At 48.2% G+C, this 115,343-nt stretch carries 97 protein-coding genes, 2 rRNA genes and 1 riboswitch (1 of these 100 running past the window's edge); of the genes, 88 read left to right on the plus strand and 11 right to left on the minus strand.

Going from position 1 to position 115,343, the window contains the following annotated elements; translation table 11 throughout:
• From F1381_RS20310 to ilvA, 23 genes are all read left to right on the plus strand, one after another.
• A 23S ribosomal RNA gene (locus F1381_RS20310) occupies positions 1–97 on the plus strand; the annotation flags it as partial.
• Positions 98–227: 130 nt separating this feature from the next.
• A 5S ribosomal RNA gene (rrf, locus tag F1381_RS20315) occupies positions 228–344 on the plus strand.
• A gap of 143 nt (positions 345–487) precedes the next feature.
• Positions 488–1,183 carry a dTMP kinase gene (locus tag F1381_RS20320; RefSeq protein WP_187355472.1) on the plus strand — a complete coding sequence of 232 codons (696 nt, stop codon included), beginning with the start codon at positions 488–490 and terminating at the stop codon, positions 1,181–1,183.
• Between the two features lie 178 nt (positions 1,184–1,361).
• Complete coding sequence (locus F1381_RS20325) at positions 1,362–2,111, plus strand: acyl-[acyl-carrier-protein] thioesterase (protein WP_151736682.1); 750 nt, start codon at positions 1,362–1,364, stop codon at positions 2,109–2,111.
• A 322-nt stretch (positions 2,112–2,433) separates the two neighbouring features.
• Positions 2,434–4,572 carry a DNA topoisomerase III gene (locus tag F1381_RS20330; protein ID WP_151736683.1) on the plus strand — a complete coding sequence of 713 codons (2,139 nt, stop codon included), beginning with the start codon at positions 2,434–2,436 and terminating at the stop codon, positions 4,570–4,572.
• Between the two features lie 36 nt (positions 4,573–4,608).
• Positions 4,609–5,862, plus strand: coding sequence for an MFS transporter (locus F1381_RS20335; RefSeq protein ID WP_151736684.1), 1,254 nt, complete (start codon positions 4,609–4,611; stop codon positions 5,860–5,862).
• An 80-nt stretch (positions 5,863–5,942) separates the two neighbouring features.
• Positions 5,943–6,209: a DUF1294 domain-containing protein gene (locus tag F1381_RS20340; protein WP_151736685.1), complete on the plus strand. Its 267-nt coding sequence runs from the start codon at positions 5,943–5,945 to the stop codon at positions 6,207–6,209.
• Between the two features lie 101 nt (positions 6,210–6,310).
• Positions 6,311–6,745 carry a universal stress protein gene (locus tag F1381_RS20345; protein WP_151736686.1) on the plus strand — a complete coding sequence of 145 codons (435 nt, stop codon included), beginning with the start codon at positions 6,311–6,313 and terminating at the stop codon, positions 6,743–6,745.
• Between the two features lie 151 nt (positions 6,746–6,896).
• A riboswitch (purine riboswitch) is annotated at positions 6,897–6,998 on the plus strand.
• A gap of 235 nt (positions 6,999–7,233) precedes the next feature.
• Positions 7,234–7,719 carry a 5-(carboxyamino)imidazole ribonucleotide mutase gene (gene purE / locus F1381_RS20350; protein ID WP_151736687.1) on the plus strand — a complete coding sequence of 162 codons (486 nt, stop codon included), beginning with the start codon at positions 7,234–7,236 and terminating at the stop codon, positions 7,717–7,719.
• A 20-nt stretch (positions 7,720–7,739) separates the two neighbouring features.
• Complete coding sequence (gene purK / locus F1381_RS20355; RefSeq protein WP_246188126.1) at positions 7,740–9,158, plus strand: 5-(carboxyamino)imidazole ribonucleotide synthase; 1,419 nt, start codon at positions 7,740–7,742, stop codon at positions 9,156–9,158.
• 6 nt (positions 9,159–9,164) lie between these two features.
• Positions 9,165–10,460 carry an adenylosuccinate lyase gene (gene purB, locus F1381_RS20360; RefSeq protein ID WP_151736688.1) on the plus strand — a complete coding sequence of 432 codons (1,296 nt, stop codon included), beginning with the start codon at positions 9,165–9,167 and terminating at the stop codon, positions 10,458–10,460.
• A gap of 37 nt (positions 10,461–10,497) precedes the next feature.
• Positions 10,498–11,388, plus strand: coding sequence for a phosphoribosylaminoimidazolesuccinocarboxamide synthase (locus F1381_RS20365; RefSeq protein ID WP_151736689.1), 891 nt, complete (start codon positions 10,498–10,500; stop codon positions 11,386–11,388).
• A 273-nt stretch (positions 11,389–11,661) separates the two neighbouring features.
• On the plus strand, positions 11,662–11,907 hold the full coding sequence (gene purS, locus F1381_RS20370) for a phosphoribosylformylglycinamidine synthase subunit PurS (protein WP_039298247.1): 246 nt from the start codon (positions 11,662–11,664) through the stop codon (positions 11,905–11,907).
• A 5-nt stretch (positions 11,908–11,912) separates the two neighbouring features.
• Positions 11,913–12,602 carry a phosphoribosylformylglycinamidine synthase subunit PurQ gene (gene purQ / locus F1381_RS20375; RefSeq protein WP_151736690.1) on the plus strand — a complete coding sequence of 230 codons (690 nt, stop codon included), beginning with the start codon at positions 11,913–11,915 and terminating at the stop codon, positions 12,600–12,602.
• Positions 12,580–14,832 (plus strand): phosphoribosylformylglycinamidine synthase subunit PurL, encoded by a 2,253-nt coding sequence (purL, locus tag F1381_RS20380; protein WP_151736691.1) that lies wholly within the window; start codon positions 12,580–12,582, stop codon positions 14,830–14,832. Before purQ ends, purL begins: the two co-directional genes overlap by 23 nt.
• The gene (purF, locus tag F1381_RS20385; protein ID WP_151736692.1) at positions 14,817–16,313 is read left to right on the plus strand and encodes an amidophosphoribosyltransferase; all 1,497 of its coding nucleotides are present in this window, start codon (positions 14,817–14,819) and stop codon (positions 16,311–16,313) included. The genes purL and purF overlap by 16 nt, the downstream gene beginning before the upstream one ends.
• 116 nt (positions 16,314–16,429) lie before the next feature.
• Positions 16,430–17,470 (plus strand): phosphoribosylformylglycinamidine cyclo-ligase, encoded by a 1,041-nt coding sequence (gene purM, locus F1381_RS20390; protein ID WP_151736693.1) that lies wholly within the window; start codon positions 16,430–16,432, stop codon positions 17,468–17,470.
• A complete protein-coding gene (gene purN / locus F1381_RS20395; protein ID WP_151736694.1) occupies positions 17,470–18,093 on the plus strand; it encodes a phosphoribosylglycinamide formyltransferase in 624 nt (207 codons plus the stop codon). Before purM ends, purN begins: the two co-directional genes overlap by 1 nt.
• Positions 18,094–18,736: 643 nt before the next feature.
• Positions 18,737–20,284 carry a bifunctional phosphoribosylaminoimidazolecarboxamide formyltransferase/IMP cyclohydrolase gene (gene purH / locus F1381_RS20400; RefSeq protein WP_151736695.1) on the plus strand — a complete coding sequence of 516 codons (1,548 nt, stop codon included), beginning with the start codon at positions 18,737–18,739 and terminating at the stop codon, positions 20,282–20,284.
• A 15-nt stretch (positions 20,285–20,299) separates the two neighbouring features.
• Complete coding sequence (gene purD / locus F1381_RS20405; protein ID WP_151736696.1) at positions 20,300–21,565, plus strand: phosphoribosylamine--glycine ligase; 1,266 nt, start codon at positions 20,300–20,302, stop codon at positions 21,563–21,565.
• Between the two features lie 233 nt (positions 21,566–21,798).
• A complete protein-coding gene (locus tag F1381_RS20410) occupies positions 21,799–23,109 on the plus strand; it encodes an SEC-C metal-binding domain-containing protein (protein WP_151736697.1) in 1,311 nt (436 codons plus the stop codon).
• Between the two features lie 334 nt (positions 23,110–23,443).
• The gene (locus F1381_RS20415; protein WP_151736698.1) at positions 23,444–25,618 is read left to right on the plus strand and encodes a methyl-accepting chemotaxis protein; all 2,175 of its coding nucleotides are present in this window, start codon (positions 23,444–23,446) and stop codon (positions 25,616–25,618) included.
• A 1,049-nt stretch (positions 25,619–26,667) separates the two neighbouring features.
• Positions 26,668–27,930 (plus strand): threonine ammonia-lyase IlvA, encoded by a 1,263-nt coding sequence (ilvA, locus tag F1381_RS20420; RefSeq protein WP_151736699.1) that lies wholly within the window; start codon positions 26,668–26,670, stop codon positions 27,928–27,930.
• Between the two features lie 68 nt (positions 27,931–27,998).
• Here the strand turns inward: ilvA and F1381_RS20425 are convergent, their stop codons facing one another.
• Together F1381_RS20425 and F1381_RS20430 are read right to left on the minus strand one after the other, a co-directional pair.
• A complete protein-coding gene (locus F1381_RS20425) occupies positions 27,999–28,928 on the minus strand; it encodes a hypothetical protein (RefSeq protein WP_151736700.1) in 930 nt (309 codons plus the stop codon).
• A 41-nt stretch (positions 28,929–28,969) separates the two neighbouring features.
• On the minus strand, positions 28,970–29,617 hold the full coding sequence (locus tag F1381_RS20430; RefSeq protein ID WP_187355473.1) for a DUF1129 family protein: 648 nt from the start codon (positions 29,615–29,617) through the stop codon (positions 28,970–28,972).
• 210 nt (positions 29,618–29,827) lie between these two features.
• Between F1381_RS20430 and F1381_RS20435 the strand changes: the two genes are divergently transcribed.
• From F1381_RS20435 to F1381_RS20450, 4 genes are all read left to right on the plus strand, one after another.
• Positions 29,828–30,019 carry a hypothetical protein gene (locus F1381_RS20435; protein ID WP_151736702.1) on the plus strand — a complete coding sequence of 64 codons (192 nt, stop codon included), beginning with the start codon at positions 29,828–29,830 and terminating at the stop codon, positions 30,017–30,019.
• A 188-nt stretch (positions 30,020–30,207) separates the two neighbouring features.
• The gene (locus tag F1381_RS20440) at positions 30,208–31,041 is read left to right on the plus strand and encodes an alpha/beta hydrolase family protein (protein WP_151736703.1); all 834 of its coding nucleotides are present in this window, start codon (positions 30,208–30,210) and stop codon (positions 31,039–31,041) included.
• 85 nt (positions 31,042–31,126) lie between these two features.
• The gene (locus F1381_RS20445; RefSeq protein WP_151736704.1) at positions 31,127–31,903 is read left to right on the plus strand and encodes a DODA-type extradiol aromatic ring-opening family dioxygenase; all 777 of its coding nucleotides are present in this window, start codon (positions 31,127–31,129) and stop codon (positions 31,901–31,903) included.
• Between the two features lie 458 nt (positions 31,904–32,361).
• Positions 32,362–33,465 (plus strand): DUF3048 domain-containing protein, encoded by a 1,104-nt coding sequence (locus F1381_RS20450; RefSeq protein WP_151736851.1) that lies wholly within the window; start codon positions 32,362–32,364, stop codon positions 33,463–33,465.
• Positions 33,466–33,500: 35 nt separating this feature from the next.
• Here F1381_RS20450 and F1381_RS28600 read toward each other — a convergent pair whose 3' ends face one another.
• Positions 33,501–33,641, minus strand: a complete 141-nt coding sequence (locus F1381_RS28600) for a hypothetical protein (RefSeq protein WP_222850465.1) — start codon at positions 33,639–33,641, stop codon at positions 33,501–33,503.
• Between the two features lie 30 nt (positions 33,642–33,671).
• On the opposite strand from F1381_RS28600, the gene F1381_RS20455 reads away from it, so the two are divergent.
• The 10 genes from F1381_RS20455 (at position 33,672) to F1381_RS20500 (ending at position 42,921) form a co-directional block, all read left to right on the plus strand.
• Entirely contained in the window at positions 33,672–34,289 is a 618-nt protein-coding gene (locus F1381_RS20455) for a DUF47 domain-containing protein (RefSeq protein WP_151736705.1), read from the plus strand.
• Between the two features lie 11 nt (positions 34,290–34,300).
• Positions 34,301–35,290 (plus strand): inorganic phosphate transporter, encoded by a 990-nt coding sequence (locus F1381_RS20460; RefSeq protein WP_151736706.1) that lies wholly within the window; start codon positions 34,301–34,303, stop codon positions 35,288–35,290.
• A 316-nt stretch (positions 35,291–35,606) separates the two neighbouring features.
• Entirely contained in the window at positions 35,607–36,335 is a 729-nt protein-coding gene (locus F1381_RS20465) for an amino acid ABC transporter ATP-binding protein (RefSeq protein ID WP_151736707.1), read from the plus strand.
• 30 nt (positions 36,336–36,365) lie between these two features.
• Positions 36,366–37,223, plus strand: coding sequence for a glutamate ABC transporter substrate-binding protein (locus tag F1381_RS20470; protein ID WP_246188127.1), 858 nt, complete (start codon positions 36,366–36,368; stop codon positions 37,221–37,223).
• Positions 37,224–37,607: 384 nt separating this feature from the next.
• On the plus strand, positions 37,608–38,258 hold the full coding sequence (locus tag F1381_RS20475) for an amino acid ABC transporter permease (RefSeq protein WP_151736708.1): 651 nt from the start codon (positions 37,608–37,610) through the stop codon (positions 38,256–38,258).
• 104 nt (positions 38,259–38,362) lie between these two features.
• Entirely contained in the window at positions 38,363–39,013 is a 651-nt protein-coding gene (locus F1381_RS20480; RefSeq protein WP_151736709.1) for an amino acid ABC transporter permease, read from the plus strand.
• A 92-nt stretch (positions 39,014–39,105) separates the two neighbouring features.
• On the plus strand, positions 39,106–40,395 hold the full coding sequence (locus F1381_RS20485; protein WP_151736710.1) for an ATP-binding protein: 1,290 nt from the start codon (positions 39,106–39,108) through the stop codon (positions 40,393–40,395).
• Between the two features lie 2 nt (positions 40,396–40,397).
• Positions 40,398–41,303, plus strand: coding sequence for a response regulator (locus F1381_RS20490; RefSeq protein WP_151736711.1), 906 nt, complete (start codon positions 40,398–40,400; stop codon positions 41,301–41,303).
• Between the two features lie 303 nt (positions 41,304–41,606).
• Positions 41,607–42,566 carry a magnesium/cobalt transporter CorA gene (gene corA, locus F1381_RS20495; protein WP_151736712.1) on the plus strand — a complete coding sequence of 320 codons (960 nt, stop codon included), beginning with the start codon at positions 41,607–41,609 and terminating at the stop codon, positions 42,564–42,566.
• Positions 42,567–42,621: 55 nt separating this feature from the next.
• Positions 42,622–42,921: a DUF1648 domain-containing protein gene (locus F1381_RS20500; protein WP_151736713.1), complete on the plus strand. Its 300-nt coding sequence runs from the start codon at positions 42,622–42,624 to the stop codon at positions 42,919–42,921.
• 24 nt (positions 42,922–42,945) lie between these two features.
• Here F1381_RS20500 and F1381_RS20505 read toward each other — a convergent pair whose 3' ends face one another.
• Entirely contained in the window at positions 42,946–43,503 is a 558-nt protein-coding gene (locus F1381_RS20505) for a tyrosine protein kinase (protein WP_151736714.1), read from the minus strand.
• A 429-nt stretch (positions 43,504–43,932) separates the two neighbouring features.
• Between F1381_RS20505 and F1381_RS20510 the strand changes: the two genes are divergently transcribed.
• From F1381_RS20510 to F1381_RS20550, 9 genes are all read left to right on the plus strand, one after another.
• Positions 43,933–44,223 (plus strand): YerC/YecD family TrpR-related protein, encoded by a 291-nt coding sequence (locus tag F1381_RS20510; RefSeq protein ID WP_150274809.1) that lies wholly within the window; start codon positions 43,933–43,935, stop codon positions 44,221–44,223.
• A 2-nt stretch (positions 44,224–44,225) separates the two neighbouring features.
• Positions 44,226–44,996: a sirohydrochlorin chelatase gene (locus tag F1381_RS20515; protein WP_151736715.1), complete on the plus strand. Its 771-nt coding sequence runs from the start codon at positions 44,226–44,228 to the stop codon at positions 44,994–44,996.
• Between the two features lie 560 nt (positions 44,997–45,556).
• Positions 45,557–46,447, plus strand: a complete 891-nt coding sequence (locus tag F1381_RS20520; protein ID WP_150274813.1) for a diacylglycerol kinase — start codon at positions 45,557–45,559, stop codon at positions 46,445–46,447.
• Between the two features lie 537 nt (positions 46,448–46,984).
• Positions 46,985–48,544 carry a 23S rRNA (uracil(1939)-C(5))-methyltransferase RlmD gene (gene rlmD / locus F1381_RS20525; RefSeq protein ID WP_151736716.1) on the plus strand — a complete coding sequence of 520 codons (1,560 nt, stop codon included), beginning with the start codon at positions 46,985–46,987 and terminating at the stop codon, positions 48,542–48,544.
• Between the two features lie 312 nt (positions 48,545–48,856).
• Entirely contained in the window at positions 48,857–51,169 is a 2,313-nt protein-coding gene (locus tag F1381_RS20530) for a hypothetical protein (protein WP_151736717.1), read from the plus strand.
• A 481-nt stretch (positions 51,170–51,650) separates the two neighbouring features.
• Complete coding sequence (locus F1381_RS20535) at positions 51,651–53,732, plus strand: hypothetical protein (protein ID WP_151736718.1); 2,082 nt, start codon at positions 51,651–51,653, stop codon at positions 53,730–53,732.
• A 106-nt stretch (positions 53,733–53,838) separates the two neighbouring features.
• Positions 53,839–54,597 (plus strand): HNH endonuclease, encoded by a 759-nt coding sequence (locus F1381_RS20540; RefSeq protein WP_151736719.1) that lies wholly within the window; start codon positions 53,839–53,841, stop codon positions 54,595–54,597.
• Positions 54,598–54,791: 194 nt separating this feature from the next.
• Positions 54,792–55,103: a hypothetical protein gene (locus F1381_RS20545; protein WP_151736720.1), complete on the plus strand. Its 312-nt coding sequence runs from the start codon at positions 54,792–54,794 to the stop codon at positions 55,101–55,103.
• 501 nt (positions 55,104–55,604) lie between these two features.
• Positions 55,605–56,291, plus strand: coding sequence for a uracil-DNA glycosylase (locus F1381_RS20550; RefSeq protein ID WP_151736721.1), 687 nt, complete (start codon positions 55,605–55,607; stop codon positions 56,289–56,291).
• Positions 56,292–56,916: 625 nt separating this feature from the next.
• Here F1381_RS20550 and F1381_RS20555 read toward each other — a convergent pair.
• Positions 56,917–58,449: a recombinase family protein gene (locus F1381_RS20555; protein WP_151736722.1), complete on the minus strand. Its 1,533-nt coding sequence runs from the start codon at positions 58,447–58,449 to the stop codon at positions 56,917–56,919.
• 2,646 nt (positions 58,450–61,095) lie between these two features.
• Here F1381_RS20555 and F1381_RS20560 point away from each other — a divergent pair.
• From F1381_RS20560 to F1381_RS20570, 3 genes are all read left to right on the plus strand, one after another.
• Positions 61,096–61,923, plus strand: a complete 828-nt coding sequence (locus F1381_RS20560) for a hypothetical protein (protein ID WP_151736723.1) — start codon at positions 61,096–61,098, stop codon at positions 61,921–61,923.
• A complete protein-coding gene (locus F1381_RS20565; protein ID WP_151736724.1) occupies positions 61,916–62,800 on the plus strand; it encodes a DNA adenine methylase in 885 nt (294 codons plus the stop codon). Before F1381_RS20560 ends, F1381_RS20565 begins: the two co-directional genes overlap by 8 nt.
• Positions 62,801–63,644: 844 nt before the next feature.
• Positions 63,645–64,610, plus strand: a complete 966-nt coding sequence (locus F1381_RS20570; protein WP_151736725.1) for an amidoligase family protein — start codon at positions 63,645–63,647, stop codon at positions 64,608–64,610.
• Between the two features lie 542 nt (positions 64,611–65,152).
• On the opposite strand, the gene F1381_RS20575 is transcribed toward F1381_RS20570, so the two are convergent.
• Positions 65,153–65,368 carry a hypothetical protein gene (locus F1381_RS20575; RefSeq protein ID WP_187355475.1) on the minus strand — a complete coding sequence of 72 codons (216 nt, stop codon included), beginning with the start codon at positions 65,366–65,368 and terminating at the stop codon, positions 65,153–65,155.
• A 73-nt stretch (positions 65,369–65,441) separates the two neighbouring features.
• A complete protein-coding gene (locus tag F1381_RS20580; RefSeq protein ID WP_281349938.1) occupies positions 65,442–65,708 on the minus strand; it encodes a helix-turn-helix domain-containing protein in 267 nt (88 codons plus the stop codon).
• A gap of 425 nt (positions 65,709–66,133) precedes the next feature.
• Between F1381_RS20580 and F1381_RS20585 the strand changes: the two genes are divergently transcribed.
• The 3 genes from F1381_RS20585 to F1381_RS20595 all read left to right on the plus strand — a co-directional run bounded on the left by F1381_RS20585 (position 66,134) and on the right by F1381_RS20595 (position 69,867).
• Positions 66,134–67,258: a stalk domain-containing protein gene (locus F1381_RS20585; RefSeq protein WP_151736727.1), complete on the plus strand. Its 1,125-nt coding sequence runs from the start codon at positions 66,134–66,136 to the stop codon at positions 67,256–67,258.
• A 27-nt stretch (positions 67,259–67,285) separates the two neighbouring features.
• The gene (locus F1381_RS20590; protein ID WP_151736728.1) at positions 67,286–68,629 is read left to right on the plus strand and encodes a stalk domain-containing protein; all 1,344 of its coding nucleotides are present in this window, start codon (positions 67,286–67,288) and stop codon (positions 68,627–68,629) included.
• 344 nt (positions 68,630–68,973) lie between these two features.
• The gene (locus tag F1381_RS20595) at positions 68,974–69,867 is read left to right on the plus strand and encodes a leucine-rich repeat domain-containing protein (protein ID WP_151736729.1); all 894 of its coding nucleotides are present in this window, start codon (positions 68,974–68,976) and stop codon (positions 69,865–69,867) included.
• Between the two features lie 104 nt (positions 69,868–69,971).
• On the opposite strand, the gene F1381_RS20600 is transcribed toward F1381_RS20595, so the two are convergent.
• A complete protein-coding gene (locus F1381_RS20600) occupies positions 69,972–70,664 on the minus strand; it encodes a helix-turn-helix domain-containing protein (protein WP_246188128.1) in 693 nt (230 codons plus the stop codon).
• Positions 70,665–71,114: 450 nt separating this feature from the next.
• Between F1381_RS20600 and F1381_RS20605 the strand changes: the two genes are divergently transcribed.
• The 3 genes from F1381_RS20605 to F1381_RS20615 all read left to right on the plus strand — a co-directional run bounded on the left by F1381_RS20605 (position 71,115) and on the right by F1381_RS20615 (position 74,970).
• Positions 71,115–71,777, plus strand: coding sequence for an MORN repeat-containing protein (locus F1381_RS20605; protein ID WP_187355476.1), 663 nt, complete (start codon positions 71,115–71,117; stop codon positions 71,775–71,777).
• Between the two features lie 20 nt (positions 71,778–71,797).
• Positions 71,798–72,511: a stalk domain-containing protein gene (locus F1381_RS20610; protein ID WP_187355477.1), complete on the plus strand. Its 714-nt coding sequence runs from the start codon at positions 71,798–71,800 to the stop codon at positions 72,509–72,511.
• 113 nt (positions 72,512–72,624) lie between these two features.
• The gene (locus F1381_RS20615; protein ID WP_151736733.1) at positions 72,625–74,970 is read left to right on the plus strand and encodes an RCC1 domain-containing protein; all 2,346 of its coding nucleotides are present in this window, start codon (positions 72,625–72,627) and stop codon (positions 74,968–74,970) included.
• 92 nt (positions 74,971–75,062) lie between these two features.
• Here F1381_RS20615 and F1381_RS20620 read toward each other — a convergent pair whose 3' ends face one another.
• On the minus strand, positions 75,063–75,266 hold the full coding sequence (locus F1381_RS20620; protein ID WP_151736734.1) for a helix-turn-helix transcriptional regulator: 204 nt from the start codon (positions 75,264–75,266) through the stop codon (positions 75,063–75,065).
• Between the two features lie 532 nt (positions 75,267–75,798).
• Between F1381_RS20620 and F1381_RS20625 the strand changes: the two genes are divergently transcribed.
• The 31 genes from F1381_RS20625 to bglS (F1381_RS20765) all read left to right on the plus strand — a co-directional run bounded on the left by F1381_RS20625 (position 75,799) and on the right by bglS (F1381_RS20765) (position 109,791).
• Positions 75,799–76,248, plus strand: a complete 450-nt coding sequence (locus tag F1381_RS20625) for a hypothetical protein (RefSeq protein WP_187355478.1) — start codon at positions 75,799–75,801, stop codon at positions 76,246–76,248.
• A gap of 238 nt (positions 76,249–76,486) precedes the next feature.
• Positions 76,487–77,074 carry a recombinase family protein gene (locus F1381_RS20630; protein WP_151736736.1) on the plus strand — a complete coding sequence of 196 codons (588 nt, stop codon included), beginning with the start codon at positions 76,487–76,489 and terminating at the stop codon, positions 77,072–77,074.
• A 756-nt stretch (positions 77,075–77,830) separates the two neighbouring features.
• On the plus strand, positions 77,831–78,139 hold the full coding sequence (locus F1381_RS28425) for a hypothetical protein (RefSeq protein WP_187355479.1): 309 nt from the start codon (positions 77,831–77,833) through the stop codon (positions 78,137–78,139).
• 206 nt (positions 78,140–78,345) lie between these two features.
• On the plus strand, positions 78,346–78,642 hold the full coding sequence (locus F1381_RS20635; protein ID WP_151736737.1) for a helix-turn-helix domain-containing protein: 297 nt from the start codon (positions 78,346–78,348) through the stop codon (positions 78,640–78,642).
• Positions 78,643–79,749: 1,107 nt separating this feature from the next.
• Complete coding sequence (locus F1381_RS20640; protein ID WP_151736738.1) at positions 79,750–80,298, plus strand: ComF family protein; 549 nt, start codon at positions 79,750–79,752, stop codon at positions 80,296–80,298.
• Positions 80,298–81,302, plus strand: a complete 1,005-nt coding sequence (locus F1381_RS20645; RefSeq protein WP_187355480.1) for a DNA-processing protein DprA — start codon at positions 80,298–80,300, stop codon at positions 81,300–81,302. The genes F1381_RS20640 and F1381_RS20645 overlap by 1 nt, the downstream gene beginning before the upstream one ends.
• Before the next feature lie 16 nt (positions 81,303–81,318).
• Complete coding sequence (locus F1381_RS20650) at positions 81,319–81,828, plus strand: HAD family hydrolase (protein WP_187355481.1); 510 nt, start codon at positions 81,319–81,321, stop codon at positions 81,826–81,828.
• 156 nt (positions 81,829–81,984) lie between these two features.
• Positions 81,985–83,256 (plus strand): DUF6602 domain-containing protein, encoded by a 1,272-nt coding sequence (locus tag F1381_RS20655; RefSeq protein ID WP_151736741.1) that lies wholly within the window; start codon positions 81,985–81,987, stop codon positions 83,254–83,256.
• 298 nt (positions 83,257–83,554) lie between these two features.
• Complete coding sequence (locus tag F1381_RS20660) at positions 83,555–84,259, plus strand: hypothetical protein (protein ID WP_151736742.1); 705 nt, start codon at positions 83,555–83,557, stop codon at positions 84,257–84,259.
• Positions 84,260–84,274: 15 nt separating this feature from the next.
• On the plus strand, positions 84,275–85,423 hold the full coding sequence (locus tag F1381_RS20665; protein WP_151736743.1) for a helix-turn-helix domain-containing protein: 1,149 nt from the start codon (positions 84,275–84,277) through the stop codon (positions 85,421–85,423).
• A gap of 159 nt (positions 85,424–85,582) precedes the next feature.
• A complete protein-coding gene (locus tag F1381_RS20670) occupies positions 85,583–86,485 on the plus strand; it encodes an ATP-binding protein (protein WP_151736744.1) in 903 nt (300 codons plus the stop codon).
• Between the two features lie 166 nt (positions 86,486–86,651).
• Complete coding sequence (locus F1381_RS20675) at positions 86,652–87,146, plus strand: hypothetical protein (protein WP_151736745.1); 495 nt, start codon at positions 86,652–86,654, stop codon at positions 87,144–87,146.
• Between the two features lie 410 nt (positions 87,147–87,556).
• A complete protein-coding gene (locus F1381_RS28430; RefSeq protein WP_187355483.1) occupies positions 87,557–87,721 on the plus strand; it encodes a hypothetical protein in 165 nt (54 codons plus the stop codon).
• 35 nt (positions 87,722–87,756) lie between these two features.
• The gene (locus tag F1381_RS20680; protein WP_151736746.1) at positions 87,757–88,497 is read left to right on the plus strand and encodes a hypothetical protein; all 741 of its coding nucleotides are present in this window, start codon (positions 87,757–87,759) and stop codon (positions 88,495–88,497) included.
• A gap of 81 nt (positions 88,498–88,578) precedes the next feature.
• Entirely contained in the window at positions 88,579–89,376 is a 798-nt protein-coding gene (locus F1381_RS20685) for a TIGR02391 family protein (RefSeq protein WP_151736747.1), read from the plus strand.
• A gap of 258 nt (positions 89,377–89,634) precedes the next feature.
• Complete coding sequence (locus F1381_RS20690) at positions 89,635–90,792, plus strand: AlbA family DNA-binding domain-containing protein (RefSeq protein ID WP_151736748.1); 1,158 nt, start codon at positions 89,635–89,637, stop codon at positions 90,790–90,792.
• A 36-nt stretch (positions 90,793–90,828) separates the two neighbouring features.
• Entirely contained in the window at positions 90,829–91,539 is a 711-nt protein-coding gene (locus F1381_RS20695; RefSeq protein WP_151736749.1) for a hypothetical protein, read from the plus strand.
• A gap of 256 nt (positions 91,540–91,795) precedes the next feature.
• The gene (locus F1381_RS20700) at positions 91,796–91,987 is read left to right on the plus strand and encodes a hypothetical protein (RefSeq protein ID WP_151736750.1); all 192 of its coding nucleotides are present in this window, start codon (positions 91,796–91,798) and stop codon (positions 91,985–91,987) included.
• A gap of 686 nt (positions 91,988–92,673) precedes the next feature.
• Positions 92,674–93,909 carry an N-acetylmuramoyl-L-alanine amidase gene (locus F1381_RS20705; RefSeq protein ID WP_187355484.1) on the plus strand — a complete coding sequence of 412 codons (1,236 nt, stop codon included), beginning with the start codon at positions 92,674–92,676 and terminating at the stop codon, positions 93,907–93,909.
• On the plus strand, positions 93,863–94,615 hold the full coding sequence (locus F1381_RS20710; protein ID WP_151736752.1) for a DUF4652 domain-containing protein: 753 nt from the start codon (positions 93,863–93,865) through the stop codon (positions 94,613–94,615). Before F1381_RS20705 ends, F1381_RS20710 begins: the two co-directional genes overlap by 47 nt.
• 340 nt (positions 94,616–94,955) lie before the next feature.
• The gene (gene wecB, locus F1381_RS20715) at positions 94,956–96,113 is read left to right on the plus strand and encodes a non-hydrolyzing UDP-N-acetylglucosamine 2-epimerase (RefSeq protein ID WP_151736753.1); all 1,158 of its coding nucleotides are present in this window, start codon (positions 94,956–94,958) and stop codon (positions 96,111–96,113) included.
• Positions 96,114–96,131: 18 nt separating this feature from the next.
• Complete coding sequence (locus F1381_RS20720) at positions 96,132–97,364, plus strand: MerR family transcriptional regulator (RefSeq protein ID WP_151736754.1); 1,233 nt, start codon at positions 96,132–96,134, stop codon at positions 97,362–97,364.
• Between the two features lie 254 nt (positions 97,365–97,618).
• On the plus strand, positions 97,619–98,164 hold the full coding sequence (locus F1381_RS20725; protein WP_151736853.1) for a histidine phosphatase family protein: 546 nt from the start codon (positions 97,619–97,621) through the stop codon (positions 98,162–98,164).
• An 822-nt stretch (positions 98,165–98,986) separates the two neighbouring features.
• Positions 98,987–100,330: an ABC transporter substrate-binding protein gene (locus F1381_RS20730; protein WP_151736755.1), complete on the plus strand. Its 1,344-nt coding sequence runs from the start codon at positions 98,987–98,989 to the stop codon at positions 100,328–100,330.
• A 70-nt stretch (positions 100,331–100,400) separates the two neighbouring features.
• Entirely contained in the window at positions 100,401–102,470 is a 2,070-nt protein-coding gene (locus tag F1381_RS20735; protein ID WP_151736756.1) for an alpha-glucuronidase family glycosyl hydrolase, read from the plus strand.
• A 243-nt stretch (positions 102,471–102,713) separates the two neighbouring features.
• Positions 102,714–103,676 (plus strand): carbohydrate ABC transporter permease, encoded by a 963-nt coding sequence (locus F1381_RS20740; protein ID WP_151736757.1) that lies wholly within the window; start codon positions 102,714–102,716, stop codon positions 103,674–103,676.
• Positions 103,673–104,521 carry a carbohydrate ABC transporter permease gene (locus tag F1381_RS20745; RefSeq protein WP_151736758.1) on the plus strand — a complete coding sequence of 283 codons (849 nt, stop codon included), beginning with the start codon at positions 103,673–103,675 and terminating at the stop codon, positions 104,519–104,521. The genes F1381_RS20740 and F1381_RS20745 overlap by 4 nt, the downstream gene beginning before the upstream one ends.
• Before the next feature lie 102 nt (positions 104,522–104,623).
• Positions 104,624–106,366 (plus strand): sensor histidine kinase, encoded by a 1,743-nt coding sequence (locus F1381_RS20750; RefSeq protein ID WP_151736759.1) that lies wholly within the window; start codon positions 104,624–104,626, stop codon positions 106,364–106,366.
• A 33-nt stretch (positions 106,367–106,399) separates the two neighbouring features.
• Positions 106,400–108,022, plus strand: a complete 1,623-nt coding sequence (locus F1381_RS20755) for a response regulator transcription factor (RefSeq protein WP_151736760.1) — start codon at positions 106,400–106,402, stop codon at positions 108,020–108,022.
• Between the two features lie 188 nt (positions 108,023–108,210).
• Complete coding sequence (bglS, locus tag F1381_RS20760; RefSeq protein WP_151736854.1) at positions 108,211–108,921, plus strand: beta-glucanase; 711 nt, start codon at positions 108,211–108,213, stop codon at positions 108,919–108,921.
• A 114-nt stretch (positions 108,922–109,035) separates the two neighbouring features.
• A complete protein-coding gene (gene bglS, locus F1381_RS20765) occupies positions 109,036–109,791 on the plus strand; it encodes a beta-glucanase (protein WP_425495286.1) in 756 nt (251 codons plus the stop codon).
• Positions 109,792–109,864: 73 nt separating this feature from the next.
• Here bglS (F1381_RS20765) and F1381_RS20770 read toward each other — a convergent pair whose 3' ends face one another.
• The gene (locus F1381_RS20770) at positions 109,865–111,442 is read right to left on the minus strand and encodes an extracellular solute-binding protein (RefSeq protein WP_187355486.1); all 1,578 of its coding nucleotides are present in this window, start codon (positions 111,440–111,442) and stop codon (positions 109,865–109,867) included.
• A gap of 128 nt (positions 111,443–111,570) precedes the next feature.
• Here F1381_RS20770 and F1381_RS20775 point away from each other — a divergent pair, with 128 nt between their 5' ends.
• Both F1381_RS20775 and F1381_RS20780 read left to right on the plus strand, forming a co-directional pair.
• Positions 111,571–113,334: a sensor histidine kinase gene (locus tag F1381_RS20775; protein WP_187355487.1), complete on the plus strand. Its 1,764-nt coding sequence runs from the start codon at positions 111,571–111,573 to the stop codon at positions 113,332–113,334.
• A complete protein-coding gene (locus F1381_RS20780) occupies positions 113,309–114,919 on the plus strand; it encodes a response regulator (protein WP_151736763.1) in 1,611 nt (536 codons plus the stop codon). The genes F1381_RS20775 and F1381_RS20780 overlap by 26 nt, the downstream gene beginning before the upstream one ends.
• Before the next feature lie 3 nt (positions 114,920–114,922).
• Here the strand turns inward: F1381_RS20780 and F1381_RS20785 are convergent, their stop codons facing one another.
• On the minus strand, positions 114,923–115,343 hold the end of the coding sequence (locus F1381_RS20785) for a GH36-type glycosyl hydrolase domain-containing protein (protein WP_151736764.1). The gene runs 2,561 nt beyond the window's last position; the window shows 421 of its 2,982 coding nt (coding positions 2,562–2,982); the start codon falls outside the window, past its right edge — the gene reads right to left on this strand; it ends in the stop codon at positions 114,923–114,925.

A 115,343-nucleotide genomic window follows, 5' to 3' on the forward strand; every position in this document is an offset into this window, starting at 1 on the left:
GTAAGACCCCTTGAAGACGACGAGGTTGATAGGTTGGAGGTGGAAGTGCAGCAATGCATGGAGCTGACCAATACTAATCGGTCGAGGGCTTATCCAAAATTACCCCAAAAAGTGAAGCGAAGGCTTCGGAGAGTACACCGAGTACTTTTCGGGGACCCCGGGACACCGAGTAAGGGCTAAAACGCACATTCGTTTCGATCCAGTTTTCAGGCGATCAAGGCCTGCCGTTTGGTGGCGATGGCGGAGGGGTTCCACGCGTACCCATCCCGAACACGACCGTTAAGCCCTCCAGCGCCGATGGTACTTGGACCGAAGGGTCCTGGGAGAGTAGGACGCCGCCAAGCACATGGAAAGCCGCATTTGACATCATGTCATTTGCGGTTTTTTTGTGTTAAGTTGTAAAGACTTATATTATAAAGGGTGCTTATCGTTTATTGAGAACTCTATGGTAGCTTGTCTAATCTTCCACCTTAAGGGGGCAGCAGGCATGCGCGGCAAAATCATTAGTATCAGTGGACTTGATGGTGCTGGAAAAACAACACAGTTGAATCTTTTACAAAAGAGATTGCAACAAATGCAACTCAACTGTACTGCTTTGCAATTTGAGGTAGAGGACTATGGGGAACGAGCGAAGCAAAAGCTAACAGAGTTATCACAATATGACGTAGTTTTTACCAGGCTCTGTTTGGACTGGAAACATAGATTTCCGTTAATGCATGACTTTGTTTATACGGATGAACTTCAAAATGGCGGAAATGCAATGGCTGTCACTTCTGTGTTTGCCGGGGGTTGTCTGCAGGTTTACCACGAATGTCTCGACCCGCTTTTAGAGAAGGGAATCCACCTGGTATTGGACCGGTATTGGTACGATGATATTGTTTACAGAAGTTTTTGGATTGAAGAAGCTGCAATTCGTTCGTTGTACCAATCTATTCCGGCAGCGGATTTAGCAATTTTTTTAGATATACCACCAAGCCTTAGCTATGAGAGAAATCGGCTGCGTGCAGATGGTAAGAGCCCCTTGATGAGAGATATCAAAAACGTGACGATATTATCCGAAAGGTTCAATGCGCTTGCGCAGAAAGAGAACATGCTCATAGTAGATGGGACTCAAGAGCTGGAGGCAAAACACCATATTATATTTCATAAAGTCCTCGCTCTTCTGGAAACCGACCCGATATAAACATACCAGAGGTTTACTAAGGTGTTGATGGCCTGAAATAAAAAAACTTATGCACATGTGGATAGCGTTGATTTTATCCATATGACCCAAGTACTCCCCAGATTGCTGTGGATTTCAGGAGAGGTTATGTGGATACAGCGCATGGATGTGGATGAAATAATGAAGGAGCGAATAAGTTATGGACAAGACAAGCAACTTACTGTGGACAGAGCGTTTTTTTGTTCATGCCAGCGATACCGATTTCCGTTCCAGGGTTAAGCTTTCCTATCTTCTTGATATCATGCAGCGTGCTGCAGATTCGGCTGTCAGCAGTTTGGGCCTGGATATGGAGAAGATAATAGAGGCAAGAATGGGCTGGATGGTCATCACAATGAAGCTGGAGATTAAGCGCCTGCCGCAGCCGAACGAATCGCTAACCGTGCAGACCTGGAGCAAGGGTACCAGGGGAGCACTCTGGCAGCGGGATTACCGGATATTTGACGAAGAAGGGCTGGAGATTGCTGTAGCTCGTTCCATCTGGGCGCTTGTGGATATCGATAAAAGAAAGATTCTCCGCCCCTCAGCGCTTCCGGTCACAGTGGAGCCTTATCTTGCGGACTCTGTGGGAAACTTGCCCGACAAAGTGATGATTCCGGACGATGAACCGCTGGAGGAAGCTTACCGCTATCAGGTGAGATACAGCGGGCTCGATAACAACGGTCATCTTAACAATGCCCGTTATGTCGATTTATGCTGTGATGCATTGTCGCTGGAAGAGTGGGAGGAATCGGAGCTTACCGGCCTTCATATTACATATGCGCAGGAAGCTACTTTCGGGGATGAGATCGCCGTCTGGCGCTCAGCCTGGACCGGAGAGGGGATTTATGTCCGTGGGCGGGGCGACAGGCATGTTTGCTTTGAAGCCTGCCTTCAACTTGCTAAGCCGTGAGCATAACAAAGGCACATACTTTAGAGAGCTTATCAGCAGCTAACCGCATCTACGGAGAGCTGCTTTTTTTATACCATTTATTCACAGGATGTCACAAATCGCTGATCAGGGTTCGTTATATAGGTGTACAAGGAAAATGGAGGTGATTTTTTTGGAGCAAGGCAACCCCGGGGTTATACGTTTCTGAATTGCTCATTGGCTGTGACTCCTTTCGGCTGGCGACTAGCTATATTTTATACAGGGAGGGCGGTTTCCGCCTGATGATATTTGCGGACTTTTGAATAATGGTATAATAAGTTGTTGATGGAGAAAGGAGCGTACTATGAAAGCATTAGTATTGGCAGAGAAGCCGTCCGTTGCGCGGGAAATTGCGCGGGTGCTGGGCTGCGGCAACAAGCAGAAGAGTTATATGGAAGGACCGAAGTATATCGTAACCTGGGCTTTGGGCCATCTGGTAGGGCTGGCGGAGCCGGAGGATTATAATAGCAAGTATGCGTCATGGGCGCTGGAGGATCTGCCGATTCTCCCAGACAAAACCAAACTGAAGGTGCTGCGCGAGACCAGCCAGCAGTACAAGGCGGTCCAGCATCTGATGAACCGTCAGGATGTCGGCGAGCTGATTATCGCGACCGATGCCGCGCGGGAAGGCGAGCTGCTGGCACGCTGGATCATGAACATGGCGGGCTGGCGCAAGCCGTTCAAGCGGCTGTGGATCTCCTCGCAGACAGATAAGGCCATCAAGGAAGGATTCGCCGCATTGCGTCCGGGCAAGGATTTCGACCGGCTGTATGAATCGGCGCGCTGCCGCGCGGAGGCGGACTGGATGATCGGGCTGAACGTGACCCGGGCGCTGACCTGCAAATTCGGGGCGCCGCTGTCGGCCGGACGTGTGCAGACGCCGACGCTCGGTATGATCATGGACCGGGAAAATGAGATTACGGGCTTCCGCTCACAGGAATATGAGCTGCTGAGTGCCGATTTCGGCAGCTTTCAGGCCGGCTGGCGCGCTGCGGGCGGCGACGGGCGGATCTTCGACAAGGCGAAGACCGCTGCGCTTAAAGAGAAGCTTACCGGGCGCACCGGCAAGGTCGTGAAGGTTCACAAAAGCGAGAAATCCGAGCCGCATCCGCTGGCCTATGACCTGACGGAGCTGCAGCGGGACGCGAACAAGAAGTTCGGCTTCTCGGCCAAGCAGACGTCCAGCGTACTGCAGCGCCTGTACGAGCAGCACAAGCTGGTGACTTACCCGCGTACGGACAGCCGCTATCTGACGGCAGATATGACCGGGACCCTCAAGGAGCGGCTGGAAAGCGTAGCCGTCGGCCCGTATGCTCCATTGGCCCGGCCGCTGCTGCGCAAGCCGCTGCCGGTTACCAAGCGCATTGTCGATGACAGCAAGGTCAGTGATCACCATGCGATTATTCCGACAGAGGAAACGGTGCTGCTCAATCAGCTGAGCCCGGAGGAGCGCAAGCTGTATGATCTGATCGTACGCCGTTTTATCTGCCTGTTCTATCCGGCGGCGCGTTACGATGCGGTGGCCGTTACCGTCAATGTAGAAGGTGAAAGCTTCTACATTAAAGGTACTACCGTCAAAGATGCCGGATGGCGTGAGGTGTACGGCGGAGATATGAGCAGCGACGAGGACGAGGATGACGCCGGGGATGAGCCGGCTGCGGGCAGTGTGAAGCTGCCGGAGCTGCGAGAAGGGGAGAGCGTCAAGGTGGAGCGCTGCCTGATCCGCTCCGGCCGGACCCAGCCGCCCAAGCGGTACACGGAAGCTTCGCTGCTGACGCAGATGGAGAAGCACGGGCTGGGCACACCGGCTACCCGCGCCGACATCATTGAGAAGCTGGTCAACTCGGATACGCTTGAACGGCAAGGAAATTCGCTGCACCCGACCGGCAAAGGCAAGCAGTTGATCGGGCTCGTTGCGGCGCAGCTGCGTACGCCGGAGCTGACGGCGCGCTGGGAAGCGGAGCTGGAGAGAATCGCCAAGGGGCAGGGGAGACCGGAACCCTTCCTGCAAGGCATCCGGGGCATGGCCAAGGAGCTGGTGGCAGGCGTCAAGAACAGCAGTGCGGAATACAAGCCGCATAATGTCTCGAACAGCCACTGTCCGGAGTGCGGCACCCGGCTCCTGGAGAAGAAGACCAAGCGCGGCAAGCTGCTGGTCTGCCCGGCCGACGACTGTGGATATACCCGGGCGGGCGAGAAGCGTCTCTCGAACCGCCGCTGTCCGCAGTGCCACAAGAAGATGGAGCTGAAGGAAGGCAAGGCGGGAATGTTCGTGCAGTGCCTGGGCTGCGGAATCACGGAGACGCTGGATAAAGACCACAAGCACATCAACAAACGCGAACAGCAGAAGCTGGTCCAGCAGTACAGCAAGCAGGAGAGCGCCGGCACAAGCCTGGGCGACCTGCTCAAGGCGGCCATGGAAGCGAAGGAGAAGGGTAAATAGAGATCAAGTGTACGGATAGAAGAAGCGGGGGATGGAATGGCTATCACGAAAAAGCAGCGGAAAGCGGTAGACCGACCTGCCGCTCTGGAGAAGAATAAAGACAGCCGATGGTTCTTCCTGGTGATTGTATTTATGTTCTGGTTCTCCTCCTACATTTATGTACCGGTGTTGTCACCCTATGTGGAGTCTCTTGGTGCATCGTATACGATGGTCGGGGCGGTGCTAGGCGTATATGGGCTGGTACAGATTCTGTGCCGACTGCCGATCGGCATCGGCTCGGATATGTTGAACCGCCGCCGGCCGTTCGTCCTGCTCGGACTGCTGGCCAGCGGAGCGAGCTGCCTGCTGTTCATGGCCGGGGCGCATCCCGGCTGGGCGCTGGCCGCGCGCGCCGTAGCGGGAGTTGCAGCATCGGCATGGGTGGTATACTCGGTGATGTTTGCCGGGTATTTTCCAAAGGAGGATGCGGGCAAAGCGATGGGCATGCTGCAGTTTGCCACCGTCATTGCCCAGCTTGCCAGTATGCTGGTCAGCGGGACAATTGTCGAGCATTGGGGCTGGAACGCCCCGTTTATGATCGGACTTGTTGTGGCGGCTGTGGCAGCTTTACTCACCCTGCGCCTGCCGGAACAACAGGCGGAGCGCCATACCGGTGGGATTCAGATCAAGGATCTAGCATCGGTGGTCAGGGAGCCGCTGCTGGTTAAGGTCTCCCTGTTATCTGTACTCGCGCATTGTGTGCTGTTTATTACCATGTTCGGTTATACTCCGAATCAGGCGCTTGCCCTGGGTGCCGCCAAAAGCGAGCTGGGCTGGCTGACACTGGCCTTTATGCTGCCTCATGCCATAGCGACGCTGTACGGCTCGCGCCTGCTCGGCGGGCGGCTGGGCGACCGCGGCACACTGCTGCTGGGCTTTGCCGGAACAGCGGTATTTACGCTGCTGATTCCTGCGGCGCCGACCTTGGCCGTACTGTGTGCCACGCAGGTGGGCAACGGATTGATGCAGGGGCTGATTTTTCCGTTGCTGCTTGGCAAGTCGGTATCCGGAGTGGAGCCTTACAAACGGGCTACGGCAATGGGATTCTACCAGGCCGTATATGCGGTCGGGATGTCCGGCGGACCATTCGTGGCAGGGTGGGTAAGCTCAGCCTATGGACTCCGGGGCGGGTTCTGGCTGGGTGCAGCAGCAGCAGCGGCGGCAGCGGTATTGTCCTGGGTCTGGCTCAGGGAGCGGGAGAATGCGGGTGCTGTCATGCAAAGTAAGGTTGTGGACGCGAAGGAGCGGTAACAGGCTGAGGATTGGTCTTTTGCCGCCAGGGGTACTATAATGAATAGTAGAGGGAAGCTCAGGAGGAGGAGCCGGAAGCGATGGTTAGGGGAATACTGCTGTGGTTTGTCATTATTAATGTGATCGGGTATGTCGTCATGGCCGAGGATAAGGATAAGGCGCGCAAACGGCGCGACAGAGTGCCGGAGAAGACGCTGTTCCTGCTGGCCTTTATGGGCGGGGCCCTCGGTGTGCTGATAGCGATGTACCGTAAACGGCACAAGACACGGCATGCTTCCTTCCGGATCGGAATTCCGCTCTTGCTGCTGCTTAACTTCGTACTCTACGGGTATTTTCTGCAGTCATAGAATTGGCAGTTCCGAAGCCCGGATCAGATCCGGACAGGCTGCGGAGCAAGAGCCCCGCGGTGAGGGGTAATTTTACGATGATACAGAAAGAGGTGGCGTACATGTTATTCTCGAAAATTCTGCTTGCCTACGACGGTTCCAAAGCTTCCAACAAAGCGCTTGAGCGGGCGATTGAACTGGCCAAGCTCACTCCGGGTTCATCGCTGCATGTCGTCCACGCCTTTGAGTTTCCGCGGTTCTTCATCGGGGAGGCGCTGGCGCCCCTGCCGGCTTCCGTAAACAAGGATTATTACGATTTAGCGGTTCAGACTACGGATGAGGTTAAAGGACGCCTTGAAGCCGAAGGACTGAATGCCACAGTGGAACTGCTGCAAGGCTCACCAGCCGAAGTCCTTCTGAATTATGCAAACGAAAACGGCATCGATGTCATTGTCATCGGCAGCCGGGGACTGGGCGGTATCCGCGAATTCGTCCTGGGCAGTGTCAGCCACAATGTGGTTCAGAGCGCCCGCATTCCGGTGCTGGTCGTTAAATAAATATAGTGAAGAGAGGAACGCTGCGGCGTTCCCCTTTTTGTATGCGGCAGCTGGTGGCATGACCGCTTGATTTGTGCCCAAAAGCGAACAATTGGGAGACAAGATATAACAATGTTCGTGTTTAAGTTGACATCAAGTGTAGGGCATTGTTAAACTGAACCTATGAAGAGCTCGTATATATCCGGGAATAGGGCCCGGAAGTCTCTACCCGGTAACCGTAAATTGCCGGACTACGAGGAAACAGGAACGCCCCAGCGGCCTTAAAGCGCTCCCCGGATAGCCGGGGCGGCGGGCTGTGTACTGCCGCATGCCGCAATTCGGCGGATGCCGGCATAAGCCACCTGTTCTCCTGCAGAAGTCCGGTCCACCCGCGAGTCGCTTGCGTTTGGAATCCGGGCTTTTTTGTTCTGATTTATGGGATACTGGTAGAGAAGGGGGAACCTATACCGGCGAGCTAGAATACAGAGAACGGAAAGGCAGGTTGAAGCATGTCTGTACAGGTTGGAGTAATTATGGGCAGCAAGTCGGATTGGGAGACAATGGAGCATGCCTGTGCCGTGCTGGAGGAATTAAAGGTTCCTTATGAGAAAAAGGTTGTCTCCGCGCACCGTACGCCGGACTTGATGTTCCGTTATGCGGAGGAAGCCGCGGGCCGGGGACTCCGCGTTATTATCGCCGGTGCGGGCGGCGCTGCGCATCTGCCGGGAATGGTGGCAGCGAAGACGGTGCTGCCGGTCATCGGCGTGCCGGTGCAGACCAAGGCCCTGAACGGCCTTGATTCGCTGCTCTCCATCGTACAGATGCCGGGCGGCATTCCGGTCGCTACGGTGGCAATCGGCCGTGCGGGTGCGGTGAACGCCGGCCTGCTGGCGGCGCAGATCATCGGCGCCTACGAGCCGGAGGTGGCCGCGCGGGTAGCCGCGCGGCGCGAGGCTATCCAGCGTGAAGTGCTGGATAGCAGCGACAGCCTATGAGACAGGGGGAACCGGGCAGCATGAGCACGGAGAAGGGATGGCGGACAGCCGGGGCTGACGCGGAGAAGGTTGAAGCAGGCGCTGGCGGTACCGGGGAGAGAACGGCTGTAGCGGGGGGCGGCGAAGCGGGTAAAGGCGGAGTGAGAAAAACGGAGTCGGGTAAGGCTGAGGCGAGTGCTAGCGGAGCCCGGGAGCGTAAGACCGAAGCGAGTGCTGGCGGAGCCGGGGAGCGTAAGGCCGATGCGGGCAGGGCTGAAGCAGGCGGCGGCGCGGCGGTGAAGACGCTGGCGCCCGGCGCGACGGTCGGCGTGCTCGGCGGCGGCCAGCTCGGCCGGATGCTGGCGCTTGCCGGCAGCGCCATGGGCTACCGCTTCGTGGCGCTCGATCCGGCGCCGGATGCGCCGTGCGGGCAGGTGTCGCCGCAGATCACCGCGGCGTACAGCGATCTTGCGGCGGCGCGCGAGCTGGCGCGCCGCTCCGATGTCATCACGTACGAGTTCGAGAACGTCGACGCGGGCGTAGCCGCGCTGCTGACGGAGGAAGCGTACGTGCCGCAGGGCAGCCGGCTGCTGTATACGACGCAGCACCGGCTGCGCGAGAAGGCCGCCATCGAGGCGGCAGGCGTGCCGGTTGCCCCGTACCGCAAGGTCGGCAGCCTGGACGAGCTTGCGGCCGCGGCTGCCGAGCTGGGCCTGCCCTGTGTGCTGAAGACGGCCACAGGGGGGTACGACGGCAAGGGACAAGCCGTCATCCGGGAGCCGGAAGCGCTGGAAGCCGCGTTCCGGCAGGTGGCGCCGGGCGCCGCGCAGGGTGGGGTGCCCGAGCTGGTGCTGGAGAAGTTCGTCAGCTTCCGCTGCGAAATCTCCGTGGTTGCCGCGCGCAGCGCCTCCGGCGAAGTGAAGAGCTTCCCGCCGGCGGAGAATATCCATGTGAACAATATTCTTCACTTGTCGATCGTACCGGCACGGGTGCCGGAGGAGATTCAGCGCCGGGCCTGCGAGCTGGCCGAGCGCCTGGTCGCTGGACTGGATGCAGTAGGACTGCTGGCGGTAGAGATGTTCGTGACTGAGGACGGCGAATTATTCGTCAACGAGCTGGCGCCGCGTCCGCATAACTCCGGCCATTACACGATGGACGCCTGTGCAACGTCGCAGTTCGAGCAGCATGTCCGCGCAGTCTGCAATCTGCCGCTGGGTGAGACCACGCTGCTCACGCCTGTGGTGATGGTGAATGTATTGGGCCAGCACCTGGAGGGCGCCGTAGAGCGCACCGTACGGGCGGATGAAATAGCACAGCAACTGGGTGTGATTCCTAAGCTTCATATATACGGCAAGACTGAGAGCAAGACCGGCCGCAAGATGGGCCATATTAATCTGCTCTGCCGGGACACCGCTGACGCGCTGGCCTGGGTGGAGCAAACTAACCTTTGGAGGAACTAGACCGATATGATCGAACGTTACAGCAGACCCGAGATGCGGGCCATTTGGACCGAAGAGAATAAATTCAACGCCTGGCTGGAAGTCGAGCTGTGCGCCTGCGAGGCGTGGGCCGAGCTGGGAGTGATCCCGCAGGAGGATGTCGTGAAGCTGCGCGAGAATGCGAAATTCGACATTGACCGGATCAGTGAGATTGAGCTGGAGACCCGCCACGATGTCATCGCCTTTACCCGTGCGGTATCCGAGAGCCTTGGTGCAGAGCGCAAATGGGTGCACTACGGCCTGACTTCCACTGACGTGGTGGATACGGCGCTCGGCTACCTGCTGCGCCAGGCCAATGAGATTCTAGAGAAGGACATCATCAACTTCATTGAGATTCTGAAGGACAAAGCGGTAGCCTACAAGGATACCCCGATGATGGGCCGTACCCATGGCGTGCACGCGGAGCCGACTACCTTCGGCCTAAAGATGGCCCTCTGGTACGAGGAGATGAAACGCAACCTGGAGCGCTTCCGCCATGCCGCAAACGGCGTCCAGTTCGGCAAAATCTCCGGTGCAGTCGGCACCTACGCCAACATCGATCCGTTCGTGGAGGAATTCGTCTGCCGCAAGCTGGGCACCAGCCCGGCGCCGATCTCGACGCAGACGCTGCAGCGTGACCGTCACGCTGAATATATGGCGACATTGGCGCTGATCGCCACCTCGCTCGACAAGTTTGCGACCGAAATCCGTGCACTGCAGAAGAGTGAAGTGCGCGAGGTTGAGGAAGCTTTTGCCAAAGGTCAGAAGGGCTCCTCCGCCATGCCGCATAAACGCAACCCGATCGGCTGCGAGAACATTTCCGGCCTGTCGCGCGTCATCCGCGGGCATATGGTAACCGCCTATGAGGACGTGGCGCTGTGGCATGAACGCGACATCTCGCACTCCTCGGTGGAACGGATTATCCTGCCGGATGCGACGATGCTGCTGAACTACATGCTGAACCGCTTCGGCAACATTGTGAAGAACCTGACCGTCTTCCCGGAAAATATGAAACGCAACATGAACCGTACCTACGGTGTACCGTTCTCCGGCCGTCTGCTGACCAAGCTGATCGACAAGGGCTTCAGCCGCGAGCAGGCCTACGATACCGTGCAGCCGCGCGCTATGCAGGCATGGGAGCAGCAGACCCAGTTCCGCGACATTGTGGAAGCTACACCGGAAATAACGGCGGTGCTGAGTCCGGAAGAGATTGAGGATGCGTTTAATCCATCGTGGCATCTGAAGCATGTCGATACGATTTTCCGCAAGCTGGGCCTGATTTGAAGTTAGGGCAATTATTTGTTCAAGGGAGGAAATTTCCATGACTCACCCTGCCGTATCCACGGCTGTGGATCTCGTTGATGCACCGCTGCTCTACAAAGGAAAAGTCCGCGAGCTGTACGATCTGGGCGAACATACGCTGATTGTTGTGACCGACCGCATCTCGGCGTTCGACTATGTGCTTGATCCGGCCGTGCCGGAGAAGGGCAATGTGCTGAACCGGCTCAGCGCCTTCTGGTTCGGCAAGACCCGGCATCTGATGGAGAACCATGTCGTGCACATCGATGTGGATCATCTTGGCGGCATCGCCCGCGACAAGGAAGCGCTGAAGAATCGCATGATGGTCGTCCGCAAAGCAGAGCGCATCGATATCGAATGCGTGGTGCGCGGCTGCATTACCGGCGGCGGCTGGCGGCAGTACGAGCAGACCGGCGAGGTTAACGGCATCAAGCTGCCCGAAGGCCTGCGCAAGAATGCGGTGCTGGCGCAGCCGATCTTCACGCCGGCGGCCAAGAACGATGTCGGGCACGACGAGGACATTCCTTTTGAGCGGATGCAGGAGCTGATCGGCGCCGAACTTGCGCTGGAGCTGAAGGAAAAGAGCCTGCAGCTGTTCGCTTTTGCCAGAGAATACTGTGAAGAGCGCGGCATCATCCTGGCGGACTGCAAATTCGAGTTCGGGCTGCTGAATGGCAAGGTGATTCTGATTGACGAGATTTTTACTCCCGATGCGTCCCGGTTCTGGGCCAAAGAGAACTATGCCCTGGACATTGAGATCGACAGCATGGACAAGGAGCCGGTCCGGACGTACCTGTCCGCCTCCTCCTGGGACAAGAACAGCACCCCGGACCCGCTGCCGGCAGAGGTCGTGGAAGAAACCACCCGCCGTTATCTCGATATTTATCACCGTCTGACGGGGAACCAGCTGTAGGTTAACTGCAGAATGTGCAGCTATATTAGTCATGAATTCGGAAAATGAAACAATAGATGTATCCAGTACAACTATATTCGGCGTTTTATCCGAGGGGCTGCGTAATGGCCGATTATAGTTGTAACATCTGCAATTATAATCAGATTTTGCCGGACAAACCGGAATTTAGCTGCACGGAATACAGTTATCATCATGTTCAGAATAACGGGGCCACCGCTAAAAACAGGATTGGACAGGATAGCCCGATTAAACTTTAGGAGGAACTATAAGCGTATGTTAAAAGCGACAGTCTATGTCACCATCAAGAAGAGCGTGCTCGATCCCCAAGGTGTAGCCGTACAGGGAGCGCTGCATTCCGTCGGATTCCAGGAAGTGGAGTCGCTGCGCATCGGTAAATATATGGAGCTGACGCTCGATACGGACAACCGGGCCGAAGCCGAAGGCCGCCTGAAGGATATGTGCGAGAAGCTGCTGGCCAACACGGTGATCGAAGATTACCGTTATGAATTGGAGGACTGAACCTCATGAAATTTGCTGTTCTTGTCTTTCCGGGCTCCAATTGTGACATTGACTGCTACAAAGCGGTGGAAGACAGCCTGGGCGAACCGGTGGATTATGTCTGGCATACGGCGACGGACCTCTCGGCCTATGACTGCATCCTCGTTCCGGGCGGCTTCTCTTATGGTGACTATCTGCGCTGCGGCGCGATTTCCCGCTTCGCTCCGGTAATGGCTGAAGTGGCCAAAGCGGCGGAGCAGGGCAAATTCGTGCTCGGGATCTGCAACGGGTTCCAGATTCTGACCGAAGCGGGCCTCCTGCCGGGAGCGCTGCGCCGCAACATGTCGATGAAGTTCCGCTGCCATGATACGGTGCTTAAAGTCGTTAATAACACAACCCCGTTTACCATTGACTATGCAAAAGATGAGGAGATCGTTATCCCGATCGCCCACGGGGAAGGCAACTACTATTGCGATGAAGAGACGCTGGCATCGCTTCAGGCGAATAATCAGGTTGTCTTCCAATATTCGGACAACCCGAACGGCTCGGTCGCCGATATCGCCGGCATCTGCAACCAGGCGGGCAATGTTGTCGGCATGATGCCGCATCCGGAGCGCGCAGTAAGCAGCCTGCTCGGCTCGGAAGACGGCAAACGGATGTTCACATCCATTCTCAAGACATGGAGGGATCGTTATGACGCAGCAAGTATCCGCTAAGGAGCCGACCGCAGAGCAGATTGCGGAGCAGAAAATTTACAGCCAGTTCGGGGTGTCGGACAGCGAATATGAACTGATTACTTCCTTCATGGGCCGCTTGCCCAACTATACAGAAATCGGCGTATTCTCCGTCATGTGGTCCGAGCACTGCGCGTACAAGAACTCCAAGCCGCTGCTCGGGCGCTTCCCGACAAGCGGGCCGCGCGTGCTGATGGGACCCGGCGAAGGCGCGGGGATCGTCGATATCGGCGACAACCAGGCGGTTGTCTTCAAGATTGAAAGCCACAACCATCCTTCGGCGGTAGAGCCTTATCAGGGCGCGGCGACCGGGGTGGGCGGGATTATCCGCGATATTTTCTCGATGGGCGCTAGACCTGTGGCGCTGCTCAACTCCCTGCGGTTCGGGAAGCTTGAGAGCGACCGCGTGAAATACCTGTTCGAGCATGTCGTCTCCGGCATCGCCGGCTACGGCAACTGTATCGGCATTCCGACGGTCGGCGGCGAGATCATGTTCGACGACAGCTATGACGGCAATCCGCTGGTTAATGCCATGTGCGTCGGACTGATCGATCACGACAAAATCCAGCGCGGCGTCGCCAAGGGCGTAGGCAACCCGGTCTTCTATGTCGGTCCGCCAACCGGACGCGACGGCATCCACGGGGCCACCTTCGCTTCCGTCGAGCTGAGCGAGGAGTCGGAAGCGAAGCGGACGGCGGTGCAGGTCGGCGATCCGTTCATGGAGAAGCTGGTCATGGAATCCTGCCTCGAGCTGATCGACAGCGGCATTGTACTGGGCATTCAGGACATGGGTGCAGCCGGATTGACCTGCTCCAGCGCAGAGATGGCCAGCAAGGCGGGCAACGGTCTGGAGCTGTACCTCGACCAGGTGCCGCAGCGCGAGGAGGGCATGACGCCTTACGAAATGATGCTGTCGGAATCGCAGGAACGGATGCTGTTCGTTGTGGAACCGAAGGATGAAGCGCAGGCGCAGGAAATCTTCGACCGCTGGGGCGTCATCTGCCGTAAGGTCGGCAAGGTGACCGACGACGGCCGTCTCAAGCTGTTCCATCACGGCGAAGTGGTCGGCGACATGCCGGTCAAAGCGCTGGTGGACGAGTGTCCAATCTACCGGAAGCCTTCAGCGGTTCCGGCCTATTATGAAGCAAATGCTGGCGTCGATACGCTGCGTTATGAAGAAGTGAAGGACCTGGGCGGCGCGCTGCGCAAGGTGCTGGCTTCGCCGACCGTCGCGAGCAAGGCATGGGTGTATAACCAATATGACTACATGGTCCGCACCAGCACGGCGGTCCGCCCCGGCTCCGATGCTGCCGTCGTGACGATTCACGGCACGCGCAAGGGCCTGGCGATGACGACTGACTGCAATGGCCGGTATGTCTATCTTGATCCTGAGGTGGGCGGACGGATCGCAGTCAGCGAAGCGGCCCGCAACATTGTCTGCTCCGGCGCGAAGCCGCTGGCGATCACGGACAACCTGAACTTCGGCAGTCCTGAGAAGCCGGAAATCTTCTGGCAGATGGAACGCGCCGTAGACGGTATGGCCGAGGCCTGCCGCGTGCTGGATACGCCGGTCATCGGCGGGAATGTCAGCCTGTACAACGAAAATGCCACCGGAGCCATCTATCCGACACCGGTTGTCGGCATGGTGGGCCTGGTTGAAGATACCGACCATATTACAACGCAGGGCTTCAAGCAGGAAGGCGACGCCATTCTGCTGCTGGGCACAACCTTCGCAGAGCTGGGTGGCAGCGAATTCCAGTATGCCGTGCATGGCGTAACGGAAGGCCGTCCGCCGGCGCTCGACCTGGCTGCCGAGCAGAAGCTGCTGGACGCCGTGCTCGCTGCGATCCGCGGCGGGCTGGTATCCTCCGCGCATGATCTCTCGGAAGGCGGCCTCGCAGGCGCGCTGGCCGAGAGCTGCATCAGCGGCAAGACCGGCGCGAACGTGGAGCTGGCCTCCGGCGGACTCCGCGCCGATGTGGCGCTGTTCAGCGAGAGCCAATCCCGCATTCTGCTGACGGCTAGGCCTGGCCGGGCGGAAGAGCTGAAAGCCGCAATCGCAGCCTACGACGTTCCCGTTGCCGTAATCGGCACGGTCGGCGGAGACCGGCTGCGGGTTACCTTAGACGGCGGACCTGTAGCTGTGCTGGATGAAGCTGTAAGTGAACTTACAACCGTTTGGGAGGATGCTATTCCATGTCTTATGAAATAAAGACCGGGAACAAGCAGGCAGCCCCTATCCTGTGGACCGGCGATTATTATAACGAAGGAACGGTTTCGGGAGATATTTTTGACACATTGAAAGAAGAATGCGGCGTCTTCGGAGTCTTCGGACACCCGGAGGCGGCCTCCATGTCCTACTACGGGCTGCACGCCCTGCAGCACCGGGGGGAAGAAAGCGCGGGCATCTGCGTAGCAGATGGGCGCAGCTTCAATTATCACCGCGGCATGGGTCTTGTCAAGGAAGTCTTCGACAAGGACAAAATCGCTTCGCTGATCGGGAACATGTCCATTGGACATGTACGTTATTCGACCAGCGGCGACAGCCGGCTGACCAATGCCCAGCCGCTCGTCTTCAAATACCGCGACGGCGATCTGGCCATTGCCACGAACGGCAATATCGTCAATGAGCCGCTGATCCGCAAGCGGCTGGAACGCAGCGGCTCGATCTTCCAGACGACGAGCGACACCGAGGTGCTGGCGCATCTGATTGCGCGTTCGCCGAAGGATTTCGTCGAAGCGGCCAAGGAGGCGCTGACCGAGCTGGTCGGCGGCTTTGCCTTCCTGCTGATGACCAATGACAAGCTGCTGGTCGCTTCCGACCCGAACGGCCTGCGTCCGCTGGTCATGGGCCGGATCGGCGAAGCCTATGTCTTCGCTTCGGAGTCCTGCGCGCTGGAAGTCATCGGCGCGACCCTGGTCCGCGATATCGAGCCGGGGGAGCTGCTGGTGCTGGACGAGCACGGACTGACCGAGGACCGCTTCGCGGAGCCGCAGCGCAAGGCGCTGTGCGCGATGGAGTATATCTATTTCGCCCGGCCGGACAGCGATCTGAACGGCTCGAACCTGCACGCCGCCCGCAAACGGATGGGCAGCCGGATGGCGCTGGAAGCGTTCGTCGACGCCGATATCGTCACCGGCGTGCCGGATTCCAGTATCTCGGCGGCTATCGGCTATGCCGAGCAGACAGGCATCCCCTATGAGCTCGGGCTGATCAAGAACAAATACACCGGCCGGACCTTCATCCAGCCGAGCCAGGAGCTGCGCGAGCAGGGCGTCAAGATGAAGCTCAGCGCCGTGCGCCGCGTCGTCGAAGGCCAGCGCGTCGTGATGATTGACGACTCCATCGTGCGCGGCACCACTTCGCGCCGGATCGTCAATCTGCTGCGCGAAGCCGGCGCCCTTGAAGTGCATGTGCGGATTACCTCACCGCCATTCAAGAACCCGTGCTTCTACGGGATTGATACCCCGGACCGCCGCGACCTGATCGCCTCTTATAAGACGATCGAAGAGATCTGCGGGGAGATCAATGCCGATTCGCTGGCGTTTCTCTCACCGGAAGGATTAATCCAGTCCGTCGGCGGACTTAACGGCGGCGACTACAAAGGCGGGCTCTGCCTCTCCTGCTTCGACAATGACTACCCGACGCAGGTGGATTTCGGCGGGGAAGAGAAAGACGGATGTTCGTGCTAGAGTGGGGAACCCCCTAAGTCCCCCTTAAAAAGGGGGATTCCGGAGGGCTCCGCCCCGGTCCCGGTCCTGCTTCCCTGAATAAACACAATCAAACTAATCAAATGAGGTGGCCCATCGTGTCTGAGGCTTACAAGAATGCCGGAGTGGATATTGCGGCCGGCAATGAAGCGGTAGAACGCATGAAGAAGCATGTGAAACGCACTTACCGTCCGGAAGTGATGACGGAACTGGGCGGATTCGGCGCACTGTTCGGCCTGAACAAAGATAAGTATGAAGAGCCGGTGCTGGTATCGGGCACCGACGGCGTGGGTACGAAGCTGAAGCTCGCTTTCGCTGCGGACCGCCATGACACGATCGGCATCGATGCCGTCGCCATGTGCGTGAACGATATTGTCGTGCAGGGCGCCGAGCCGCTGTTCTTCCTCGATTACCTGGCCTGCGACAAGGTCGTGCCGGAGAAGATTGAGGCCATTGTGGCCGGGATTGCTGAGGGCTGCCACCAGGCGGGCTGCGCGCTGATCGGCGGCGAGACTGCCGAGATGCCGGGCATGTACGCCGAAGGCGAGTATGATATTGCCGGCTTCACCGTGGGCGTGGCCGATAAGGCCAAGCTGGTTACGGGCGCCAATATCGCCGCCGGCGATGCCGTCATCGGGCTGGCCTCCAGCGGGGTGCACAGCAACGGCTTCTCGCTGGTGCGCAAGCTGCTGCTGGAAGAGGGCGGCTACAGTCTCGATGAGGTGCTGCCGGAGCTCGGCGCACCGCTTGCGGATGTGCTGCTGGCCCCGACCAAAATCTATGTCAAACCGCTGCTGGCGCTGCTGGAGCAGCTGCCGGTGAAGGGAATGGCTCATATTACCGGCGGCGGATTTATCGAGAACATTCCGCGTGTCCTGCCGGATGACGTTAATGTTGAAATCAACTACGGCTCGTGGCCGGTTCTGCCGGTCTTTGATTTGCTGCAGCGCCAGGGCAAGGTGTCCAACCGCGATATGTTCACCACCTTCAACATGGGCATCGGGCTGGTGCTGGTGGTAGCCGCCGCCGACAGCGAACGGGCGCTGGAGCTGCTGAAGGCTAGCGGTGAAGAAGTTTATCTCATCGGTGCTGTAACGGAAGGAGAGCGCAAGGTAACCTTCACGGGAGCCGAAGTGTGATGCGCAGTACACGGATCGCTGTATTTGCCTCCGGGCAGGGCAGCAATTTCAGCGCGCTTATAGAAGCGCAGCGGCAGGGGCGGCTCGGGCAGGGACGGATTGAGCTGCTGGTATCGGACCGTCCGGAAGCGCCGGTGGCACAGCGGGCGGAGGAGGCAGGCATCGCCCCTCTGCTGCTGCGGCCCAAGGATTTCGCCTCCCGTGAAGAGTATGAGGCCCGGATCGTCGCCGAGCTGCAGCGCCGGGAGATCGGATTGGTTGTGCTCGCCGGATATATGCGGCTGATTACCCCGGTGCTGCTCACGCCTTATACCGGAAGGATCATCAACGTGCATCCGTCGCTGCTTCCGGCTTTTGCCGGGAAGGACGCTATCGGCCAGGCGCTGGACTATGGTGTGAAGCTGACCGGGGTTACGGTGCATTTTGTCGACGGAGGCATGGATACCGGGCCTGTAATTGCGCAGCGCGCGGTAGCGGTGGAGCCCGGGGACACGGCGGAATCGCTTGCTGCACGGATTCACCGGGTGGAGCATGAGCTGTACCCGGAGGTCGTGCGCGCTTTTGCCGAGGGAAGAGTAGAGTTGCAGGGGAGACAGGTACGTGTACGTGGAGCAGAGAATTGAAGCAACTTCAGATAGACAAGCTCGAATTTAAGCGGACCAGTATCGGCTTTAATCGACATTTCCGGAAGTAAGCGGACAATTCCGATATTTCTCGGGAAATATTGCACAAGCGGCGGGAGACTGTCGGAATACGGAAGAACTAGGTGGATTTTCGCCGCTTATTTTGAGCAAATTTGCAGGGTAATCAGATTTAGGTGGATTTTGCCACACTAATTTGGATAGACTCAGGTCTTGCGCGCGAAATGTCAGATATTAGATGGCGATTATCCAACTAAGTGACATTGAGGGGCTATTTATCACCGAATTAGATGGCAGAAATCCAACTAGCGGCAGGCCCGTTGCAAGTGTTGTGATCCGGGCAGAAAGCTGCGGCAACGCGCTGAGAGCTTGCCGATCCGGGCCGAAAGCTAAGCCAACGCGCGCGAACTTACCGATCCGGCCAGGCCAATGGCAATGGCATAACGCTACTGCAACGCGTATCCTAAGTCCTTGGCGGCAACGGCGGCCAAAGCGGGGCGGGCTCTTACCGCGATACCTACCGCGTCACCTACCACAGTACCTGTCGCGGGCTGCCGCCAAACGGATTCATTGGCTTATCAACTTGAACTACCAATCTTGCACCATCCGAGGGGGACTATTCAAAGTGAGTATCAAAAGAGCGCTGGTCAGCGTATCGGATAAACAGGGCATCGTGGATTTTTGCCGCGAGTTGTCTGCATTGGGCGTAGAAATTATCTCCACGGGCGGTACGAGCACACTATTGGCTAAAGAAGGGGTGCCGGTCATCGGGATATCCGATGTGACAGGCTTCCCGGAAATTATGGATGGCCGCGTTAAAACGCTGCATCCTGCCGTACACAGCGGTCTCCTGGCTGTCCGCGACAACGAGGAGCACACGAAGCAGATGAGCGAGCTGGGGCTCGACTACATCGATCTGGTGGTGGTGAACCTGTACCCGTTCGCGCAGACGATTGCCAAGCCGGATGTCGCTTACGAGGAAGCCATCGAGAACATCGATATCGGCGGACCGACGATGCTGCGTTCGGCGGCGAAGAACCATGCGTTCGTCAGCGTGGTGGTCGATGCCGGCGATTATGCCCAGGTGCTGGAGGAAATCCGTGCAGAGGGCGATACAACGCTTGATACCCGCAAACGCCTTGCGGCCAAAGTCTTCCGCCATACGGCGGCTTACGATGCCCTGATCGCCGATTATCTGGCGAATGTAACCGGCGAACCGCTGCCGGAGCGCTATACGGTCACTTATGAGAAGATCCAGGACCTGCGCTACGGCGAGAATCCGCACCAGAAGGCGGCGTTCTACCGCAAGCCGCTGGCCGCGTCTGACACGCTGACCGCAGCTGAGCAGCTGCACGGCAAGGAGCTGTCTTACAACAATATCAATGATGCCAACGCGGCGCTGCAGATCGTCAAGGAGTTCGAAGAGCCGGCGGTCGTGGCCGTTAAGCACATGAATCCTTGCGGTGTGGGCGTAGGCGAGAGCGTATATGAAGCCTATCAAAAAGCGTACAACGCCGACCCGACCTCCATCTTCGGCGGCATTGTCGCAGCCAACCGGATCATTGACCAGGATACGGCCAATCTGCTGAAGGATATTTTCCTGGAAATCGTACTTGCTCCGGGCTTCACAGACGAAGCGCTGGAGATCCTGACGAAGAAGAAGAATATCCGCCTGCTGAAAATCGGCCAGCTCAGCGCTGCCGGAGCGCGGAAGAGCAGCTTCGTGGTTACCTCCATTGAAGGCGGCATGGTCGTGCAGGAGAGCGACGTGCACTCCGTCAACGCTGAGGACTTGCAGGTTGTCACTGACCGCAAGCCGAGCGAAGAAGAGCTGAAGCAGCTGCTCTTCGGCTGGAAGGTTGTGAAGCATGTGAAATCCAATGCCATCGTGCTGGCAGCGGACGATATGACCGTCGGCGTCGGCGCCGGCCAGATGAACCGCGTCGGTGCGGCGAAGATTGCGATTGAACAAGCCGGAGAGAAAGCAAAAGGCGCTGTGCTGGCCTCCGACGCGTTCTTTCCGATGGGCGATACGCTGGAGCTGGCGGCAAAGGCCGGTATTACTGCGGTCATTCAGCCGGGCGGCTCGATCAAGGACGAGGAATCCATTAAGGTAGCCAACGAATACGGCATCGCCATGGTCTTCACCGGCGTCCGCCACTTTAAGCACTAGGAGGCCTGCCAACAGATGGATATTCTAGTAGTAGGCGGCGGCGGCCGGGAGCATGCGATCATCTGGAGCCTCTCCCGCAGCCCCAAAGCTGGTAAAATCTACTGCGCACCCGGCAATGCCGGGATTGCGCAGCTGGCGGAATGCGTGCCGATCGGCGTGTTTGAGTTCGATAAGCTGGCCGCTTTTGCCAAAGAACGTGAAATAGGCCTGGTGGTTATCGGACCTGATGATCCGCTGGCTGCAGGTATCGTCGATGTGCTGGAGGCCGAAGGGCTGAAGGTGTTCGGACCGCGTAAGAATGCGGCGGAGATCGAGGGCAGCAAGACGTTTATGAAGGATCTGCTGCATAAATACAATATCCCTACAGCCGCATATGAGAAGTTCAGCGACTATGACACCGCCCTGGCTTACTTGCAGGCCCAGTCTGTGCCGATCGTCATCAAGGCGGACGGGCTGGCTGCAGGCAAAGGTGTAACCGTTGCGTATAGCCGGGAGGAAGCAGAGCAGGCGCTGCGTGACATCATGGTAACCAGAGTGTTCGGCGAAGCCGGAGCGCAGGTGGTTATCGAGGAGTTCCTGGCCGGCCAGGAAATGTCGATTCTTGCTTTTGTCGACGGTGAGACGGTGCGGCCAATGGCGGCGGCGCAGGACCATAAGCCGGTCTTCGATGGCGATAAGGGGCCAAATACCGGCGGGATGGGCACCTATTCGCCGCTGCCGCATATTGCGGACTCCATCATCCGCGAAGCGGTGGTGACGATCATTGAGCCGACCGCCAAAGCGATGGTGGCCGAAGGGCGGCCGTTCCGCGGCGTATTGTTCGCCGGTCTGATGATCTCGCCGGACGGCAAGCCGAAGACCATTGAGTTCAACGCCCGCTTCGGCGATCCGGAGACGCAGGTCGTGCTGCCGCGGCTGAAGAGCGATTTGCTGGAGATTTTCCTGGCTGTCACCGAAGGCCGGCTGGACCGGGCCGATATCGAGTGGAGCGACGAAGCCGCTGTATGTGTCGTATTAGCCTCCGGAGGCTATCCCGGAGCATATCCGACGGGCGTTCCCATCTCGGGGCTGGAGGAGAACGGCGAAGCGCTGGTGTTCCATGCCGGGACAGCGCGCGGAGCGGACGGGAGCTATGTTACCAGCGGAGGACGCGTGCTTGGAGTCGTCGGCAGAGGTGCGAACATTGCCGAAGCGCGGCAGGCGGCATACCGGCAGGCGGAGACCATTACTTTTGCAGGAAAACAGAACCGCAGCGATATCGCCATGAAAGCCTTAATCTGAGCAAAAAGGACTGTATTCTTGCATTTTTTTACGCTATTGGTCCCAAAAAGGACTGACAAGCGATAACAGAAGTGCTATAATACAACTCGTACGGGGGAAAAAGTTCGGATATATACAGATAAAGGTCTTCCTTTCAAGGGAGACCTTTTTAAATTCATTCTCATGTTGTATAGTACCAAAGTAGCGATACGCTTACGCGGATGGCTAGCCAGAGATTTAAGGGGGAATTATTGTTGAGTAAGGTTGGAAGAAATGACTTGTGCCCATGCGGAAGCGGGAAAAAATATAAAAGATGCTGCCTTGACAAAGAATCCTCGGCGGTTGAATCGATACTGCGGCTCGTAACAACGGAAGATGCGGCAGCCTTCAATATTGCGGCAGAAGATTCCGGCATGCGTCCCGCTCCTGCGGAGCCTGTCCTTCGTCCAGATCGCAAGCTTACCCTGCCTACGCTGAAGAAGATGGTTACCAAGGAAATGGACTGGGAGCATCCCGCCCATGAGCAGCTGGCTATGGAACTTATCGAGCGCATGCGCGACCAATATGACCGTGAGCTGATTTATGAAGGGCTCGTGCTGTGGAACGGCTATTCCCGGCAGAGCAAGCCTGCGGTGAAGAAGACAGGCTCGTTCTGCGCGGCGATCGAATATATACTGTCTGAAACTTACGGCTTCATGTTGTCGCAGACCGAATTGGCCGACAAATATGAAGTGACGGCGGCGACGATTTCCCGCAAAGTGAAAGAAATGCTGAATTATGTGGAAGAATACGGTCTCGGCGGCGAAGCCGATGAAATTGCGCTTGTGAAGCGGACGGATCTATCTCCGCAGCAGAAGGCGCAGGAGCTGCTGTATATGGCGGCAGAGGCCGCACCGAAGCGGAGGGTCCAATTGGCCAAGACGGCGCTCAGCCTCTACCCGGACCATCCGGACGCTTACCTGGTGCTGGCGGAAGAAGCCGACAGCGAGCAGGAAGCCCGAGCTTACCTGAAGGAAGGGATCACCGCCGGGCAGCGTGAGCTTGGAGAGCTATATTTTTCCGAGAACAAAGGACATTTCTGGCTGATGAGCGAGACGCGGCCTTATATCCGCGTATGCAAAAGCTATGCCGATTCCTGCTGGTTCGGCGGGGATATGGATGAAGCGGCGAAGATGCTGGAGCATATTCTCGAGTACAATCCTGACGATAACACGGGTGCGCGCTATATGTTGGCGGCGGTGTATTTATACAGCAACAAGCTGAGTGCGGCAGACAAGCTGCTGAAGAAGTACAAGGAGGATGCAGCGGCAACGTTCGCCTACGACCGGATGATTCTGGAGTACAAGAAGAATGGCCTGACCACCCAGCTCAAAATGCTCTTCCGCGTGGCACGCGGCGTCAACAAGCACGTCCCAGACTATCTGCTCGGCGTGAAGCGTCTCCCGAACAACCTGCCCGATTTCATCGGCACAGGCGACCCTAACGAAGCCGTTGAGTATGTGATTACGCATTCGCGCCTTTGGGCCAGCGTTCCCGAATTGCTGAAATGGATGCTGAAGCAGTAAAATATGGAGTGCAAGTAAGACATAGAGACAGTTGTAGAGATCACAGCAGATGATGCTGTGATCTCTTTTATGTTCACATATAACCTTACATAGAGTCCGCAAATATTTAGTATTCAAGCCGAAAAAGGGGGCAGAAGCAGACTTTTCATAGGAAAAGGTTTGCTTAGTTGCAGGAATTGCTGAAAATACCTGACACGGTCACAGTATTTTCACAGCTCGATGTAAAACGCTAAAGGGTTAAAGCGATATTTTGCAGAAATAAGTCGAAATCAGGTGAGGCTCTCGGACCAGAGGGCCGTGCTGGCGATATTTGAATTTGAAGGCGGGAGTTAGGGTGGCAAGTAAACAGCAGAAAACAGGGGATATGGAGCAGGGCGGTTCGCCTAAGCACCCGGCGGCGGGATCGGCGCCAATCTCCGGTGGGGGACAGCAAGAGAAGGCACGGGCCGGGGTATGGCGGTCATTGCGCTCAAAGTATAGCAGCATGGGCATCCGCGGCAGGCTTTTTTTGTCGGTGGTATTGTCGGTGGTCGTAATTTTTGTCATTGTAGCCGCAGTCATTTACAACAATGCGAAGCAGATTATTGTGGAGGACCTCAACCGTTCCCTATCCTATGAGAAGGGCGAGATTAACGCGACGGTCCGCGAGCTGCTGCAGCCGGCCATTGACAGTGTGGAGCTGCTGAACGCAAATGCGTATGTGCGCGATTATATCGGGCGGGTGGAAACCGCCGATGCGGCCCGGTCGACCGAGGGGTACAGTGAACTGATCCGGACGCTTAATCTCATGAAGGACAGCAATAAGAATCTGCTGAATGTGTATGTGGGACTGGAAAGCACAGGCAAGCTGATTACCCAGGACGAATTCGAGCCGCCGGCTGATTTCAAGCTGAAGGAGCGCGGCTGGTACGCGGGTACGGCCCGGAATAAGCGACTCACGATAACCGATCCTTATATTGATGCCGGTACAGGCAAAATGGTGGTCAGCGTAAGCACGCCGATTCTGGATGACTCCGGCAGTCTTCTTGGGGTGGCGAGTGCAGATATCTCTACGGAGCAGATCACGGAGGCGCTGAGTTCTTTTCATTATAACGGCAGCGGCTTTGCGATTCTGATCGACAAGAAGGGGACATTCATTTACCATCCGAATCCGGACAACATTCTGCTGCAGACGATGGATGATCTTGGCGAAGACTGGAAGGCGCTTGGCGGCAAAATGACACAATGGGGCGAAAAGGTATACCAGACCGGCATTGACGGGACTTCCAGCTATGTGTCTTATGCTCCAGCGGTTAATAACCAGTGGTCCGTAGCGCTGATTGTGCCCGCCAAGGATGCGGAGAAGGAATTACAGAAGTTTGAGCTGATCTTCTTGTTGTCCATAGTGATTTCCGTAGTGCTGCTGTCTGCGCTTCTGTATTTCGTCTCCGGAAATATTCTGAAGCCGGTTCCGGTATTGACGGCGGCCTTCCGGGGAGCTATGGCCGGTGACTTGTCGGTGCGGGCGCAGGTGAAGGCCAAAGGAGAGATGGGCCTCCTGGCGCAGGGCTTCAATGAGATGATTGCCACGCAGCAGAGTCTGATCCGTGACATTAAGCAGAGCTCGGGGCGCATTTCGGGAGCGGTAAGCAATACGGAAGCCAATCTGGCGCAGCTTGACGGCAACATTGCCGACATTTCGGCCATTACGGAGGAGCTGTCGGCCGGTATGCAGCAGACGGCGGCCTCAATGGAGGAAATGAACGCCGGTACCACCGAATTTGAGCATGCGATCCAGGGCGTCGCCCGCAGGGCCCAGGAGGGCGCCGGGGCGGCCCGCCAGATCAATGAACGGGCCGGGCGGCTGAAGGAGGCTGCGGTCTTCTCGCGGCAGCAGGCCGATGAGCTGTACGGCCGCAGCGAAGAGAGGCTGCGCAGCGCCATCTCCCAGTCGGCATCGATTGCGCAGATTCAGGCGCTCACCGGCGCGATTCTGGAGATTGCCGCCCAGACCAATCTGCTGTCGCTGAACGCTTCAATTGAAGCGGCTAGAGCCGGAGAGGCGGGCCGCGGCTTCGCCGTTGTGGCCGAAGAGATCCGCAAGCTGGCCGACAGCTCGCGCGAGACCGCCGCGGAGATCCAGGAGGTTACTGCCGCCGTCGTCGCGGCGGTGAGCGGACTGGTGGAGGGCGCCGAGGGCATCCTGCGCTTTATTGACGGCCAGGTTCGGCCGGATTATGACGCCATGCAGCGGACCGGGGAGCAGTATAGCGAGGACGCGAAGTATGTCGACGAGCTGGTGACGGACTTCAGCAGGGCTTCGGAGCAGCTGCTGGCATCGATCCAAAGCATGCTGACGGCCATCAGCGAGACGAGCAGTGCCGCGAACGAAGGAGCGGAAGGGGCGGGCTTTATTGCCGCCCAAGTCGAGAGCATTATCGCCAAATCCGGCGGTGTCGTTGCCGAGATGGAGGAGATTAAGGCCAGCTCGGCGCAGCTGCAGCAGGCGGTCTCGCGGTTCAAGGCATAAATCCTTTGCTTGGCCTGCGGTCCGGGCGGCGTCTGCCGCCCGGGCCGTTTGTTTGAGCGTATAGAAAATAATACCGGGGTCCCCGCAAAGTACCTGAACCGGCTTCATGCACAGCCCCACTTAATGGGGTTATTTAGATGTTATAGGATAAACATGTGTTTTTTCTGTATGGGGCCGGATAGTGATCCCAGTAAGGGTATGGATAACTAACCGCTGCTCCTCCCCGGACTTAAGGATTGCCGCCAGTGCAGTAGAATGTTTGACAGTCAGCTTAGCTCTAACTAATTGGAAAATCGCCACTTCATTTCACCGGTGCTTAGAGACCTCGACCGTGGAGCACAGGAAGTGCTGCTTGGTGTCGTTGACGGTTTGCCTGGCTTTGGAGACAAGGATGTGAAGGTAAAGTCAAACAAGATGTTTGAAGAACGATATCTCACACAGCCAGCTGGATAACTCTTGGTGGGGGAGGTCTCTCCCACCAAGAAAACCAACTAACCGATGTCCCGGAAGAATACTTTTACGCTCTTACACAAACTTCTTGAAGCTACATTACTGCGCCAAATATATGCAAAAAATCGAATACAATGTGCTGCTGCGTGGGTTACCGCCAAATATATGCGAAAAATCGAATACAATGTGCTGCTACGAGGGTTACTGAGCCAAATATATGCGAAAAATCGAATACAATGTGCTGCTCCGTGGGGTGCTGAGCCCAATATATGCGAAAAATCGAATACAATGTGCTGCTCCGTGGGGTGCTGAGCCAAATATATGCGAAAAATCGAATACAATGTGCTGCTCCGTGGGGTGCTGAGCCAAATATATGCGAAAAATCGAATACAATGTGCTGCTACGTGGGTTACTGAGCCAAATATATACGAAAAATCGAATACAATGTGCTGCTGCGAGGGTAAATGGGGCCAAATGTATACGAAAAATCCGAAAATCGAACTAGTACATGAGAAGGACAAAGCTTGATAAAATCGCCCCGGAAGAGTATGTTACTAGAAGCAGAAGTGATTAGATAGGGACAGTGAGGCGAAGAAATCATGAGAGAAGGCGAAGACCGGATCGTAGGAATGGAAGATATCGTACGCGCGCATCATGTGCTGCGCGAGGTGATTGTCCGCACCCCGCTCCAGCTGGATGCGGTGCTGTCGGCCAAATACGGCTGCAGCGTATATTTGAAACGCGAGGACCTGCAGATTGTCCGCTCCTTCAAGATCCGCGGCGCTTATAATATGATCCGCAGCTTATCCGAGGAAGACCGGGCGAAGGGCATTGTCTGCGCCAGCGCGGGCAACCATGCCCAAGGCGTGGCCTATTCCTGCAAGACGCTGGGCATCAAAGGCAAGGTCTACATGCCGAGCACCACCCCGAATCAAAAGGTGAAGCAGGTGCGCCGCTTCGGCGGAGAATTCGTCGAGGTGATTCTGAAGGGCGATACGTTCGACGACGCCTATGACGAGGCGCTGCAGGCCTGCATCGACCACGGCATGACGCTGATTCATCCGTTCGACGAGCCGCGCATCATCGCTGGCAACGGTACGATTGCGATGGAGGTAATGGAGAGCCTGGACAAGCCGGCGGACTTTATATTCGTGACCATCGGCGGCGGCGGACTGGCGGCGGGGGTCGCTACGTATGTGAAGACGGTGAGCCCGGCAACCAGGGTCATCGGCGTGGAGCCGCTGGGCGCTGCCTCCATGAGCGAGGCGATTCAGCTCGGCCAGGTGGTGACGCTGAAGGAGATCGACAAGTTTGTGGATGGAGCTGCCGTGAAGCGTGTCGGCGGATTGACCTACGATATATGTGCACGGCACCTGGACGATGTAGTGAAGGTGCCGGAAGGCAAAGCCTGCACGACGATTCTGGAGATGTACAACGAGAACGCAATTGTCGTCGAGCCGGCCGGATCGCTGCCGATCGCGGCGCTGGAGCAGTACAAGGATCAGATCCGCGGCAAGACCGTGGTCTGCATTGTCAGCGGGGGCAACAACGATATTGACCGGATGCAGGAGATCAAGGAACGGTCGCTGGTCTATGAAGGCCTGAAGCATTACTTCCTGGTCAATTTCCCGCAGCGTGCCGGTGCCTTGCGTGAGTTCCTGGCCGAAGTGCTCGGTCCTGACGACGATATCACCCGTTTCGAATACACGAAGAAGAATGACAAAGAGAACGGCCCGGCGCTGGTCGGCATTGAGCTGCTGCATAAGGAAGACTACCTGCCGCTGATCGAACGTATGCAGCAGAAGGGCGTTGACTACACAGAGATCAACAAGGACCTCAATTTGTTTAACATGCTGATTTAATAAGCCTATAAAATAGCTCCATTCAACACAAATGCCCGCCCCGTATAAGGGGGCGGGCATTTGACCGTCTACGAGAGAGGCGCGTGCTCTTTCCGGTAGGCTTCTATGCTGTCATCCAGCTTATAGCCGTTCTCCTTTAGCAGCTTCATGAAACCGTCCAGCTTCTGCAGGAAAGGGCTGTTCTCTTTGCCGTTCTTGGCCAGCAGGCCGCTGTAAGCCTTTTGGGCCTCCAGGTCCATCTCCCCGTTCACGTAATGAAACAGCGGGGAATTATTCTGGCCGTAAAAAGTATTGGACTCATAGGCGTTGTACAGCGCCTTAACGGCCCCCGCACGGTTAGACTTCGGATAGCTCCGGACAAACTGCTCGCTGGACAAGGCTCTTGCGGCAACCTCACTCCAGGCGATAACAAGTCCGTTGTCCCTGGAGGCAGGTAGGTCGGATTCGGTCGACATGATCGTAATATAATCGCGGATATCGTCCATAACATATGCCTTGTATTTGCGGTAAGCCGCATAGTCGATGACTGGAAAATAAGTGCCTTCCGCTGTTTCCAGCTTATACCCGTGCTCGCCGGCGCTGCTGAGCAGCGCGCGTACGGCTGCGTTCTTGGTGCCGGCGGCAAGCTCTGCCATGCTGCTTCCAGCCTTGTATACGGACTCCAGTTCCCGCTGGACGGCCTTGGCGGCGAAGCGCGACTCCCAGGCAGGCAGCGCTGCTGTGTGCAGATTCTCCAGCTTCAGTGACAGCAGGGTCGCCTGGTAGCTGGTGACGGCATACATGTTGGCGTTAAGGTAACGGATGGCTTGGGGCAGCTTGGCGGAATCAGCCAGCAGCGGCAGTGCCGCCTTGTAGACGGCTGTAGCGTGGCTGTTGTCCGCCGCCGTGCTTGTCCCGGCCGGAAGACCGGCGCCATGCACCGGAGCCGGTGCGGCTATTCCGGCTGGCAGCCCGAGCGCTATGACCATTGCGGCGTATAATAGGCGGTGCTTCTTCATGATGGACCTCCCGTTCTTATCGAGACCAGAAAATTGGCTGCTTAGGATCTGAGAAAAATGAATTTCAGGCTGATTCCGCCGGCCAGACCCAGCACCAGACTGACCCAGGGCGAAACCGTGATGACAGGAAACAGGCTGTCGAGAAAAGCGCCGGCAAAAATGACGGCAACGGCAATTGCAATATAGACGGCGAGCCCCTTCAGGTCAAAGCCCTTGCGGACCGGGGTGTCACCCTCGGACAAAGAGCCCAGCCATTTCAGCAAAAGCTGGATGAGGACGATGGAGCCGCCGCCGACCGCAATCAGCGAGAAGACGCTGACCCGGCTGAACATATCAGAGGAGCTGCCGGCCCATTCCAGAAGGAGTCCGCAGATTCCCAGTACGGCGAACATGCAGCTTAGCGCCGCCACCGGAACCATCAGGTAGAAGTTCAGCTTACTGCGGACGCGCCGTGCCGGAGCACCGGCAACAGTCTCCTTGAAATACTCCTCGGGATGCTCTCCGAATACCTGCTTGGCGTTCCGGCCCTTGCTCTGCTCCTTCAGCATCAGTTCGGTCGCTTCCAGCAGCAATTCCTCCGTCCGTACCCGGTCCAGGCGGCTATCCCGCAGGCTGAGAATCATATCTTCCACATAAGAGCGGTTAGAAGGCGTCAGCTGCTCGCGCAGCAGATTATTTTGCTTAATCATATCTTTAACTTTCATAATGTTGGATATTTACCTCCAAATGCTGTTGATCGGCCTGCCTCTATCCTAAAGTATACGTTTGCCCGGGCGCATAGTGCAAGGACATCCCTGCCCTCTGCCGGTTCTTTAGTGAATAATCCCTATGGAAGAGTGAACACTGATAAGGGGATGGATTACACCCGAATACCAGCTTGAAGAAAGGCGGGAAACGTCATGGCAGAAGGGCAAAAGCAGGGAGCGCCGAAGTATGGGACAATCGGCTCCGAAGCGGCCGGTGAAGTGGTAGACTGGGGGAATTCCGACGGCTTCAGCCTTTGGGATGCCGCAGTGGATGCCGAGAACGGCTTAGAGGGTTGGGAAGGCAGACAAGAAACCCACGATATGTTTCATAACAGCTACGATTGAGTGCCGGCATTTGGGGCCTTCTTCCTCAGACGAGAAAGGAAGGCCCTTTTCTTTCTGTCTAGGAGGCCGGAAAGGCTGGTCCAGGTTGACATTCGGACGGCAGGATATATAATAAAGTTATAAAGCATACTAATTTAATCGGAATTATTGAAAATGGTATTTAATGATATCCTGGGGAGGATAAGGCAATGGAGCGGAATATTATCATCCGGCATAACGGGGAAGAATTAACGGCGAGCATACATTATCCGTGCAAGGACAAGAGCGGCGGCACCGGGCGCTGCAAAGACCGGGTGCCCCTTGCGGTGATCTGCCACGGCTTTGTCGGCAGCCGCATCGGCGTGGACCGTATCTTCGTTAAAGCGGCCCGCGAGCTGGCCCAAGACGGCTATATGGTGGTCCGCTTCGATTATGCGGGCTGCGGCGAGAGCAGCGGAGATTACGGCAGTGAGGGCATCGAGTCCATGATTGCCCAGACCCGTGCGGTGCTCGATTACGGCCTTGGCTCCGCAGATGTTGATCCCCAGCGGGTTACGCTGATCGGGCACAGTCTCGGCGGAGCGGTGGCGCTGCTGACCGCTGTCCGCGACCGCCGGGTGAAGAATCTGGTGCTGTGGGCAGCGGTAGGCTATCCGTTCAACGACATCGTCAAGATCGTCGGCCGCGACGTCTATGACCGCTCGGTTACGAGCGGCTCGGCCGATTACGCCGGATATAATTTCACGCCCGTCTACTTCAACTCCCTGGCCGCCTTCCAGCCCTTCCAGGAGGCCGGCAAATTTGCCGGCGATGTGCTGGTGGTACACGGAACCTCGGACGAGATCATTCCGGTGGATTATGCCTTCCTGTACCAGAAGCTGTTCTGGACACGGCCGGAAGGCCGCTGCGACAAGGAAATCATCTTCCAGGCGGATCATACCTTCTCTTCGGGCCCGGCGCAGGAGCAGGTGCTGAAACGGACCAGAGAGTGGATGAACCAGCAGGAGCATCTGCAGCAGGAATGGCAGAACTGGATGATTTAAGCGGTTGTCCGCACTCGCAATAACCCGGCATAAAGGTTAAAATAAAGAGGCAGACCATAAACTGGGTTATGGAGGTTGGCACCCGATGAAATTACCGGCATTTTTTATTGCGCACGGCTCCCCTCTCCTGGCTCTTGAGGATAACGAATATACCCGTTTCCTGGAGCGGCTGGGGTCTGATTTGGGAGCGCTCCGCGGTATTGTGGTCTTCTCGGCGCACTGGGACAGTCCCGAGCAGCTGGTTACCGTGGATGGACAGCATGAGACGTTGCATGATTTCTATGGATTTCCGGACGAGATTTACTCGCTGACCTATCCGGCCCCGGGCGACCCCGCGCTCAGTGCGCGTATCTCCGAACTGTTCAAGAGCAACAACCTTCCCCATCAGCCTGTGCTTGGCCGGGGACTCGATCATGGCGTGTGGGTCATTCTGAAGAAAATGTTCCCTGACGCCGATATCCCGGTGGTGGCCTTATCTGTTGATTCTCTGCGCTCTCCCGCAGAGCAATACGAGATCGGACGCATGCTGGCTCCGCTGCGTGAAGAAGGCATCCTGATTATCAGCAGCGGCGGTCTGGTGCACAATCTGCGGCTCTTGCGCCAGGACGATCAGCCGGAGCAGTGGGCGATCGACTTCGACGCCTGGATTGCCGCCGGCCTGGAGGCGTGGGATTTGCCCTCGCTATTCGCCTATCAGAAGAAAGCGCCGCATGCGCGTGAGGCGGTCCCTTCCTATGGAAGAGAACATTTTGTCCCGCTATTCTATGTGATGGGCACGGCCGATGAAGGCCGGCGGGCGCAGCGCATGATTCAGGCATACCAGTACGGGACGCTGAGTCTGAACTGCTGGATGGTATACTAATCTAATCGCTCATACGTGAAACGCAGGGTACAGCCGATAATAAGGCTGTACCCTGTTTTATTGTGCGGGGAATAAACAGGCCACGACAAAGGCTTGCGTTCTGTGATTAAATGGAAGAAGCAGGGCGTAGCCTCATGCGATGAATCCTCAATGCAAAGCTGTCGGATATGCTGCTTAACCATGCTATGAATGCCTGAATGCCTGAAGCATGATGGCTAAACGTGGCGGCTGAACGTGATAGGTGGAATCATTGCATTAAATACACTTATTGAAATGCACAATTTACAGCACATATATTCACACGCGTACGCATTGACAGTGTACAGTCACAGCACGCATCCAACAGTAAGATATTACAGTCTGCATTGACTACGCATATTCACAAAAACACTCATAGCACCATGCAGATTCCCTCAGTAGGATACACCCTTTACCCTAACAATAGGAGGAATACCATGATGTCCATGAACCGTCACCATTCCCGGCTGCTTACCGGGCTTGTACTTACCGCCGTGCTGCTGAGCGCCTGCAGCGGCGGCGACAATGCCGCTCCGGTGCTGGCGCCAGCGTCGGTGCCGCCCGCCGCATCCGCGGAGCCTGCTCCCGAAGCGACGCCTGCGGCGACCGCCGATCCGGCGCTCGGCCCCGTCAGTGGCCTGACCGGCCTGCCGGTTCAGGGCGCACTGCCCCGCCCGCTCGCCGTCATGATCAACAACGCGCCTGCCGCGCGGCCGCAGTCCGGGGTCAGCGAGGCGGATGTGCTCTATGAGGTGCTGGCCGAAGGCGGCATCACCCGGCTGATCGGCATCTTCCAGAGCCAGTCCGGCGTGGTCAAGATCGGCCCGATCCGCAGCATCCGCCCCTATCTGATCGACCTCGGCGAGAGCTTCGGGGCGGTTACGGTGCATGCCGGCGGCAGTCCGGCCGCCTATGCGATTCTGCAGAGCCAGCGCAAGGACGACCTGGACGAGATCGGCAACGCCGGCGCGTATTTCTGGCGGGACAAGGAGCGCAAGGCCCCGCATAATCTGTACAGCAACGACGCCAAGCTGCGCGAGGGGGCGGACAAGCTGGGCTATGCGGACAGCACGGAGGTTCCGCAGTTCAATTTTGCCGATCCGGACTATATTCCGCTGGAGGGCGAGCCGGCGGCAGCGTTCGGCGTCCAGTTCCTGCTCCAGAGCTACACGGTCGGTTATACATACGATGAAGGAAAGCGTACCTACGCCCGCTCGGTCAACGCCAAGCCGCATCTGGATCTGAACAACGGCAATCCGGTGGAAGCGGCGAACGTGATGGTGCTGGGGACGGAGCACAAGGTGCTCGACGATGTCGGCAGGCTGTCGATCGATGTCGAGCTGGGCGGTGAGGCTATGCTGTTCCAGCGGGGTAATAAAATAGAAGGCCGCTGGTCGCGGCAGCCCGGCGACATGATCCGCTTCGTCAAGGCAGACGGGACAGAGGCGCAAATGTATCCGGGTGTGACACATATTCTGATTGTTCCGGTCAGCCCGTCGTTCGCAAGCCATGTCGAAGTGACCCTGCCGGCGAGTTCGACCTGATGCGACAAAAATGGCGAATCAGAGAAATATTTTCGCTATTCGCGGGAAATGTTAATATCGGGTAAAAAAGTTGCTCTTTTTACTTCTATCCCTCTGACGGTTGTGATAAGATAACAAGGGTTGTCATTCATTTTCATTCTTCTTACATGATCATGATGGATGGCTTCTTCTTTCACGGCAATTTTATGAAAAGGGGTTTTACACTCATGAAGTTGAAAAAAAAGGACATTTTCTTCGAGACGCTCGAGAACATGGCCGATACCATTGTCCAGGCGGCGGATTATTTTGCGCAAAATATCACGACCCTTGGCAATAATGTTGAAGAATTTGCCGCAACGATGAAGAAATACGAATCCCAATGCGACACCTTCACGCATACCGTCATCAAGGAGCTGAACAAGACGTTCATCACTCCGCTCGAACGCGACGACATTATGGATCTGATCACCAGCATGGATGATGTCATCGACGGTCTGGAAGCCTCCGCCTCCCGTTTCTATATGTACAACCTGCATGAATCGGACGAGTACATCGCCCAGTTCGCCGAAATTCTGCGCCAATCGGCCTATGAGATTCAAAAAGCCGTGCATCTGCTCTCGCAGAAGAAGCTGCTGGCGATCCGCGAGTACACGATCCGTCTGAACGACCTGGAGAACCAGGGAGACGAAGTGCTGCGTATCTGCACCAAGCACCTGTTCGAAACCGTAACCGACCCGATCGAGCTGATTAAGCGTAAGGAACTGTACGAACGGCTTGAGACGACCACGGACAAATGTGAAGACGTGGCCAACATGCTGGAATCGATCATTATGCGCAACTCATAAGGAGCCCGGATATGGAAACATCACTTTTAGTACTAGGGCTTGTTGTCTTTCTCGCGCTGGCGTTCGACTTCATCAACGGGTTCCATGACACGGCCAATGCCATTGCCACTTCCGTCTCCACCCGGGCGCTGAAGCCGCGCACAGCCATTCTGCTGGCGGCAACGATGAACTTTGTCGGGGCGCTGATGTTCACCGGCGTAGCCAAGAAGATCGGCGGCAGCATTACCGATCCGACACTGCTCGACAATGGTATCGATATTGTCATCGTTACCCTGGTCGCCGCTATTATCTGGAATCTCATCACCTGGTGGCTGGGTATCCCGTCTTCGTCCTCGCATGCACTCATCGGCGCCCTTGCCGGAGCGGTATATGTCGGGGCAGGCACCGAGCACATCAAATGGAGCGGGTTCATCGAAATCGTCGAAGGGCTGATTTTCTCCCCGCTGATTGCCTTTGTTATCGGTTATATCGTCATGACCATTCTGAAATGGGTCTTCGCCAGACGCAGTCCGCATACGGTGAACAAGGGCTTCCGCTCGATGCAGGTCATCACGGCGGCGCTGCAATCCTTCACGCACGGCACGAACGATGCCCAGAAAGCAATGGGGATTATCACCTTTGCGCTGGTCACTTCGGGACGCCTCGATACGATGGAGGTTCCGCTGTGGGTTAAGATCGCTGCGGCGACAGCCATGGCGCTGGGTACCTCGATCGGCGGCTGGAAGATTATCAAGACGATGGGCACCAAGATTTTCAAGATCGAACCGATCAACGGCTTCGCTGCGGATATCTCTGCCGCTTCCGTTATCTTCTCAGCAACGCTGCTGCATCTGCCGGTAAGTACAACCCATGCCATTACCTCGGCCATTCTGGGTGTAGGGTCAGCCAAGCGCTTCTCTGCCGTCAAATGGGGAGTAGCCGGACGGATTGTCATCACCTGGTTCATTACGATTCCGATCAGCGCAGTGCTTGCGGGTCTTATCTTCAAGATTTTCTACTAAGAGAATAGCAGATCATTGATTAAGATGTCAGGAAAGCCGGGATGGCTTTAAGGACATCTTTTTTTGTTGCCTATTTTTCAAGAGAGGAATGTCACAAAAGATAACAGAAATTTGATAAAAATCATTAATCACAGCAAAAAGAAAATGAAATACATCACGTTTTGAAAAGAAAATGACATGAGATTTTAGAATTCGGCGTAGGATCATGTAGGATTTCGTAGGGACTACAGTAAGGTGTCTCTTAAGTGTTACGTTAGCTGACAGAATCGTCCGGGCGATGCAGAAGGCAAACGCTATTGGCAAAGGAGGCCTGTCGTTGATCGACTTTCATGAGGTAGACAAACATTACGGACATTTCCATGTGCTGAAGAACATCAATCTGCATGTGCAGGAGGGGGAAGTGGTTGTCGTGGTCGGTCCTTCCGGCTCCGGCAAAAGCACGATGCTCCGCTGCATTAACCGGCTGGAGACCATAACGAGCGGCGGGCTGGTGGTGGACGGCATCACCGTCAACGAACGCAAGACGGACATCAATAAGCTGCGCAAGGAAATCGGCATGGTGTTCCAGCATTTCAATCTGTATCCGCACAAAAGAGTCATCGACAATATCACCCTTGCCCCGATCAAGGTGCTGGGCTTGTCCAAAGCGGAAGCGGAGAAGACGGCGATGTATTTCCTGGAGAAGGTCGGGATTGCCGACAAAGCCCAGGCGTACCCGTCCCAGCTCTCCGGCGGACAGCAGCAGCGGGTAGCGATAGCCCGGGGGCTGGCGATGAAGCCGAGAATTATGCTCTTCGATGAGCCGACGTCGGCGCTCGATCCCGAGATGGTCGGGGAAGTGCTCGATGTCATGCGCACCTTGGCCCGCGAAGGGATGACGATGGTGGTCGTGACCCATGAAATGGGCTTCGCCCGCGAGGTCGCCGACCGGGTGATCTTCATGGACCAGGGGCAGATCGTGGAGGAAGCGGAGCCGGAGCAATTCTTCGCCAGCCCTCAGGAAGAACGGACGCGTACGTTTCTCAGCCGTGTGTTAAGCCATTAAACCATAGATAGGAATAGGGGAGGAAGCGAAATGAACAAGTCCAAGAAGAGCTTCAAATGGTTAGGCGCACTGGTTCTGGCCGCCATGCTGGTGATCTCCGGCTGCGGCAACAACAATGCGGGCGGCAAAAACGCTGCTGCCGGGGGCAACAATGCCGCAGCAAGCGGTGATTCGGAAGCCATTGCGAAGATCAAGGAACGCGGCAAGCTGCTGGTCGGCGTGAAGTACGACACCCGCCTGTTCGGACTGAAGGACCCGGCCTCCGGCAATGTCGAAGGCTTCGACATCGACATCTCCAAGGCGATCGCCAAGCATATCCTCGGTGACGAGAACGCCATTGAGCTGAAGGAAGTGACCTCGAAGACCCGGATTCCGATGCTGAACAACGGGGAGATCGATATGGTTGTCGCCACGATGACCATCACCGAAGATCGCAAGAAGGAAGTCGACTTCTCCGATGTGTACTTCCAGGCCGGACAATCGCTGCTGGTGAAGAAGGGCAGCCCGATCAAGGGGCTGGAGGATGTCACGAAGGATACGAAGATTCTGGGCTCCAAGGGCGCGACCTCGATCAAAAATATTAAAGAGAAGGTGCCGGGTGTCACCGTGCTGGAGTTCGACAACTATCAGGACGCCTTCAGCGCGCTGAAGGCCGGCCAGGGCGACGCGCTCACCACCGACGACGCAATTCTCTACGGGATGGCTTCGCAGGACCCGGATTTTGAAGTTGTAGGCGAGCCGTTTACCGATGAGCCATACGGCATCGCGATCCAGAAGGGCAACAGCGATGTTGTTCAGGCCGTGAATGATACACTGGCTGAACTGAAGGAGAGCGGCGACTACGATGCGATCTACACCAAGTGGATCGGCAAGGCGCCGGCGAAGTAAGGATTACAATGAGGCAAGGATTGCTTAATGGATCAGGGATTCATGATGAAGTAAGGGTTGCGCTGTAAAGCGCAATAGACTCGGCTTGGACCAAAGGTGCGTACGAAGCGGTTAGCATACACAGATCTGGGGACAACCGCAGCCGGAGGTCCAAACCATTCAGCTTAGTTTAAACTCATTACAAGTGTATGACGGGGTCCCCGCAAAGTACCTGAATCGGCATCCAGTGAATGGCTTCACTTTGTGGGATGAATTTTGTGGGACATAGGAGCGACGAAAGGATGGAAGGGGGATGTCCGCCGGCCATCCTTTCGTGCATGTACAGAGGCGGGCAAGTGCAGGCCGCAACTTATTTTTGAAGTCAAAGGGTAGGTGATGATGACGATGGAGTTTTCTATTCTTACCGATTATTTCAGCCTATATATGGAAGGGTTTCGCGGAACAGTGATCTCAAGCGTGCTGGCATTACTCGGCAGCTTCCTGATCGGAGCGGTCATCGCGGTCTTCCGGATCACACCGGTGCGGGGGCTGCGCTGGTTCGGGACGGGATATGTGGAGTTCGTCCGCAATCTTCCGCTGCTGCTGGTGGTGTATGTCTTTTATTACGGCCCGTCCGCGCTCGGCTTTACCCTGGACGGCTTCACGGCTGGAACCATCGGGCTGGCGGTCTACACCTCAGCCTTTATCGCCGAAGCTATCCGCGCCGGAATTATGGCAATCCCGAAAGGGCAGACGGAGGCGGCACGCTCGTCTGGACTCAGCTACATCCAAACCATGCTGCATGTCATTCTGCCGCAGGCCATCAAGCTGGTCATTCCGCCGCTCGGCAACCAGTTCATTAACCTGATTAAGAACTCCTCGGTGCTGACCATCGTCGCCGGGCTGGATCTGATGTACTTTGCCGACAGCATCTCCACGGAAACGTACCGGACCTTTGATACCTATATCTTCGTTGCTTTGTTCTATCTGGTTCTGACCCTGCCGCTTAGCTACGGTGTGCGGGTGTGGGAAAGACGGTTGCAGCGGAAATATTAAGACGGGTGCAGCTGATATGGCTGGATGCTCGATATTTAATGTTCGGATAGCGGCTCGTGGCTGGATCGCAGCTGCGTGCCCGATAGTCACTTAGGAGGGATAGTATGGATTTTGCCGGCGCATATTCGGCCGATCATCTTAAATTTCTGCTGGATGGATTGTACGTGACACTGATTGTAGCGTCAGTATCAATTGTTCTCAGCTTCGTCATCGGCTGTGTGATTGGGGTTGTCCGTTACGCGAAGATGCCTGTGCTGTCGCCGGTGCTGCTCGTGCTGGTGGAGCTGATCCGCAACCTGCCGCTGCTGCTGATTATTTTCTTTATCCGCTTTGCATTGCCGGAGATCGGAATCCGCATGGGACTTACGACTGCGGCCATTGTCGCCCTGACCATCTTCGAGGCCGCGATGATAGCGGAGATCGTGCGCGGAGGACTGGCTTCCGTCGACAAAGGACAGATCGAGGCCGCCCGCTCCTCCGGCCTGAGCAGCTTTCAGACGCTGTGGCACATTGTATTGCCCCAAGGCCTGCGCCGTATGGTGCCGCCGCTGGTCAGCCAGTTCATCTCACTGTTAAAGGATACGTCGCTTGCGGTGGTGATTTCATTGCCGGAACTGATGCACAATGCCGGAATCGTCATCGGCCAGGGCTACAGCTATGCCATTCCGACACTGCTTCTCGTTGCTGTGATCTATTTCGCCGTTAACTTCCTGCTCTCGCTGGTATCCAGAAGACTGGAGACGAAGACGGTCTGAGCCGGGCGGCAAAAACGTGCCGGAAGCCGTATCAAAGCCGAAAAGGTTATGGTAGTATAGTTGACAACATCTCTGGGCAGGAGCAGTGGGCGATGTTACATTCTATACTGAAATCCAGAACCCTGCAGGTTCTAATCGTTGCTCTGGGGACGGCAGTGGCGGGCGAATTCAAGATTAATCCGTTCGACGGCGATATTTTCCGGATCGCGCTGGGGAGCAGCGCCTTTCTGCTGTTCCTGCTGCTGATGCGCAGACTTCCTTACATCACGACAGGTGTAGTCACCGGAATTGTCGTCTTGCTGTTCCGTACGGGAATGGATGCCGTCTTCCGCAGCGGGATTCCGCTGGGCGAAAGCTTCACCAGCCATGTGTCGGCCATGATCTATTACATTGTGTTTGCCGGGCTGATGAATCTGCTGAAGAGCCGGCTGGATACGTATCATCCGCTGGTGCTCGGCGGCGCCGCAGCCGTCATTGATCTGATATCCAACGAAATGGAGCTGCTGACCCGGCTGATTGTGCTCGATTCGGCCACCTTCCGGCTGAACGAGTGGACCTACCTGATGGCGATCGCCGTGCTGCGCACGTATTTTACCACTGGGGTGTACAGCAGCATCTCCGTCAGCCAGCTGCGGATCTCACAGCGCGAACAGAACCGGCGGATCGAGCAGATGCTCGGCTTCGGCTCCGGGCTGTACGGTGAAGTCTTTTATCTGAAGAAATCCATCGGGACGCTGGAGCAGGTGACGCTAAAGAGCTACGAGCTGTACCGCAGCCTGAAGGAAGAGGACGGGCAGCCTGAACGCAGCCGCCAGGTGCTGGACATTACCCAGCAAATCCATGAGGTCAAGAAGGACTCGCAGCGTATCCTGGCCGGTCTGCTCAAGCTGGTCGAGCGTGAAGTGACGGGGGATATGCCGCTCTCGGGAATTCTGCGCTTCACGGTTAAGAGCAACGCGGAGTACGCCGAAATGCTCGGCAAACAGATTCAGTTCCAGCTGCATCTTACCACGGACTATCCCACGGCCAGCTACATCCCTCTGCTAACTCTGCTCAACAATCTGACCGCCAACGCGGTGGAAGCGATCAAGGCTTCCGGCAGCATTCACCTCGATGCTTATGAGAAAGAGGAGCACACGGTATTCACCGTTACGGACAGCGGCGGAGGGATCAAAGAACGGGACCGTGACCTGCTGTTCGAGCCCGGTTTTACAACGAAATTCAATGAAGAAGGCGTGGCGGCGACGGGGATCGGCCTCTCGCATGTGCGCGACATCGTAGACGCCCTGGGAGGGCGGATTACCGTGGGGACGGCGATCCATACCGGAGGGGCGATGTTTCAGATCAGTGTGCCGACGGCCACGCTGCGGAAGGAGGAATAGGTATGCCGCTTACGTTCTGTATCGTGGACGATGATGCGATTGCCAGAAGAATGCTGCAGCATATTATCGAGGACAGCGGGCTCGGCGAGGTGGCGGGCACGGCGGAAGGCGGGCAGGACGGCATAAAGCTGGTGCTGGGTGAAGCCCCGGATATCGTGCTGATGGACCTGCTGATGCCCGACCAGGACGGTATCGAGACGATCCTGTCGCTGCAGGCCCAGGGCTGCCGCTCCAAATTCGTAATGATCTCGCAGATCGAGAACAGCGAAATGGTAGGGCGAGCTTACCGCAGCGGCATCGAGTTCTTCATCCGCAAGCCGATCAACAAGATCGAAGTCGAAGCGGTGCTGCACAAGGTCAATGAGCGCTATGCCATTAACCGCTACCTGGAGGAGATCAAGATGAGCCTCGGCAAGCTGGAGGGGCTGCAGCTGGGCGTTCCGCTATTGGAGACGGGTAAGCGGACGGTCAAAGAGATCATTCAGCCGATTCTGATGAATATGGGCATGATTTCGGAGAGCGGCAGCCGGGACATCATCACGATGATGGAGCTGGCCGTCGCCAAGGACCCGCTCGGCGCTCTGCCGCCGCTGAAGGAGCTGTATGAGATGGCAGCCGCCGTCTATAAGCCGGTGCCTGCGGAGGCGGCCAGGGAGGTCAAGGCGATTGAGCAGCGGCTGCGCCGCGCTTTGGGAGCAGGGCTGATGAACCTGGCATCGATCGGCCTGACCGATTACGGAAATCCGAAATTCGAGTACTATGCGCCGCTCTACTTCGACTTCGAGGAGGTACGGCTGAAGATGAAGGAAATCGGGCAGGGCAAGGATACCGGCAAAGTGAAGGTGAACATCAAGAAGTTCCTGCAGGTGCTGCATCTGGAGCTGCAGGAGGGCATGGGCCGCAGGTAACGGGGAGCTTCACTGTGGAGGCCAAGCTCGTGGAGGGTCCGGTGAAATAACCTGACTGCAAGACAGTGACAGTTGACGGTAACCCATATTGACCTGTAACACGAATGGACCACGAACCACCGGTTCCGCTAATACAGCGGGCTGGGGGTTATTTTTTTGCGTGGAAAGCCCGTTGTCGCTGCTGCTTTTATAGAAAGAGCGGCACAGTGCGGCATTCCTCATTTGGGAGAAAGGGACGGGTGCGGTACAATAAAGCTGGAAGCTGTTACTTCATCTTTTATCCGGACAATATGGGGGATTCCTATGATACGAACGCTTGCCGTCACCCATGAGGGCGAGGTGCTGACCGGGCTGCCGCTGGAGAGCATACGCATGGCCGACTACGCCTGGATCTGGGCCGATTTCGCCGAGCCGACGGCGCTGGAGACGCAGCAGCTGGATACCTATTTTCATTTCCACCCGCTGGCGATCGAGGACTGCATGCATGTCCTGCAGCGCCCGAAGCTGGATTATTACGATGATGTCCAATTCTTCGTGCTGCATGCGCTCAATGAGGAGACGCTGCAGGCCGAAGAGGTCGATCTCTTCCTTAGCAAAAGCTTCCTCGTCTCCTACCACCACCAGCACCAGCCGGAGCTGGACGAAGCCTGGGCGAACGTCAGAGAGGAGATCCATAGCCGTCAGGGCTGGTCCGGGGGGCCGGTTGCTGCGGCTTATTCCGTCATGGATAAGCTGGTGGACTACTATTTTCCGAGCTTGTACAACCTGGAGGATGAACTGGCTGATCTGGAGAGTAAAGGCGGCACCGAATCCGTCGAGGATCTGATGAGCCAGGTGTTCAACGTGCGCGGGCGGCTCCTGAAGCTGCGGCGGACGATCGTGCCGATGCGCGACCTGATGTACCGGATTGTCAATTCACAGCATGTGCAGAGCAACAACGAAGAGCGCATCTACTTCGGCGATATTTACGACCATCTGCTGAAGCTGACTGATATGATTGAAGCTGACCGGGAAATGACCGCCGACCTGCGCGACAGCTATATCTCGCTGAATTCGAACCGGATGAATTCAATTATGAAGACGCTGACGGTCATTACCACTGTGTTCATGCCGCTGACGCTGATCGCCGGAATCTACGGGATGAACTTCAATCACATGCCGGAGCTCGGCTGGAAGCATGGTTATCCGGTGGTGCTGCTGCTTATGCTGGCGCTGGGGCTGGGGATGCTGTGGTGGTTCCGCAGGCGCGGGTGGTTTAAATGAAAGAGCGGCAGCCGGTGCCTGAATGTTCCATTAAATTGATTATGGAGGTCTGCCAATGACGGATCGAAGGTACGTTTATCTAAGTGTGGGCTTAATCTTTCTTACTCTTGTAATTAATCTTATTGCCTATTCCTGGCTCCCCGATCAAATAGGCATACATATGTCCGGCGGGCAAATCGATAACTATGTGGGTAAGCTGCTGTTTGTGTTCCTGGTTCCCGGCCTGCAAGCCTTTGTAACGGTCATGACCCTCTGGTCGCAGAAGCCTAGCAAGAATCTGGTGCTCATTCTGGTCAATGTATTCTGTGTGGGGCTGGACATTTGGATGATCAATTATAATTTGAATCTGGTGTGACAAAAGCCGGCCGGACAACCGCCGCTATCTGCGGCGGCGTCCGGCGGAAGGGGAAGGCGCGCGCTTGCGGCGCTTGGCACCATTCTTGCCGCTGCGTTTGGCGTTGTTAGCCGGGCGCTTCTTGCGGCGCCGCGGCTTGTAGAGCGCGGCATCCTCCTCGGCGGCCAGCGCTCCGGACCCGGAGCTGCCCTTGCCTTTGCCGAAGCTGCCCATGACCAGCTTCACCATCGGGGCTACCTGCTGGAAGCTCTGCACCATCTTCTGCACCTTGCCCATGGAGCTCACAATGCCGTCGATGCCGCCCATGCGGTCGATGATGCCTTTGATCTGCTCCATATTCGCCAGGTTGCCGAGATTGCCAAGGCCCCCGAGCAGGCCGCCGGCCTTGGCTCCGGCTTCTGCGGCAGGAACCGCCAGCGCCGTCTCTACGATCTCTGCACCGGCGGCGGGACCGATATTGCCTTCAAGCGGAAGCGGCGCCTGAGCCGGCGGCAGGCTGATGCCGGGATAAGGCGATGAGGAATACGGCCCGGCCAGCGCACGCGAATTCCGGCGGGAATGGTTGTAGTAATGCTCAGGCATGTCATCACATTCCTTTGTTATGGATTTTGCTATACTGTATGTCATGGGCGAACATAAGGTATAGACCATAGCCCGGTATTCCGGGATAGACGCGGAAATGGGCGGGGGCCCGGGAGCGGGGCAAGGAAGTGAAGAAAGCGTGTCCGGGCTTGATTTCGGGAGCTTAAGTGTACTATAGTTATTTCGGTAATCTTGCACTGGCAGAGCCGGACGATTTGCTTAAAGTACATAAGATTTGTGCGTGTGGGGCGGACAATTGTCCGTCATTTTCGTTCTTTACAGCGTGAAATCGTTAATGCTTGAAAAAAGTGCCCCGTTACAATATAGTAGAGGCAGATAGTCGGATTTATGGATTATTTTTATATCGGTTTGTATGAACGTTCACAGGTGAATCAATATACTGACCACACATTTAGGGGATGATCTACGATGCAGCTGAAGAAGCTGAATGATAAGAGTGTCGATCAATTGTTCGAGGCTATTTTAACGTTGAAAAATATGGAAGAATGCTACGTCTTCTTCGACGATCTGTGCACGGTGAATGAGATTCAGTCGCTGTCCCAGCGCCTGGAGGTTGCGCGTATGCTGGGCAAGGGCTCTACATACAATCAGATCGAAGCAGAGACCGGGGCCAGTACGGCGACCATCTCGCGCGTGAAGCGCTGCCTGAATTACGGCAACGACGGCTACAAGATGACGCTGGAACGTCTGGGACGCTAAGCATGCAGCCGGGCGTACTGATAATCAGTCACGGCTCCCGCGACCGCACCTGGGTCTCGATGGTAAATGAGGCCGCAGCGGAGTTGACATTTGCGGAGAAGCTGCCTGTGGCGGTGTCTTTTCTGGAGCTGGTGGAAGGCCGCCTGATACAAGATGGAATTGATGAACTGGAGAGCCAAGGGGTCACAGATATTATTGTGGTCCCCTTGTTTGTTTCTTCGGGCAGTACGCATATCGATGAAATACAATATGCGCTGGGCGTGAAGGCTGCGCCTGAGCTGGAGACGGACCTTGCGCCGTTCACGGTGCAGGCGCGAATCCACTTCGGCAATCCGGTCGATGACGATCCCGACATTGCCGTTATGATCTGGGACAAGCTGCGCGGGCTGTCGCAGGCGCCGGAGCGGGAAGTGATTCTCCTGGTCGGCCACGGCAGCCGGCACGAGGGCTTCCGGCAGCGCTGGGAGCGGGGGATTTCCTCGCTCGCCGAGCGGGTGCGCCTCATCAGCGGCGTTGCTGCCGCAGACTACGGGCTGCTGAACCCGGACAGCGTGCGCAGCCGCACGGAGCATTGGCGGGAGCAGGGCTATGATGTGCTGGTGGCCCCGCTTTTCTTAAGTGAAGGCTATTTCACCAAAGTCGTCGTTCCCAAGCGGCTCGAAGGTCTGGAATATGCCTATTCGGGCCGGACGCTGCTGCCGCATCCGCTGCTGCCGCACTGGATTGAGGAGCAGGTGAATCGTGCTGTTGCCATGTTGCGTGAGCGTTCGTAGTAAGAAGACACTTTAAATACAACCATGATGAAACAGCTTCCGCTTTCCTGCCGCTGAAGAGCAGCCACTCGCCTGAATGAGTTAGGTTGGCCTTGCATAGATATAGAGGTATACCTTTTGGAGACGCTTACGGAAGCCCTTCGGGAACACCGATGAAGAGACTTCTCGGAGATGCCTGTGAAGGATTGGCATATCTGAAGAGACCTTGCGGGGATACCTGTGAAGGCTTGGTAAGTCTGAAGAGACCCTGCGGGGATACCTGTGAAGGGTTGGTAAGTCTGAAGAGACCCTGCGGGGATACCTGTGAAGGGTTGGTAAGATGGTAAGAGTCTCCGACGGGATTCTTGTATGGGATTCGATGAGGACCCTGGAGGGAAACTGAATGAGCCTTTGCCGGAGTTTTCGGCGAAGCCCATAGGGGATCTTGAAGACGACTCACCCGGGAGGTCTGCCGTTTGCTGCTAAATTTGGGCCATGACGGGTATAACATTGCTTGTAGGGTGTCCAATTGGGTATAATCAGTAAAGTTATCTATACTCTAAACAGGTGGCGTTCCGGTAATGAAAACTGCGAGATTGATTTATAATCCCACTTCCGGTCGGGAAGGAATGAAGAAACGGCTTGCCGACATCCTGGAGCGGCTGGATTTAGGCGGCATTGAGGCGTCCTGTCACGCAACAACCGGAGAAGGCGATGCTACGGCAGCTACGATTGAAGCGGTCGAGCGCGGCACGTATGACATGATCATTGCGGCCGGCGGCGACGGTACTTTAAATGAAGTGATTAACGGAATGGCTGAGCGGCCGAATCTGCCTCCCCTGGGCGTGCTGCCGCTGGGGACGACCAATGATTTTGCCCGGGCGATGGGCATTCCGAAGAACTGGGAGGATTCCTGCGATCTCATTCTGCGCCAGGAATCGCGCCTGATTGACCTTGGCAAAGCCAATGACCGTTATTTCATTAATATAGCCGGCGGCGGAAGGCTGACCGAGCTGACATACGAGGTTCCCAGCAGACTGAAGACCATGATGGGACAGCTGGCTTACTACCTGAAAGGCATCGAGAAAATGGCCAGCCTCTCCCCGCAGGAGCTGTACATACGGGCCAACGGCCAGGAAATGATTCACGACGAGTTCATGATGTTCCTGATCGCTAATACCAATTCGGTCGGCGGCTTCGAGAAGCTCGCCCCGGATGCCCGTATCGACGACGGCCTGTTCGACGTCATCGCCGTCAAGAAGTGCAACCTGGCCGAGTTTATCCGCCTGGTTACGCTGGCGCTGCGCGGTGAGCATCTGCAGGATAAGCGCGTTGTCTATTTCCGTACGGATGCCATGGAGGTCACCTCCCCCGGCTACGTGCAGATCAATCTCGACGGCGAACTCGGCGGCACGCTGCCGGGACAGTTTCATATTTTGCCGCAGCATTTACGGATCTTTGCCCAGAATTAAGCTGGCGGGAGGACCCTGGGCGCTGGAAGCAAGGGAGTGCAGGGGTACCTTGGGAGTTGGAAGCAGGGAAGTACAGGTGCCTTGGGAGCTGGAAGCAAGGAAGTACAGATAGAATGGCTCTGGTACCACAATCAGCGCTTGTTCGCCAGTACTATCATGGGTATGGGAAGCAGCTCTTCAGTCTGAGCACCTTTCGGATGGAAAAGGCCTGTTCCGCTGAAATAGAGGCATTTTCTACCTCTAATTTCAGCCCGTAGGCCATTCCGGCAGGATTAGTGGCTTTTTCTACCTCTAATTCAGCAAGATTCAGCCAAATCGGCTATTTCTGTGAAATTAGAGGTCGTTTTTACCTTTATTTTCATGGGGAAAGTGGAGCGTAAGAATTAGAGGTAGTTTTTTTCTCTATTTTGCGCCTGTCTGATGCATGCAGGTTAATGTAGGCAATGATTTAGATAATGAGCCGGAAGACCCTTAGGAAATTTGGGCCCCCGCTTCGATAATAGAGCGATAATCAGGAAAGAAGTGAACATACAGAACATGAGTAAACACCGCAGTGGACGCGGCGGGAACCGCCGGGACGCTAGTGCGCCCGTCGCCGGACTGCCCGTGAATAAGAATGATGAAGTCGTGCTCGATATTATCGGCATGACCCATGAAGGCGAAGGGGTAGGCCGCGCGGACGGCTATACCCTTTTTGTGCAGGGAGCGCTGCCCGGAGAGAAGGTCCGGGCCAAGGTGCTCAAGACCAAGAAGCAGTACGGCTACGCCAAGCTGCTTGAGCTGGTGCAGGCGAGCAGCGACCGCATCGCGCCGCCCTGCCCGATCTATGACCAGTGCGGCGGCTGCCAGCTGCAGCACATGGACTACACCGCGCAGCTCGCCTGGAAGCGGCAGCTGGTGGTGGACAACCTGCAGCGGATCGGGAAGCTGCGGGTGGCCGATGCAGCTGCGGGCAGTCCGGACGAAGTGGACCCTGCCGCAGCCCTGGCTGATGCCCTGCAAGAGGGCATCATCGTCCGGCCGACGCTCGGCATGGACGAGCCTTGGCGCTACCGCAACAAGGCCCAGGTGCCGATCGGCGTTACCGACGGCGGCCTGGTCGGCGGCTTCTACGCCCGCGGCAGTCACCGGATCATCGACATGGAGACCTGTCTGATCCAGCACGAGCATAACGACGCCGTAGTCGCCGCCGTGAAGCGGCTCGGCAGCGAGCTCGGCATCTCTGCCTACAGCGAAGAGACCGGCCGCGGCCTGCTGCGCCATGTCGTCGTCAAGAAGGCCTTCCGCACCGGCCAGATGATGCTGGTGCTGGTCACGAACGGCCGCGATATCCCGCACCTGGACGCCTGGCTCGGCAGCATCCGCGAAGAGCTGCCGCAGGTGGCGAGCATCTGCCAGAACGTCAACACGCGGCAGACCAACGTCATCTTCGGCGACGAGACCAGCACGCTCTGGGGCAGCGACGTGATCTACGATTACATCGGCGATGTGCAGTTCGCCATCTCGGCCCGGTCCTTCTACCAGGTCAACCCGGTTCAGACCGAAGTGCTTTACGGCAAAACCGTCGAATACGCCGGCCTCACCGGCAGCGAGACCGTCATCGACGCCTATTGCGGCATCGGCACGATCTCCCTGTTCTTGGCCCAGCACGCGGATAAAGTGTACGGCGTAGAAATCGTGCCGGAGGCTATCGAGGATGCACGCGCAAATGCCGCTTTGAACGGCATGAAGAACGTGACGTTCGAGGTCGGCGCCTCCGAGGATGTAATCCCGGCTTGGAAAGAGCAGGGCGTCACCCCCGACGTCATCGTCGTCGATCCGCCGCGCAAGGGCTGCGACCCGCTCCTGCTGGAGACGATCCTGGCGATGCAGCCGGAGCGCGTAGTGTATGTATCATGTAATCCTTCTACGCTGGCGCGGGATTTGCGGGTGCTGGAGGATGGCGGGTACACCACCGTCGAGGTGACTCCGGTGGATATGTTCCCGCATACCGTTCACGTAGAGAGTGTGGCTTTGTTGGTGAGAGATGGTACAGAGGGCATAGAATGCAGTGGTGGAGCGGGTTTGGGGAGTGGTGCAGATGAAGTGGAAATGTGAAACAGGAGCAAGAAAATAGTAGAGTTGACTGATTGTTGACGAAATTAATAGATTAATAAGGGAACGCCTGATTCCAGAATCGGGCGTTTTCAATTTTTTGGGACAAATTCGTTCGTTCTATCATTTGTTTGAAACGTGGCCAACGATTTGTTTCCAGAACACTCCAGTGTCTCTAGGGCCACGCAAATTGTTCAACTGGGTCTTGACGTCCTGCTTGTCCCACAGGTATCATTTGGATATAAAAACCAAATACCCCTAGCGATCAAAACTTATAAAGGCGTCCCGAGAGGGAGCCAACAAGTAGGATGAGCGATGGAAAGCTTGGTCAGGACATTTTTATTTATGAAAATGATCCTATTCCTTTCTGTACATTACCGCCCCTACCTGCGTAGCGTGGTGGTTTTTTGGTTTTTAATCCAATTACAGAAAGGGATGCTTGAAATGAAGTTCCTTAAAACCTTGCAAGATGATCCATCTAAAGTAAAACTTCGGCCAAGTGGCGTTACAGCGTTACTTGTGGCTCCTACCGCCTCGGGAAAGACAACAGTGACAGCTCAGTTCGCAACTTATGGCGCAGCCCGGCTTTTGAATCTCACCATTGGCGAGGGTAGCTCTACTATCGTAGACCGTCAATTGGTTTACACTAGTGCTCTAGAACATCACATGATTGTGAGTGTAAAGCCAAAGACCCCATATGTACCTCTTCCGGAGTTTATTGCAAGAATCACCTCTCGATTGGTCGACAAGCTGGCAACCTACCAAAGGAAACTCCGCATGATTGATGTTTCCGAAATTGAATCCGAAGTCGAGGATGACCTAGAACGAGCTTTTAACAACACGATGAATACCCAAGCGGAATATTCCCTTTTGCCGGTGGAAGATCGCCTACAAGTAGTGAGGGAGTTAACCGGTCCCATTGCTGGTTTTCTAAAATCTAAAGGTCTTGAAATATTTAATCATGCAGCGAATAGTCTTGATGTAGATGAAGCGCCCAAGAACTCAATGAAATTACGAGATGCCATTAAAACCAAGCTTCATAGCTTCATCCAATCCGACTTGCAAATTCAGCAGGTGATAGACAAGGTATACACCCGTCTAAATGAATCCTTGGATCATTACTTTCATTCGTTTTTTGATAAAGAAAACAAATCGGCCGACGACTATTATTTCAAGATCATTGACGTGAATACTCCATCGACCCATAAGGAATTTATATTAGCCTTTTTCTCCAATAACAATATCCAAAAGGGCAGCAAGCTTTCCCTTGAAGTTCTCTGTGATGAAATTGTCATTCACCTACCCATGAAGGAAACGATTGTTGAGGCAATTCAAGAGGATAAGGTTCGGCGTCAAACTCGCTCTGTTTATGAGGATTTCAACCAGAATAGTATAAGCCTAACGTTGGTTGATACCCAAGGTCTATTTCATCTTGCGTCTGATGAGCAAATGGAACAGGACCGATTGAGACATATGCTATACAGCACTCGTTATGATGCTTTGATATGCCTGACCCCGATGCATGGTAATCCCAACGGTACCAAGTTCGAGATTCAAATGTCTCAGGAAATGGCCAAATACAAGAAAAATGTCCCTGTATTTTTCCTCTGCAATAAAGTGGATGAGTACGCAGATAAACTTCAGAAAGACAATAGTACGGCCTCCAATGCTCTTGACGACCTTTTTAATGATGATAAGCCGGAAACGAATCAGATCGATATTTTAAAAAGTGTCATCAGTCGGGCTGAAGAACAAACCAAGTCCATTACCCTGGCGCTTAAGGACCGTAAGCAAGGCAATGTTTGTGTTCTTCCGGTCATGTTTAAAGATCCAGTCAACCAACTTGATAGGGATTCACTTGATCCACATTTTGGAGCCCTGGCAGTCGTCAACAATATTGTACAAAAAATTGCGGACAATCTGGCTCAAGCAGCTTCTTTCATTAAATTCACCTATCATAGCAATGTGGGTTGGAGCCAGCGGCCGTTTGAAGTGAATACAAAAATGCTAGTGCAGTGCCTCCGTGATACTTGGTCCAAAGCGGAGACGAATAACCAGGTTAAAAGACCGGCACTTGAGAATATTGAACACAATCAGGGTCGTAATCCACATGGGAACGGGTTTAATGCACTCGTTATTCGTCTGAAAAGAGGTGAGGGATGGGACTCCAACATTCTTGAAGGATACTTTAAAAACCATCATTCTTTTCATGTCAGATTCCCTGCAAATCTGTCGAATATTATTTCCGCCGAACTTATCGCTCAGTTGGCGAATGCAGCGGTCGAATATAATGGAGAAATTGATGGGAAAGATAAATTCATTTCCCACATCATTGAATTCTTTAAAGAGGCCCAATTACAGTTTGTTGCCGACATACTCTACCATCAGATTTTCGCTAATCTTTTGAGCACATATTATTCAAATTATAACGTGTTTCAGGGGTTTCTGAATCAATCTGAACCTCTCTTCCAGCTTACTCCCGAGCAGTTCAGTGTTTATGCTGAATCGTACGACGGTCAGCAACTTCCAAATGGTACAGAATACGTACATAAGCTTGTAACTGCACTTCAGCGGCAGATGGAAAACGCCTTGTCATTAGTATTCAATAGGTTTGTATACGTAGAATAGCGTAGATAAGGTGGAGCGGTGCATACTTACCCGCTCCTTTTCTACAACATTTTTATAAGTGGATCTATTAAACATACTTTGTTAGATCGGTAGTAGCTCCTAAAATAAGTGAGCATGAAATAACGAGACTACGGAACAGTTTAGGAAGTTCACCTTGTGTAGCTACATACTCTCAAACTCTAGGGTATTATGTAACAATTTTCTTGTACTCATATACTAGAGAATAAAGATGGTTTTGGAGGGATGCACTCATAAGGGATGTTGTGAAACGAATCGACAATCTGGTGAAAATAATACTCGATTAACTCCAGTAATGGGATAGTGACTTTACTGTCCTCTTATGTTATTTTTGGCTACTTTGAATATATAAGGAATTGGTGAAATATTGGTTATCTCATATGTAGGCGGACCTTTTTCTATTTCTCAGTATGGTTAGATACGAGAAATGAAAATATAACCTGTTTTGAAAGGAAGGATATGATTGATAAGACTACTTGGTGTCATTAATAGTGATAAGGTAAATAAACAAAATGTTAAGTTTACTGTGAGTTCATTAGAATCAGCTTATAGAGATACGTGGAATACAGGGGTACCATCATTTCTTAATCACGACCACGAGAAGCCTATTGCTTGGTCAACAATAGCTGCCTTACATTTTGAACCTGGCATGGTTAGAACTGCAAATCTTACTTATGTACCTGAAAAAACTGAAGAAGTAGAAATTATAAATACGAAAATTAAAGAGTATTATCATGATAAGGTTTCGAACTTTATCTCCCCATACCGAGATAAACTTCTTAATAGAGTAAAAACAGCAGTTACGGAAAACTATAAATTTAATGCGACTGAATCCGCGTCTATTATAGACAAAGATTTAGCATTAAGAATTTTTCCGGAAATTTTTGAAACTGATGACAAAAACGGTTTGATAGACGTTTCCAAGCTAAATCCAATAGCTCCCGGGATCTTTGAGCATGATGGGTTACTGCTATATGCTAGTCCATTATTTAGAAGATCATTTTCACGATTAAACACGTTAAACACCCCATTTTTAAGACGTTTTTTTGAGTTAAGCATAAAACCAGGTTTAATCACTAGGCTTGCCCTTGATAAAGATATGTTAGGACTTCCGGAATCGTTACACGAGGTATTTGAATTTCAATATTGGTGGGGGCCAAAGTTTACTGATAAACTTGAGGATATACCATATGGTGTCACTTGTCATAAGAGCGAAGAAAAACATGAATTTTTTACTGATATTGATAGGACTGAATTTTGGTGGCATAGTCAAGATGGAAAACAAACATTTGAATGTGAGGAAGTTATCCAACGTCCAAGTTTGGGAATTAGTGATTCTGCTTATGGTTGTAGGTATGTTCATAGTATGATAGATCCATCTTCAAACGAACCATTTCACTTAGATGGGGCTATAAGGCTTTACACGGAGGAAAAAATTTTAAATCGTTGGGATGTTGATATAAGTAATTCTGGCAAAGATACTGATTATAATAAGATTTGGCGACTTGATGGTAACATCAATGTTTCTGAATGGAAAGAACTTATTTCTCATTATTACAGAGATAATATGTTAGTTGGAGAATACTTGGGTGGTATTGATGATAAGAAAGATTTTAAGCCAGAACTACTTGAACCCGAGTCGGACAAAGTTCCTATATCTGAGTATGTTCCATGTCATATGGAAAAAGGTGAGGGTGTACGCATTTCTTTATCTTATAAAACCAAAGATAAGGTTGAGCAAACTGGAAGAAAGATTAGAGCAACCAACTCTATCTTTATTAAAGGAGTTGAAAGTCGTTATATTGAAGCCGATACTCTGGAAATAGTTAAAAACCTTAAAAAACGTGGAGAATCCATAGAAATGCCCCGATCCGGAATTGAATTATTATATTTTGAAGATATGATTACAAACTTTCCTCTTATACTTCATAGAGGTGTCAATGCTGTTGAATCAGCAAATGTGACGTTAGAAGTTATCCGTGAAATTTGCGAATCTTGGAGTCGTAGAAATCATGATCGTGCCATTACTTTCAATATTGGAATCACTTATGATACAAAAAATGCAATATTCTCTTTTGCCGGGCATATAGAAGATATACTACAGTGGTTGGCTTTTCAGGGTAGTAAATTCCCAACAGCGGAAACAAATTGTGCTGATTGGTGTGAAACAGCAGCGACATTCTTAAGTGGAAGCTTTCCAGAAGCGAATGATAAGCCCCGTCTTGGTGAAATGTTAAAATATACAGGTTTACTTTATTTTGAACGAAAATTCCTTGATCATAATGATTTCAGACTTTATTTTGATGAAAAAAATAAAGCGGTGATGGTAGAACTCAAGTTGTTGTTATCACAAAAAGATATTGTTGAAGAAATTGAAAAAGGGAGACTGCAGGTAGCGCCAGTGTATTCTGCGGATTCTACTTGTAGTAAATGTAACGAGAATTATAAGACTTGTGCTTGTTCAAAGACAACGGAAGAAGATGTAATTCAAAATATGGAGAATATACATGGCAAGGGTATATTTTGGACAAAAAGAAAAGCCTAAATCATATAATTGTTATTAAAACACAAATGCTCCATGACATATTGATGTCAGGAGCATTCGTTTTAGAGAAAATGAACAGCAATTATAATCAGAGGGGGCAGCTTACATGCAAATGCCTAATTTCATCCGAAGTAATATAATAAATGCACTTCAAAGAATAGAACTGATGGCCCCAATTGATTTAAACTCACCTACAAAGTTTGAGTTGCTTTATCAAGGGAAGCGTTATCCTCCAAAGGAAGTACTACGTTATGCTAATTTAGATCTAAATGGTAGGTTTCTAGAAGGTCACGGTGGTGGTGATGAAACAAATGATGTATTAATTAAATTAGGCTTTACGGTTGTTTTGTTAGGGACCAATACCGCTATCGGGCTTAGATATACAGCAAAAAAAAGAAAAGGTATCATTGACGAATATGAATTATTTGACTTAAATCAGACGTTCATGGAGGATGTTAACGAGGAGACCTTAAGTCATACAGACAGAGAGATGCTAACGAAAGCGCGTATTGGGCAATCAGTATTTAAAAAAGGCTTGTTAAAACAAAATTCTAGCTGTGCATTCTGTGGCGTTACGTTTGAGGCGTTTTTAATAGCAAGTCATATTAAACCTTGGAAGGATTCAACCGACCATGAACGGTTAGATCTATATAATGGTTTACTGCTATGTCCAAATCATGATGCAATGTTTGATAAAGGTTATATTACATTCATGGATAACGGTTCATTGCTTATTTCAAAACTACTTGATGAATCAACAAGAGTTTTAATGAACCTTCATGAAGATATGAAAATAAGAATAAATGATCAACAGTCTCAGTATATGACTTGGCATCGTGAATATTGTTTCAAAGACAATGTTTAAGTTTAAGAGCAATCTCTTGGTATCTAGGGTATTTGCATACCTTCTTATTTTGTTATCTTGCTATTTGCTTTTTTGAAGAAACTTTTAATCTAAACATAAAATACTATCCCCATTTCTTATTGCTGCAATTTGTAAGTTAAAAAATAAGGAATCTAGACCCCAATATTGGTGGATAAACGTTTGAAACTGAAATTTTGTTTAAGTCCGATGAGTTATTTTTTAAATATGAAGATGAAGATGAAGATGCAGAAGTAGAGATTTGGGGACTTGAAATAGCTCATTTTAATAATATCGACGATTTACAAAATGAGGTTATCTCCGGACTATTCGGAGAGAATGTCATCCCGAATACAGCCAAAATCCGTATTTCGAATTCATATTTCAAGAAAGCGTGGGAACAGATGCCGGTGAGTGGCCCGGGGGCGCTTCGGGAAAAACTCATCGCGCCCTCGTACTTGTTCACGATCCTTTCGGACCCCCTGAGCGCTGCAGAGGTATCTTCATGAAATTGCCTTTCGAAGTTATTTGGTAGCGAATCTGAGCGAACGCCGGTTTTATCATAATAAAATCGCTTGCGGTTGGCTTCATATACCGTTTAGGGCGACTATGTGGTTACCAACTACGCAGACACCCGGATGCACAAGCGCTATTTCGAGACGGACTGGATAAAGATTTCGGTATCTAGCCCGGACGAACTGTATGTTCTGAACTCGTCGTCTTATCTGATTACACTACTGTCCCATGAACAAATCGGGGGCGTAATAGAAGAGCCTTCTTTGAGATAGTCGAAGGGCCCTTAAGCATACTCGAAGTGATACAGCGGAAACGGCGACTGGCGAAGGATGAAGAGAAGGAATTCGGTTAGGTAAAATCCTGCAAGAAAACGAGCTATCGAGACATCCTTCTATGCTTCATATAGGGACGTCGTAGGAAATACGAGCAGATATGCTGAGTGCCCCCCATAATATGGTGCGGTATAATAGTACCAACGAGAGGGGGCGATTGAAATGAGCAAAGGTCGAAGAGGAAGTTGCGAAGGATATTCCCAGAAAGGGGATGCTTGGCTGCATCCCGTGGTCGAAGAGGAATCGATCTTTACTTCGAAGGCGCAAAAGATTCTTGACTTGATCGTATCCCAGCAAGTTTGTCCGAATCTCGGCAACTTTTACGCTGAGTCGAATGTAAAACGCCTTAATCTTATGCACTACTTTAACTTGCTGTTTTGGAACAAACCGGAGGTTCTCTTAATAGGTGAGGCCCCCGGTAAAGACGGCTGCGCGATTACAGGCATCCCCTTTACTTCGGAACGGGTTATTCGTCAAGGCGGGCTGAAAAAGCATTTTCCAACAGCTCAATTTATATTGGATGGAAATCAGTGGGAACGTTCAGCTCATTTCTTTTGGGAATGCGTTGCAGGATTGCATCGCCCAGTGGTCGCCTGGAATGTCGTTCCTTTGCACCCGTTAAATGATAACGGTGACAATCGAACTCCAGAGCAAGACGAAATCGAGTGGGGCATGACGCTCCTGCCGTTAGTCATTGATTTATTCCCTGGAATCAAGGTCGTAAGCGTCGGGAAGAATGCAAAATCCGCCTGCCGGAAACTCAAGATCAACACGATCGGTCATCTCAACCATCCGCGTCGGGCCGACCTCTTCCAAAAGCAATTCGGCGACCTATTTCCGATAGAATAGTAAAGCATGGATATTCACGCGATATTAGAACAACTCCGAATCGATCGCCCTGTATTCCCAAACGAGGCAGACTTCCAACATGCCCTCGCCTGGCAGATCCCCATGTCACATCCCGATGCAAAAATTCTTTTCGAAGTAAAACCTCCGGAAAGTCTTCTGAATATAGTTGTTAAACTTGAGGAGCGGTATAACCGCCATAGAATTGAAGTACCTAAAGCGAAAACTCAAAGTGGAGGTCGTCGGAGAGCTGTTCTCCCTCTCCGACGATAGTGTCTATGATCAGGGCCGTTACGATGTGCTTAGGGACATATATCGACTCGATGGAGTATTGAGCGCGGGTTTCGTTGATGAGGGACTCTCTATAAGCCTTACGAGCTTAACTATGGGAACCCGTCAACACGAGCAAAACTAACGATCTTCGAAGCGTTTCAGCTCGCGGAAGGTCGAAAGATAACTGGTAACTTCGCTTTCGGGGAAGATGCTTCACCCTGGATTTATCTGAGGGCATACGAAGTCTATATAACTCCTTAGACGGTGCATGTTGAGTGTGTAGTGTCCACATATAGAAAGGATGTTTTAGAAAGGGATGCTTAGGCATCCCTTTCCTTAAAAAGATATATTATTACTAAATCCTAAAGTTGTAGGTAATGAGTACCTTTCCATCATCCCTTACATCGATGCGCTTAACTAGCATGAGAAGAAGTTCTCGGTCAAGTGTTTCCAGGGAAATAAGCTTAACAATGTCTGAGAGAAGGGGTTGTTTGCCTTCACTGTCTTTATTGTCCCTGTTTATGTGCAGTAATTTTTCTTCAGTTAGAGTTTTTTCCTTGTTTAATGGTTCTAATATTTCATGGTAGTGCTCTGTTGAGATTTGCTCGTCCAGCCATTTGTTTGTTGCTGTTTGCATCCGTTTTTTAATTACATCGATATTTTGTTGGAGAGCTGCGACCTCCTTTGATAATTTTCTTTCTCTTGTCCGTGACTTCTTTTGCAATTCACTGACAAGAGAAGCTTTGTTGACATGCTCGTTCATAAGTTGGTGGATATCAGCTTGAATTAGATTTAACAAAGTCACTTCATGTATGGAGTGGCGTTTACAGTAATCTTTGCCACGCAACTTGGATTTGCCACACATGTAATGCGTTTTGCCGTAGGAACGTTTTACACAATGCATGCCTGCTCCGCAATCAGCGCAAAACAATAAGTGTGTAAATAAGTTTGGTAGGCCGGAAACCTTATTGTGTGATCTACGTTGAATCAGTGACTGGGTCATCTGAAACTGTTCTCTAGAGATTATAGCAGGATGATTATCTGGTATGACTATTTGCTCTGAAGGGGCCTTAGTCTTCCGTTGGCTGCTTCCTAAAGTGACAGCTTGCTCCTTTTGTGCTACTAGATCACCTGTATATACCGGATTAGTTAAAATGTAATCGATACTGCTTTGGCACCAATACATACTCCCGTTGTTTCTCCCTTGAATTTGTGCTGGAGTGGGAATCCCTTCTTCATTTAATTGGTTGGCAATAGCTTGCATTCCTAATATACCTTCTTGATATGTCGAGAAAATACGCCGGACGATTTCTGGGGTATCGTTTGTGGCAGGAATGAGTTTTTTATTTTTCTTCTCGTAACCATAAGGCGGGAATGATCCAGTAAATTCGCCCCGTGATGCCCGCGCTCTTTCTGCCAAACGAATATAATCTGATGTAGTTTGGCTAAACATTTGGTGTATCATGGAGAACATAGCTAATCTAGTCTGCCAATCACTTTGTTGGGTATCGATTTGCTCGGAAATTGCAACAAAGCGGATTCCCTTATTTACTAGTTCGGGAATAATGGTGTTGAGTTCGCCAATACTACGTCCAAAGCGACTAAGTGATTTAACGAGAATTACTTCAAACTTCTTATCCTTTGCATCTTTGACTAAACGGGTGAATTCTTTTCTTTTCTTGAAGCTGGATTGTCTCTCGCTGTAGGTATCAAAGAGCAACCAATTATTTTTTTTAATGTAGTCTACTAATCCCTCCTCTTGATTGATAAGTGAAGAATCCTGTTCTTCAAAAGTAGTTGAGACTCTTATATAAGTGGCTACCTTCATTGTTGTTCCCCCATCATAGGGGGTGCCTAAACCGTAATTGCCAAGCACATTATATCTCATACTCGGCCACCTGCTACTTGTTTTTTTAGCCACTCTAATAGAACACTTTGAAGGGGCTTTTCTCCCTCAAATGACCTATCCATTATTTCTGTTTTTTTACTCTCGTTTGCTTTCAAAGCGTATTCCTCCCGAAATTGGATTAGGGAACATTAAAAACCCTAATCACAATGGCGCAGGTGCGGCTCACACTGTCGGAATGAAAAGCTGTAGACAACAAATCGCTTTGGAAATTCGACTTATTTATTTTTGTTAACCATCAATTAATAGTTGATGGAAAATAAATATCGAATTTTTTCCTTGATAAATTTGTATTTCGTTGAAAAATATGAAAGTTGAAGGTTGTGAGTGATGAACTTGGGTTTGATTTATCTGAATAGTTGGAAAAATCATTGGAGACGAGAATTTTAAGGGAATTATTACCGCGATGCGGGACATTTTTTTTTTAGTTACTGAGTGATTTTTAGAGTGGGATAATGATAGAAGGAAGAACCGAAGATAAAGTTGATGCTATATTGGATAATGAAATGAATGATGTTTAAAGACAAGAATGATGCTAAGCATAAGTTATTAATCATCTTCTCAGCCTTTGCAGCAGCACAAAAGAAGGAAGTAAAAGGGGAGTAGTGGTAACGGTATTTCTCAGAATCATTCCGCCGACCGAACAACCACCACCCACCCACCCACCCACCCACCCACCCACCCACCCACCCACCAATTTGCCGACCGACTGACGTCATAACATCTTGTTGAGAAAGTTCTTACAGATCAATGTATTATCAGTCAAGAAAAAGTGTAATTTTGATATGCATAAGTGTTACTCATTGATAGAAATATCCTTACATGTGGAAGGCTGCAGTAAAAACAGCACCTTTATACGATGCTGGTAATCTCTTTGTGGAGGAATGAACATAGAAGGGGAACTTTCTTTAAAAACACGGAGGTACGCAAGGTTGTTTATTAAGTAGTCGGTGTAACTAAGGCAAAGTGACCGAGCAGGGTTTGACTATTCAGCATAGTCATCTAACAGTTGCGGATGAATTTTCTAAGAACAATAAGTTTCAATTCTTGATTTCAGAGGGATTTAGTTACTTACAGTCTTTGCTTTTGACTTCAGTCCCAGTTGCTACAAGAAACTGGTATGTAGAGAGTGAAGTTTAGCATGTTAACCTGTTTATTTGTATAGGGGTATTTCGAAAAGGTTTTTCAGTTAGAAGCATCTGGAAACCGATTATAACGGTTCAGGACTATTTTATAACTAAGGCAGACAATTTTATAAAGGTCTAAGAGGGTGCTTTATAAAACTCTAGATAATTTTATAAAACAACCATGTTTATTTATAAAAGTCTGCACCTAGTTACAACGGTTCAGGACTATTTTATAACTGAGTCAGACAAATTTATAAAAGTCTAAGACGCTGTTTTATAAAATGCTAGACAATTTTATAAAACAACCATCTTTATTATAAAATCCTACACCTAGTTACAACGGTTCGGGACTATTTTATAACTTTGCCAGACATATTTAGAAATGTTACGCGTGTGTTTTATAAAAAGTCTGCGCAGCAACTACAATAGTTTAGTGCTATTTTTGATTTTATAAATTGCCCATAGAAGTCTCGTATTTGTGATTTCGTATTCTTTAGATTGAGAAGGTATTAATAAGGGGTAAAGGGAAGGCTACATCTTGAAATGGCTTCAAAGGTGACATTGAGCAATAAATTTATAGTGAGGATCTATGGGGTAAGATTCTTATCTTGTATCTTAATTAGAACATTACATGAAAATTAATGTCCTCCTAGCTGTTTGATTCAGTATATGAATAAGGAGTTGCGTTCAATGTATTTGAGTATGTCTACACTGATTCAAACTTTTAATCCCTACTGCAAAGGTACAAGCTACAAATGAATTTCCTGCCTAAACTCAAGATGTAAAAAATGTATGTTCTAACTCTCCTAAAACTTACTGTAGAGAAACAGAGCATCTAACTTCACATGGATTATTATGGATGTTAATTTCTGTAATACAAAGTAAGCATACAAAGTTACGGGCGAATACAAACTTAACTTTTGCCTTTAACTTTGATATTTCGGCTTTTTTGGCTGTAAAATCCGGTTTTTTGCAAAGTTATCCTTCTGGGTTATAAAGTTCCTTCGGGTTTCCTCTTCCTTTGAAAGCGGCGGGTTACTCTATTGATTTACCGAGTCCTGTCAGTCTGCGGACAATGGTAAACCAAAAGGGTTATTGGAGTACAAATAGCAATTGCAATTTGTTATTGGACTAACCGAAAGCTTTCAAGGTCAAATACCACTTTTCTTTGAAAATGGGACTAGGGGTTTCTGAGTTAGTATTGCACGTATTAACGTCATTTTCTTTTCAGCATTATTGTTCCCAAAGTATTTGTATTTAAATGAACTGGTTAAAGAATTTAAGGGTGTTTATAAAGCATCTTGCTGAGATGATTGGAAAATTTTGAAACACAGTTCCTTTTATTGAAACATTAAAAATAAAGGTGATTGAGGCGAGAAAAAAATTACTGTCTGAGATTAATTATCCGGGTGATGAGTATAATTCCGGGAACTAGAAATGGTGATGAGCAATTGATATATGCTTGTTAGTTCAGGCAAATCTTCTCGTCCCGGGGGTTGTTATGAGTAAAATAGTGGTGAAAAATGTAAATATGAATGACTTAAAAGCGTTGGAAGAGCCTTCTGAAGCGGAGTATGAAAAATACTTTAAAGTAGTGTTGTATCGAGGAGGGTACCCTGGCTTTCAGTTTGAAACCTACGCTGTTAACTTTTTGTCAACAATGGCGGGGAATTATAGCAACTGCTTTTTATTGCATGAACTTGATAAAATGCAGGGGGCAACACTGTACAATAAAGCTTATACTCATTTACTAGCTAGTAGTCATGTTACTAAAAAAATCCTAGATGACATGATAAAGAAAGCTATTGAAATGAAACTAAATGAAGAATTCCTTCAAGTTGAAAGTCTAGTTCCATTATTGGGAAATTTAGGTGATTTATCGGACTCTGATTCAGATCGGCATCATCAAATCTTTGAGGATCATATTCTTGACACTCTTGAATATGCACGAGAAAAGGCACCAACCCATTCTGAAAACAGCGCTAAATTTAAAGAGTATGGATTCCTTATCTTGGATAAATCCAATTCAATTAAAAAATATGGGGCTATCACAGTTGCTGCTACCAAAAGTCTGTTAATGGACCTGCTTATTGATAGCCATGACGATACGGAATTATCAAAAAATCAAATTGATGTAGAATTAAATACCATTATTAATAAATGGATTAATACTGGAAAGTGCAAATCTTCTGCAAAAGGCAGAAATCAGGAGCTGATCTCAAATATTGAGGACTCAAAAAATCAAAAAATGTATGTAATTGTATGCCCTAAAGTTGCAGAAGTAATGGAGAAAAGCGGTTTTCTAAGTAAGGGGTCGGATAATGCATAATTCCATTATTCCTTACGTTGGGGGGAAGTATGAACTAGTCCCTCAGATTGTCCCTCTAATTGAATGGTGTGCCGAATCGTACAATTTGATAGGGTTGATTGAAGGTGCTGCTGGAGGAGCTCGCATCATGCTTAATATTCCACCAGATTTATTCGAAGATAGAATACTAAATGATATGGATCTTTCCTTAGCTAAACTCTACTCAACTATTGGTGATCAGCAATTGGTTTATCAATTAATTGAGCGACTGAAAAATCTGGGATACTCAGAGGAGGTATTCAAAGCTGCAGTTCTTGATCGTTATCTCGATGCTGAACTGGCTGATAGAGGAATTTATAAAGGTGCTTCAAGCTTTGTAAATGCTGCAGCGTATACCTATATCTCAGCCCATCATAGCTTCGGTGCGAATATGAAAAGTTATGCTAGGCATAAAGAAAGAGAATCCTATTACAACTATTTTGAAAAAGTTGACCGTCTAGATGAATTTCAACCACTACTTGAAAGTGTAACAGTGCTGCATGGTAGTTGCCTTGATCTCGTTGATAAGTACTATAACCGGCATAAATACTTTATGTACATTGATATGCCATATCCTGAGAAGACAATGAGAGGAAACAACCACTACCGTTACAACTGTCCACATGAGGTACATGAAGAACTCGTCAATAAGTTGCTAGGTACCAGTATGAAAGTGGCTATAAGCAGTTATCCTTGTGATATTTATGATCGACTATGTGAACACGGATGGAAAAAACTATTTCTAAAGATGAAGAGTGTAACGATCGGAAGAGTAGCTGGACAAAAGGGTGCCGAATGTCTGTATATAAATTTCGATATTCCATTTTACCTAGAAAATCAAATCACTTCGGACTATTGATACTAACTTGTTAGTTATTAAAGAACTTTTTCATATAAAGATGAATTTCCCGTTTGTACGCAAGATATGTGAGACTGTAATGATTGGAGTCCTATGGAAGAGCACCATGGGGCTTCAGTTGTTTCAGTTATGGTTTAATCTATGTAGATATTCAATTTCTCTTCCAATGCTTAAAGAACACGTATTTCTACTGATTTCAGTGTCTAAATGTCCATTCTTCCATTGTTCTCTGTTTCTTTTCTTGGGGTATAGCGGGGGATGTATTTAGCTGCTATACACGGCCCAAACGTGCGTTCCTAATTATTTCCCTTCTCCTTATATTACTTATGCCCTTCAACTCTTTACAGGGGTGTTTACGGTGCTTATACTGCGGGTATGCCTATTATTTATATTGGCTCAAGCATTAAGCCTACGTTTCCCCTCGTTTTTTGAAATAACTTGCTTTCCAGTATCGGTTCAAGGTATTCTAAAAAACGTCTAAAAGCTAAAAAATGGAATAATATGATAATGTATTTCAGTTTGTTTAAGTGCACTATCTTTAAATTCACAGACTTGACCGGAACTCTATTTGTTTGAAAAGTTGAGAGAGCGAAAGAGCTAAAGGGATACATGTACATGGTTTAGGTTTAAGAGGGTACTTGTTTTTTCAGGAGTTAAGTGCAGTTCAATGTACTTCTTATCAGCAAGGTAAAGCCTATACGTTCTTTTTCTAGCACTGCAAAAGACTAATTTAAATGATTCATAGAGTGTATTACCTCTTGGGGGTAGTACACTTTTTATTTTTGCCAAATTGTTTTTACTTCAGGAAAGAAAATCTGAGCGAAGATATAAGAAGGAGGAACAAATGTTACGTGTAGAGTGCAGTGATTTAAGCATCGGAGTAGAGATTGAATTTACACGCTTGAGCCGAAAAGAGGCTGCAAATGTAGTAGCAGAGTTTTTTGGAACTGCTTCAGAGTTAGTGCAAACAAGTCATGATAACTATCAGATAAGGGATTTAACAAATCGTATTTGGAGGATTAAACATGATGCCTCTGTATTGCCACAAAAGATAGTGAAAGGGGTTTTATTGAAAGGATCAGACGAATATAAATGTGAATTGGTATCTCCAGTTCTTCAATACTCAGATATTCCATTGCTCCAGGACCTTATTCGGTATCTGGTTAAAAACGGAGCCGGTACTAATGAAAGCGCAGGATTACATATTCACGTTGGAGCAGAACGCTTTACACCGAATAGCCTGAGAGTACTATGTAACATCCTGTATGCTAAACAGTTACTTTTAAAAAAATCAATCGGGGTAAATCATGTCAGAAAGTGGTATTGCAAAAATTTGCCGGAGAACTTCATAACAGTTCTTAATAAGCGTAAGCCAAAGACATTTGAACAATTTGCTGATATATGGTACAGCGGACAAAATGAAATACATAACAACAGGGATAAACAATATCATATAACTCGATACCGAATTCTAAATTTACATCCACTCCTTGGAGGAACCCAGAACACAATAGAATTTCGTCTATTTAATGGGAGCCTAGATCATCTTGCAGTCAAATCCTATATTCAGTTATCCCTATTGATCACAGCACAGGCTTTAAATCAAAAGAAAGCCACCAGTCGGATTTCCAAACAAGAGACGGGTAATGACAAATATGCTCTACGTGTCTGGTTATTAAAGCTTGGGGGTATTGGAGATGAGTTTAAGACGATGAGGCACTATCTTATTGCACATCTAAATGGTAATGCTGCATGGAAAAATCCCCGTAAAGCTAATGAAGGTATATCCTCCGATCCCGGCTTAGTATAGTTCTAACATGTAGGGAGGGAAAGAATACAGAATTAAAGTAACGCCAATAGCTATTACGGCTACTAAAGCTGGAGTGAAAGTATTGAGAGTTGAAGTTGTGAAACATTCTAAATAATTGGGGAAATAAAAATAATTTTATGACCTTGTTTCGCAGCGTAAATATATATTAGGGAGAAGAAGACGAACATAAATGTCAAAGTTAACACATCAACTAGACTAAGATGTCAGCAACGATAATGACAAAGAATTATGATATGCTTCTCCCTACCGCCTACTTGTAATCTTAGCTTGAATTTAATATTTTTATGAGGTTGCTACATTGGGTAAACACTGTTGACTGTAATAGGCTCAAGCCAGTTAACTCACGTATAACCTCTGTTTGTTGATTGTACTGTTAAATAAATTTGTAGAAGAAAAAATATTCTCTTTAGAAGCGAGAACCTAAAGCTTACAAAGAGCGAAAACATTTAGAGGAGCGGTACTTCAACTTCATTTATATGCGTGATAAGATCATCTCCATTAACTCCAGCAATAGAATATGCCTAGTCAACCATCGTACGATCCTTGGCAAACAAAGGTACCATTTTATCATAAATACCACTGATTTTAGTATCATGATACATTTTGTGAACCATAAATTCCGAGTTACAAAGTACAATGGCTTTCTTACTATAATCCATCAACATTTGCTGAAATAATACTGCCCGTTCAGCGACCACAAGGGAGTAAACAGCAGCTTCCCCATTTGCAGTCTTCATCCCCCGATGATCCATAATTATATTCAATTCTCCTTACTCATACGAAGAGCGCACATCTTTTAATTCAACATTCTCACCTGTTAAGTAGACCATTGACCTGAAAAGCTAATACCTTATTTCCGGGATCAACGCAGTACTTGAACCGTTCTGAAAAAGGGACTATAAAGTCTTTCTGCTGATATGCAGCAGCTGGTGTTAATTTTTCTTCTGAAAAAATGTATTCAACAGAGACATTAAGAGAGTTAGCGATTTTTTCTATGTTGCTCAGGCTCACGTTTTGTTCACCCCGCTCAATTCCTCCAATGTAAGTCCGGTCCATATGACATCGGGCTGCTAAGATTTTTGGCTCATACCACTACGACAACGAAGCGCCTTAATACGTTGCCCAAAATCAGTAAGAATGTTTATAGTTATCACCCAAACCTTTTATAATACTGAGTACACAATAGGTTAATTATACTAATGGGACTATCCGAAGGAATTGAGATTTTTCTGAATTTGGACAAATGATACTCATAGTCCGCAGAGATTATGTGATTGTATTGTTATGATTTTTAAGGGGGATGTACTCGTTTGGAAGAGAGCTGAGAGGCTTGTGGCTGTGAAGAATAATCATGCAAAAAACTCTTTTTGTTTGTAGAACACATTGTGATATTTACCTTTAAACACCATTGGAAATTTGCTATACTGCAACCTTGTACACTGGAATAATATAGTGCATGTAATTCACGGGAAAACAGAAACTGTTTTGCGGAGGATGAATTAATGAACAATAACGTAGGTCTAACCAAGAATAAGGGTCAGGTGCTACTGGAAAAGAGAGTATTATTGTGTTTAGCAATAAGTGCAGCTTTGCTTCTTCCGTTAGGACATGTATATGCAGATGTTGCAGTTCCTCAGGTGGCTAAAAGTACACTTTCTCAAGATTACATAGTAGAGATAGACGGGGTAATCCAGAGTTTTACCCAACCACCAGTTTCTATGTATAACACGACCATGGTTCCCATGAGAGCTATCTTTGAAAAATTAGGAGCATCAATCAAGTTTGATGCAAAGACTCAGTTGATCACGGCAACGAAACAAAATATAACTATTAAGCATATTATCGGTACCAACATAGCCACTGTAAATGGTTTAATGGTCATCTTAGAAGTAAAATCACAAAAAATCAACAACACGACAATGATACCCTTGCGCTTTGTTGCGGAAGCATTAGGTGCAACTGTAGGTTGGAACCCGACTAAGTTAACAGTCAGCATTTCAAGTAATGAAGCAGCAATTATCCTTCCAGGTGCAGGGTATGCATATGGCTTTCATAACTACGGTTCAGATAACTTTCAGCAGTACACAGCGGTTATGCAAATTATTGGGAGTGCAAAAGAAACGTATCCTCTCATGAAATTCGATGGCGGAGGGAGATACGAGAAGTTCTACAATGATTATTTAAACGGAGATAGAGCTTCCAACTATGCTGAAGGAACTCTGGAGAGCAGAGGGTTAACTCAAGCAGAAAATGCTATGGGGGCATTAATTAACAATGGAGTAAGCGTATCCAAAACAGAAGAAGCATATAAAATTGCACGCATTGGAGCCTTACTTTTAAAGGGAATAAGTAATCCCGGCGATGGTTCCCCTTCTTCAGCGTACGATGCCCTAGTCGTTAAAAAGAGCGATTGTGATTCTGATGCCAACGTCCTCTCTGCGGTATTCGATTCTTTTGGGTATAACACTGCAATCATAGCCAGTAAAAATCATGCCGATATGGTAGTGCAAATTGACGGTAAGTGGTACACTTACGCCGCTGGTTCGTTTGAAGAACTTTCCGTTACAAATCTATCAGCGCGTGGACTTTATGTGTATACCCAACCCACTACAGGTTCGTTTGACTAGCAAAGATAACTTAGAGGAGGTCAACCAATGAAATTTAAGAATATAGCGACAATTCTAGTCGCGGCAGCAGTAGCTATCGGGGGTATTTCGGTAGCACCTGTAAAAACAGAAGCGGCAACAGTTATGATCGATGGGTATTCTTATTCTAGTGAGGTTGTAAATGCTCTAAACCATCTGAATGGTATTCGGTCTAATATGGGTCTAGATCCTGTAAAACTAAACCCTTTTTTAACAAAGGCTGCGGAAAATCACGCCAATTACATTGATAGTAATTCTGAGTACGAACACACAGAGGTTCCGGGCAAGAAGGGATACACTGGAGAAACAAGTTCATCTCGAATGACCGCCGTGGGGTTCAATAGATCGGGATATGTTACCAATGAGGTACTTAGTTTTCACACAAGCTCTATTGTGGAAGCTATCAATACCTTTATGGATACAGCTTACCACAGAGCACCTCTGGTTTCTGTATCAACAGTAGAGGTGGGTTTGGCAGTATCGGGCAAAAATGTAGTTGGGGAGATAGCTACTGTTTCAACCCCCAAAGATGGGGTAGCGATGTACCCGTACAATGGGCAAACAAATGTCCCGTTGTCTTTTGACGGTTTTGAAACCCCGAATCCCTTAGAGCAATTTGGAGTGAATAGATCAGGATACATTTTATCTCTTAATGTAGGTGGAGTGGCCTTAAACGAGACAAATTCAAAGGTAAGTTTGACATCAAGTGCTGGTAAGAGTTTAAGCACTTTTGTTTTCGGAGATTTAGGTACTTTATTTATACTATCAAAAGATATTTTAAGCCCTTCTACAACATACACAGTTTCGATAACTTACACCCCAAGTTACGGATTATATGCTGGACAAACTAGCACTAAGAGTTGGTCATTCACAACTACTTCTTCCGGTTCTTCGGGAAGTAATACAGGAGGAACAACAACTCCTGTCAACAGCAAACCTCAACCAAGCAGCACTATCCCGGCAACAGGTAATGGTAGCAACACAGGTAAGTACACTGCGGATAACATTGCAGTAAAAATCAACCAAGCCATTGTATCAGTAAACCCTAAGCCGATCTTAAAATCCGGTAGCACCTTCATCCCCTTGAGAGGGGTATTGGAAAAGCTGGGAGCGTCCTTGATTTATGACAGCAAGACAAAAAGTATCTTCATCACTGAGGGGAACACAAAAATCTCCTTAACAATCGGCAGTAAAAGAGCATATGTAAACGGAGCCTTAGTAACTTTATCAACAGCACCGTTTGTTAATGCATCCGGCAGCACCTACGTCCCTTTACGGTTTGTCAGTCAGGCGCTTGGGGCTTCGGTAGCTTGGGATCAGGAAAATTACATAATTAGTATTGAAACAAAGTGATATATAAACAAAGAGCCTTGGCAATGTATTAAAGGTTCTTTGTGTTTTTTAACAAAAGCCATACCCTATATATTTCAATAAGTGGGAGTTTTTTTACGTAAGATTCTTGAAGTGCCAATAAATCGTTTTTTTTCTAGAGGTGTGATTTGAATTGTGCAAATCTAAAAAAATTATAGAGCTATGCTCATCAAGCTGATGTTCTATAGCATATGCAAATGCTAAATGTTGTTTTTAAAGTGATAAATTCAGAGGAATATTTTATAGGTAGCCTCTTTCTTATTCTCTTCAAGGAAGTTATTATGTCAAAGTTACACCATTTTTAATTAAGGGGAGGGGGTTAATCAATGAATTATCTTGAATTTAAAGATAATGGCTTTAAACGAGCTGTTGAGAAACAACTGGGATTGTCACAAAGCCAACTGACTTCACAAAACATTAGGAGTATCAAAGGGATAGTTGTAAGTACATCTTCAGAAGAAATCCTTCCAATCCCGTGGATTTTAGATGGGTCAGCGTTTAACATGCATAAGCCAAACCTTTATTTCAATATAGCTGAAACAGAGAATGGCATGTGGGAGGAGGATCTGAAACTATTTAGGCATATCTTGTCGTTGTACTTATTTGTACCTGTTGGAAAGCTTGATTTTCTTAGGCAGTTTCTGAATTTGAGTGATCTTTATGTAGGGAAGGGGAGTACTACAAAAGATTGGTCATTCTTAGAGTACTTACATTACATGACTTATCTATTTTTAAATGGGGTATCATTCCCTGATCTTGAGATACTACAGAGACTATCAGTGTCTCAGAATAAATTGATCTCCAGAAGTGGAAAGTTGAGTACTCGGCATAATAGACTTACCTGTTTATGTATGACGCAATGCAATATTAATGATGTATCGCCCTTAGACAATTGTAAGTGGTTAACCGAACTGGATTTATCTCATAATAATATCACGGAGTTTAGCTCTTTGTTGGGGCTTCAAAGCCTCTATAGTTTGACTTTAAGATATAATTGTCTATCTGACTTGTCCTTTATTACAGATGATAATTGTGCAACTATTAATCATTTGAATTTGCGTCATAACAATATTGTGGACATTACTTCTTTGGTCCATATGTCAGAGATCAGTAATCTTTACTTGGGGTATAATCCCATTGTTGATTTTTCTATCTTGGATCAGATGCAGCTTCGTAGTCATGACATTAAAGGTTATAGTACCCGTAGGAAAAGGATGTAGAATTTGATGTAATAATCCAAAGTAACTTAAAGTCAGAATTCAGTTCTTGTAGAAACCTCAAGAGGTGTCATTTCACCAAGCTGGGGGCTGATTATTGCGTTAGACTAGACAATAGACTTAATAAGTCCATTACCGTTAATATCAAACATCTGAAAAGCCATTCCAATCATGTCTTTATCTGAACCAAATAGAGGTATCGTTTTGTCATGTATCCCGCTAATTTTAGTCACATGATCCATTTGTTGCTGCATAAATTGTGAGTTACATAGAACAGCGACCTGTTTGCTGTATTTTGTCAGCTCCTGCTGAAACACCACCGCTCTTTCTGAAACCTCAGGTGAGTAAACCACTGGTTCACCATCAGATGCTTTCATATCTCGATGGTCCACAATAATATTTAATTCATCTCTTCCGTAAGCGGAGCAAATCCCCATTAATTTTTTGCACATATAATCCACATCTGGACCAGTTAGCAGTCCGGTCACTTGAAAGGCTAACACTTTCTTTTCGGGGTCAAGTAGATACTTGAAGCGCTCGAGGAATGGGATAATAAAATCTTTCTGCAGATATGCTGGTTCTGCAGAGAAACGTTCATCAGAAAATATGTACCCCAAAGAAACGCTGAGGGCCTCAGCTATTCGTTGCATACTGGCTAATGTAGCATTACGTGTTCCCCGTTCTACTCCACTAATATAAGTACGGTCTAAACCAGAACGAAAGCTTAGTGCTTCTTGTGACATACCACTCCTTGCCCGGAGCTCCCTTACTCTTTTACCAAACTCAACTTGGATATTCAAAACAATCCCCCCCAGAGACATCTATTCAAATTAAATTATAGCAACAATTAGATGCGTTAGGTGTGAGCTTTGTCGGTTTTTGGAAGATGTGACTCATAGTCTATAGAATGGAACGTTGGATAAGTATATGCTCATTTCTGAAAATGAAAGATATCAAATCATACAGATTGAGAAGTTATAGCGAGCATAGTTTAAAGAATCATGATAATTCAACTTATAATGGTGCCCATTCTAGTTCAAACGTTAATACGAATGGGAAAACAGATAATATAAACTAAGGGTTTGATAATTATATTACGTGTAATATAATACATACTGTAGAGTGTTCGTATAATTACGAGAGGGAGTAGTGTTGCATTGAGAAAGAAAATGTGGAGCATACTTTGTTGTTTGGCTATTTGTATATTCGTCTATGTACAGAAAAGCGAGGCCTCAGGGAGTAGTGTGACTTTGAAGCTGCCTAATGGAGCAAATTACTATGGTGAGGTCAAAAATGGCAAGCCTTCAGGGAAGGGGACGATGATTTGGTCAAAAAATAAATCTTATTCAGGGGAATGGATCGAAGGAAAACGTTCAGGATATGGAAAGTACATATCGGTTGAGAAAGACTATAATTACAGCACAGAAGGAGACCCTACTTTAATTATTTATGCTGGAGAATGGAAGAACGACATGTTTAATGGGCATGGGGTATACAGAAGGCAAGTGTTCGCTCCAGTTGTATACGGTTTCCAATATAAAGAACAAAATGGGTTTTTTGCTAACCATAAATTTATTAAAGGTTATGAAAAGGAGGAGTTTCCCTACTCAATGTATTTAAAGTACAATGATGGGCTGACTAGGATCAGCTTGGATATAAACAAGGAGACTTGGCAGGAAGAGTGGGATAATACATTGGAGCAGCTGATAAGTAATAAATACATTACTGTATCAATCAATAGAAATCAAACTAGGGAAGAATATGACTCAGATAGTATCTCATGGACTAAAGATAAGGCTAAGGTGATAAAAGCCTTAACGCCTTATTATACAACTTTCAACAAAATGCTGAGTTCTTATCTCACAGATCAAGGAGATAAGTTCATATTTAATGAAGAATATTCTATTAACTAAGACGAAAAGGATGATATATGATGAGATTCAATAAAGACAAGGTTAAAGGTTTTGTGACGGGAATGCTGACAACTGTATTATTCGCTTCCTTAATGGGAACGGCTTTTGCTACTTCAGGTACCTTGAAGAGCATAAAAGTAGTAGAGGGTGGTATCAAACTATTTGTAGACGGTCAATTGGTAAAACCATTGGATGCTGCAGGTAATATAGTTGAGCCGTTTATTTATGATGGCACGACATACCTACCTTTACGAGCACTTTCTAATGCGCTGACAAACAATCAAAAACCTGTGAAATGGGACCCGGATACATCATCTATTTATGTAGGACAAGCACCGGTTGCTGCACAAACTGATATTTCAGACATTGAGGTTTACGATATGAATGGTAAAGTTTATAAGGAATCATACTACTACGTGTTGGATGAAAAGGTGGCCGTTTTCAATGGACTAGGTAGCAATTCTTATTATACATATATACTTCATTCGAACTACAGTGCACTTACTGGGCAGTTCGTAGTTCCATACACTACTCTTGGTGATTCTACTACTTCTAACTTGAAATTCTACAGTGTTGACAAGAAAGGAAATGAAACTTTACTAAAAGAATATGCCACATCAGCAGGAGATGAGTCTAAAGCTATTGATGTAAATATTTCTGGAGTGGAGATTCTAAAAATAAAAGTGGGAGATGAAGGAGTACTATTTAATACGATTTTAACTGGTATTAAATGATTAAATAGGCTATTGACCTGAGGGGATGTTTATAGAAGGAGAGTTATCTATCAGTACCAATGAAAATGATATGGTTAAAGTTGTGACAAAGTTATTATGAGGCGGGGCTAATATTGGGCGAAAATTTTAAAAGTATAGATACGATAGTACGTGGCAAGCTATTTGGCATATCGTTAATGTTAATAACAATACTTCTCCTAACAACTACTTGTCCGATTATATCTGAAGCATCTGAAATAGGTATAAAGTCACAAGATCTGCAATCTACTTCCCAAAGCAAATCACATACCTTAATTCTTAAAAAGGACGGCAGCCTGTGGGCGCATGGATCTAATCAGAATGGGAAACTCGGCGTTGGATCATGGGGAGAATTTACGGAGTCAGTAGAAGTTAAGGGGATGTCTCAAGTCAAGACCATGTCTGCAGGAGAGGACTTTTCACTTGCGGTTAAGAATAATGGGTCAGTTTGGGCTTGGGGAGGTAATTATTACGGTCAACTTGGAGATGGAACTGATACTTATCGAAACACACCTGTATATGTAAAAGGGATTTCTGATGCCATTGAAGTATCTGCAGGAAGTTCATATAGCCTTGCGCTTAAGAGAGATGGAACTGTTTGGGAGTGGGGGTGGAATTTCGCTGACCATTTTACTGAAGGAGATCGACATGATATTCGAGTTCCAAGGCAAGTTATAGGGTTATCAGATATTAAAGCCATTGCTGTAGGTAGGGCTCATGCTGTCGTTCTTAAAAAAGATGGAACAGTCTGGGCTTGGGGACAAAATAGTTCACAACAATTGGGAGATGGTACGAAACTGGAACGTGTTACACCTGTTCAGGTACAAGGATTAGATCAAATAACTGCTATTTCAGTGGGGGACAATCATTCTATTGCGCTTCGCAGTGATGGCACTGTATGGGTATGGGGACATAACGGAGTAGGACAACAAGGTGATAACATTCATATACCTAGATTATCCCCTCAACAAGTTTCCGGATTAAATGGAATTATAGCAATTTCTGCAAAAGGTGATCATTCATTAGCTTTAAGTAAAAGTAATGTACTTTGGGCTTGGGGATCACCAATAGCAAAAGAAGGAGGCTACTGGGTTTGGTCATCTGAGAGCGTGGCTACTTCAGATAAAGGTTCTAACCCTGTGCAGGTAAGGGGTCTATTCAATCAGGATATTAGCAACGTATGGGCAGGACCTAGCGGCTTCATTGTGAAGTTTAAAGACGGAAGTGTTCAGATGGTAGATGTGGAGTATTCTCGAAACCAATTTCAAAGAATCTTTGCAGGCGGCAATAGTTCTATGGTTCTCGACAATGATGGTAAACTATGGTCGTGGGGGTATTTGAATCAAGTCTCGTTCTTAGGAATTGGGGGCTATACTATTGATCGACCGTTATTATCAACTACTATAAGTGATGCTGTTGACATGGCTGCTGGTAATAATTTTATTATTGCTCTCAAGAAGGATGGTACGGTATGGGGCTGGGGGGAAAATAAATTTGGACAGATTGGAAACCAAACAATTAATTGGGATGCTATACCTGTATCGAATACTTATGGTGTGAATTTGAAAAACTCAGAAACTAAGGAACAAGAAAACGCAACGTGGGATATAAAGGAGATGCCTGCATTACAGATTCAAGGTTTGAGTCAAGCTCAAGCAATAGATGCAGGTGAAGGGCATTCTAGTGTACTACTTAAGGATGGAACAGTTCGTACTTTGGGGAAGAATACCAATGGGCAACTTGGGAATGGGACTGTTCAAAACAGTAATATGCCAGTAATAGTGCAGGGACTCAATAGAATTATAGCTGTGTCGGTAGGGAATAGCCACTCCCTGGCACTAAAAAATGATGGGAAAGTATGGTCTTGGGGTTCAAACGAATACGGCCAACTGGGTAATGGAACTAATAAAATGAGTAGTATACCTACAGAGGTAAAGGGATTGACAAACGTAATTGCGGTACAAGCAGGTGCGAATCATTCTCTTGCCCTAAAAAGGGATGGAACGCTCTGGACTTGGGGCAACAACATTAACGGACAGCTTGGTAATGGAGCGAAAATAAACCAGAATAAACCCGTCCAGGTAAAGAACCTAACAAAAGTTGTTTCAATTAGCGCTGGAACGGCGCACTCAATTGCAATCACTCAGGATGGTCAATTATGGGGTTGGGGGAATAATAATAATGGGCAAATTGGAGTTAGTCAATCTGGTGAAGTAACAACACCGGTTAAGTCCTCATTGTTATCAAACACCGTGGCAGTATCAGCAGGCGCATACCATACAATTATACTGAGAAAAGATGGTTCTGTTTGGTCGTTAGGTTTAAACCATGAAGGGCAACTAGGGATTGCTAGTATTAATACTAAAACATCGGTTCCTAGAGAGATAACATTCCCTATCAAGGATAGTTGGAACGCGAAACGTATCATCACAAATTTATAAGTCGTTGGAGATGTGTTGTAGTTCTAAACACCTCTATAAGCATGCAGATGTTTTATAAAACTGTACGCTTATAGGGGTGTTTTGTTTATATTCTAAACGGATGGTCTTCTGTCCTTCCATTCATCGATATCACGGGGATCAACTTCGAGTATCTCACAGATATGCAAAGCAATATTAACAGTTGGCATTGTAATCCCATGTTCTATATTTTGATAATGCTTCAAAGAAACATTTATTAAGCGGCTCATTTTCTCTTGAGTAAAGTTTTGTTCATTTCTGGCTTTGCTGAGCTTCAACGGAAAAACATCTCCTTGATCTTTTCCTTAATCGTAGACAATACGCTAACTTTTAATAACATAGTATAATTGGCGTATTATAGTACATAAGTGATGGATTGTGTGCAACATACATATTGAGATGTTAAATCGTAGTGATGATCAATGAACTCACATTGCAAAGTTAATAAATTTCTAGAGCTATGAGTGTCAGTGATGATTGGTTAATGGTTTAATGAACATCAAAATGTAATATGTATTCTAGAAGCGGAGAGTGTAAGTGATTTCTACCAACGCTAAAAGTGATCGGTGAAATTCTTTTCAAGGATGGTAACCAAAAACTACTGAGAAACAAGGGGAAAATCGAAATGACAGTATAGTACTCTCCGATGAGTCTATACTGTCTTCCTTTTTTCAGTGAGCTATCTTTCTTAGCTCTTCACGAATAATAATTTAATTTTCAGAGTAGCCCCAGGACAAAAATACATAGATGTACACCGTTATAATCCTATGTTAAGGGATATCAAGCCAGGTGTTTTAGTGTTTTTTTGGTATGAATCAAGAAGGGGGAGATTTGTTGAAGATCCTTGTTACTTTACAAAGACATCACGCACGTTATTCTGAGTTGATATTTTCCGACCACATTGACATTCAAGAAAGGATATTATTAACGCAGAAATACAATGCCCTTAGAACTATTGAATTTTTTATGCTCGAAGATTTTTTGGAAACTTTACCAGACCATTCTCGCCAATGTGTTAGGTACAACTGTTTGAGTGGCAGAAGCCCCATTCTAACAGCAGCCTTCCTTAATTTAGATGTTGAAGAGGTTAGAGCGATCCTTTCAGAGATTGAGACGAAAATGGAAACGTTCGTTGGTGTTGAAACTATCAATAATATTGACTTAGCCAGGAATGAAAATGGCGTTTCTAAAGCATTGGTGCACTTTAAGTCAAACGTGATAAAGCATCAAATTAGTAGAATGCTAAGCAAGCCGTACTGAATTGAGAGAGCGGTATTCAACATTTCCTCAAATAGCAAGAGTTCTAAGAGTGATGCTTTTCGCCTTAAAGGAACACTATCCGTTACATCGGACTGCTGTAATGTATTTGGGGTCACACGCGAGGGTCGTAACTCTTGATTTTTGGCCTCCTAAATTTGGCTTGAATTTTGAATGGTAAAATGCGGGTTTATCGGGTGTCATAACTGGGGGTCATAAATAAAATTAGGCGGTGGGGTAAATGGGTAAAATTATTGGATACTGCCGGGTCTCTACAAGAACACAACTTGACGGTAATAGTCTAGAGCAACAGAGCCTGGAGATTAGGAGCAGATACAATAACGCTTTTATTATTGAGGAACAGTATAGTGGGGCTAAAGATGATAGGCCTAAGTTCAGCTCCTTGATTGCAAGATTAAACGCCGGAGATATTGTAGTAGTCACCAAGCTTGACCGGTTCTGTAGAACTGTAAGAGAGGGGTTGCGATATGTTGAAGAGCTACATAGGAGAGGTGTGATAATACATATTTTGAATATGGGACTTGTTGAGGATACACCAGTCGGGAAAATGCTATTAACCAATCTGTTTGCATTTGCAGAATTCGAAAGAGCTATGATTATTGAGAGAACGCAGGCCGGTAAAGCTCTGGCAAAACAAAAAGAAGGTTTCCGTGAAGGAAGACCTCCGAAATTTACAAAAAAACAATTGGATCATGCCATAGAGATATTGCAAACACGCACAATGAAGGAAGTTGTTGATATTACGCGAATTAGTGAGAGTACTATTAAGCGAGAGCTTAGAAGAAGGAGAAGCGAAAAATTGAATTAATTAGAGTAATAAGTAATAAAAAGTTGCAAAGAACTTCTTGTAGATTGAAATATAAAAACTATGGAAATTCTTATTAGGATACTGTCTTGTTATTAAACTATAACTCGTGATATTCTCCTTATGCCTAATCGAAATTAGATTTCTTAGAAAAGTTGATTTTTTCAATTGTAAGATATCAATTAAGCATCGGCTTAAGTTATTTTACAAGTTTTCCCATGGGCTCATAAATCTATGAATAGTAGAGGAGTTCTGAAAAAGTGGAGATACTAAACTTAGGATTGTGAAGTGGGGGGAAATCTACGATGGTAGTTTCTATGGTTGTTCTTCCCATTTTCATCGGTAATAGTATAACTACTCTAGTCAATACAAAGTTCTTTTTTAGAGAGAGAATGAGAAATGAACTGACTTTAAAAGAGCATTTAATACTTAAGGGAAAAGTAACACCTGAGAATATTAACTCAATTCAGAATGTTAAGATGATAACCACAAATAACGAGTCATCAATACAAAGGGTTAAATTAGTGTGTAAACATAATAAGCGAAAGGAATCCATTATTACTGATTATGAGCCTACAGGCAGATTAAACATAAATTATGCAATCTTATATATACATTGTAACAAGTATCCATAGTGATTGTATTGTCAAATACCAATATAAACTAAGTATGCTTTGTTGACTGTTGGTACTATAAATGTTACCCTACCATTATATTAATAAACTATCTTCTGAATGAACCTTGAAAACTCTATATGTTATGAAAGGACTTGGGACTATGTCAATGCACTTAATCCATCAGCATCCAAACCTAGTCTTAACTGAGGAAGTATATTACTTAATTTCCCAGAATCGTCTGTGTAGAAAAGCCAAAAAGAATCTTTTCAAGGGGTTTTTGTCCCTTGATGTAAATGGTTTGAACGTAGACAAACTTGGTGGGAAACTCGTTAAAACTTCTGAGGGTTGGGAATTGGTAGCAAAGGGAGATTCCGAATGGAGATTTAAAATTCGTGAATTAATGAATTGCGATTCTTCCATCTATGAGATTACAAGCTATTATAAGAAATAGGTGGAAGAAGGATGCGAACAAGTGCTTACTGAGAAGGTCTGTATGATTGATTACAGATCTTCTCGGTAAACAACTCCAAGACTTATCAAAAACGTATGAGTTTAATTTCAGAAGTTAACGGATAATTTCTTAGAAGAGGGAGATGATAATAAGAAATAAATATACATTTTTTGAAGAAGGCATATATCTAGGAAGGAGAACAACAAATGAGTTTAGATTGTATTAAAACTGGTGACGTTGTTGTTCATGATCTCCAAGAGTTTAGAACATCTGAAGAAGCTCTTTTAGAGATGGAAAAGAAGAAAATAATAGAATCAATAAAAGAATCTCTAGACTCTAGTAATATTTCAATTAGGAAGCTTGCTCAAAAGGTAGGTATGAAACATCCTCAAATTATTAGAATTACAAGTGGAGAGAATTACAACATTGAAACATTAATTAAGGTATTAGATGCTATGAATCTTGAGATAACTATTAACAAGAAACAAAATCAAGTTGGCTAAGAAACTAGCCTTTTGAATTCTGACCTTCTGAAATTACATTGTATTCTAAGTATGGTGAATTAATTGATTGAGTGTATTTTTACTACGTGAAGAGGTAATTAGAGTTAAAGTCTATGTAATTTATAATATTGTTATCAAATTTAATTTGGAACTTAAGATGTAATTATTAAGTTGTAAGATCGTGATAACATTTTGGGACATGCTGTATATTGTTTTGAATAATTGTTTAGTCTGAAAAGAAATTATTTTGGAATTTAAGATGTAATTATTAAGCTGTAAGATTGTGATAACATTTTCGCATGTGCTGTATATTATTTTGAATTAATTGTTTAGATTGAAAAGAAATAGTTTTTCTTTGAAGCCAAGTCTGTCATCTGACAGACTTGGCTTTTTGTTTTTACAGTCAACACGCTGATTAGCACAAACAAGGAAAAATACTTTGAGAAAACAATATGAAAACCACATGGAAGTGGCTTGTCTGAGAATCTGAACATTCTTAAGATTTTGTATTATTTTCTGCAAGTAAATTGATACCAAGATGGAGGAAATAGCCTCAGGCTGCATTGCAGTGCTTCAAAGTATTGCACAAGTGTTGTTTGCAGTAAAACCAAATGGGATGATCAGGCTGTTTCCTGTAATCATAAACATACTTCTCATGCCTACGATCTGCGTCTCTTGTTTATGATATTTTGACTTAGGCAAAGTATGAATGTGATAAATTTTAATTGCCTCACAGAGCGGTAACATTAATAAGGAGGTATTGAAGAATCAGAGTGCCATACCACAGAGAAAAGTTGAGTTTTGGCTGGTTGCCTATACGAAGGTTTTTTAGTGCTATTAAAGTAAGTATCCGCTGGTCAGAAATTTATGAGACTAGTAAGTAGAGGTTATATTTGACAGAGTGGTAATACTTGTGATACCATCTTTTTAAGAGGTTGGTAACATTAATATTACCAATTTGAAAGGGTAATATTAGCAGGTATGGAGTATTCATCTTGGTGTACATAACAGATTGATAACTGCTGATAAATAGATTTTTTCTATAACAAGAATGTCTCCCTTTGACTATAAAGGGAGACATTCATAAAGTATAATGGAGGGATACCTATGGTATTTATAAAAGAAAAGTTTAATAACCCAGGTATAATCTGGACGCTTGGTATGTATAAACCCTACTGGGTTTATACTCCTAATGGAAAAATAGTTAATCCAGATTTCGATACATTCTCTGGAAGAATTCTGGATGTTAAACAAAGTAAGCTTCCTGCACTAAATGATTTTTTTAAACGGCTTGATCGAAATGTTTCTAAAGGAGTATCACTCTGTGTAGTTCCTTCTCACGACCCTGCTAATACTGAGTCAGGGATGAAATGGATTGCGCAAAGATTAGCCCAAGGAGGAAGAGTGGATGCCACTTCCTGCTTAGTACGCCATAAAAAAATTGATAAACTTGCACATGGTGGAGAACGAAGCAAAGCAGTTCACTTAAACTCCATACGTGTAGACAATCAAGATCTTGTCAAAAATAAAAAAGTACTACTGTTGGATGATGTAACTACGTCAAATAATTCATTATGGGCGTGTCAAGAGCTCCTTTTAAAAGGAGGGGCTACTGTAGTCCAGTGTCTAGCACTGGCAAAAACGGAGGGGTATTGATGCTAGATAAAGTACACATATTAACATTATTGGGTTTGCCAGGTTTTGGACGTAACTCAGTCAATAAAATTATAGAAGATGCTACTTTTACACCTAATAGTCTTTTAGAACTTCAAGATTTGGTTCATATAGTCAAAGAAAACTATTCACGACTAAAAGTTCCTTCTATTGCCTCGCTTGAAGCAAGTTATAATTTTGCACGAAGTACAATTGAAAAATGTTATCAACTAAACATCCATGTGATGGGGAGGTCTGATGTAGACTTCCCCCTTCGTCTTAAGAGTATTTCCGACGCCCCGGTACTCCTGTATGCAAAAGGAAACTACAAGTGTTTAAATGCAGATTTGTCTGTAGCAGTTATTGGAACAAGAGAGCCGTCAGCATACGGAGAACGTTGTGGAGAATTGTATGGAAAATGGTTTGCTGAAAAAAAGTTAGTAGTTGTGAGCGGTTTGGCTAAAGGTGTTGATGCTGCAGGTCACCGGGGGTGCATCAGTGCTGAGGGGCAAACAGTCGCTGTGTTAGCACAAGGACTAGATACTGGTATTTATCCTGCTGAGAATCGTTCATTGGCACAAGAGATTCTTGAGCGTGATGGTTGTTGGTTAAGCGAATATACCTTGGGGGTCCGCGGAAGACCAAATTTTTTCGTAGAACGAGATCGTTTACAAGCTGGATTGAGTGCGGGAGTAGTAGTAATTGAAACAGATATCAAGGGTGGGACAATGCATACAGTTGGATTTACTCAGGAACAACAAAAACCATTAGGATGTCTAAACCACCCGGAAAAGTATTTAATAAACAATGATAAAGCTCGCGGTAACAGATATTTAATTAACCAAGGGAAAGCATTACCGCTTTTTAGTCAAGAGGACATTGATATGTTTATTGATAAAATGCAACCATTACCTGTTTTAAAACAAAGTATTTCTGAAAAAAAGGCTAAGTTGGTTAAACCTCAGAAAGCAAAGCCGGAAGGCTATGATCAACTTGAGTTTTTTTAAATAAGGAGGAGCCATTGTGGGAATTATATTTGATTTAGATCAAACATTAATTGAATCTCATACTGCAGAACAATATAGAACGGCTCGAAAATGGGATGTTGTGTATGAAATGGTTCCCAAACTAACACCATTTGAAGGGATACATGAATTGTTGACAGAATTAAATCTTAATTCAGTACCATATGGGATTGTTACTTCAAGCCCAGCTTCATATTGTAACAGGATAATCAAGCATTGGAATTGGAACACGCAGTTTACAGTATGTTTTCACGATACTACCAAAAGAAAGCCACATCCTGATCCAATCAACCTTGCCGTGCGAAAACTAGGATTGCCAAAACAGTCCATTGTGTCTATTGGTGACGACCCAAATGATGTTATTGCATCCCGAAATGCAGGTGTTATTTCTGCTGGAGTTTTATGGGGAGCTAAGGATCGTTCGGCATTAATTGCCAGTAATCCAGACTATCTATTTGAGACAATAGAAGAGATGTCTAATTTTTTACGTAACCAATTTATATCTTAATGCCTTCTTATAGGTCTGAGTAGAGTTGTCTATTGTCTAGCCGATAATATCAGAAAGTGCCACATTAAATTAGTAATGTGGCACTTTTATTTTCTCAAAGGATACGTTTTATCCAAGTATAATAGAAGGATAATAAAGTTGAGAGGTGGATTTGCATTGATTACTACCGTAGCCGATCTGTTGAACTCTCTTATGAGTAAGGAAAAAGAACTATTGAAAAAATACGATATCATTAAACACGGCCCTACAATTGGTGATATGTATGAAGGACTTACAGCGAATCTTCTAAATAAGGCACTATTTCAAGGATTAGATATACGAATTGCATCTGGAAAGATACGAAATGAATTAGGAGAATTTAGTAGTGAAATAGATTGTATGATAGTCGAAGGGGAAGGAGAAGCTATTCCTTACACAGACAAATTTATTTATGATCTCTCTCAAGTAATCGCAGTTATTGAAGTTAAAAAAACATTGTATAAGGAAGACTTGATAGACGCTTATGATAAAATGCGGAAAATTTACTCAATAACTGAACCAGATAATAAGTTACTCAATATGAATGCGTTTAGGGATGCATTTAGACATATAGTTCAGAAAGAACTCCCTGACTATGAAGAAGTGAGAGAATTACCTTTACATGAACAAATGATATACCATAGCTTACTGATAGAAGAAATGATGCCGGTTAGAATTATTTTTGGTTATTATGGTTATTCGTCCGAATTTGCCCTGAGAGAAGCGTTCTTTAAATATTTAGAAAAGAATTTAGGTATAAAGGGGTTTAGTCCAACAATTTTCCCTGATCTTATCATATGTAATAACAGTGTTATGGCAAAGCTCGATGCTATGCCTTATATAAGTCCTCTAGATAGAGACGGTAATTGGAATTTTTATGGTTCATCAACACATAATCCATTTTTAATACTTCTAGAGTTTATTTGGACAAAGTTATGCTATAAATACGACCTAAGCGATGAAATCTTTGGAGAAGATCTTGATATAGAAGGTTTTCATCCATTTCTACTGACAAAAGCCGCTAAGAAGGATGATAAGATCGGCTGGGAAACAAGATATGTTTATATCCCCAAGGAGGGGTTAGATCATGATCCCCTATTTAGGGAATGGGAACCTGAAGAATTAGATGATGTGGAGTTTTTTGTGATAAATTGGCTCTGCATGCAAAATGAACTTAATATTGAGGAACCAGGTTTCTTGGAATGGTTAGATGAGAATGAGACAAAATTAGAGGACCTTATTAAGAGCTTATCCAAAAAGAGACTCTCTGCATTTGAGAAGAATACATTTTATTTGTTAACCGATCAGTGTGGAATTGTTACCTTTGACGGTAAGTGGTACGCTGCAGAGAATAAATCAGGCAGATTAACTAATTGGGTTAATAAAATGATGCAAGATAAGGACGAATAGATTAGATTACATAATGGAGAAGGCTATACTTTGTAAATGATTCACGATGTAAATAGGGTTAGCAAGGTGATCTAGCTATCAAATAGAGTCTCGAACGGGCGGGGTAATTTTCTTTAATGAGTTTTAACCTGCTTTTTTTGATGATCTGACAAGTTGAATTCTCTCTTTAAAGGGTGACAATCAATCATAAAACAGAGTGTAACTTTACATTTTTAAATAATTAATCCTTTAACTAGACAAAAAACGATATTTGGTATACTTTAGTATTAAGGGCATCGACAAACGGGAGGGATAAATTATGAGTGCAGATATATATCAGAAATGCATGCTTCTTTTGGAGCAGAGAACAGTTATATGTGAAGGTATACAAAAAGGGTTTAAGCGGCATCAGTTATACCTAGAACTATTCTCTGATATAGTAACAGATACTTCAATTCCTAAAAACCGTTATGACCTTGTTAATACAGAGGTAACAAAATCTATTGAGAATCATCCACATTTGCAAATCGAATTTGAGAAGAAAAAATCAGGGTTCCATCCCTACATAGTATTAAGGGAGAAACTAAGAAATATTTCTATCCTTGTCTTACCGTTAGCTACTAAAAAAGACATGTTTGACAGTGCGAGTACGTACAGAAAGAACTTTTCTGTCTCAAACATCCCAAGGTTAATTGAGGAAGGGTTACCTGAGGACTCCCCAGATATTGATATTCAATACCAGAGGGCAATGCATCCGTTAGGCACGGATAGTTACCCCTTTGGTTTAATTGTTGCATATGATCCTTTTGATGGTTCAATTAGAGAAGGTGCATTACTGCCTGATCATACGGATTGGATATTTTTAGAGGATACAACGAGCATGGTATTAAGTAATAGCTTGGACAATGTGACACCGATTAATGTTTATGAATACAGTGACGATATCAAGATACCATTTAAGGAGACAGCGCATCAAACTGACGAGGATATTCCTCTGAAACTCAAATCTGATCCGTCAGTATGAAAGTAGGAAAGTATTATGTTCAAAGAAGATCAAGGTATCATTCCGGCTAGACTTAAGGAGGCTCGTTTAGTAAGAGGCCTAAGTATCAATGAGCTAGCGTCGAGAGTAGGCCTTTCTAAACAAGCTATTTCTCAATATGAACTGGGAGAAAATGAACCAAAGCCAAGCACAATGATGGGGATTATTCGTGAGTTGGATTTCCCCAAAAGTTTTTTTTATAAGACTTATGAAGAACATATCATAGGTAATACTTTCTTTAGGGCATCTGCAGCAGCAACGAAAAAGAATAAGGAAATTCAATATAATAAATCAAAGCTTGCAGGATATATATATGATTATCTGCAAAAGTACATTGAATTCCCCGAATTAAACTTGCCTGATCTTTCTTCATTTGACCAGGAAGAATGGGATAATGATGCTATAGAATTACTTGCAGAGCATGTCAGACAGTTCTGGGGACTTGGAGAAAATCCTATCAATAATATTGTTAATCTTATGGAAAGAAACGGCATCGTTGTTTTTTCTATTGATATGGAGAGCTTGAAAGTAGACGCATTTTGTCAATCCAGAAAAGGACGTCCCTATATTTTCTTAGGGAATGATAAGGAGTCTGCTGCTAGAAGACAATTTGATGCTGCGCATGAAATTGGCCATCGTTTGATGCACAGTCACATTCATAACCAAGACATCCTCTCCAGAGAGGAATTCAAGATCATTGAGAATCAGGCGAACCGCTTTGCATCAGCATTACTACTACCTGAAAAGGCATTTAAAAAGACAGTTACTTCGACAAAGTTAATTCACTTTATAGAATTAAAAAAGTACTGGAAAGTATCAATAGCAGCCATGTTATATCGAGCTCAAGAATTAGGAATAATTGATCAGAGCAGATATACTTCTCTATTGAAGCAAATGTCCATTCACAAGATGAGATCAAAAGAACCGTTAGATGATGTAATTCCGATTCCTAAACCTATCTTATTAAATAAAGGAATTAAGATGTTGCTACAGAATAATTTTAAAAATGAGTTACAAATTATAAATGAGATCGGTGTGCCACGAGAATTTATCGAAATGCTTTGTACCATGGAAAAAGGTTCACTTAAACTGAAAGAGATTGAGCCTACGCTTAGGCTAATCGTTAACAATTCAAAAGATGCATAGCCTTCAGAGGTTTATGCATTTTTTTTTGAATGTATGTATGGATTATACATACGCGCCGCACTGATAGAGTTGATTTCTGGGAAATAAGGTTTTGACCCAGGCGTTAGATCGGAGTAAAATGGAAAATATTACAGACTAAAAGGCTGGGAGAAGCGACTATTGTTAGAATCCGCAGAGAAATTCAAAAATATCTTTCATATTCACTCATGGCTGGATAGATGTGCTTATATATTTGATGAAGTAGTAGAATATGGTCCATTAAAGGTAGATTTAGGACAATTAAAATGGTTAACGCCTGCAGGATTTACAGTGCTCTTGTCCACGTTAAACTATTTAGATCGTTTTTACTATTTAGAAACAATACCACCGAAGTTCGACTCTAGAACTGACAAGTTCGACATTGTTGGTTATATGGAACGGATGAATTTTCTAAATTCATGTCCTGAAGATGTGAAATTGTCGTTTGAGAAAATGATCAACATGGATTACTACTATAACCGAAATCGTAATCGCAAAGAAAAAGAACTTGATGAATTACGTATTTCTCGATGTGATAGAGATATTGAAGAGTTGGGGCGGTCAATAAAAAGGATAATGAAGGGAAAGGGGCTTCATATTAATAGGATCTCAGATATTACAGAAATTGTGACTGAATTGGCACAGAATGCCGTGGAACATGCAGATGAAATAAGTGATGCTGAATGTTATTCCTGTGTACAGTATTACAAAGAAACGAGCACTCAACCAGGCAGGGTCGAGATTGCAATTTGTGATACTGGCCGGGGAATTGTCGACTCTCTTAGAGATCATGTTTCTGTAGGATCTACAAATGACAAAATTGTAGAAAAGGCTATTTTCACGAGAGCCAGTCGTTTCCCTGAGCAGGATCGGGGTAAAGGTTTTAATAATGTGCGCAGAACTGCATTTGGTTGGTCTTCAGATGCAGAGTTCTATGTGAGAACTCATGATAGCATGTATCGTATTTACGAAAATCGGTTAGAACTTTTGGATAAGGGAAGATATTTTCCAGGAACCTTTTATTACATAATAATTAATGTGTGAGGGGTTGACATCTTCCTAAAGGTAGTATAAATTAATAGCAAGGACGATTTCAAATCCGGAATTGAAATCATTCCTTCAAATCTACTAAGAATGGTGGATCATTATGCTAAAGGTTAACTTACTTCCTGCTGTTGACACGAAGGTAAGCTTAATCGGAAGAAGGTCAATGATTCCGCTGAACCAGAAGGTCATGAAGCAGATCGAAGAAGCTCCCTATGGATCAATTTTGTTCTATGATATGGAGCAGGTAGAAGGTATGAATGGGTCTGGAATTGATGAAGTGATTATCAAGCCATTGAAATGGATTCTACAAGAGTCCAAAACCCACAATAAGTATTTGTATTTAATTAATCTCAATGACGAAGAAGATCATTTATACAATTTGCAAAAGAGCTTGCAGGGCGAAGAAGTGGTTTTGGTCGCTCAAACCGAAACATCATTAGAAATTATTGGTGATCTTGGCGATGCCTCAAAAGATCTTTTGGAATTGGCTTATCAGCATAAGAAAATTACAGCTAGGACAGCTGCTGATTTGCTTGGTAAGAAAAATAACTCAGTTAGCACACAACTTATTAAGCTTCATGATCAGAGGTTGTTGCAGCGGCAAGAAGAGCAGCTCGAAGAGGGCGGCAGACAATTTGTATATAGTAGCTTGTTCTAAGGGGAGAATTCCCCTTTAATTAAAAAGGGTTTTCAAAATAGGAATTGAAATCCATGTGGAGTTCTTTTTTTTGAAATTTCGTTTTCAAAATAAAATTTGAAAACGGGGATACCAATATTAGAATGTACATCGGAAGTGACCCTTTTTCGGAATAAATGCTCAGGTTTGATTATTACAGAATATAAAACTAAAGGGAGAGATAAGACATGTTAATTTGTCGAAAGTCTATTCGTCGAAAAGACGGAACCATTGTAACAGCAGCACAGTTGGGTCTTAAAGCAATTTGTTTTGAAGTTTCGGAAGAGCAACATCAAGCATATCTTGAAAAAAAGAAAACGGAGAAGGAGAGTAAGTAGAAAAACTCGTAGCAGAATAATCAAAAGAATTTAGATGAGAAGGGTAGAAATAACATGGCTAAAAATACAGGTAGTGGATTTCGTAAGGGCGCAGTTAAACAACGTACTCAATTTAAAACTCCTAACGGGAACTGGGCAAAGCGTAATCCAGACACTGGACGTATCATGGATCAGAAAACCTCTGGTGGTAAATTCAAGGGTATTCGCAAGGAGAAGTAATAAATTAATTATAGAGTTAATAAAAGGAGAATGACATGGACTTTTTTCTGAAGCTATTACTGAGCAGTACTCTTATCCTTGCAATAAACTTTGTTTTTAAAACTTTAACTTCAAGTAAGTTTGATAAACTGTTTATTCCTAAACATCAGAAGGCTTTGCAGACTCTATGTATCTTCATACTCCTGCTTGTGATTTTTGTAATATATGGGGTTATTTTAGGGGCTCTTTACTTCCAGGTAAAAAGTTATAAGTATACTGAAGCTGTTTCCGGGATTCTAGCAGTTCTTTATTTGATTGGGCTCATCATAGTAGGTATTGTTTGCTTGATCAAACATTTCAAGGAGAAGAAGAGCGGCTTACCTTACAATATTTCTGAGAAGAAAGTTTTACGGTTGATTTTCGTTGTTGTGCTTCTAAACGTTGTAATATACTCAATGGTTCTGAGCGACACATTTTTCACTTCAGGAAAGACCAAAGTAGAATTTGTAGGAGATATTCTATACTGTATAGCTCAGTTTTTTATACTAACATGTGTTCTTATAAAGGCGATGACATATTTATTAGGATATATGAAAAGGCATTGGGGGTATGTGGTTTCACCAACTCCAGAGGATGTAGATAAAAGGTACCTGCATGTATTGTATTCATTATCACCTACACAACTTGTTCTATCAGAAGATAATGAAAATCATCATTATCCTACGAATGTTTATTTGTTCGATGTTACCAAGCAAAGCTATATACATTTTGAGAGAGTGTTAATCATGAAAAAGTAATTAACCTTTACCTTAGACAAGATAGGCCTTAGTTTAGGAACTATATGGGTGAATAGAATGACGGAATGAGGTGAAAAGCATATGGTAAATTTAAACTTGAGTTCATTTAAAGATGTAGAACTAGAAGCGTTATGCCGTATAATTGCTGATACCAACAACGGAATTACTGGATCTCAAATTGGGCACTATCTAGAAACATTGAAATATAAAGATACCGATCCACTTATGACTAAGTGGAAAAGATTGTACAATGCCCTCGCGAATCGGCAGAATGAAACTCAATCAGGAAATTGTGTGTTATCCTTTATTACGAAAGCTCTAGCCCCAAGTCGATACGCAGGTCAATTAGATGAATATCTTGATGTACTGGAGCGGATAAATAAAATATTAATTTTTCGTGGACTAGAGTACAAGGAAGATGGGAAGTTTCATAAAGTGAAGGTAGCAAACACTCTTAGCGAAGCTGAAATTAGAGTATCAAGACTATCAGAAAAAATAGCATCCCGAAAACTGCACCCACATCTTCTTAAATATTGTAAACCTGAATTACTTCAGAATAATTACTTTCACGCAGTCTTAGAAGCTACGAAGAGCATTGCTTCGATGATTAGAAGTAGGACTGGTTTGGTAAGTGATGGAGCAAAACTTGTTGATGAAGCGTTTACGGGGAATGATCCTCTAATTAAAATAAATGGTTATAAATCTGAATCTGAGATCAGTGAACAGAAGGGATTTGTTAGTCTGACCAAGGGCTTGTTTGGAACCTTTAGAAATCCTACAGCGCACTCTGCTAAAATAGAATGGAACATGTCAGAAGAGGATGCTATAGACCTATTTACTTTAGCATCATATGTTTTGCGCAGAATTGAGAATAGTTAAGCTTATCAGAGGAGTGACATTTATGAGTACCAGAATACAGTTAACACGATATTTTTAAAAACCAAGTCGTGATTGATGCTTGGACCAGTGTAAATATTATTGGATTTCAAAATAGAAGAGTATGTGAAGTGTTTAGATATTAGGAAAAATAAGACACCTTTTCGTTCTGAACTGATCAAGTCTATTGCCCTACATATTTAAATATTGATTTTTACCAGATGAGAGTATAAATGATAACTCAACAAAGAAGGTGATCGTTTGCGGGGTATCCACTTAGAAGAAGAAATTAAAGCATTGATCTTATCTGAACGTGAAGATGACTACTGGGATTTCAAACAGCAGCATCATAACAATAAAGCTGACTTACTGCACGACATCATCTGCATGGCAAACAACCGAGTTGATCGGGATGCCTATATCATCTTCGGTATTGCAGACAAGACCTTCAAGGTAATCGGGGTTGAAAATGACAATAATCGAAAAAATCAGCAAATGATTATCGACTTTTTGAAATCTCAGAAATTCGTTTCCGGCATCCGGCCACGTGCTGAGATGCGAACATTAAAGCTGGCTGGCCACGAAATTGATATCCTGATCGTTAAGAATAGCACCGACACACCTTATTTCCTGACTGACCGTTACTCCGATGGAAACAGAACAGTTCGCGCCAACCATATCTACACCCGCGTTGGCGATACCAATACCGACATAGATAGAAGTGCGGACATCAACAACATCGAGTACCTTTGGAAGAAGCGCTTTTTGCTAACTCGTTCTCCTTTCGAGCAGATAATGAAACGGCTTGAGAACAAGGATGAATGGAAGCAAGATGGGGACACTTACTATAACATTTACAATCCTGAGTTTACAATTACAAATGAGTTTGAAGAGGACAGGAGAGAAGTACGCTCCGAGTTCTATGCGTACGCAATGACCAACTCTTCAACCATGTATCAAATGTTAAGTGTCAAATATTTTGGTACTCAACTTTACGGTAGACAGGTTGCACTCCTTGACAGCGCTCAGTATAGTACCCCTGTCCCTGAGTGGGAGTTTTTCACTTTTGGAGTGTATAAATCTAATCCTGATTATGCAATGAAGTATTTTACAAAGGATAGTCCGCACTACATATTGAATGAGTTCTTATATGATGAGGATAGCTTCGAACAAAGTTATGCGAGGCGAAGATTTTTTGAGGTCGTGTTATTATTTGAAAACATGCAGGAGAAGGATACATTTCTTGAGTACATCCACCACCATAAAGACGATTTTCTAAATCAATTGGAAGCTTTAGATGATAATTGGTCTTGGATTGAGGCTAACACTCAACGTCAGCAGGAACAAGTCGTGATTCGGTTGAAAACCGGGAAAGTACTAAATCAAATGCTTCAAGAGTTCCGGGAAATTACTCGATGAAGAGGATAGGACACTTGTTGCTTCAGGAGGGGGATTATGGATTTAAGCGTTTTAATTTACCATGAAGAAATAATCCTTATGGAGTCATTACAAAATAATCGAGATATTCTTTCAAATGTTGAAGAATTGATCCTGCTTCTATCGGATGTTGTGATTTCTGAGGACAGGAGAGCAGGCAGCTACTATCTACTAAACAGGCAAGTCAGAAATGATCTGCTTCTTTGCTTACTTTCATCCCTTAGGAGACATGAGACACAATCCAAGTTAATGAAACGCCAAGCAATTGAGAAGGCATGTTTGGCAACCTATTCGTTATTTGAACCGGAATATGATAAATTCCTCGGACAAGATGAAGACGGAGCAAAACCCATTCAGAAAGCATTAGATCGTTCTTTCAAATACGTGAACACGCAGTTCCCTTCTCATTCGCTCCGACTTAAGCAGGTTAAGGACATGATCAACAAATTCTATGCACATGGCAATATGTTCAACTCACTCAAAAAGGAGGAGCACTTTGGTTTCTTTGATAAGCAGGATGAATTAATCCAAAGGACACTACTTTGGGAAATCGGGTATCTTGCAAGCGTAATCTTTGACTTATGGTATCATGCGGTTGACCAATGTTCTTTTGCCACCAAAAACGAGGAGAGCTATAAGAGATTCGTTCAAGCTGTCGTATTGAACCAGAAGTACCGAGAGGGATTTGCCAATCATGAACGATTTGCTAAGTATAGATCGCTGTCTTAAAAATTCCAAGGGGGAGTTCATGAACCGCCATATAACCGAGAAGACGAGCTGAAAGAGCGTTTCAACCGATTCATTAAACAAGTGAGAAAAAAGGTTTCGTTAGCTTTACATAGGATTGTTTGGAACGTTTAAAAATCTCACTGCTTATGTGGTAACGGTTTAATGGAACATGTCAGAATAGGGGGCCATTGATTTATTTTAAATGGCTTCATAAATTACGGAGAATTGAGAAAAGCGATACTATGGAGGAGAAGTTATGAAAGTGCCAACGGATATTATGAAGCGAATGGAATTATTATTTGAAGAATATGAGAAGGAAGTGTCCGACAAATTGAGCAATGGCTTAATTTCTGAAAATACTGCTAAGACCTATCTCCTTCACTCAGGTAATTTCATTAAATGGTGCCGGGATGAATTTGTTCCAGGAGCAAGAAATCAACAGAAATAATTTATGAGCTTAATTGCTCCCCAATACTGTTTACACATGGCAACTCGGTTTAGGCATCCCGATTTTAAAATAATGTATGTGTTGACTTTGCTTACTCAACACATGTGGAGTCGGTGGCGCTGTTGGTCAAAAATTGATGCAGGCTCAAAAGTACTTCTATATCATGGGATTTAAAAGTGATACAAATCGAGAAATGATATAGAAACACCGCTAGTAAATGGAGATAATTCAACATAAAGGAAGACGCTCGGCTAACTCTGCCGGAGCGTCTTTTTGTCTTGTTTATCCTTGCGCGGGGAAAACGGATGCTCCAACTTGTCGGCCGTGCCTGGTTGGCGGGATCGGAGAGCATGGCAGATATTTATCGTCGTATTGATGCTGCCATGGCTGCCTTATTTCTTAAGTTTATTCGGAAGTCCGACAGATTAAAGGTTACTTCGACAAAAGGTTCATGGTAGGATTTAGTTGTATCCCCCTCGATTAACCAATTGCAGGGGGTGGACAAGCGTTGAGGATCAACCATTTAATGATGAAGGGGGGGTGCTATAAAGCGCACACTATCTATTATTGTCAGCTTAATTCTTATAATTTGAAATTGCGTGCATCAAAAATCTTGTTGAAAGTAATCTACTTCAAGGGATGTTGACGACAACCATTTTTCAATTTATATGGGAGGGTATGTGCGAATGAGGAAGATGTTAGCGACTGGGGTAATTTTATTGATGCTTTCCGTTCAAGTTGGGGCTGTATCGGCCCAACCGGTCGAACGAGTGGACTCTCTGAATATACATTACATTAACGGGGATTGGAGCTATGACCCAGTAACGATCACTATCCCGGCAAGTGAAGATAATGAGTACGTATACGCATTGAACGCTTTAATTTCTGGAGAGAATTTACCGGAATACAGCTTTAATGAACTCCCGCCTACACTGCAAGTGAACGATGTTACCCTTACCCAAGGGGTTGCAACTGTCGATCTGCCTGGCAATTTTAACTCTATTGTAAACGACGCTGGTTATGCTGCAGATGTTGTAATGGATATACTAATTTATAACGTATTCAAATTCGGGGATATTTCTGAAGTGAATTTTACATTTGATGGTCAACCGGATGACACCTTCAAATTTAGCAGGCTAACCAGAACGGAATATTTTTCCCCAGTTGTTGAAGCGAAGGAACATAAGGCTCTCCCCTATCAGCTTACAGAGAAATTACATAAAGTGAAGGATTCCTTTAAAAACATGACTAAGGAGCAGCAGGAATCCTTCTTAGATGATGCAAATCAACAGGACTTGTTTACAGCAAGCCAACTCCAGGTACTTGCAGCCTATAATCCCTCAGTTACCACAATAGTAGTTGATCCAGGACATGGGGGCTCCGATCCGGGTGCAGTAGGACAATTAGGGTCAACCACATATTCAGAAAAAACAATTAATTTATCGATGGCGCTGCATCTGAAAAATTATCTGCAAACTAACGGATACACCGTTCTTATGACTCGCACAACGGATGTAGCTGTAGGGATTAATGACCGGTATGCATTTGCAAATAACAATAATGCGGATCTGTTTATAAGCGTCCACAACAATAGTGCTTCAAATTCTTCTGCTAAAGGTGCAACGGCTCTGTATCCCAACAACCATGACGTTGCACAGAGTAAGGACGTTGCTTACTGGATGCATCATTTTGTAACAAATGACATGAGTCAGTATGCTAAGCCATATCCTATGAGTGATAGCGATGTAAAAGGTGTGCTTAAATGGACAACGATGCCAGCCGTAATAACGGAAACAGCCTTTATGTCTAATACCTCTGACCTTACGTATCTTTCCTCCGATTTTAACCGTCAGACCTTGGCAGAGGATCTCGGTGTTGGAATCCGATATTGGGATCAGTATGGTGAATACTGGTATTATTAATTTTCTTCTCAAAAAAGGTAATGCGGCATTAAGCCGCATTACCAATTTTTGTTTTTCAAAGGTGGGGATATTTTTGTTGCGCAGTGCACTTACTCTTTGTTTGCTTATTAGTCTGTTCTTAGTTGGCTGCAGTAATGAGCGTTCAATCAACTCTTCGTCAGAGCTCATTATGGATGAGAGTGTTCTATATCCAGAGAATGAGCCTCCTTTCATAAAAATCAAAAGAGAAGGCGAATGGGAAGAAATTAGCAGGGTAGATGATTATCCTTCTAAACCGGAAATCAGCTCTAATAAAACAAAACTTGCATTTATTTCTCCCTTTGAATTTGAAATGGCTGGAGACGTATGGTTATATGATCTATTAATCAATGAGAAGAAGAAAATATTTAATCAAGACCAAGCCGGAAAAGGGAATTCTGCCAAAGATGTACTTTGGGTCGACAACAGCAACTTGGTTATTTTAATAGGGGATACGATTGGAACCATTTCATCAAACCATACCCTCTATTTATTAAATATTAAAGACAATAAACTCCAGCAGATCTTTCAAGCTGAGAACAATCAAGACTTACGCGATTTAAAGATAGTGAATGGGAAATCCATTTCGTTTGAGATCGTGACTTATAATGAAGAAAGTACAGACCATGCTTCAGAAATCAAGACGTTGGACATTACGAATTTCATCTCAGAGGGTACCCCCGGGTAGCAAACCACCTTTTGGATGAACAAGCACTGAATATAAAGAGCACTTGAGGCTCTGCCCGAGGTGAAAGGTTACCGGAAGCGGCTGCCGCTTCACTTTCGCTTTTTGAGGGGAAATCCATCTATGTCTCATGCAACGTCCAAAACAATGCAAGTCTGCAGAACCTCTGGGACACTTCGTTGGATCAATGGGCTAGGATCGCCCAAGACCATATTGTACGGTACCACTAAGCACGTGTTGACGTATTTATGCCTTTTTTCTTTCGCAATTTCCCCCTTGCATATGACGTAAGGTTATCCCTTACTCTTGGTTACAGTGCACTAATTAAGAGGGGGAACGTACAATGGCTCAACGCAAAAAAATAATGGTGATTTTCGGAACCCGACCAGAAGCAACCAAAATGGGACCAGTAGTCCAGGAACTTAGAAGTCATCCCGAGTGGTTTGAAACGAAGGTGATTGTGACAGGACAACAAAAGGAGCAACTCTATCAAGCACTTTCTCCTTTTGATATCCAACCGGATATCGACCTGACCCTTATGAAAGAACAACAAACGCTCGCCTATATTACATCTGCAGCCATTACAGGATTAGATTCAATTATTTCCGAAGAAAGACCAGATCTAATATTAATTCACGGAGATACTCAAACCACATTGTGTGGCGGTTTGGTCGCCTTCTTCCATAAAATAAAGGTCGGTCATATAGAGGCAGGATTACGTTCACACAACAAGTACTCCCCTTGGCCGGAAGAAATAAACAGAAAACTCGTCGATGTGGTAACCGATTTTTTGTTTGCACCCACAATGAATAGCAGAGATAACCTGCTTAAAGAAGGCTTCAGCGAGAGCGATGTTTTTGTATCAGGTCAAACGGCTATTGATGCTGCAATAAAGACGAATCGTTCAGATTATACGTTTAACGAAGGAAAGTTAACTCGGATTCTAAATCAAAAGGGCAGAATCATAACAATGACAGTCCATCGAAAAGAAAATTATGGCGTTCCCATGCTCCAAATGTTTCGTGCTATAAGACGTATTGCCGATGACCACCCTGATATTTCAATTATTTATCCAGTTCATTTGAGTCCAATCGTTCGAGAGACGGCCTTCAAAACCCTATCGGGGCATGAAAGAATTCATTTACTTGATCCGATAAATTATTCTGATATGATAAATTTGATATCCCGTTCTTATCTAATATTAAGTGATTCCGGTGGTTTGCAAGAAGAAGCTCCTGTATTTCATAAACCACTTGTTCTAATGCGTGATACGACGGAACGGCCCGAGGCTGTTTCTGCTAAGGCTGTTTATCTCGCAGGAACGCAAGAAGAGGACATCTATGCGGTAACAACGAGACTTCTTACGGATGAAAGTTTTTATAACACCATGCAAAATGCCGTAAATCCTTTTGGTGATGGGGAAGCTTCGAGACGTATTGTACAATTTATTGCCCATCATTTTGGGTTAATTTCTGAAGTTCCTGAACAATTTTATGCCTGATATGCCGGAGGAAATGGAATGCATTTAAAAGGTGAATGGATGACCGCAGGACATTTTGCGGACAAGGCGGGTGTAACTAAACGAACCGTACAGTTTTACGATAAGGTAGGACTTCTAAGTCCAAGTTATAGAACGGGCACCGGGCATCGGTATTACACGAAGCAAGATTTGGCACGGCTCCAAAGAATTCTGACCCTAAAGTATATCGGTTTGACCATAGACGAGATCAGTAGAATTATACACCGCGACGGGCATGAAGAGGACCTGAAGGAATCCTTAAGAGTACAGAGTACAATTATCGGTCAAAAGATGGAACATCTCCGTCTGGTCCAAAAAACAGTTAAGGAGACCCTTTCGCTACTGGAAAGCTTGGAACACAAGGAGCAGGAGAGTCAGGGGTCCGATGTTGAATTCTCTGAAAGTAGTCCGGCTTGGGAGTTATTCGCTTCCATCATCCGAGTTGTTAACCAGGAGTATGAGAGCGCGTTCAACCTGCAGACGAGGATTCGTTTGCATGACGACTTCAGTGTAAATCCTTACAGATGGCATCTGTGGCTTTTTGATCAAATGATTATACCAGAGTCTAGCAAGATCCTTGAGCTGGGTTGTGGGGACGGAACTTTGTGGAAACGGAATGCCGATCGGATACCGGAAGGATGGGACGTTACGCTAACAGACCTTTCCGAGGGGATGTTAAACGATGCCAGGGAGGGTCTAGAACATTACGTTCCTGCTAATCGATTTCAGTTCGCGCCGGCAGACGCTCGTTCGATTCCTTTTCCAGATGCAAGTTTTGATGTGATTTTGGCTAATCATATGCTCTATCATGTAACCGAACGCCACCAGTCCTTGAAGGAAATTCGACGTGTTCTGAAGCCTGGAGGCATGTTGTTCTCATCCACGATGGGGAGGCACCATATGGTAGAAGTAAAAAAATATCTAAGCGAATTGAATCCAAATTATGATTTTGGACGTCAGGATTTTGCCTGCGAGTTTGGGTTAGAGAACGGGGAAGATCAGCTAGAAGCTGCAGGTTTCGTGGATATTCGTCTGGAGCGATATGAGGATGCACTTCGGGTAACGGATTCTAAGCCCCTAATCGATTACATACGAACAACTCCTGGAGGCCGTGAGAATTTCACGGACGCCCGCCTGTCTCAACTAGAGAACTTGCTGAATGAACAGATCCATGCTGTAGGCGCCATTCATCTTACTAAAGAGGTCGGGTTATTCGTCTCTATTCGTAAATAACTAAGTTGTTCTCTTATAATCAATTTTTATTATCCAATAAAGTGAGCAGACGAGACAGTCCGGCATCCTGTAATAAGAATTACACATTTGCCAGAATGAGCCTCCTTTCATAAAAATCAAAAGGGAAGGCGAATGGAAAGAAATTAGACCATGTTTCAGAAATCAAGACGTTGGATATTACGAATTTCATCTTGAAGGAATAAACTAGGGACCCTGGATTGCAGGGGAAGCTAAGGGTGGATGGATTTATAATGGTGAAACATGTTTATGTTGTGCGACATTGCAAAGCAGATGGGCAAGAGCTTGACGCTAAGCTAACTGAACCAGGTATTCAACAAGCTGAGACTCTTGCTAAATTTTTTTTAGATAAAAATATTGATTTTATCATTTCAAGTCCTTTTGAGAGGGCTTACCGCACCATAGCTCCATTGGCTAAACAAATAGGTATAGAAGTTACTTTGGATGATAGGTTGGCTGAGAGACTTTTATCAAGCAAGAATCATCCTGACTGGCGAAATATGCTGCGAAAGACATACGATGACTTAGACCTATGTTATTTGGGTGGAGAGTCCAGTAACACGGCTATGAGCCGTGCTATTAATGTTGTAATGGAAGTTCTGAATGGTGAGAACAACAGCATTGTATTAGTTTCACATGGAAATCTGATCTCACTCCTTCTTAAGCATTTTGATGACCGAATCGGGTTTAGGGAGTGGGAAGCCTTATCCAATCCTGATGTATTTCATCTAACCTTCTCGGGAGAGAATAAGCCTGACATTCATCGAGTATGGGCAGAGTGATATTAGTTGGGCTTGTAGCGCTAGAAGATAATCAGGTGGTTGGACGGTCTGTTCAAGAGATGATCAATGGGTGAGCGATTGGTATGAGATTTACAAGTGTTTATCGACGGCGGAAATGAATTAAACGGTGTAGTGAAATCAGAAATGACAGATTTATATCCTGTTCAAGCATTCGCGTATTATGTAGGTAAGATAAAGAATATATTAGGTACTTGAGTAGTTGAAGAAATAGTTAAGAGGGGCGCGAGCCCCTCTTTTTTTGCTTGGGCGTGCCCAGAGGCACGCATTATCTAGTTGGTGCAAGTCCAACCAAGAGAGGGGCCAAGCCACTCTTGTACGGAAGTTGCTTCATGCGGGACGAAGAAGGCAGAAGAGCGCATCCGAAGCGTGCTACACGAACTACAGCCAAAAGAGGTTAGCCAAGCTGGATTGGTACATTTTGCAGAGATGAAACCGGTGGTATGCGAAGAAGAGACAACGTGGGGGAAGGATGAGTGCATTGCCTGAGGTTAAGTATATAGCCAACATGTATGGACTAAAAACGCTGTTATAATCAGCATGCCCATAAATGACAAACACTGGAAAGCCGTATGAGGGAAAACCTCACGTACGGTTTGATGAGGAGGGGCTGAATTCATTCAGCCCTTTACTCTAGATTAAGTGGTGTTCTGATACATACTTGTGAAAATGAGCTGCAGAGCTCCTGTTTATTTCCGTGAGATTTTAAAACAAATCGTGCATCACCCTCATATATTCTTCCATTTATAGCTGTTACTATAACGGGGTAGCAAGTGATTACAGATTAATTTAGGAGGGTTAAGGATGTTGAAATGGAAGCGTTCTCTTACAGTTTTGGCCATGACGGCCTTGCTAGGAACGATGACTGCATGCGGCGGCGGAGCCAATAACAACAATGTTGAACCTGCTGCTGAGCCTGCCGGCAGTAATACTGCGGCAACGACTGCACCTAGCAACACTGCACCTAGTAATGAACCGGTTAAGCTGCGTATCATGTGGTGGGGATCCCAGCCGCGCCACGAGGCGACGCTTGCTGCGCTGGAACTATACACCAAGAACAACCCTAATGTTACGTTTGAGCCGGAATATTCCGGTATGGACGGATATCTGGACAAATTATCGACACAGGCTGCAGCTAATAACGCACCGGATATCATTCAGCTTGATCCGGGCTGGATGCCTGACTGGATGGGACGCAGCCAGTTGGCAGAGCTGGCTCCTGAGGTGGATGTGAGTAAATTTGATGGGAAGTTGCTGGCTGGAGGACAGCTGGACGGTAAACAATATGCTGTTCCTCTAGGCTCGGTTGCATTTGGCATGGTCTACGACAAGGCCGCTATGGATAAGCTCGGGATTGCGAGTCCGGCCAATGGCTGGTCCTGGGATGATTTCTTCGCCTTGGCCAAGGAATCCAAATCCAAGCTGCCAAGCGGACAATATTTCACCATTGACTATGCAGGCAACTACTTTATGTATTCAGCCTATCAATACGCCAGAGGTAAAGGCCAGGTCATCACCGATGATGGTCATTTCAACGTGGATCAAGCCACCTTTCTGGAATGGACCAAGAAATTCGAAGAGCTGCGCAAGGAAGGACTCGTCCCTCCGGCTGACTTAAATGCTTCCGATAAAGAATTTGATCCGCAAATGGACCTGATGGCAGCGGGCAAGGTATTGTTCCGGTACAGCTTCTCCAATAACCTGGGAACCTGGGACAGTATCAAACCAGGCGCATACGCACTTGTAACTATGCCGCGTGCAGAAGAAGCAGGCGGATGGCTGAAGCCATCCATGTATCTGTCCGTCTCTAAAAATTCCAAGCATGCAGAAGAAGCCAAGAAATTCATCAACTGGTTTGTCAATGATCCGGAGGCAGGCAATATTCTTCAGACATTCCGCGGACTGCCGGCTAACAAAGATATTGCCACTTCTCTCGAGGCAAGTATGAGTGATCTGGATAAGTTAGGTTTAGGTCTCCTCCGTGCTACAGAGCCGGACGGCCAGACCTGGTCAGCCGGTGCAGGCGGCTGGACTAACTTTATTGATAAAGACTGGGTGCTTGTCCGGGATCAGCTCAGCTTTGGTAAAGTGACGCCGGAGAAAGCCTTTGAACAGCTGAAAGAAGCGTCCCAGTCTTACGAAAAATAATCCAAAACGAAAGCCCGGAGCAGTTCTGTTCCGGGTCTTGCATTTATTTCAGTGCAGGGAGGACTTAGTCATGAATAATTCTGTATGGTATCACCCTGGAGACGGGTATCTGGCCTGGCTGCAGTACCGCCGTGCCAAGGATGCAGAGGCTGGGCCGTATGATGCTTACCACCATATTGTTGCCGCTGACCAGGAGGATATTGTTCTTCGAACGGCTGTCAACGAGCTGGCTCAAGGGCTGGAGGGAATCACAGGGAATAAAGCATCTGTCTCCGGGATAGCCGGGACAACGCCCAATATCATTATAGGAACCTTCGGAACTGGTGCAGTGATCGATGATCTGTTCAGCGCCGAACGAAGCGCAGCTATCAGAGCGGAGGGCTACGCCATCCGAACGGACAGCCTTACCGGCAATATTGCCATCGGGGCAGCTGCACCGGCAGGTGTACTATACGGCGTGTTCCATTTGCTGCGGATCATGGGTACAGGAGGTTCCGTACAGGATTTGAATCTTCTGGAGAACCCGGTGAATCAGCTGCGTATGATCAACCAGTGGGATAATATGGACGGGAGTGTGGAGCGCGGGTATGCCGGGAGCTCTATTTTCTATGAAAATAACCGTGTAACCAGCAATCTGCAGCGTGTTCAGGATTATGCCCGCCTGCTGGCCTCCAGCGGCATCAATGCGATCGCCGTCAATAATGTGAATGTCCACCGGGTGGAGAGCCGGCTGCTGACCGAATTCCTGCCGGATGTGGCGGAGCTGGCGGCTGTCTTTCGCGCTTATTCGATCAAGGTGTTCCTGAGCATTAATTATGCCAGCACTATAGAAATCGGCGGACTCTCCACGGCAGACCCCCTCGATCCGGAGGTCCGTGAATGGTGGAGCGCGGTAACGTCGCAAGTCTATGCAGCCATTCCTGATTTCGGGGGATTTCTGGTGAAGGCCGACTCAGAGAACCGGCCCGGACCGTTCACCTACGGGAGAGATCACGCTGACGGCGCCAATATGCTGGCCGAAGCGCTGAAGCCGCATGGCGGAATCGTAATCTGGCGCTGCTTCGTGTATAACTGTAAGCAGGACTGGCGCGACCGTACCACTGACCGGGCGAGGGCTGCCTATGACCATTTCCGGCCTCTCGATGGACGTTTCATGGACAATGTCATCCTGCAGATTAAGAACGGACCGATTGATTTTCAGGTGAGAGAGCCAGTCTCGCCGCTGCTTGGGGCTATGCCGGAGACCAATCAGATCATCGAATTCCAGATTGCCCAGGAGTATACCGGTCAGCAGCGGCATGTGTGCTACCTGGTGCCCCAGTGGAAGGAGATATTGAATTTTGATACCCGTCTCCATGGGGAAGGCACTACGGTTAAACGCATTGTGGACGGAAGTGTTCACGGCAATACCTACAGCGGTTGTGCTGCCGTCTCCAATATCGGGAAGGATACCAACTGGACGGGCCATCTGCTGGCACAGGCTAATTTATACGGGTATGGCCGTCTGGCCTGGAATCCGGAGCTGTCTGCCGAAGAGATTGCCGGCGAGTGGATTACCCTTACTTTTGGTACAGACGGGACGTTGTCCCGAACCCTGTTAAGCATTCTCATGGACTCCTGGGAGATTTACGAATCGTACACAGCCCCGTTGGGCGTCGGATTTATGGTGAATCCTGACCATCATTATGGGCCCAATGTTGATGGATATGAGTATTCTAAGTGGGGCACCTATCACTTTGCGGATTGTCATGGCATCGGTGTGGACCGTACCAGGGCCACCGGAACCGGTTATACAACCCAGTACGAGCGGGTTAATATGGAGATGTATGAGTCGGTCGAACGCTGTCCGGATGAGCTGCTGCTATTCTTCCATCATGTGCCTTATACTCATGTGCTCCATTCGGGTAAATCCGTGATTCAGCATATCTATGACACCCATTTCGAAGGTGCGGAACGGGCAGCCGGACTGTTGTCCGCCTGGATGCTTATGAAGGGAGCAGTGGAGCAAACGGCGTACGGGCAGGTCGCAGACCGTCTTGCGGAGCAGGCTGAGCATGCCAGGGAATGGCGGGATGTAATCAATACTTATTTCTTCCGGAAGAGCGGCATTGCTGATGCACACGGAAGAACAATCTATTAATGAACCTTTTTAAAGAGATAGCATAGCGGGGAAGCGGTGAATACCGCTTCTTTTTTATGGAATTTAGGAGTTTCTATTTATTAGCGCAAAGTACTTGAATCGGCTTCCATGCCAAGGCCCCTGCTCTGGCCAGACATTTTATCGTTATATTTTGAAAGAAATCGAGCATTCCCCTCCTTTAGCGGGTGATACGCGGATTATATACTTAAAGCATCAAATTAAACACACAAGAGGTGACTACCGATGAACCGTTCCACAGCCGCCACAGCCCCATCCGCTGCGAAGGCGAACAAAAGCCCATACTTCCGAAGCAGATGGAACGCTCCGCTTGCAGGCTATTTGTTTATTTCTCCCTGGCTGATCGGGTTTCTAGCGCTAACGGCATATCCGTTATTCCTATCCCTTTATTATTCGTTTACCGACTACACTTTGATGCAGCCGATGAGCTGGATCGGGTCCCGCAATTATGAGCGAATCTTCACAGCAGATCCGAAATTCATCCAATCGGCTAAGGTAACCCTCATTTATGTGCTGGCTTCCGTACCTCTGAAGCTCATGGCTGCACTTTTCGTCGCTATGATTCTTAGGAAGGCAGTAAGAGGGATAAGCATCTACCGGACAGCGATCTATTTTCCGTCGCTGATTGGAGGGAGTATCGGAGTCTCGCTGCTCTGGCGCAATATTTTCGGAGTAGACGGGATCTTTAACAAGCTGATTGGCGTTTTTGGCTTTGAAGGAAAAGGCTGGATTACAAGTCCTGATACGGCGCTGGGCACGCTGATTCTGCTGACAGTCTGGCAATTCGGTTCCACGATGGTTATTTTTCTGGCCGGACTGAAGCAAATTCCAAATGATCTGTATGAGGCTTCTTCCGTAGACGGAGCCAATAAAGTGACACAATTCTTCCGAATCACTTTGCCGATGCTCTCACCCATCCTCTATTTCAATCTGATCATGGCCGTCATTGGCGCTTTCCAGATGTTCACCTCCGCCTTTGTCATTACGAACGGCGGTCCGATGAACGCTACTTATGTATATGCATTGTACTTGTATGAACGGGCATTCAGCCGGTACGAGCTTGGTTATGCTTCGGCACTTGCATGGATTATGCTGGTAGGCATTGTAACCGCTACAGTCCTGATCTCCTATACTTCGAAGTATTGGGTGTTCTATGAAACAGACACTAGAGGGGGGGAACGCAAATGACAGCCACACTGAAATGGAAGCCGGTGCTTCGTCATCTGTTCATGATTCTCTTTAGCTTTGTTATGGTGTATCCGGTTCTCTGGTGGATCGGTGCATCCATGAAACACGCCACTGAGCTTAATTCGCCGTCAATTTTCCCGTCTGTTCCGCAGTGGAGTAACTTCACCAAAGGCTGGAATGCCGTTCCCGGACATACATTCACTGATTTTTATCTCAATACCTTCGGCCTTGAATTAGCAGTTATTGTTACTACGCTGTTATCCACTACACTGGTTGCCTTCGGGTTTGCCAGACTGGATTTCCCGCTTAAGAACTTCTGGTTCTCCATCCTTATGCTTACTTTAATGATGCCTGGACAAGTGCTGATCATTCCTCAATATGCCCTGTTTCATCAGCTGGGCTGGGTAAACACCTATCTCCCGTTTATTGTTCCTCATCTGCTGGCCGGGGGAGCGGGGGGCAGCTTCTTCGTCTTTCTGCTAATTCAATTTATACGCGGTGTCCCCAAAGAACTGGATGAATCCGCCAAGATTGACGGATGTTCCTGGTTCGGTATCTTCTGGAGAGTGGTAATGCCGCTTACTTTTCCGGCAATCGTAACTGTAACCATCTTCTGCTTCCTGTGGAACTGGGATGATTTCCTGGGTCATCTGCTGTACATCAACACGGTAGACAAATATACGGTCGGCCTTGCGCTTCGAATGATTAATGATTCCCAGTCCGCAGCCGAATGGGGGCAGCTGCTTGCTATGTCATTAGTATCCATTCTTCCGGCAACCATCGTCTTCATGTTCCTTCAAAAGTATTTTGTGGAAGGGATTGCAACAACAGGTATTAAAGGATAAAATGTAAAAAAACACTATCTGTCAACGGTAAAGCGCGGAAATGCCCTTCGCAGCTTTACCGTTTATTATGTCTGAACAAGAGTTAAAGGAAGGTAGAAGTCCTTGATTAATCCTTTCAAAAAATATAGAATTGACCGCCTTTTTTTTCATAGCTTCGCCATTGTGCTTATTGCGGTGATTGGGGTTACCGCATGGACCAGCTACAGCAACTCCTCCAAGGCTCTCGTTCAAACGACCTCCCATTACCAGCAGCTGCTGCTGGATGAGTTGAATAATGAAATTACGACCCGCCTGGTCATGATTGAACAGATTTCACTATCCAGCTCCCGTGACGGTGAGCTGACCAATTATCTGCTGAACAGGCAGGATGAATTTGAAAGATACCGCAGACGCGTAAATGTTGAAAGCGCTCTCGCCAATTTAACCTATGCCATTCCGCTGATTCAAGGGATAGACCTCTATATGGATAACCCCATTCAAAGTGAACGGCAAAACTATATTCAATTCCGGAATCTCGCTGATCTGGATAAGCGTGAAGGATCAGAGTGTCTGGCACAAAGCGATTTCTGCTGGTCCAAGGAGTACAATTTCCCCAGCATACAAGGCGAGGTCCCGGTCCTCAGCTTTTTCCGGAAAATCATCTATGAAAATGACTATCTGGGCGTTCTTGTAGTCCATATTAAAGCGGGCGAAATAAGGAAACTGCTTACCGGCAATTCTGCCGGCTCCAACCGGATCATGGCGGACAGTGAAGGCCAGCAAATGATGCAGATAGGCGATGCGATGGGTCAGACCAACTGGTCCCGTTGGATTGATCTGAGAAGCAATAAATCCGGATATGTCCATATTCCCGCACAAGAAGGAGCGCGTGATACGCTACTCGTCTACTCCAGGATGGATAATTCTGTATGGACGCTAATTGAATTCACCTCCTGGAAACAAATCACGGCAAGCAGCCTGAAGCTGGCGGAATGGATTGGTCTGATCGGTGTAGCAGCAGTGCTGCTCGTGCTGCTGCTGACCCACTTTTTAAGCAGGCAGTTTACCAAGCCGATCAAAAAGCTGGTAACTGCGATGCGGGGGTACTCCGTAGGGGGAGACAATGCAGAGCTTCCGGTGGATTATGAGAACGAATTCGGTTATTTATTCTCCGGATACCGGAAGCAGAACGAAAGGATAGAAGAGCTGTATCTCTCCCTTGAACGCCGTTATGAACAGCAGCGTAAAGCCGAAATTGAGGCGCTTCAGGCCAATATTAATCCGCATTTCCTTTATAATATGCTGGATCAGCTCAACTGGATGGCGATTGAGGCCGGACAGGACGAACTTAGCCGCATCCTGGAGCTGATGGGCCGCATGTTTCGGATCGGGTTGTCCAACGGCAACAGCTTCATCACGGTAGCTGATGAGCTGCTGCATATCAAATGTTATCTGGAAATCCAGCAGCTGCGCTGGGGAGAAGGACTTGAATTCAGGATCGAGGCGGCGTCAGTGCTTAAAGAGTTATATATTCCAAAGCTTACCCTGCAGCCGTTCGTGGAGAACTCCATCATTCATGGTTTTAACAAACAGAGAACCGGCTGTGTCTCGATCCTAATGGAGAGGTTTGCTGATGTTCTGCATATTGTCATTGAGGATAACGGCTCCGGATTGAGGGAGCCTGAAGGCTCAAGACATAACCGTCCTACAGGCGGCTACGGCATACGAAATGTAAGAGAGCGGATAACCGGTTATTTCGGTGAGCATTATGGAATCGTGCTTAGTGAACGTGAAGAAGGCGGAACCAGAGTGGAAATCACGCTTCCGCTAATGACCGAGCCACTGGCAGAAACAAGGAGCCTTTGAGCCCCGGTAGTGAAGAATAAGGAGGGAAGCGCAGTGTGGAGAATCGCTATCATTGATGATGAACGGCAAGTTCTGAAGGGAATGAAGTGGGCCATTCCCTGGGATGAGCTGGGAGCTGAATGGGCTGGAGAAGCTATGAACGGCGAGGATGGCCTGGAGGTTATCCGCCGTACACGGCCGGATATTGTCATCACTGATCTGTATATGCCCGTAATGAGCGGCCTGGATATGATGGAACAGCTTCGGAAGGAAGGCTTTGAAGGCAAAATCATTATTCTAAGCGGGTATTCAGATTTTGAGCACGCGAGACAGGCGCTTAAATTCCATGTTACGGACTATGTATCCAAACCAATCAGTCTGCCGACATTGAAATCGATTCTGGGCAATGTTGTTCAGGAGCTGGAACAGGAGGAGGAGAAGCGCATCAGGCAGTGGGAGCTGGAGTTTAAGATGACGATGTATGAACCTTTTGTAGAGAAGGAGTGGGTCCGCTCTGCTGCTGTGGGTACCCTTGACCCTGTGTACAGGGACAGTACGCGTCTTCCGCCTTCCTATCTCTTCTGGCAGGAACGCAAGCATGTCACAGTCGGCATCGAGCTGATCCGTGATGAACGGGCCAGTTGCTTATCTGTCTCCGATTGGAATCTGTTCCGCTTTGCGGTCAGCAATATTGCTTGCGAAGTTGCAGTTAAGCTGTTCCCTGATCTGGAATACACAGAGCTGCACAGTACCAGGGCATTGCTGATCATTCATCCGGATGCGGGCCTGCCTGACAACAAGCTGGAGAACAGGCTGGAAGAGCTGGGGATCCGGCTGATTGACAACATCGGCAGCTACCTTAAGCTGGTTACACGTATAGGCATCGGAGGAGTGAAGGATACATGGACCCGGCTCTCCGATTCGACAGAGGAAGCTTTCCGGGCGATGGATCAAAGGATATTGCGGACCTCCTCCGTACATGAGGTGTACAGGTACAAGGAGAATAGCAGCAGCGGAGCGGGCAAGGTTGCCCTCTTTCCGGTCAAGTTCTCGTATAAGCTGGCTACAGCCATGAAGACGTCTCAGGAAGCGGAGGCGCATCAGCTTGTGCTGGAATATATAACGGAAATGAAAAAGCAGGAAGGGGTCACACCGGGATATGTCCAAATGCTTGGAAGTGAGCTGTGGGGGATTATAACCTACTCGCTGTATGAATCCGGCTTTGTGCTGGATGAGCTGTTCACTGTAGACCAGATTGCCAAGGAAATCAGCAGCCTGGTCATACCGGACCAGCTGGCAGGCTGGCTGATAGATAAGATTACAAGAATCAGCACCAGCCGGCAGTGGAAAGGGAGCAGCAAGCACCGGCAGGTTGTCGAATTCATGACCAGCTATATTCATGAGAACTATGCGCAAGAGCTTACACTCGCCGAACTTTCGGATAAGGTATTCATTTCGCGGAACCACCTGTCTATTATTTTCAAGAATATTACGGGTGAGACCTTCAATAATTATCTGACCCGGGTACGGATCGAAAAAGCGCGGGAGCTGCTCCTGGAACGAAATATGCTGGTGTATGAAGTGGCGGAACGGGTCGGTTATAAGAACATTCCTTATTTCAGCACGCTGTTCAAAAAAATCACCGGGATGAATCCTACAGAACTTATAAAAAATTAGGCAGCAGACGAGGGGACAAGCATGCCAGACTTGATAAATTGAGGTTGGTTAATCACCCTTTGCAGCAGAACCTTGGTTTTTTGTTATCTAGATTGAAATATTGGTATGGCTGGAAATAAGAGGAATGAATACGATTAGAGTGTATTTAAACGCTTTCATTCTAGGAGGAATGCCATTCTATGTTCAGGATGAAAAAGCTCTTTACCAGCAGCTTGCTACTGATCTCCACTCTGCTGGCCGTCGCCCCGTCCGCTTCTGCCGCCACCGTCTTCGATGAGCCTCTGACCTACTATAATTCCGCCAACTGGCAGAAGGCAGACGGTTATTCCAACGGAAGCATGTTCAACTGTACCTGGCGCGCAGCCAACGTCACCTTCACCGGCAGCGGCGAAATGCGCCTGGCCTTGACCAGCCCCAGCTACAACAAATTCGACGGAGCGGAGATGCGTTCGGTCCACAAGTTCGGCTACGGCAAATACGAGGTGCGGATGAAGCCGGCGAAGAATCCGGGCATTGTCTCCTCCTTCTTCACCTATACCGGCCCTACCGACGGGACGCCTTGGGATGAAATTGATATCGAGTTTCTGGGCAAGGACACCACCAAGGTGCAGTTCAATTACTACACCAACGGCGTAGGGGGACATGAGAAGATCATCAACCTCGGCTTTGACGCCGCCAGCGGCTATCATACGTATGCCTTCGACTGGCAGCCGGGCTCCATCAAATGGTATGTGGACGGCGTCCTGAAGCATACGGCAACCAGCAACATTCCATCCAATCCCGGCAAAATCATGATGAATCTCTGGAACGGCACCGGCGTCGATTCCTGGCTGGGTGCCTACAATGGAGCGAATCCGCTCTTTGCCTACTATGATTGGGTCAAATACACTAGCAACTAAACGGGCAGCCTCTGGCCATCTTCATAATTTGTTATCCGGGTTGACACATTGGTATGGCGGACGCTCCGCGTATTTTGTACGCTTATAGCAAGAAACAGCACAGGAGGAGCGGAGTTGAAACAAAGCAAATGGTTGATAGCGGCTGGAGTGGCCGCTGTAATCTCGGCTGCCGTTTGGGCCGGAATGACGCTTGCCAATGATCCGCCTGGTAAGGAGACGGTTCAGATGAAGGAAGGCTTTCTGCAGGATGATTTTAACGGATATCAAGAGGAGTTATGGAACAAGGCCGACGGTTATTCCAACGGCAGCATGTTTAACTGTACGTGGCGTGCGGACAACATCTCCTTTACGGAGGACGGTCTGCTTACCCTCTCGTTGACCAGCCCTTCAGCCGGGCAATATGACGGATCGGAATACCGTACGGCAGTCAAATACGGCTACGGCCGTTATGAGGTGACGATGAAGCCGGCAGCCAATCCGGGAATCGTCTCCTCATTCTTTACGTATACCGGACCATCCGAGGGCGAGCCATGGGATGAGATCGACATTGAATTCCTGGGCAAGGATACGACCAAGGTGCAGTTCAATTATTTCACGGACGGCGCCGGCGGGCATGAGTTCATTTATGATCTCGGCTTTGATGCTGCAGAGGAATTCCATACCTATGCATTTGAATGGAAGAAGGACTCCATCACCTGGTATGTGGATGATCAGCCGGTGCATACGGCGACGGATAACATTCCTTCCGTCCCGGGACGGGTGATGATGAATTTGTGGAACGGAACAGGCGTCGATGAATGGCTGGAACCGTATGACGGCCAGGCTCCCCTATATGCTTCCTACGATAAGGTCCGATTTATCCCAGAATAACCGGGGGATGGCCTGACGCCTCCCACGACAAGAAACCGCCTTGATCCAAGGCGGTTTCTTGTACCTGCCAGGGTTAATGCGGCGCAGCACGGTCCCAGGCGTTGACCTCCCGCGTTTCCGCCGCTCCCCCATAGGCATGCCATTTCGCTACGAAATTATCGAACTCGGCGATATCGCCGTCCTCGAAGATAATGGTCTGAAAGGTCTTCTGCTCCAGCTTCTTCAACAGCTCGCCCTCTGCTTTCATTGTAGGGGTTAACGGGCCGGTGAACTGCTCTTTATGGGAGGCTGCCTTCTGAGACAGCAGGATGGGCCCGACATCTTCGGGAATTTCCTTAATGACCCTGGAGGGGATTCTTGCCCCGTCGAAGGTCAGCGTGTAGGAGGCAACGCGGATGCCGCCCATCGGCAGGGCAGAGGGGTCGATCGTCGGCTGTCCGTCACGCATGGCCCAGTCATAGCCCTCCGCAAGCCCGTTGGCGAACTCGCCGGTGGATGTAGCGTAGTAATCAAACAGATAATTCTGATACGTAAAAAAGATTTCAGGATGCTCCATCTTCTTGTTGATCAGAATGGCACCGTTGACTGGCAATGAGCCTCTGCGCATCACTGTGCCGTCCGGTCCGGACGGAATCGGAGCCGGCTGGATCTGTGCCTGCGGATCTCTGGCGCTCAGGGCGGACAGCGGCCAGCCCCGCATCCAGTACGGTCCGGCAATGATGCCGGCCTTGCCGGAGACGAAGAGATTACCGGCGCCCTCCTCGTCGAGCCAGGCGCTGTCGGGGGAGAGATATCCCCGCTCCACCCAGCTCTTCATCAGGGAGATTCCCTTGCGGGCGCTGGGCAGTACCGAGCCGTATTCCAGCTCTCCGCCCGGGCTGCGGTTCCATTGCTCCGGAACGGCTCCGAAGGCGCCAAAGACCCAGCTGCTGTCGCCCATCCAGGTGTTGGGGCCATTGCGGAAGCTGACGGCCAGGCCATAGGTGTCCTTGCGCCTATTCCCGTCAGGGTCCTGGTTGACGAACGCATCCATGACCTGCTCCAGCTCCTCCAGCGTACCCGGGGCCTGCAGGTGAAGCTTATCCAGCCAGTCCTGCCGAATCCAGAGGATGGGATCGGAGCTGTATTCATAGTCCATAATCGGAATGGCGTACCGGCCGCCTTCCCGGACATAGGCGTCCCAGGCCGACGGGTCCTCGGCTACTGCCTTCTTCCACACCGGGGAAGCGTATTCATTAAACAGGCTGCCGACCTCGCGGAATTGTCCGGAATCGATCAGCTCCTGAATGACATTGGCATCCCGGAGGGTCACCACATCGGGCATATTGCCCTTGGCCAGCTCGAGCCGCAGCTTGTTGGCATAGGTCTCGGAGGTGCCTGAGATCGTCCAGAGATAGCGGAGCCGGATGCCCAGCCGTTCTTCCGCCCAGACGGTATGGACATTGTGCTCCAGGCTTTCGCCGTCCTTGAAGGTCAGATTGGGATTGACGGAGCCTACTGTCGTAAGCTGGACGGAAGGAACATATTTGCCCTCCTGTGTGACCGCCGGCTTGGCATTCGGGGGAACGGGCTGGGTGCCGCCGGAATTGCCGCTGCGGAACATGCAGCCCGACAGCAGCAGCAGCGCGAGCAGTGATAAAGCTGTTCTCATGAGACCTTCGCCTCCACGTTGTTCTTGTCGATTCCTATCGTTTCGTACCGATTGTATCATACCGGCTGCCGGCCGATTATGATATGGTTTTTAATTATAGGGCAAAGCCTGCTGTAAAGGATGATATTATGGCCCGGAGGGCAAATCTGTTTGTCAAAATGGTTGCGGTTCTGCTTTCGCTAATCTCGGTAACGCTCTTTTTCTACGGCGTGTCCTACCGTAAGGATGTCGGCATCATCACCAGCCAGATCGAAACCACCGACCTGAACCATCTGGAGTTCCTGACCCAGCAGCTCGATAGCGGCATCAACCAGTTGGCCGGAAGCATGTACGCCCTGCAGCGGGACCCGACGATCCGCGATTACGTTCAGATCCGGCAGCTCGGGCATCTAATCGATCCCAGCCAGACTGTAATGACTGTACTGGAGAAGCTGTCGCTGCAGACAGGTGTGAGCACCTGGGAGAACCGCATTGTGCTCTACAAGCCGCGCAGCGACGAGACTCTGGGCTCGGATTCCTCGCTCTCCTTCGATGCTTCCATTCTCTCAGCTCCGCTGCCGGCAGGCTGGCAGTATGTTCCGAAGTCGGAGGGGGGCAGTGACGCCGCCTTCCGGCTGCTGCTTCCCGACCCTCCGGAGAGCCGGGAAGCACCGGAGCGGGCACAGCTGCTGATGGTCATGTATGTTCCCGTGTCCAACCTGGAGCGGATGTTTGAAACGTACCAGTCCCAGAATAGCGGAGACACGCTGCTGTATCATCCGTCCTTCGGCATTATACAAAGGCACGGTGTCGATCAGAGCATCGCCGAACGGATTGTCGGGATGCTGCCGGTTCCCGGGAACGGAGAGTCCACCACCCGCATCGTCGACCTGGCGGAAGGCCGCTTCCTTGTCAGCTCGGTTCCGTCCTCCACCCTGGACTGGCAGGTCGTGCATTATTCGCCGCTGGAAGAGATTCTGGAGCCCATCCGCAGCACCCGGTACTCCTTCTTCACGGCATCGGCCATCCTGCTGGCGATGAGCCTACTGTTCTCGCTTCAGCTATACCGCCAGGTCCAGCGGCCGGTAAGCCTGCTGCTGCGCTCCCTCAACCGGATGAAGGAGGGACGCTGGTCCACCCGGATACATACGAAGACCAACGCTGAATTCTCTCTGCTCAATGAGGAGTTCAATGAGATGGCGGAGACGATCCAGTCCCTGATCGAGCAGGTGTATATGGAGCAAATCCGGGTGAAGGACGCCCATCTCAAGCAGCTCCAGTCCCAGATTAATCCGCATTTCCTGTACAACTGCCTTCATTTCATCAAGAGCAAGGCCGTCGTCGGCGATACGGAGGCGGTGGAGGCGATGGCGCTTAACCTGGGCGAGTATTACCGTTATATCACCCGGGTTGACCACTCCCTGACTACGCTGGGCGAAGAGCTGAAGCTGCTTGAGAATTATCTGGCGATCCAGAACCTGAGAAAGCAGCGGATCCGCTACGAAATGGAGATTGACGATAGCCTGCTCGGACTGCAAATTCCCCGGCTGCTGATTCAGCCGCTCGTGGAGAACAGCATCATTCATGGCATCGAGAAAAAGATCGGCCTGTGCTTCATCCGTATCCATGCCTACCTTACAGGGGACGGGGCTGCCGTCACCGTAGAAGATGACGGCGCCGGCATGACCGATGAAGCGATCGGGCAGCTGTACGCGAAGCTGAACGAGCCGGTACGCGAGGACGGCGATGCACCGGGGGGCTGCGGCCTGTGGAACGTGCAGCAGCGCCTGAAGCACTTTTTCGGCGAAGCCTCCGGTCTGGAGATTGTCCCGTCGCCTGCAGGTGGTCTGCAAATTACGCTCCATATGGAGAAGAAAGAGGTCCAAGATGCATCAAATTCTTCTGGTCGATGATGAACCTTATGTCGTGGATGACCTGGCGGTGTCCGTTCCCTGGAGGGAGCTGGGCTTCGACCAGGTGCACAAGGCCTATTCCGGCTATGAGGCGCTGGAGCTGCTTCAGCGCTATCCCGTGGACATTGTCGTTACCGATATCAATATGCCGGAAATGTCCGGCCTCGACCTCATTACCGCTATCCGCAGCCGCTGGAAGCGGACGCGTGTGGTCATGCTGACCGGCTACGCGGAGTTCGAATACGCCCGCAAGGCCATCCAGGAGCAGGCCAGCGACTATCTGCTGAAGCCGATTGCCAACGACCAGTTCATCGAGGTGATCCGCAGAATTCAGCAGGAGCAGCGCGAGGAATGGGCGGCCTGGACCTCCTATCAGCGGACGATGCAGACCTTCCGTCAGCATCTGCCGCTGCTGCGGGACCGTCTGCTCGGCGAGCTGCTTCAGGGCCGCCAGCTGTCTCCGTCACAGCTGCAGGAGCGTCTGTCCCAGTACGACCTGCCGCTGCGGCCCGACCTTCCGGTCTGCCTGGCGGTAGCCCGGCTGGAGGAGTTCTTCCGCAGACAGGACATGAACAGCATGCTGCTGTTTGAATACGCCATTCTTAATATTGCCCATGAGCTGTTCCAGGACCGGTTCTATATCTGGTCCTGCAAGGATGTCCATGATTACCTCGTCCTGCTGCTTCAGCCGCGTGAGGCTCAGGAGGGAGGCACCGAAAGCTGGGGCGAGCAGGTTGGGCAGGCAGCCTACCAGCTGCAGAACAATGTGAGCACCCTGATCGGCGGCGGCCTCTCGGTCGTCACAACAGGCTGGGGCGCATTCCCGGAGCAGATCTACCCGCTGTACCAGAGCGCGATCTCCGCGATCCGGCACCATATCGGCAGCGAAACCGGATTCTATCTGAATGCCGCCGACGCCGGAAGCGCACAGGTAGAAGCGCTGCAGCCGCTCTACGAGCCGCCGCTGCTCTTTCATATGTTCGAAGCCAACAACTGGCAAGGGATTGAAGACAAGCTGGAGGCCATTATCCGGGACCTGGGAGCAGGCGCCGACCGTTCACTGGAGCATATCCAGGAAGCCCGGCTGCATATGGAGAGCGTCTTCTATTACTTTGCCCACAAGAACAACAAGATGCTGAGCGACATTGTCGGCAATCCGCTGCTGGAGCTGCCGCCGTTCCAGACGCCGGACATGCTGCGGGAATGGGCGGTCACCCTGATCGGCCGGCTGAGGGAATATTTCGACTCGGAGCGCCGGGACAGCCGTTCCATGCTGATCCGCAAGGTGCATGCCTATATCAACGACAATCTGCATTACATCTCGCTCCAGTCCATCGCCGATCATGTCAGGATGCACCCGGTCTATCTGTCCAAGATGTACAAGGTGGAGACAGGGCGGCGAATCAGTGATTATATTGGACAGGCCAAGATGGAAAAAGCGGCGTATCTGCTGACCCATACGCCGCTGAAAATATATGAGATTGCCACCGAGCTCGGCTATTCGAACGCTCATTATTTCATCAAGCTGTTCAGGGAATATGCCGACATGACGCCGCAGGAATTCCGCGACCGGGGCACGGTCTAGTGCCTAGTGCCCGGCTACCCCGAAGCGCAGCTCCACCTCGTGGAAGCCGTCGTCCTTCAGGTGGGGCACCAGCCCCTTCGGCAGCTCCTGTCCGTCCACCGTCAGGCTGGCGGGGGTGTCCCGCAGCCGGCAGAAGCCTTCCGGCTTGACGATGCGGATGCGGTACGCCGTGCCGTCATGCTTCACGGTAAAGGACAGGTTCGTGTCCGTCTCCCGCAGCACGGGATCAAGGACAAGCCCTTCCTCATTGAATTCCACGCCCCATGCCGCCATCAGCGAGAGGGTGAGCCAGGTCGAGGTGCCGCTGAGCATCGGGCCGATGTTCTCGCCAGTCTCGCTGTTGTTGTATTGCGTACAGAATCTCGGGTTGCCGCAGATGCCGAACGGGTCTTCCATCGTACGGTACGGCAGGACCCGGTCAACC

The sequence above is a fragment of the Paenibacillus tengchongensis genome (genome assembly GCF_008973665.1).
Taxonomy (GTDB): Bacteria; Bacillota; Bacilli; order Paenibacillales; family Paenibacillaceae; genus Paenibacillus_AQ; species Paenibacillus_AQ tengchongensis.

Excerpts from the sequence above, each read along its gene's own strand:
- F1381_RS20490 (WP_151736711.1), top strand. The coding sequence starts at position 40,398 with ATGCCGCTTACGTTCTGTATCGTGGACGATGATGCGATTGCCAGAAGA.
- purF (WP_151736692.1), top strand. The coding sequence starts at position 14,817 with ATGTCTTATGAAATAAAGACCGGGAACAAGCAGGCAGCCCCTATCCTG.
- F1381_RS20505 (WP_151736714.1), bottom strand. The coding sequence starts at position 43,503 with ATGCCTGAGCATTACTACAACCATTCCCGCCGGAATTCGCGTGCGCTG.
- F1381_RS20665 (WP_151736743.1), top strand. The coding sequence starts at position 84,275 with ATGTTCAAAGAAGATCAAGGTATCATTCCGGCTAGACTTAAGGAGGCT.
- F1381_RS20480 (WP_151736709.1), top strand. The coding sequence starts at position 38,363 with ATGGATTTTGCCGGCGCATATTCGGCCGATCATCTTAAATTTCTGCTG.
- F1381_RS28425 (WP_187355479.1), top strand. The coding sequence starts at position 77,831 with ATGAAAGGACTTGGGACTATGTCAATGCACTTAATCCATCAGCATCCA.
- F1381_RS20780 (WP_151736763.1), top strand. The coding sequence starts at position 113,309 with ATGCATCAAATTCTTCTGGTCGATGATGAACCTTATGTCGTGGATGAC.
- F1381_RS20705 (WP_187355484.1), top strand. The coding sequence starts at position 92,674 with ATGAGGAAGATGTTAGCGACTGGGGTAATTTTATTGATGCTTTCCGTT.
- F1381_RS20430 (WP_187355473.1), bottom strand. The coding sequence starts at position 29,617 with ATGATTAAGCAAAATAATCTGCTGCGCGAGCAGCTGACGCCTTCTAAC.
- F1381_RS20425 (WP_151736700.1), bottom strand. The coding sequence starts at position 28,928 with ATGAAGAAGCACCGCCTATTATACGCCGCAATGGTCATAGCGCTCGGG.
- F1381_RS20555 (WP_151736722.1), bottom strand. The coding sequence starts at position 58,449 with ATGAGATATAATGTGCTTGGCAATTACGGTTTAGGCACCCCCTATGAT.
- F1381_RS20720 (WP_151736754.1), top strand. The coding sequence starts at position 96,132 with ATGCATTTAAAAGGTGAATGGATGACCGCAGGACATTTTGCGGACAAG.
- F1381_RS20640 (WP_151736738.1), top strand. The coding sequence starts at position 79,750 with ATGGTATTTATAAAAGAAAAGTTTAATAACCCAGGTATAATCTGGACG.
- F1381_RS20500 (WP_151736713.1), top strand. The coding sequence starts at position 42,622 with ATGACGGATCGAAGGTACGTTTATCTAAGTGTGGGCTTAATCTTTCTT.
- F1381_RS20460 (WP_151736706.1), top strand. The coding sequence starts at position 34,301 with ATGGAAACATCACTTTTAGTACTAGGGCTTGTTGTCTTTCTCGCGCTG.
- F1381_RS20745 (WP_151736758.1), top strand. The coding sequence starts at position 103,673 with ATGACAGCCACACTGAAATGGAAGCCGGTGCTTCGTCATCTGTTCATG.
- F1381_RS20740 (WP_151736757.1), top strand. The coding sequence starts at position 102,714 with ATGAACCGTTCCACAGCCGCCACAGCCCCATCCGCTGCGAAGGCGAAC.
- F1381_RS20575 (WP_187355475.1), bottom strand. The coding sequence starts at position 65,368 with ATGAAGACTGCAAATGGGGAAGCTGCTGTTTACTCCCTTGTGGTCGCT.
- F1381_RS20560 (WP_151736723.1), top strand. The coding sequence starts at position 61,096 with ATGAGTAAAATAGTGGTGAAAAATGTAAATATGAATGACTTAAAAGCG.
- wecB (WP_151736753.1), top strand. The coding sequence starts at position 94,956 with ATGGCTCAACGCAAAAAAATAATGGTGATTTTCGGAACCCGACCAGAA.
- F1381_RS20530 (WP_151736717.1), top strand. The coding sequence starts at position 48,857 with ATGGAAAGCTTGGTCAGGACATTTTTATTTATGAAAATGATCCTATTC.
- F1381_RS20570 (WP_151736725.1), top strand. The coding sequence starts at position 63,645 with ATGTTACGTGTAGAGTGCAGTGATTTAAGCATCGGAGTAGAGATTGAA.
- purN (WP_151736694.1), top strand. The coding sequence starts at position 17,470 with ATGCGCAGTACACGGATCGCTGTATTTGCCTCCGGGCAGGGCAGCAAT.
- F1381_RS20680 (WP_151736746.1), top strand. The coding sequence starts at position 87,757 with ATGGACTTTTTTCTGAAGCTATTACTGAGCAGTACTCTTATCCTTGCA.
- F1381_RS20550 (WP_151736721.1), top strand. The coding sequence starts at position 55,605 with ATGAGCAAAGGTCGAAGAGGAAGTTGCGAAGGATATTCCCAGAAAGGG.
- F1381_RS20770 (WP_187355486.1), bottom strand. The coding sequence starts at position 111,442 with ATGAGAACAGCTTTATCACTGCTCGCGCTGCTGCTGCTGTCGGGCTGC.
- F1381_RS20335 (WP_151736684.1), top strand. The coding sequence starts at position 4,609 with ATGGCTATCACGAAAAAGCAGCGGAAAGCGGTAGACCGACCTGCCGCT.
- F1381_RS20510 (WP_150274809.1), top strand. The coding sequence starts at position 43,933 with ATGCAGCTGAAGAAGCTGAATGATAAGAGTGTCGATCAATTGTTCGAG.
- purK (WP_246188126.1), top strand. The coding sequence starts at position 7,740 with ATGAGCACGGAGAAGGGATGGCGGACAGCCGGGGCTGACGCGGAGAAG.
- F1381_RS20635 (WP_151736737.1), top strand. The coding sequence starts at position 78,346 with ATGAGTTTAGATTGTATTAAAACTGGTGACGTTGTTGTTCATGATCTC.
- F1381_RS20630 (WP_151736736.1), top strand. The coding sequence starts at position 76,487 with ATGGGTAAAATTATTGGATACTGCCGGGTCTCTACAAGAACACAACTT.
- purB (WP_151736688.1), top strand. The coding sequence starts at position 9,165 with ATGATCGAACGTTACAGCAGACCCGAGATGCGGGCCATTTGGACCGAA.
- F1381_RS20590 (WP_151736728.1), top strand. The coding sequence starts at position 67,286 with ATGAAATTTAAGAATATAGCGACAATTCTAGTCGCGGCAGCAGTAGCT.
- F1381_RS20540 (WP_151736719.1), top strand. The coding sequence starts at position 53,839 with ATGCAAATGCCTAATTTCATCCGAAGTAATATAATAAATGCACTTCAA.
- F1381_RS20455 (WP_151736705.1), top strand. The coding sequence starts at position 33,672 with ATGAAGTTGAAAAAAAAGGACATTTTCTTCGAGACGCTCGAGAACATG.
- F1381_RS20340 (WP_151736685.1), top strand. The coding sequence starts at position 5,943 with ATGGTTAGGGGAATACTGCTGTGGTTTGTCATTATTAATGTGATCGGG.
- F1381_RS20445 (WP_151736704.1), top strand. The coding sequence starts at position 31,127 with ATGAAATTACCGGCATTTTTTATTGCGCACGGCTCCCCTCTCCTGGCT.
- F1381_RS20660 (WP_151736742.1), top strand. The coding sequence starts at position 83,555 with ATGAGTGCAGATATATATCAGAAATGCATGCTTCTTTTGGAGCAGAGA.
- purQ (WP_151736690.1), top strand. The coding sequence starts at position 11,913 with ATGAAATTTGCTGTTCTTGTCTTTCCGGGCTCCAATTGTGACATTGAC.
- F1381_RS20625 (WP_187355478.1), top strand. The coding sequence starts at position 75,799 with ATGAATCAAGAAGGGGGAGATTTGTTGAAGATCCTTGTTACTTTACAA.
- F1381_RS20475 (WP_151736708.1), top strand. The coding sequence starts at position 37,608 with ATGGAGTTTTCTATTCTTACCGATTATTTCAGCCTATATATGGAAGGG.
- F1381_RS20595 (WP_151736729.1), top strand. The coding sequence starts at position 68,974 with ATGAATTATCTTGAATTTAAAGATAATGGCTTTAAACGAGCTGTTGAG.
- F1381_RS20320 (WP_187355472.1), top strand. The coding sequence starts at position 488 with ATGCGCGGCAAAATCATTAGTATCAGTGGACTTGATGGTGCTGGAAAA.
- F1381_RS20450 (WP_151736851.1), top strand. The coding sequence starts at position 32,362 with ATGTCCATGAACCGTCACCATTCCCGGCTGCTTACCGGGCTTGTACTT.
- F1381_RS20330 (WP_151736683.1), top strand. The coding sequence starts at position 2,434 with ATGAAAGCATTAGTATTGGCAGAGAAGCCGTCCGTTGCGCGGGAAATT.
- F1381_RS20520 (WP_150274813.1), top strand. The coding sequence starts at position 45,557 with ATGAAAACTGCGAGATTGATTTATAATCCCACTTCCGGTCGGGAAGGA.
- F1381_RS20440 (WP_151736703.1), top strand. The coding sequence starts at position 30,208 with ATGGAGCGGAATATTATCATCCGGCATAACGGGGAAGAATTAACGGCG.
- F1381_RS20435 (WP_151736702.1), top strand. The coding sequence starts at position 29,828 with ATGGCAGAAGGGCAAAAGCAGGGAGCGCCGAAGTATGGGACAATCGGC.
- F1381_RS20365 (WP_151736689.1), top strand. The coding sequence starts at position 10,498 with ATGACTCACCCTGCCGTATCCACGGCTGTGGATCTCGTTGATGCACCG.
- F1381_RS20585 (WP_151736727.1), top strand. The coding sequence starts at position 66,134 with ATGAACAATAACGTAGGTCTAACCAAGAATAAGGGTCAGGTGCTACTG.
- F1381_RS20325 (WP_151736682.1), top strand. The coding sequence starts at position 1,362 with ATGGACAAGACAAGCAACTTACTGTGGACAGAGCGTTTTTTTGTTCAT.
- F1381_RS20645 (WP_187355480.1), top strand. The coding sequence starts at position 80,298 with ATGCTAGATAAAGTACACATATTAACATTATTGGGTTTGCCAGGTTTT.
- F1381_RS20610 (WP_187355477.1), top strand. The coding sequence starts at position 71,798 with ATGAGATTCAATAAAGACAAGGTTAAAGGTTTTGTGACGGGAATGCTG.
- F1381_RS20675 (WP_151736745.1), top strand. The coding sequence starts at position 86,652 with ATGATTCCGCTGAACCAGAAGGTCATGAAGCAGATCGAAGAAGCTCCC.
- F1381_RS20485 (WP_151736710.1), top strand. The coding sequence starts at position 39,106 with ATGTTACATTCTATACTGAAATCCAGAACCCTGCAGGTTCTAATCGTT.
- F1381_RS20695 (WP_151736749.1), top strand. The coding sequence starts at position 90,829 with ATGGATTTAAGCGTTTTAATTTACCATGAAGAAATAATCCTTATGGAG.
- F1381_RS20775 (WP_187355487.1), top strand. The coding sequence starts at position 111,571 with ATGGCCCGGAGGGCAAATCTGTTTGTCAAAATGGTTGCGGTTCTGCTT.
- ilvA (WP_151736699.1), top strand. The coding sequence starts at position 26,668 with ATGAGAGAAGGCGAAGACCGGATCGTAGGAATGGAAGATATCGTACGC.
- F1381_RS20700 (WP_151736750.1), top strand. The coding sequence starts at position 91,796 with ATGAAAGTGCCAACGGATATTATGAAGCGAATGGAATTATTATTTGAA.
- F1381_RS20565 (WP_151736724.1), top strand. The coding sequence starts at position 61,916 with ATGCATAATTCCATTATTCCTTACGTTGGGGGGAAGTATGAACTAGTC.
- rlmD (WP_151736716.1), top strand. The coding sequence starts at position 46,985 with ATGAGTAAACACCGCAGTGGACGCGGCGGGAACCGCCGGGACGCTAGT.
- purE (WP_151736687.1), top strand. The coding sequence starts at position 7,234 with ATGTCTGTACAGGTTGGAGTAATTATGGGCAGCAAGTCGGATTGGGAG.
- corA (WP_151736712.1), top strand. The coding sequence starts at position 41,607 with ATGATACGAACGCTTGCCGTCACCCATGAGGGCGAGGTGCTGACCGGG.
- bglS (WP_151736854.1), top strand. The coding sequence starts at position 108,211 with ATGAAAAAGCTCTTTACCAGCAGCTTGCTACTGATCTCCACTCTGCTG.
- F1381_RS20730 (WP_151736755.1), top strand. The coding sequence starts at position 98,987 with ATGTTGAAATGGAAGCGTTCTCTTACAGTTTTGGCCATGACGGCCTTG.
- F1381_RS20685 (WP_151736747.1), top strand. The coding sequence starts at position 88,579 with ATGGTAAATTTAAACTTGAGTTCATTTAAAGATGTAGAACTAGAAGCG.
- purD (WP_151736696.1), top strand. The coding sequence starts at position 20,300 with ATGGATATTCTAGTAGTAGGCGGCGGCGGCCGGGAGCATGCGATCATC.
- purS (WP_039298247.1), top strand. The coding sequence starts at position 11,662 with ATGTTAAAAGCGACAGTCTATGTCACCATCAAGAAGAGCGTGCTCGAT.
- F1381_RS20345 (WP_151736686.1), top strand. The coding sequence starts at position 6,311 with ATGTTATTCTCGAAAATTCTGCTTGCCTACGACGGTTCCAAAGCTTCC.
- purL (WP_151736691.1), top strand. The coding sequence starts at position 12,580 with ATGACGCAGCAAGTATCCGCTAAGGAGCCGACCGCAGAGCAGATTGCG.
- F1381_RS20470 (WP_246188127.1), top strand. The coding sequence starts at position 36,366 with ATGAACAAGTCCAAGAAGAGCTTCAAATGGTTAGGCGCACTGGTTCTG.
- F1381_RS28430 (WP_187355483.1), top strand. The coding sequence starts at position 87,557 with ATGGCTAAAAATACAGGTAGTGGATTTCGTAAGGGCGCAGTTAAACAA.
- F1381_RS20735 (WP_151736756.1), top strand. The coding sequence starts at position 100,401 with ATGAATAATTCTGTATGGTATCACCCTGGAGACGGGTATCTGGCCTGG.
- F1381_RS20515 (WP_151736715.1), top strand. The coding sequence starts at position 44,226 with ATGCAGCCGGGCGTACTGATAATCAGTCACGGCTCCCGCGACCGCACC.